The 111,068-nt window shown below is 72.6% G+C and carries 104 protein-coding genes, 1 tRNA gene, 3 pseudogenes and 1 riboswitch; of the genes and pseudogenes, 56 read left to right on the top strand and 52 right to left on the bottom strand.

All coding sequences use genetic code 11. The features are described 5' to 3' along the window. Position 1: 1 nt before the first annotated feature. Positions 2-1,078 carry a GNAT family N-acetyltransferase gene (locus tag ACP4IX_RS13810; protein WP_426555632.1) on the top strand — a complete coding sequence of 359 codons (1,077 nt, stop codon included), beginning with the start codon at positions 2-4 and terminating at the stop codon, positions 1,076-1,078. Here ACP4IX_RS13810 and ACP4IX_RS13805 read toward each other — a convergent pair whose 3' ends face one another. Then, positions 1,079-1,357 carry a DUF4031 domain-containing protein gene (locus ACP4IX_RS13805; protein WP_426520552.1) on the bottom strand — a complete coding sequence of 93 codons (279 nt, stop codon included), beginning with the start codon at positions 1,355-1,357 and terminating at the stop codon, positions 1,079-1,081. Between the two features lie 10 nt (positions 1,358-1,367). Next, positions 1,368-1,751 carry a hypothetical protein gene (locus ACP4IX_RS13800; protein WP_426520554.1) on the bottom strand — a complete coding sequence of 128 codons (384 nt, stop codon included), beginning with the start codon at positions 1,749-1,751 and terminating at the stop codon, positions 1,368-1,370. A gap of 55 nt (positions 1,752-1,806) precedes the next feature. On the opposite strand from ACP4IX_RS13800, the gene ACP4IX_RS13795 reads away from it, so the two are divergent. From ACP4IX_RS13795 to ACP4IX_RS13780, 4 genes are read left to right on the top strand one after another with little or no spacing between them, the layout of a single operon-like run. After that, positions 1,807-2,721: a MurR/RpiR family transcriptional regulator gene (locus ACP4IX_RS13795; protein ID WP_426520555.1), complete on the top strand. Its 915-nt coding sequence runs from the start codon at positions 1,807-1,809 to the stop codon at positions 2,719-2,721. A gap of 51 nt (positions 2,722-2,772) precedes the next feature. After that, entirely contained in the window at positions 2,773-3,708 is a 936-nt protein-coding gene (gene murQ, locus ACP4IX_RS13790) for an N-acetylmuramic acid 6-phosphate etherase (RefSeq protein WP_426520557.1), read from the top strand. A 15-nt stretch (positions 3,709-3,723) separates the two neighbouring features. Continuing rightward, complete coding sequence (locus tag ACP4IX_RS13785; RefSeq protein WP_426555631.1) at positions 3,724-5,349, top strand: PTS transporter subunit EIIC; 1,626 nt, start codon at positions 3,724-3,726, stop codon at positions 5,347-5,349. Beyond that, complete coding sequence (locus tag ACP4IX_RS13780) at positions 5,297-5,869, top strand: hypothetical protein (protein ID WP_426520560.1); 573 nt, start codon at positions 5,297-5,299, stop codon at positions 5,867-5,869. Before ACP4IX_RS13785 ends, ACP4IX_RS13780 begins: the two co-directional genes overlap by 53 nt. A 12-nt stretch (positions 5,870-5,881) precedes the next feature. On the opposite strand, the gene ACP4IX_RS13775 is transcribed toward ACP4IX_RS13780, so the two are convergent. Further along, complete coding sequence (locus tag ACP4IX_RS13775; protein ID WP_426520562.1) at positions 5,882-6,472, bottom strand: dihydrofolate reductase family protein; 591 nt, start codon at positions 6,470-6,472, stop codon at positions 5,882-5,884. Positions 6,473-6,554: 82 nt separating this feature from the next. On the opposite strand from ACP4IX_RS13775, the gene ACP4IX_RS13770 reads away from it, so the two are divergent. Then, a complete protein-coding gene (locus ACP4IX_RS13770) occupies positions 6,555-7,133 on the top strand; it encodes a TetR/AcrR family transcriptional regulator (RefSeq protein ID WP_426555630.1) in 579 nt (192 codons plus the stop codon). Positions 7,134-7,136: 3 nt separating this feature from the next. On the opposite strand, the gene ACP4IX_RS13765 is transcribed toward ACP4IX_RS13770, so the two are convergent. Then, positions 7,137-7,526, bottom strand: a complete 390-nt coding sequence (locus ACP4IX_RS13765) for a hypothetical protein (protein WP_426520566.1) — start codon at positions 7,524-7,526, stop codon at positions 7,137-7,139. 116 nt (positions 7,527-7,642) lie between these two features. On the opposite strand from ACP4IX_RS13765, the pseudogene ACP4IX_RS13760 reads away from it, so the two are divergent. Continuing rightward, positions 7,643-7,755, top strand: a pseudogene (locus tag ACP4IX_RS13760) (transcriptional regulator); the annotation flags it as partial. 410 nt (positions 7,756-8,165) lie between these two features. Here ACP4IX_RS13760 and ACP4IX_RS13755 read toward each other — a convergent pair. Both ACP4IX_RS13755 and ACP4IX_RS13750 read right to left on the bottom strand, forming a co-directional pair. Beyond that, positions 8,166-9,062 (bottom strand): hypothetical protein, encoded by an 897-nt coding sequence (locus ACP4IX_RS13755; RefSeq protein ID WP_426520568.1) that lies wholly within the window; start codon positions 9,060-9,062, stop codon positions 8,166-8,168. Between the two features lie 304 nt (positions 9,063-9,366). Continuing rightward, positions 9,367-10,497 (bottom strand): NADH:flavin oxidoreductase, encoded by a 1,131-nt coding sequence (locus ACP4IX_RS13750; RefSeq protein WP_426555629.1) that lies wholly within the window; start codon positions 10,495-10,497, stop codon positions 9,367-9,369. Positions 10,498-10,741: 244 nt separating this feature from the next. Between ACP4IX_RS13750 and ACP4IX_RS13745 the strand changes: the two genes are divergently transcribed. Beyond that, entirely contained in the window at positions 10,742-12,172 is a 1,431-nt protein-coding gene (locus ACP4IX_RS13745) for a serine/threonine-protein kinase (protein ID WP_426520572.1), read from the top strand. A 90-nt stretch (positions 12,173-12,262) separates the two neighbouring features. On the opposite strand, the gene groL is transcribed toward ACP4IX_RS13745, so the two are convergent. The 4 genes from groL to thrC all read right to left on the bottom strand — a co-directional run bounded on the left by groL (position 12,263) and on the right by thrC (position 16,487). Further along, positions 12,263-13,888, bottom strand: a complete 1,626-nt coding sequence (gene groL, locus ACP4IX_RS13740; RefSeq protein WP_356359560.1) for a chaperonin GroEL — start codon at positions 13,886-13,888, stop codon at positions 12,263-12,265. A gap of 412 nt (positions 13,889-14,300) precedes the next feature. Further along, entirely contained in the window at positions 14,301-14,504 is a 204-nt protein-coding gene (locus ACP4IX_RS13735) for a cold-shock protein (protein ID WP_004929928.1), read from the bottom strand. Positions 14,505-14,910: 406 nt separating this feature from the next. Continuing rightward, entirely contained in the window at positions 14,911-15,186 is a 276-nt protein-coding gene (locus ACP4IX_RS13730; protein ID WP_053133038.1) for a MoaD/ThiS family protein, read from the bottom strand. Further along, positions 15,183-16,487: a threonine synthase gene (gene thrC / locus ACP4IX_RS13725; RefSeq protein ID WP_426520576.1), complete on the bottom strand. Its 1,305-nt coding sequence runs from the start codon at positions 16,485-16,487 to the stop codon at positions 15,183-15,185. The genes ACP4IX_RS13730 and thrC overlap by 4 nt, the downstream gene beginning before the upstream one ends. A 17-nt stretch (positions 16,488-16,504) precedes the next feature. Continuing rightward, a riboswitch (SAM riboswitch) is annotated at positions 16,505-16,652 on the bottom strand. A 150-nt stretch (positions 16,653-16,802) separates the two neighbouring features. Here thrC and ACP4IX_RS13720 point away from each other — a divergent pair. After that, on the top strand, positions 16,803-17,747 hold the full coding sequence (locus ACP4IX_RS13720; RefSeq protein ID WP_426555628.1) for a glucosyl-3-phosphoglycerate synthase: 945 nt from the start codon (positions 16,803-16,805) through the stop codon (positions 17,745-17,747). Between the two features lie 105 nt (positions 17,748-17,852). Here ACP4IX_RS13720 and ACP4IX_RS13715 read toward each other — a convergent pair whose 3' ends face one another. Next, positions 17,853-18,533 carry a hypothetical protein gene (locus tag ACP4IX_RS13715; RefSeq protein ID WP_426555627.1) on the bottom strand — a complete coding sequence of 227 codons (681 nt, stop codon included), beginning with the start codon at positions 18,531-18,533 and terminating at the stop codon, positions 17,853-17,855. A gap of 144 nt (positions 18,534-18,677) precedes the next feature. On the opposite strand from ACP4IX_RS13715, the gene ACP4IX_RS13710 reads away from it, so the two are divergent. After that, positions 18,678-20,081, top strand: coding sequence for an alpha,alpha-trehalose-phosphate synthase (UDP-forming) (locus ACP4IX_RS13710; RefSeq protein ID WP_426555626.1), 1,404 nt, complete (start codon positions 18,678-18,680; stop codon positions 20,079-20,081). A gap of 114 nt (positions 20,082-20,195) precedes the next feature. Here ACP4IX_RS13710 and otsB read toward each other — a convergent pair whose 3' ends face one another. From otsB to ACP4IX_RS13695, 3 genes are all read right to left on the bottom strand, one after another. Continuing rightward, entirely contained in the window at positions 20,196-21,062 is an 867-nt protein-coding gene (otsB, locus tag ACP4IX_RS13705) for a trehalose-phosphatase (RefSeq protein WP_426555625.1), read from the bottom strand. Between the two features lie 375 nt (positions 21,063-21,437). Further along, on the bottom strand, positions 21,438-21,662 hold the full coding sequence (locus ACP4IX_RS13700) for a DUF3263 domain-containing protein (protein ID WP_426520588.1): 225 nt from the start codon (positions 21,660-21,662) through the stop codon (positions 21,438-21,440). A gap of 60 nt (positions 21,663-21,722) precedes the next feature. Continuing rightward, positions 21,723-22,940 carry an ABC transporter substrate-binding protein gene (locus ACP4IX_RS13695; RefSeq protein WP_426520742.1) on the bottom strand — a complete coding sequence of 406 codons (1,218 nt, stop codon included), beginning with the start codon at positions 22,938-22,940 and terminating at the stop codon, positions 21,723-21,725. Positions 22,941-23,134: 194 nt separating this feature from the next. On the opposite strand from ACP4IX_RS13695, the pseudogene ACP4IX_RS13690 reads away from it, so the two are divergent. From ACP4IX_RS13690 to ACP4IX_RS13680, 3 genes and pseudogenes are all read left to right on the top strand, one after another. Continuing rightward, positions 23,135-24,052, top strand: a pseudogene (locus tag ACP4IX_RS13690) (ROK family protein); the annotation flags it as partial. Positions 24,053-24,252: 200 nt separating this feature from the next. Then, positions 24,253-25,398, top strand: coding sequence for an N-acetylglucosamine-6-phosphate deacetylase (nagA, locus tag ACP4IX_RS13685; RefSeq protein WP_426520590.1), 1,146 nt, complete (start codon positions 24,253-24,255; stop codon positions 25,396-25,398). Between the two features lie 144 nt (positions 25,399-25,542). Further along, positions 25,543-26,520: a 1-phosphofructokinase family hexose kinase gene (locus ACP4IX_RS13680; protein ID WP_426555624.1), complete on the top strand. Its 978-nt coding sequence runs from the start codon at positions 25,543-25,545 to the stop codon at positions 26,518-26,520. A gap of 18 nt (positions 26,521-26,538) precedes the next feature. On the opposite strand, the gene ACP4IX_RS13675 is transcribed toward ACP4IX_RS13680, so the two are convergent. Continuing rightward, positions 26,539-27,522 (bottom strand): carbohydrate-binding protein, encoded by a 984-nt coding sequence (locus ACP4IX_RS13675; protein ID WP_426520594.1) that lies wholly within the window; start codon positions 27,520-27,522, stop codon positions 26,539-26,541. A 118-nt stretch (positions 27,523-27,640) separates the two neighbouring features. Next, on the bottom strand, positions 27,641-29,305 hold the full coding sequence (gene cdgB / locus ACP4IX_RS13670) for a diguanylate cyclase CdgB (protein ID WP_426520596.1): 1,665 nt from the start codon (positions 29,303-29,305) through the stop codon (positions 27,641-27,643). A 433-nt stretch (positions 29,306-29,738) separates the two neighbouring features. Between cdgB and ACP4IX_RS13665 the strand changes: the two genes are divergently transcribed. Together ACP4IX_RS13665 and ACP4IX_RS13660 are read left to right on the top strand one after the other, a co-directional pair. Next, a complete protein-coding gene (locus ACP4IX_RS13665; RefSeq protein WP_426520744.1) occupies positions 29,739-30,230 on the top strand; it encodes a flavin reductase family protein in 492 nt (163 codons plus the stop codon). Positions 30,231-30,278: 48 nt separating this feature from the next. After that, positions 30,279-30,413 (top strand): hypothetical protein, encoded by a 135-nt coding sequence (locus ACP4IX_RS13660; RefSeq protein WP_426520598.1) that lies wholly within the window; start codon positions 30,279-30,281, stop codon positions 30,411-30,413. A 158-nt stretch (positions 30,414-30,571) separates the two neighbouring features. On the opposite strand, the gene arfB is transcribed toward ACP4IX_RS13660, so the two are convergent. Beyond that, the gene (gene arfB / locus ACP4IX_RS13655; protein WP_426520600.1) at positions 30,572-31,009 is read right to left on the bottom strand and encodes an alternative ribosome rescue aminoacyl-tRNA hydrolase ArfB; all 438 of its coding nucleotides are present in this window, start codon (positions 31,007-31,009) and stop codon (positions 30,572-30,574) included. Positions 31,010-31,167: 158 nt separating this feature from the next. On the opposite strand from arfB, the gene ACP4IX_RS13650 reads away from it, so the two are divergent. Together ACP4IX_RS13650 and ACP4IX_RS13645 are read left to right on the top strand one after the other, a co-directional pair. After that, positions 31,168-31,743 (top strand): TerD family protein, encoded by a 576-nt coding sequence (locus tag ACP4IX_RS13650; RefSeq protein WP_007450822.1) that lies wholly within the window; start codon positions 31,168-31,170, stop codon positions 31,741-31,743. Positions 31,744-31,961: 218 nt separating this feature from the next. Continuing rightward, a complete protein-coding gene (locus tag ACP4IX_RS13645; protein ID WP_426555623.1) occupies positions 31,962-33,365 on the top strand; it encodes a M1 family metallopeptidase in 1,404 nt (467 codons plus the stop codon). A gap of 39 nt (positions 33,366-33,404) precedes the next feature. On the opposite strand, the gene ACP4IX_RS13640 is transcribed toward ACP4IX_RS13645, so the two are convergent. Beyond that, positions 33,405-35,174, bottom strand: coding sequence for a protein kinase domain-containing protein (locus tag ACP4IX_RS13640; RefSeq protein ID WP_426520605.1), 1,770 nt, complete (start codon positions 35,172-35,174; stop codon positions 33,405-33,407). Between the two features lie 159 nt (positions 35,175-35,333). On the opposite strand from ACP4IX_RS13640, the gene ACP4IX_RS13635 reads away from it, so the two are divergent. Further along, entirely contained in the window at positions 35,334-35,834 is a 501-nt protein-coding gene (locus tag ACP4IX_RS13635) for a hypothetical protein (RefSeq protein WP_426520607.1), read from the top strand. A 50-nt stretch (positions 35,835-35,884) separates the two neighbouring features. Here the strand turns inward: ACP4IX_RS13635 and ACP4IX_RS13630 are convergent, their stop codons facing one another. Then, positions 35,885-36,583: a pentapeptide repeat-containing protein gene (locus ACP4IX_RS13630; protein WP_426555622.1), complete on the bottom strand. Its 699-nt coding sequence runs from the start codon at positions 36,581-36,583 to the stop codon at positions 35,885-35,887. A 232-nt stretch (positions 36,584-36,815) separates the two neighbouring features. Here ACP4IX_RS13630 and ACP4IX_RS13625 point away from each other — a divergent pair, with 232 nt between their 5' ends. From ACP4IX_RS13625 to ACP4IX_RS13615, 3 genes are all read left to right on the top strand, one after another. Next, on the top strand, positions 36,816-37,994 hold the full coding sequence (locus ACP4IX_RS13625) for an NAD(P)-binding protein (protein ID WP_426555621.1): 1,179 nt from the start codon (positions 36,816-36,818) through the stop codon (positions 37,992-37,994). Between the two features lie 226 nt (positions 37,995-38,220). Beyond that, positions 38,221-39,723 (top strand): MFS transporter, encoded by a 1,503-nt coding sequence (locus ACP4IX_RS13620; RefSeq protein ID WP_426520613.1) that lies wholly within the window; start codon positions 38,221-38,223, stop codon positions 39,721-39,723. A 227-nt stretch (positions 39,724-39,950) separates the two neighbouring features. Continuing rightward, positions 39,951-40,832: an aminoglycoside phosphotransferase family protein gene (locus ACP4IX_RS13615; RefSeq protein ID WP_426555620.1), complete on the top strand. Its 882-nt coding sequence runs from the start codon at positions 39,951-39,953 to the stop codon at positions 40,830-40,832. A 104-nt stretch (positions 40,833-40,936) separates the two neighbouring features. Here ACP4IX_RS13615 and ACP4IX_RS13610 read toward each other — a convergent pair whose 3' ends face one another. Then, on the bottom strand, positions 40,937-44,149 hold the full coding sequence (locus tag ACP4IX_RS13610) for an AAA family ATPase (protein WP_426555619.1): 3,213 nt from the start codon (positions 44,147-44,149) through the stop codon (positions 40,937-40,939). Positions 44,150-44,536: 387 nt separating this feature from the next. On the opposite strand from ACP4IX_RS13610, the gene ACP4IX_RS13605 reads away from it, so the two are divergent. The 3 genes from ACP4IX_RS13605 (at position 44,537) to ACP4IX_RS13595 (ending at position 48,135) form a co-directional block, all read left to right on the top strand. After that, a complete protein-coding gene (locus tag ACP4IX_RS13605) occupies positions 44,537-45,220 on the top strand; it encodes a helix-turn-helix transcriptional regulator (protein WP_426520619.1) in 684 nt (227 codons plus the stop codon). A 183-nt stretch (positions 45,221-45,403) separates the two neighbouring features. Then, positions 45,404-46,081 carry a DUF4255 domain-containing protein gene (locus ACP4IX_RS13600; RefSeq protein WP_426520621.1) on the top strand — a complete coding sequence of 226 codons (678 nt, stop codon included), beginning with the start codon at positions 45,404-45,406 and terminating at the stop codon, positions 46,079-46,081. A gap of 41 nt (positions 46,082-46,122) precedes the next feature. Next, positions 46,123-48,135: an AAA family ATPase gene (locus ACP4IX_RS13595; RefSeq protein ID WP_426555693.1), complete on the top strand. Its 2,013-nt coding sequence runs from the start codon at positions 46,123-46,125 to the stop codon at positions 48,133-48,135. A gap of 381 nt (positions 48,136-48,516) precedes the next feature. On the opposite strand, the gene ACP4IX_RS13590 is transcribed toward ACP4IX_RS13595, so the two are convergent. The 3 genes from ACP4IX_RS13590 to ACP4IX_RS13580 all read right to left on the bottom strand — a co-directional run bounded on the left by ACP4IX_RS13590 (position 48,517) and on the right by ACP4IX_RS13580 (position 52,698). Further along, a complete protein-coding gene (locus ACP4IX_RS13590; RefSeq protein ID WP_426520625.1) occupies positions 48,517-49,989 on the bottom strand; it encodes an RICIN domain-containing protein in 1,473 nt (490 codons plus the stop codon). A 93-nt stretch (positions 49,990-50,082) separates the two neighbouring features. Beyond that, entirely contained in the window at positions 50,083-50,751 is a 669-nt protein-coding gene (locus ACP4IX_RS13585; RefSeq protein WP_426555618.1) for a DUF4157 domain-containing protein, read from the bottom strand. 171 nt (positions 50,752-50,922) lie between these two features. After that, positions 50,923-52,698 carry a hypothetical protein gene (locus ACP4IX_RS13580; protein ID WP_426555617.1) on the bottom strand — a complete coding sequence of 592 codons (1,776 nt, stop codon included), beginning with the start codon at positions 52,696-52,698 and terminating at the stop codon, positions 50,923-50,925. Between the two features lie 614 nt (positions 52,699-53,312). Between ACP4IX_RS13580 and ACP4IX_RS13575 the strand changes: the two genes are divergently transcribed. The 12 genes from ACP4IX_RS13575 (at position 53,313) to ACP4IX_RS13520 (ending at position 67,680) form a co-directional block, all read left to right on the top strand. Continuing rightward, positions 53,313-54,917 carry a phage tail sheath subtilisin-like domain-containing protein gene (locus ACP4IX_RS13575; RefSeq protein WP_426520631.1) on the top strand — a complete coding sequence of 535 codons (1,605 nt, stop codon included), beginning with the start codon at positions 53,313-53,315 and terminating at the stop codon, positions 54,915-54,917. 76 nt (positions 54,918-54,993) lie between these two features. Further along, entirely contained in the window at positions 54,994-55,437 is a 444-nt protein-coding gene (locus ACP4IX_RS13570) for a phage tail protein (RefSeq protein ID WP_398133759.1), read from the top strand. Continuing rightward, positions 55,437-55,958: a hypothetical protein gene (locus ACP4IX_RS13565; RefSeq protein WP_426520633.1), complete on the top strand. Its 522-nt coding sequence runs from the start codon at positions 55,437-55,439 to the stop codon at positions 55,956-55,958. The genes ACP4IX_RS13570 and ACP4IX_RS13565 overlap by 1 nt, the downstream gene beginning before the upstream one ends. Further along, positions 55,955-56,113: a DUF6760 family protein gene (locus ACP4IX_RS13560; protein WP_007450918.1), complete on the top strand. Its 159-nt coding sequence runs from the start codon at positions 55,955-55,957 to the stop codon at positions 56,111-56,113. The genes ACP4IX_RS13565 and ACP4IX_RS13560 overlap by 4 nt, the downstream gene beginning before the upstream one ends. A 3-nt stretch (positions 56,114-56,116) precedes the next feature. Continuing rightward, positions 56,117-60,028 (top strand): hypothetical protein, encoded by a 3,912-nt coding sequence (locus ACP4IX_RS13555; RefSeq protein WP_426555616.1) that lies wholly within the window; start codon positions 56,117-56,119, stop codon positions 60,026-60,028. 88 nt (positions 60,029-60,116) lie between these two features. Then, positions 60,117-60,539: a phage tail protein gene (locus ACP4IX_RS13550; protein ID WP_426520637.1), complete on the top strand. Its 423-nt coding sequence runs from the start codon at positions 60,117-60,119 to the stop codon at positions 60,537-60,539. A 28-nt stretch (positions 60,540-60,567) separates the two neighbouring features. After that, positions 60,568-61,290 (top strand): LysM peptidoglycan-binding domain-containing protein, encoded by a 723-nt coding sequence (locus ACP4IX_RS13545; protein WP_426520639.1) that lies wholly within the window; start codon positions 60,568-60,570, stop codon positions 61,288-61,290. Further along, positions 61,290-63,206: a VgrG-related protein gene (locus ACP4IX_RS13540; RefSeq protein ID WP_426520641.1), complete on the top strand. Its 1,917-nt coding sequence runs from the start codon at positions 61,290-61,292 to the stop codon at positions 63,204-63,206. The genes ACP4IX_RS13545 and ACP4IX_RS13540 overlap by 1 nt, the downstream gene beginning before the upstream one ends. Before the next feature lie 43 nt (positions 63,207-63,249). Continuing rightward, positions 63,250-63,702 carry a GPW/gp25 family protein gene (locus tag ACP4IX_RS13535; protein ID WP_426520642.1) on the top strand — a complete coding sequence of 151 codons (453 nt, stop codon included), beginning with the start codon at positions 63,250-63,252 and terminating at the stop codon, positions 63,700-63,702. Continuing rightward, positions 63,702-65,663, top strand: coding sequence for a putative baseplate assembly protein (locus ACP4IX_RS13530; RefSeq protein ID WP_426520644.1), 1,962 nt, complete (start codon positions 63,702-63,704; stop codon positions 65,661-65,663). Before ACP4IX_RS13535 ends, ACP4IX_RS13530 begins: the two co-directional genes overlap by 1 nt. Then, positions 65,660-66,232, top strand: coding sequence for a phage tail protein (locus tag ACP4IX_RS13525; RefSeq protein WP_426555615.1), 573 nt, complete (start codon positions 65,660-65,662; stop codon positions 66,230-66,232). Before ACP4IX_RS13530 ends, ACP4IX_RS13525 begins: the two co-directional genes overlap by 4 nt. Next, positions 66,229-67,680 carry an NADase-type glycan-binding domain-containing protein gene (locus ACP4IX_RS13520; RefSeq protein WP_426555614.1) on the top strand — a complete coding sequence of 484 codons (1,452 nt, stop codon included), beginning with the start codon at positions 66,229-66,231 and terminating at the stop codon, positions 67,678-67,680. The genes ACP4IX_RS13525 and ACP4IX_RS13520 overlap by 4 nt, the downstream gene beginning before the upstream one ends. 59 nt (positions 67,681-67,739) lie before the next feature. On the opposite strand, the gene ACP4IX_RS13515 is transcribed toward ACP4IX_RS13520, so the two are convergent. Further along, a tRNA-Thr gene (locus ACP4IX_RS13515) sits at positions 67,740-67,813 on the bottom strand. 222 nt (positions 67,814-68,035) lie between these two features. Here ACP4IX_RS13515 and msiK point away from each other — a divergent pair. The 3 genes from msiK to ACP4IX_RS13500 all read left to right on the top strand — a co-directional run bounded on the left by msiK (position 68,036) and on the right by ACP4IX_RS13500 (position 70,692). Beyond that, a complete protein-coding gene (msiK, locus tag ACP4IX_RS13510; RefSeq protein ID WP_426520650.1) occupies positions 68,036-69,172 on the top strand; it encodes a diacetylchitobiose ABC transporter ATP-binding protein MsiK in 1,137 nt (378 codons plus the stop codon). A gap of 266 nt (positions 69,173-69,438) precedes the next feature. Continuing rightward, positions 69,439-69,894 (top strand): hypothetical protein, encoded by a 456-nt coding sequence (locus ACP4IX_RS13505; protein ID WP_426520746.1) that lies wholly within the window; start codon positions 69,439-69,441, stop codon positions 69,892-69,894. A 60-nt stretch (positions 69,895-69,954) separates the two neighbouring features. Further along, positions 69,955-70,692, top strand: a complete 738-nt coding sequence (locus tag ACP4IX_RS13500; protein WP_426555613.1) for a nucleotidyltransferase family protein — start codon at positions 69,955-69,957, stop codon at positions 70,690-70,692. Between the two features lie 72 nt (positions 70,693-70,764). Here ACP4IX_RS13500 and ACP4IX_RS13495 read toward each other — a convergent pair whose 3' ends face one another. The 6 genes from ACP4IX_RS13495 to ACP4IX_RS13470 form a co-directional block, all read right to left on the bottom strand. After that, complete coding sequence (locus ACP4IX_RS13495; RefSeq protein ID WP_426555612.1) at positions 70,765-71,454, bottom strand: contact-dependent growth inhibition system immunity protein; 690 nt, start codon at positions 71,452-71,454, stop codon at positions 70,765-70,767. 12 nt (positions 71,455-71,466) lie between these two features. Next, positions 71,467-71,766 (bottom strand): RNase A-like domain-containing protein, encoded by a 300-nt coding sequence (locus ACP4IX_RS13490; RefSeq protein ID WP_426555611.1) that lies wholly within the window; start codon positions 71,764-71,766, stop codon positions 71,467-71,469. 13 nt (positions 71,767-71,779) lie between these two features. After that, positions 71,780-72,403, bottom strand: coding sequence for a hypothetical protein (locus ACP4IX_RS13485; RefSeq protein ID WP_426520658.1), 624 nt, complete (start codon positions 72,401-72,403; stop codon positions 71,780-71,782). After that, on the bottom strand, positions 72,400-74,073 hold the full coding sequence (locus ACP4IX_RS13480) for an RNase A-like domain-containing protein (protein WP_426555610.1): 1,674 nt from the start codon (positions 74,071-74,073) through the stop codon (positions 72,400-72,402). The genes ACP4IX_RS13485 and ACP4IX_RS13480 overlap by 4 nt, the downstream gene beginning before the upstream one ends. Positions 74,074-74,147: 74 nt before the next feature. Continuing rightward, the gene (locus ACP4IX_RS13475) at positions 74,148-74,450 is read right to left on the bottom strand and encodes a WXG100 family type VII secretion target (RefSeq protein WP_426555609.1); all 303 of its coding nucleotides are present in this window, start codon (positions 74,448-74,450) and stop codon (positions 74,148-74,150) included. A gap of 45 nt (positions 74,451-74,495) precedes the next feature. Then, positions 74,496-74,900: a WXG100 family type VII secretion target gene (locus tag ACP4IX_RS13470; protein ID WP_426555608.1), complete on the bottom strand. Its 405-nt coding sequence runs from the start codon at positions 74,898-74,900 to the stop codon at positions 74,496-74,498. A gap of 226 nt (positions 74,901-75,126) precedes the next feature. Between ACP4IX_RS13470 and ACP4IX_RS13465 the strand changes: the two are divergent. Beyond that, positions 75,127-75,592 (top strand): annotated as a pseudogene (locus ACP4IX_RS13465) (Scr1 family TA system antitoxin-like transcriptional regulator); the annotation flags it as partial. Next, positions 75,592-75,801: a DUF397 domain-containing protein gene (locus ACP4IX_RS13460; protein WP_426555607.1), complete on the top strand. Its 210-nt coding sequence runs from the start codon at positions 75,592-75,594 to the stop codon at positions 75,799-75,801. The pseudogene ACP4IX_RS13465 and the gene ACP4IX_RS13460, both read left to right, overlap by 1 nt. Before the next feature lie 62 nt (positions 75,802-75,863). On the opposite strand, the gene ACP4IX_RS13455 is transcribed toward ACP4IX_RS13460, so the two are convergent. The 6 genes from ACP4IX_RS13455 to ACP4IX_RS13430 form a co-directional block, all read right to left on the bottom strand. Next, on the bottom strand, positions 75,864-77,615 hold the full coding sequence (locus tag ACP4IX_RS13455) for a DoxX family membrane protein (protein WP_426520662.1): 1,752 nt from the start codon (positions 77,613-77,615) through the stop codon (positions 75,864-75,866). A 144-nt stretch (positions 77,616-77,759) separates the two neighbouring features. Further along, positions 77,760-78,701: a 23S rRNA (guanosine(2251)-2'-O)-methyltransferase RlmB gene (gene rlmB, locus ACP4IX_RS13450; RefSeq protein ID WP_426520664.1), complete on the bottom strand. Its 942-nt coding sequence runs from the start codon at positions 78,699-78,701 to the stop codon at positions 77,760-77,762. Between the two features lie 151 nt (positions 78,702-78,852). After that, positions 78,853-80,253: a cysteine--tRNA ligase gene (gene cysS, locus ACP4IX_RS13445; protein WP_426555606.1), complete on the bottom strand. Its 1,401-nt coding sequence runs from the start codon at positions 80,251-80,253 to the stop codon at positions 78,853-78,855. Between the two features lie 292 nt (positions 80,254-80,545). Then, positions 80,546-81,049, bottom strand: a complete 504-nt coding sequence (gene ispF, locus ACP4IX_RS13440; RefSeq protein WP_426520668.1) for a 2-C-methyl-D-erythritol 2,4-cyclodiphosphate synthase — start codon at positions 81,047-81,049, stop codon at positions 80,546-80,548. Then, the gene (gene ispD / locus ACP4IX_RS13435) at positions 81,039-81,815 is read right to left on the bottom strand and encodes a 2-C-methyl-D-erythritol 4-phosphate cytidylyltransferase (RefSeq protein ID WP_426520670.1); all 777 of its coding nucleotides are present in this window, start codon (positions 81,813-81,815) and stop codon (positions 81,039-81,041) included. The genes ispF and ispD overlap by 11 nt, the downstream gene beginning before the upstream one ends. 287 nt (positions 81,816-82,102) lie before the next feature. Then, positions 82,103-82,585: a CarD family transcriptional regulator gene (locus ACP4IX_RS13430; protein ID WP_003953493.1), complete on the bottom strand. Its 483-nt coding sequence runs from the start codon at positions 82,583-82,585 to the stop codon at positions 82,103-82,105. A gap of 746 nt (positions 82,586-83,331) precedes the next feature. Here ACP4IX_RS13430 and ACP4IX_RS13425 point away from each other — a divergent pair. Then, the gene (locus ACP4IX_RS13425; RefSeq protein WP_426555605.1) at positions 83,332-84,066 is read left to right on the top strand and encodes a copper chaperone PCu(A)C; all 735 of its coding nucleotides are present in this window, start codon (positions 83,332-83,334) and stop codon (positions 84,064-84,066) included. A 130-nt stretch (positions 84,067-84,196) separates the two neighbouring features. Here ACP4IX_RS13425 and ACP4IX_RS13420 read toward each other — a convergent pair whose 3' ends face one another. Both ACP4IX_RS13420 and ACP4IX_RS13415 read right to left on the bottom strand, forming a co-directional pair. Further along, complete coding sequence (locus tag ACP4IX_RS13420) at positions 84,197-84,877, bottom strand: response regulator transcription factor (protein ID WP_043381903.1); 681 nt, start codon at positions 84,875-84,877, stop codon at positions 84,197-84,199. Beyond that, on the bottom strand, positions 84,874-86,208 hold the full coding sequence (locus ACP4IX_RS13415; RefSeq protein WP_426520675.1) for a sensor histidine kinase: 1,335 nt from the start codon (positions 86,206-86,208) through the stop codon (positions 84,874-84,876). The genes ACP4IX_RS13420 and ACP4IX_RS13415 overlap by 4 nt, the downstream gene beginning before the upstream one ends. 225 nt (positions 86,209-86,433) lie before the next feature. Between ACP4IX_RS13415 and phoU the strand changes: the two genes are divergently transcribed. From phoU to ACP4IX_RS13395, 4 genes are all read left to right on the top strand, one after another. After that, positions 86,434-87,123, top strand: a complete 690-nt coding sequence (gene phoU, locus ACP4IX_RS13410; protein ID WP_426520677.1) for a phosphate signaling complex protein PhoU — start codon at positions 86,434-86,436, stop codon at positions 87,121-87,123. 154 nt (positions 87,124-87,277) lie between these two features. Further along, entirely contained in the window at positions 87,278-87,433 is a 156-nt protein-coding gene (locus tag ACP4IX_RS13405) for a hypothetical protein (protein WP_426520679.1), read from the top strand. A 124-nt stretch (positions 87,434-87,557) separates the two neighbouring features. Continuing rightward, a complete protein-coding gene (locus ACP4IX_RS13400; RefSeq protein WP_426555604.1) occupies positions 87,558-87,806 on the top strand; it encodes an SCO4226 family nickel-binding protein in 249 nt (82 codons plus the stop codon). Between the two features lie 118 nt (positions 87,807-87,924). After that, a complete protein-coding gene (locus ACP4IX_RS13395; protein WP_426555603.1) occupies positions 87,925-88,293 on the top strand; it encodes an SCO4225 family membrane protein in 369 nt (122 codons plus the stop codon). Positions 88,294-88,665: 372 nt separating this feature from the next. Here ACP4IX_RS13395 and ACP4IX_RS13390 read toward each other — a convergent pair whose 3' ends face one another. The 3 genes from ACP4IX_RS13390 to ACP4IX_RS13380 form a co-directional block, all read right to left on the bottom strand. Continuing rightward, complete coding sequence (locus ACP4IX_RS13390; RefSeq protein ID WP_426520685.1) at positions 88,666-89,214, bottom strand: DUF4232 domain-containing protein; 549 nt, start codon at positions 89,212-89,214, stop codon at positions 88,666-88,668. 463 nt (positions 89,215-89,677) lie between these two features. Next, on the bottom strand, positions 89,678-90,088 hold the full coding sequence (locus ACP4IX_RS13385) for a VOC family protein (RefSeq protein ID WP_426520687.1): 411 nt from the start codon (positions 90,086-90,088) through the stop codon (positions 89,678-89,680). 76 nt (positions 90,089-90,164) lie between these two features. Then, complete coding sequence (locus ACP4IX_RS13380; protein ID WP_426520689.1) at positions 90,165-90,524, bottom strand: helix-turn-helix domain-containing protein; 360 nt, start codon at positions 90,522-90,524, stop codon at positions 90,165-90,167. A gap of 99 nt (positions 90,525-90,623) precedes the next feature. Here ACP4IX_RS13380 and ACP4IX_RS13375 point away from each other — a divergent pair, with 99 nt between their 5' ends. Continuing rightward, positions 90,624-90,863: a ribosomal protein L7/L12 gene (locus ACP4IX_RS13375; protein WP_426520691.1), complete on the top strand. Its 240-nt coding sequence runs from the start codon at positions 90,624-90,626 to the stop codon at positions 90,861-90,863. A 103-nt stretch (positions 90,864-90,966) separates the two neighbouring features. Here the strand turns inward: ACP4IX_RS13375 and ACP4IX_RS13370 are convergent, their stop codons facing one another. Continuing rightward, positions 90,967-91,728 carry a phosphoglyceromutase gene (locus ACP4IX_RS13370; protein ID WP_426520693.1) on the bottom strand — a complete coding sequence of 254 codons (762 nt, stop codon included), beginning with the start codon at positions 91,726-91,728 and terminating at the stop codon, positions 90,967-90,969. A 152-nt stretch (positions 91,729-91,880) separates the two neighbouring features. On the opposite strand from ACP4IX_RS13370, the gene ACP4IX_RS13365 reads away from it, so the two are divergent. Then, positions 91,881-93,176: an MDR family MFS transporter gene (locus ACP4IX_RS13365; protein WP_426555602.1), complete on the top strand. Its 1,296-nt coding sequence runs from the start codon at positions 91,881-91,883 to the stop codon at positions 93,174-93,176. 25 nt (positions 93,177-93,201) lie between these two features. On the opposite strand, the gene ACP4IX_RS13360 is transcribed toward ACP4IX_RS13365, so the two are convergent. After that, a complete protein-coding gene (locus ACP4IX_RS13360) occupies positions 93,202-93,657 on the bottom strand; it encodes a DUF2000 family protein (RefSeq protein WP_426555601.1) in 456 nt (151 codons plus the stop codon). A 49-nt stretch (positions 93,658-93,706) separates the two neighbouring features. Here ACP4IX_RS13360 and ACP4IX_RS13355 point away from each other — a divergent pair, with 49 nt between their 5' ends. Continuing rightward, the gene (locus ACP4IX_RS13355; protein ID WP_426555600.1) at positions 93,707-94,516 is read left to right on the top strand and encodes an AraC family transcriptional regulator; all 810 of its coding nucleotides are present in this window, start codon (positions 93,707-93,709) and stop codon (positions 94,514-94,516) included. A 124-nt stretch (positions 94,517-94,640) separates the two neighbouring features. Here ACP4IX_RS13355 and ACP4IX_RS13350 read toward each other — a convergent pair whose 3' ends face one another. Next, positions 94,641-95,144, bottom strand: a complete 504-nt coding sequence (locus tag ACP4IX_RS13350; RefSeq protein WP_426520701.1) for a YbjN domain-containing protein — start codon at positions 95,142-95,144, stop codon at positions 94,641-94,643. Beyond that, positions 95,137-96,510: a D-inositol-3-phosphate glycosyltransferase gene (mshA, locus tag ACP4IX_RS13345; RefSeq protein ID WP_426520703.1), complete on the bottom strand. Its 1,374-nt coding sequence runs from the start codon at positions 96,508-96,510 to the stop codon at positions 95,137-95,139. The genes ACP4IX_RS13350 and mshA overlap by 8 nt, the downstream gene beginning before the upstream one ends. 343 nt (positions 96,511-96,853) lie before the next feature. Here mshA and ACP4IX_RS13340 point away from each other — a divergent pair, with 343 nt between their 5' ends. From ACP4IX_RS13340 to ACP4IX_RS13330, 3 genes are all read left to right on the top strand, one after another. Next, the gene (locus ACP4IX_RS13340) at positions 96,854-97,648 is read left to right on the top strand and encodes a class I SAM-dependent methyltransferase (protein WP_426555692.1); all 795 of its coding nucleotides are present in this window, start codon (positions 96,854-96,856) and stop codon (positions 97,646-97,648) included. 347 nt (positions 97,649-97,995) lie between these two features. After that, positions 97,996-99,129, top strand: coding sequence for an NlpC/P60 family protein (locus ACP4IX_RS13335; RefSeq protein WP_426555599.1), 1,134 nt, complete (start codon positions 97,996-97,998; stop codon positions 99,127-99,129). A 361-nt stretch (positions 99,130-99,490) separates the two neighbouring features. Continuing rightward, the gene (locus tag ACP4IX_RS13330) at positions 99,491-100,909 is read left to right on the top strand and encodes a PP2C family protein-serine/threonine phosphatase (RefSeq protein ID WP_426555598.1); all 1,419 of its coding nucleotides are present in this window, start codon (positions 99,491-99,493) and stop codon (positions 100,907-100,909) included. 287 nt (positions 100,910-101,196) lie between these two features. Here the strand turns inward: ACP4IX_RS13330 and ACP4IX_RS13325 are convergent, their stop codons facing one another. The 5 genes from ACP4IX_RS13325 to ACP4IX_RS13305 all read right to left on the bottom strand — a co-directional run bounded on the left by ACP4IX_RS13325 (position 101,197) and on the right by ACP4IX_RS13305 (position 104,844). After that, on the bottom strand, positions 101,197-101,532 hold the full coding sequence (locus ACP4IX_RS13325) for a DUF2516 family protein (RefSeq protein WP_426520709.1): 336 nt from the start codon (positions 101,530-101,532) through the stop codon (positions 101,197-101,199). A 118-nt stretch (positions 101,533-101,650) separates the two neighbouring features. Then, complete coding sequence (locus ACP4IX_RS13320) at positions 101,651-102,262, bottom strand: hypothetical protein (protein WP_426520711.1); 612 nt, start codon at positions 102,260-102,262, stop codon at positions 101,651-101,653. Positions 102,263-102,342: 80 nt separating this feature from the next. Next, complete coding sequence (locus ACP4IX_RS13315; protein ID WP_426520712.1) at positions 102,343-102,873, bottom strand: helix-turn-helix domain-containing protein; 531 nt, start codon at positions 102,871-102,873, stop codon at positions 102,343-102,345. 350 nt (positions 102,874-103,223) lie between these two features. Next, positions 103,224-103,361 (bottom strand): hypothetical protein, encoded by a 138-nt coding sequence (locus tag ACP4IX_RS13310; protein ID WP_426555597.1) that lies wholly within the window; start codon positions 103,359-103,361, stop codon positions 103,224-103,226. Between the two features lie 4 nt (positions 103,362-103,365). Next, positions 103,366-104,844, bottom strand: a complete 1,479-nt coding sequence (locus ACP4IX_RS13305; protein WP_426555596.1) for an MFS transporter — start codon at positions 104,842-104,844, stop codon at positions 103,366-103,368. A gap of 159 nt (positions 104,845-105,003) precedes the next feature. Between ACP4IX_RS13305 and ACP4IX_RS13300 the strand changes: the two genes are divergently transcribed. Next, positions 105,004-105,420 (top strand): MarR family winged helix-turn-helix transcriptional regulator, encoded by a 417-nt coding sequence (locus ACP4IX_RS13300; RefSeq protein ID WP_426555595.1) that lies wholly within the window; start codon positions 105,004-105,006, stop codon positions 105,418-105,420. Positions 105,421-105,746: 326 nt separating this feature from the next. Here ACP4IX_RS13300 and ACP4IX_RS13295 read toward each other — a convergent pair whose 3' ends face one another. Beyond that, positions 105,747-106,634, bottom strand: a complete 888-nt coding sequence (locus tag ACP4IX_RS13295; RefSeq protein ID WP_426520718.1) for a LuxR C-terminal-related transcriptional regulator — start codon at positions 106,632-106,634, stop codon at positions 105,747-105,749. Positions 106,635-107,269: 635 nt separating this feature from the next. Here ACP4IX_RS13295 and ACP4IX_RS13290 point away from each other — a divergent pair. After that, positions 107,270-108,163 carry an NAD(P)/FAD-dependent oxidoreductase gene (locus ACP4IX_RS13290; protein WP_426520720.1) on the top strand — a complete coding sequence of 298 codons (894 nt, stop codon included), beginning with the start codon at positions 107,270-107,272 and terminating at the stop codon, positions 108,161-108,163. Here ACP4IX_RS13290 and ACP4IX_RS13285 read toward each other — a convergent pair. Further along, the gene (locus ACP4IX_RS13285; RefSeq protein WP_426555594.1) at positions 108,153-109,499 is read right to left on the bottom strand and encodes a PLP-dependent aminotransferase family protein; all 1,347 of its coding nucleotides are present in this window, start codon (positions 109,497-109,499) and stop codon (positions 108,153-108,155) included. The genes ACP4IX_RS13290 and ACP4IX_RS13285 overlap by 11 nt on opposite strands. 517 nt (positions 109,500-110,016) lie before the next feature. On the opposite strand from ACP4IX_RS13285, the gene ACP4IX_RS13280 reads away from it, so the two are divergent. Both ACP4IX_RS13280 and ACP4IX_RS13275 read left to right on the top strand, forming a co-directional pair. Next, on the top strand, positions 110,017-110,265 hold the full coding sequence (locus tag ACP4IX_RS13280; protein ID WP_426555593.1) for a hypothetical protein: 249 nt from the start codon (positions 110,017-110,019) through the stop codon (positions 110,263-110,265). Next, entirely contained in the window at positions 110,258-110,905 is a 648-nt protein-coding gene (locus tag ACP4IX_RS13275) for a LysE family translocator (protein ID WP_426520726.1), read from the top strand. Before ACP4IX_RS13280 ends, ACP4IX_RS13275 begins: the two co-directional genes overlap by 8 nt. The last annotated feature ends 163 nt before the right edge of the window (positions 110,906-111,068 follow it).

Genomic DNA, 111,068 nt, shown 5'->3' with positions numbered 1-111,068 from the left:
CATGCGGAGCATGGGCGGGGAACAGGTGGAGGAGGCCGTCGCGGGCGCCGTCGCGCTGCTGCGGACGGCGGCCGACCGGGACTGGCAGGCGGTGCGGGCCGGACGCCTGGAGTGGAGCTGCCGGTACACGGCGGAGCACGTCGCGGGCGACCTCATCGCCTACGCGGGCCAGCTCGCCGGACGCGCCACCGAGGCGTACGTCCCCTTCGGGATCACCCTGGACGAGGGCACCGGCAACGAGGACGTGCTCCAGGTGATCGAGACGACCGGCGCGCTGCTCGCCGCGACCGTCCGCACCACGCCGCGCGACGTCCGCGCCTTCCACCCGTACCCCTTCCGCAGCGCGAACCGCGAGGGTTTCGCCGCGATGGGCGTCACGGAGGTCCTCGCGCACACGCACGACATCGCCGAGGGCCTCGGCCTCGCCTACGAGCCGCCCGCCGTGCTGTGCGCGGACGTCCTCGCCCGGATCTTCCCGCACGTCCAGCCCGGCGCCGACCCCTGGCGCACCCTGCTGTGGGCCACCGGCCGCGGTGAACTGCCCGGACGCGCCCCGGTCACCGACTGGCGCTGGCGCAACAACCTGCTGGTCCCGGCCGAGCGCCTCACCCTCCAGGGCGTCACCCCGGCCGCCGCCACCGACCTGGCCGCGGGCGGCGACGGGGGCTTCGAGTGGGTCGGGGGCGGCCCCTACCAGGGCACCCGGGACGCGGCCGGAATGCTGCTGAAGGCGTACGAGGGGGGCGCGCACCGGCCGGAGTGGGGCGTGTTCGTGCTCGTGCGCCGGCAGGACGGCCGCGCGGTCGGGGGCATGGGCTTCCACGGCCCGCCCGACGAGGACGGCCGGGTGGAGATCGGCTACGACCTCGCCGAGGCCGCCCGCGGTCACGGCTACGCCACCGAGGCCCTGCGGGCGCTGTCCGGGTGGGCGCTGGCCCGCGAGGAGGTGACGTCCGTGTTCGCGACGACCGAGCCCGCCAACCTCGCCTCCCAGGCCGTGATCGTCCGCGCCGGTTTCACCCGGGTCGCCGGGGACGAGGAGCAACTCGCCTACGAGCTGCGGGGCCGACAGGGCTAGCTAGTTCTGACGCGGCCGAGCGGAGCCCTTGCGCCGCCGCAGCCCCGCCCCGTGCAGCAGCCGCACCACCTCGCGGCTGCTGACCTCCAGCGCACCGGCGGACACGGCGTCGGCGTACCGCTGGGCGGGGAGGTCGTAGTGGTCGCGTTCGAAGGCGCGGCGCGGCACGCCCAGGGTCTCGGCGAACGCGTGCAGTTCGGCGTAGGAGACGTCGCTGACCAGGTGCGACCACATGCGGCCGTGGCCCGGCCAGGCCGGCGGGTCGATGTAGACGGTCACCGGGCCGCCCTCACGAGGAGCGGGTGCCGCCGACGGCACCGCCCAGCGAGCCGACCGCCGCGACCTTCACGCCCGCCTTGCCGCACACCCAGTGCGGGTCGGGACCGAGTTCGGGCTCGACGTCCAGCGCGTGCGGGTCGCCGGAGCCGCACACCGGGCACAGCGGCCACCGGCCGTACCGCTCCAGCAGGGCGTCCTGCACGTCCTGCGCGACCAGTCCGGCGACGAACTCCGCCCCCTCGGGCCACTGCTCGACCCACCAGCGCCGCTGCACGACGGACTCCTCGACCAGCGAGACGACGTCCGGCTCGGCGACCTGGCCCGCCACCAGGTCGGCGAGCACGAGGGCGCGCGCGGCGTGCAGCGCCTGCTCCAGGGGGCTGATGGGGTCCATGCACCCATTGTGCGCACTCTTGACCCCCGCACCGAAACGAAAATATCTTTCATGAGTGACCGATGACGTGAAGGAAACTTTCGCCTCTCCTCCCGCACCCGCCGCGCTGGCGGCCAAGGTGCGCACCCTGGCGCCGTCGATGACCCGTTCCATGCAGCGGGTCGCCGAGGCCGTCGCGGGCGACCCCGCGGGCTGTGCGGCGCTCACGGTCACCGGCCTCGCCGAGCTCACCGGCACCAGCGAGGCGACGGTCGTGCGCACCGCCCGGCTGCTCGGCTACCCCGGCTACCGCGACCTGCGCCTCGCGCTCGCCGGGCTCGCCGCCCAGCAGCAGTCCGGCCGCTCGCCCGCCATCACGACCGACATCGCGGTCGACGACCCGATCGCCGACGTCGTCGCCAAGCTGGCCTACGACGAGCAGCAGACCCTCGCCGACACCGCCGCCGGACTGGACACCGCCCAGCTCGGCGCGGCCGTCGCCGCGCTCGCCGCCGCCCGCCGCACCGACGTGTACGGCATCGGCGCCTCCGGCCTGGTCGCGCAGGACCTCACGCAGAAGCTCCTGCGGATAGGGCTGATAGCCCACGCCCCGAGCGACCCGCACCTCGCCGTGACCAACGCGGTGCAGCTGCGCGCCGGGGACGTCGCCCTCGCCATCACGCACTCCGGGTCGACGGGGGACGTCATCGAGCCGCTGCGGGCCGCCTTCGAACGCGGGGCGACGACCGTCGCCATCACCGGCCGTCCCGACAGTCCCGTCACGCAGTACGCCGACCACGTGCTGACCACGTCCACGTCGCGGGAGAGCGAGCTGAGGCCGGCGGCGATGTCGTCGCGGACCAGTCAGCTGCTGGTGGTGGACTGCCTGTTCGTGGGGGTGGCGCAGCGGACGTACGAGTCGGCGGCGCCGGCTCTCGCCGCGTCCTACGAGGCGCTGGCGCACCGGCACGGGCATCGCGGGAGACCCTAGGTCCCGCGGCACCGGGTAAGTACGGACACCGAAGTGGAAAAGAGCGGCTTCATGACGGCAACCCCCCACCACCCCGACCTCCGTTCCCAGTTGGAGACGCTGACCACCGAGGCGTTCCGGCCGGAGCTGGCCGGGATCGACCGGATGCCCACCCTCGACATCGCGCGGGTGATGAACGGCGAGGACACCGCCGTGCCCGCCGCCGTCGCCGAGCGGCTGCCCGAGATCGCCGCCGCGATCGACGCCGTCGCGGCCCGGATGGCACGCGGCGGCCGGCTGGTCTACGCGGGCGCCGGCACGGCCGGCCGGCTCGGCGTGCTGGACGCCTCCGAGTGCCCGCCCACCTTCAACACCGGCCCCGGCCAGGTCGTCGGCCTCATCGCGGGCGGCCCGGACGCCATGGTCACCTCCGTCGAGGGCGCCGAGGACTCGGCCGAGCTGGCCCGCGCCGACCTGGACGCCCTCGCCCTCACCCCGGACGACGCGGTGGTCGGCGTCTCCGCCTCCGGCCGCACCCCGTACGCCGTCGGCGCCGTCGAGCACGCCCGCGCGCTCGGCGCCCTGACCATCGGCCTCGCCTGCAACCGGGGCAGCGCCCTGGCCGCCGCCGCCGAGCACGGCATCGAGGTCGTCACCGGGCCCGAGCTGATCACCGGCTCCACCCGCCTCAAGGCCGGTACGGCGCAGAAGCTGGTCCTGAACATGCTGTCGACGATCACGATGATCCGCCTCGGCAAGACGTACGGGAACCTGATGGTCGACGTCCGCGCCTCCAACGAGAAGCTGCGCGCCCGCTCGCGCCGTATCGTCGCGCTCGCCACCGGCGCCGCCGACGACGACATCGAGCGCGCCCTGACCGCCACCGACGGCGAGGTCAAGCACGCGATCCTGGCCCTGCTGGCCGACGTGGACGGCCCGGCGGCCGCCCGCCTTCTGGAGGACTCCGGCGGCCACCTGCGCGCCGCGCTGGCGGCGGCGAAGGGCTGACCGCACGCTCGGGGAGTGCACAAGGACCACCGCAAGGACCCCCACAAGGACCACCGCAAGGACCCCACCGCCACGGCCGCCGCCCTGCTCCCCCTGGTCGGCGGCCCCGCGAACGTCACCTCCGTCGCCCACTGCATGACCCGTCTCCGCCTGGGCCTGGCCGACCGCTCCCGGGTGGAGGAGGCGGCGCTGCGGGCGCTGCCCGGCGTGCTCGGGGTGGTCGAGGACGGCGACTCGTACCAGGTGGTACTGGGCCCGGGGGTGGTCGGCCGGGTGACGGAGGCGTTCGAGGCGCTGCTGGCGGCCGGTGGCGGCAGCATGACAACCGGCGGCGCGGGCCCGGCGGACGCCCCGGCCGGCACCGCGGACAAGGACGCCCCCACCGGCTCGCCGGCCGCCCCCACCGGCTCGCCGGCCGCCCTCGCCGGCCCGGCGGACACTCCCACCGGCACCGCGGACGCCCTCGCCCGGCGCGGCGCCGAGCTGAAGGCGCGTCGGAAGCGGCGCAACGCGACCCCGCTGAAGACGGCCCTGCGCCGCGTCGCGGACATCTTCGTCCCCCTCATCCCCGCCCTGATCGGCTGCGGAATCGTCGCGGGCATCGCCGGTCTGCTGACGAACCTGCGCTGGCTCCCCGGCATCACGCCCGCCCTGGCCGCCCTCTCCTCCGCCTTCATGGCGCTGATCGCGGTGTTCGTCGGCCACAACACGGCGAAGGAGTTCGGCGGCACGCCCGTGCTGGGCGGCGCGATCGCGGCCGTCGTCGTCTACCCGGGCGTCGCGAAGGTGACGGCCTTCGGGATGGCACTCGCCCCCGGCCAGGGCGGCGTCCTCGGCGCACTGGCGGCCGCGCTGCTCGGCACCCGCGTCGAGAAGTGGTGCCGCGCCCGTCTCCCCGGCACCCTGGACGTCCTGCTCACCCCGACCCTGACCGTGCTGGTCTCCGGCCTGGTCACCCTCTACGTCCTCATGTACGCGGCCGGCGAGGTCGCCACGGCCATCGGCACGGCCGCGAACTGGCTCCTGGCGACGACGGGCGCCCTGGCCGGCCTGGTCCTCGGCGGCCTCTTCCTCCCCCTGGTGATGCTGGGCCTGCACCAGGCCCTCATCCCCCTCCACACCACGCTCATCGAGCAGCAGGGCCACACCGTCCTGCTCCCCGTCCTGGCGATGGCGGGCGCCGGCCAGGTCGGCGCGGCGGCGGCCGTCTACGTCCGCCTGCGCCACGACACCACCCTCCGTGCGACGATCAGATCGGCGCTCCCGGCCGGTCTGCTGGGCGTCGGCGAACCCCTGATCTACGGGGTCTCCCTCCCCCTCGGCCGCCCCTTCCTCACCGCCTGCGTGGGCGGCGCGGCGGGTGGCGCCTTCGTCGGCCTGTTCGCGATGCTCGGCACCGACGTGGGGACGACGGCGATCGGCCCGTCGGGCTGGGCACTGTTCCCGCTCCTCGCCGGCGGCGGCTGGGCGGTGACGGCGGGGGTGTACGGCGGCGGGCTGCTCACCGGTTATCTGGCCGGCTTCGCGGCGACGTACTTCTTCGGTCTGCCCGACGGCACTGCCCGCACCGTGTGCGACTCTGGGAAACATGAACCACGCCCAGCTGACCGCCCTGGGCCGCGCCCTGCGTCTCCTCGGTGAGCACGGCGAGGCCCTGACCACCGACACGCCGGACGCCAAGCTGCACGAGGTCCGCGCGGACCTGAAACGGGCACTGGACCAGCTGGAGGAGAGCGTCACGACGACGGCCCCCAGCACCCGCTGCCCCGAGCACCCGAACGGCCCGGTCGACCAGGCCGCCCCCGACCTGTGCCTCCTGTGCGAGACCCGGCGCCGCACCGCCCGCCGCGCCGGGTACAACGGCGGCCCGCTCCCCGCCCGGACCGCCGGCGAGCCGGTCCAGTCCCGGTACGGGGTGCGCGGCGACCGGCCGCAGCCCCAGCAGCGCTGGCTGCCCGAGCTGTGGAACGGGCAGGCGTGGCAGCTGTGCGGCACCCCGCGCCGCGACCGCCGCGAGGCCGAGCTGTACATCGCGGCCCAGCTGCGCGCGCCCCGCGCGGCCATGGCGTACCGGCTGGTCCACGAGTTCACGGACTACGAGGTGCTGCGGGTCTGGGGGACGCCGGTCCGCGTGGACATCGAACCGATGGGCGGGATCTGAGTCCCGCCCTCCCTACCGGCGGGTGAAGCGGGTGAGCGTGACGCCGTTGGTGAAGGCGGTGCGCTCGGCGGCGTCGAACAGCGTGGGATCGAAGACACCGTCGACCAGCGGGACACCGGCGCCGGCGATCACCGGATAGCTCTTGATCAGCAGCTCGTCGATCTCGGGCAGCAGGGCGCCCGCGAGCTTTCCGCCGCCGCACAGCCAGATGTCCAGGCCGGTGTCCTCCGCCTTGAGCTCGCGGACGAGACCGAGCGGATCGCTCGGCACGACGGTGACGGCGGGGTCGATGTCGGGCTCCAGGGTGCTCGACACCACGTACTGGCGCAGGTGCGCGTACGGGCTGGGGAACCCCTCGTCGAGACCGGGGCGGTAGCTGCCGAGCCCCATCAGGACGGTGTCGAAGTTCCGGTTGGGCACGTCCGTGAGACCGACGGCGGCGCGGTAGGCGGTCGGCACGGTCTCGGGGTAGAGCGGGTTGGTCCAGGCCGAGTAGGCGGCGGCCTGCTGTTCGTCGCCGATCGGGAAGAAGTCGAACTCGCCGCCGGGTCCGGCGATACGGCCGTCGAGGGTGACGGCGACGTAATACACGAGCTTGCGCAAGAAGAGCCCCCCACGTAGTACTCTGTTCGAAGTGGTGTGAACGTAGTACTACAGAAGGAGTGGTGTCAATGAGGAGGTACTCATGGTGAGAAGGAACGACGAGCGCCGCGCCGCCCTCGTCGACGCCGCGATCGAGGTCCTGGCCGATCAGGGAGCCCGGGGCCTGACCTTCCGGGCGGTGGACACGGAGGCCGCCGTACCGGGCGGCACCGCGTCCAACTACTTCGCCAACCGCGACGACCTGCTCACCCAGGCCGGCGCCCGCGTCTACGAGCGCCTCCACCCCGACGAGGCCACGATCGCCCGCCAGCAGACGGCCGGCCGCGACCGGGACACGTACGTCCAGCTCATGCGCGAACTCGTCGACCGCATCGCCTCGTTCCGCACCGGCTACCTCGCCCTGCTGGAACTCCGCCTGGAGGCCACTCGCCGCCCGGAGCTGCGCGCGATCCTGACCGAACGCATCCGCGCCGACGTCGCCGCCAACGTCTCCTACCACGAGGCGTCCGGCCTCCCCGGCGACGCCATGGCCGTCAAACTCCTCTACCTCGCCCTGAACTGGCTGATCGTCGAGCAGCTCACCCTGCCGGACGTCTTCACCCCGGCCGAGCGCGACGAGCTGGTGGCGGCGGCGGTCGAACGCATCGTGGCACCGGACTAGGCACTACCCCCGGACGCTCTCGTGGTCGGTTCTGCGCAGCCGGGCCCGCACCACGTCCTCCGGCTGCGCGTCCACCACCGCCCCCTTCGGGCAGTCCCACTCCCGGCCCCCGCCGACCGGCCGCAGCCGCACGCTGCCGCCGCTGTGCCCCATGACCTCCCCCACACGGCCGTCCCGCGCGTCCACGGCATGCGCACCGACCGCCGGCCGCTCACCCCGCACCACCGACGCCAGCCGCTCGGCGACCCGGACGTTGCACCGGCCCAGGTCCACCAGGGCGAACGGCTCGTCGCTCGCGCCGGTCACCGGATCGACGCACAGGGACGGCAGCACGACCCCGGCGCCCACGAGGGCCTGCCGCAAGGACTCGACGACTTCTTCGGTCGACCGCACGTTCCTCACCTCCACGCTGAGTTTCCGATTCACCACACAGCGTGTCTGCCCCGCCTCCGACCTGGCCATACAGGGCGTACCGACAACGCCTGATGTGCGACCGGGAGTTTCGCTGCCTGCCTGGACCGGAAGACCTCGGCCCGCCGTCGTCCCCCGCGCCCTGCTGGGCACCGAACTGCGCCACGCCCGCGAGAAGGCCGGGCTGGGCCAGGGGGACCTTGGCGGCCGATCGCCGAAGGCGACGCGCAGCGCCCTCGACGCGGGTCGTGGAGGCACGACACCGGCCCAGAAGCGTGCGGCCCCACGGCCACGTGGAAGTCGGCGACGCCCTGACGCCCCGTCCGGACCTGTGCCTCAGGAGGAGCGGTGCTTCCGGCCCGGGCGGGCGACGGCGCACCGGGCGCCGTTCAGTGCCGTACGGGGGACAGCCGGGCTCGCCGGTGCGTGCGAACGCCGTCCGCAAGGCACGGAACCGGGACGACAGGACCCGCGCCTCCGGACTGGAACTCCCTTACTGAGCGCCGTTGTGCGCGCGTACGGCGGTAGTGAAGGACTCCAGGGACCCTGTGCCGCGACCCGCTCGCCCGTTCGGCCGTTCGGCCCGCGGTGCAGACGCCTGCCGCCGCCGTCGCGTGATCCTCATTGAGCCGCTGACTTCATCATGATGAGCTTTCCGCCCGACTCATGGAGGCGGTATCCCATGTCAAGAAGCTTGGCCAACTCCTGGGCGAAATAGGTGAACCGGTTTTCGCCGTCCGCGGTGTGGTACAGGTCGACTCTTTCCGTGGCGTCCTTGTAGTGCTCGTGCACAGTCGCGAGGAACCTGTCTCCCGTGGCGTCAGGACTCGAGAGAATGCTGCGGGCCCAGTCGGGAATCTGGTCGGCCAGGAGCTTGAAACGTCCGAAGGTCTTGTCGGCCTGGTTGACCCACTCCTCGTTGGCGGCCCAGGACCACTCACCCTTCAGATCGAGGACCTTCTCGTCCCTGCGCTTCCCCTTCTCGGGCGATTGGCGGTGTCCCTCCTCCTGCTTGGCAGTGATCGCGTCGCCGGCCCCCAGGTAGGCTCCGCGCGACTCGTCCTTGCGCCGCTTCTTGGGATCGACGTTCGCGAAGGCCTGCTGCGCCTTCTGGTAGCCACTCGCCTTCGGCCCGTCGCCTTCGACGTCCGTGGCGTAGAGGTCGATCATGGCCTCGACAGAACCCGGGACGAACACGTGACGTGCCTTGACCGCGTCGATCCTCCGACGGAGCCGTCCGACGTCCGCGTCATCGATTACCGCGGAATTGTTCTTCATCTCTCGGAGCTTCGCGACGAAGTCATGGTCGTCGCTCTGTTCCAGAGCAACCTGGCTCTCGTTCACGCCGCGCTGTACCACGACCCCGGTCGAGCGCTGCACCGTCGGAACGGGTCCTCGGGAACTGGCATGACCGTTCCCACCCGAGGCGACGAGTTGGGACACGGCGGCGTTGCCCGCCGCTCGTTGAAGAACGGTTATGGACCGGGCGGTCAGCGGTCCGCCCACCACCGCGCCCACGGCATCGGACTCCGTCCGACGAGTCTGCACCTGGGGTCGAGACGGTGGTGACTTCCGGGACACCCGGTCGTGTGCGTACATGCGCCCTCATCGACTGCCGACTGTGATCTGCGCCGGGCCTGTCGAAGACTCCCACTCCGTACGGAGAGTCTCAGGGATGACCCACCAGGTATGCCGGGCAGCCGTCAAGCGCACGTACGCAGGTATACGACCCATCCTTACCGCGACGACCCTTCGACAGGAAGGCCTGTCGGGGCAGACTGGTTGCCCCGACAGGCACTCTTCCCGGCGGGCCGGCGCCGGCTCAGCTCAACGTCTGCAGCGCCGCCGGGTCGAACGGCGCCAGTTCGTCGAAACGGCCGTCCAGCACCTTCCGGGCCCACTGCGGGTCCTGGAGCAGCGCGCGGCCGACGGCGACCATGTCGAACTCGTCGCGCTCCATCCGGTCCAGGAGGTTGTCGAGGCTGCCGAGCGCGGCGCCCTCGCCCTGGAACGCCTTGCCGAACTCGCCCTCGAGGCCGACCGAGCCGACCGTGATGACGGTCTTGCCGGTGAGCTTCTTCGTCCAGCCGGCGAGGTTGAGGTCGGAGTCGTCGAACTCGGGCAGCCAGTAGCGGCGGGTGGAGGCGTGGAAGGCGTCGACGCCGGCCGAGGCGAGCGGGGCGAGGATGGCCTCCAGCTCCTCCGGGGTCTCGGCGAGGCGGGCGTCGTAGGCGTCCTGCTTCCACTGCGAGTACCGGAAGATGACCGGGAAGCCGGGCGAGACCTTCTCGCGCACGGCGGCCACGATCTCGGCGGCGAAACGGGTGCGGGAGACCGGGTCGCCGCCGTAGGCGTCGGTGCGGCGGTTGGTGCCCGCCCACAGGAACTGGTCGATGAGGTAGCCGTGGGCGCCGTGGAGCTCCACGCCGTCGAAGCCGATGCGCTCGGCATCGGCGGCGGCCTCGGCGAAGGCGCCGATGACGTCGTCCAGGTCGCGCCGGGTCATCGCCTTGCCGGTGGCCTCGTCCTCGCCGATCCGCAGACCGGACGGGCCGACGGCGGGGGCGTCGGGGAAGGGCTGCTCACCCTGCTTGCGGACCATGCCGATGTGCCACAGCTGCGGCACGATCGTGCCGCCGGCCGCGTGCACCGCCTCGGCGACCCTCGCCCAGCCGGCCAGCTGCTCCTCGCCGTGGAAACGCGGCACGCGGTCGCTCTGCCCGGCCGAGTCGTGGCCGACGTAGGTACCCTCGGTGACGATCAGGCCGACACCGGCGGCGGCGCGGCGGGAGTAGTACGAGACCACGTCCTCGCCGGGAACGCCGCCGGGCGAGAACATCCGGGTCATCGGGGCCATCGCGACGCGGTTGGGCACGGTCAGGCCGTTGATGGTGGCCGGGCGGGCGAGGATCCGAGCGGCGCGCGAGGCCGTCTCGGCGGAGGTGACGCTCATGTGGGACTCCCTGGGATGACACCAGTCGATATATGCGTCTGCATGCATACGATGTCAACGACAACCCGCGCGCTTCCGCGCCCATTCCTGCCACGCGCCTCGGGCCCGACGTGATCCCGGGCACACCGGGCGCACCGCCGAGCGGGCCCGCACCCCGGCGCCCGTGTCCGCGAATCCAACCGCCCCCGGTATCGCGTATGTTGACGCGCGGACGTCGGTCGCACCAATCACCTGAGAGGAAGCCGTGAACGGGGCACGTGTCGGTGATTACGTGATCGAGCGCCGGCTGGGGACCGGGGGCATGGGCTCGGTGTTCCTGGGCCGCTCGCGGTCCGGCCGGGCCGTCGCGATCAAGGTGGTCAAAAGCGAGTACGCGGCCGATCCCCGGTTCCGGCAGCGATTCCGCAAGGAGGTGGAAGCGGCCCGCAAGGTCGGCGGCTTCCACACCGCGGCCGTGGTGGACGCGGACCCCGACGCACCCCAGCCCTGGATGGCCAGCGCCTACATCAAGGGGCCGACCCTGGCCGACGAGGTCGCCCGGAACGGCCCACTCGACGAGGACCGGCTCTGGGCTCTCGCGGCCTCGCTGGCCGAGGCCCTGGAGACGATCCACTCCTGCGGGCTGGTCCACCGCGACCTCAAACCGGGCAACATCATCCTGGCCGACGACGGCCCGCGCGTCCTCGACTTCGGCATCGCCCGCGCGCTGGAGGGCACCCAGCTGACCCACGACGGCTCGGTGATCGGAAGCTCCGGGTTCATCGCGCCGGAACAGGTGCAGGGACTCGACATCACCGGGGCGTGCGACGTCTTCTCCCTCGGCGCCGTGCTGATCGCCGCGGCGGGCGGCAGCGCCTTCGGCAACGGCACACCGTACGGGCTGATGTACCGCGCGGTGCACACGGAGGCGGACGTGTCCGCCGTACCCAACGACCTGCGACCCCTCGTCCTCGCCTGCCTGAGCAAGGACCCCGGGGAACGCCCCACGCCCGGCCGGTTGCTGGACATGTGCGCGGACCGCCTCTCCGTGACGGCGGACCACGCGGACGGAACCCCGGTGGACCTGCTCGACGACGCACGCCCCCGCGCCGCCTCCACCTCGGTCACCTCGAGTCCGGTCGGCTCGGGACAGCGGCAGGCCGGCGACCGGTCCACGATCGTCCCCTGGCCACCGCTCGCCCACTACCGGCGTCCCCGCCGGACCCGGTCGCTCATGATCCTGCGCAACGCCGTCCTCACCAGCGTGCTCCTGGTGCTCGTCGCGGTCTCGTCCGGCGGCCCGCGCCTGCTGTTCGTGCTCGCCGCGCTCATCGCGTTCCTTCGGCTGGCAGGCCTGCTCCGCGGCTCCGGTGACGGGATCTCGTTCACCGAGCTGGGTATCCGGGTGGACTCCCTCAAGAAGCAGGTCGTGCTGCCCTGGGCCGACATCCGGTCCGTGGAGCTGAACACCAGTTCCAGGGAGAGCCGGCTGACCGTGTGGACCGGTGGGACCCGGAAGCACCGTCTGCCACCGGCTGTCCAGCCTCTGCTGTGGGTCCGCGGCAGATTCGACGGCACCGTCCTCATGCGGACGAGGTGGCTCGCTCCCCAGGGTGCCGCACCACCGCTGCGACAGGCGGTCCGCACCTTCGCCGCGCACCATGCCATCCCCGTGTCGGAGACCCGCTCCTCCTGACGCGGAACGCCCGAGGGCGGCACCCCCTGCCGGAACAGGGGGTGCCGCCCTCGGTACGTGAAGGACGGTCGATCAACCGGAACCGGTCGATCAGAAGTCCATGTCACCGCCCGGCATGCCGCCCGGAGCACCGGCCGCGGCGGCCTTCTCCGGCTTGTCGGCGATGACGGCCTCGGTGGTGAGGAACAGCGCGGCGATGGAGGCGGCGTTCTGCAGGGCAGAGCGGGTCACCTTCGCCGGGTCGATGATGCCCTCGGCGATCATGTCGACGTACTCACCGGTGGCGGCGTTCAGGCCGTGGCCGACGGTCAGGTTGCGGACCTTCTCCACGACGACGCCGCCCTCGAGACCACCGTTGACGGCGATCTGCTTCAGCGGGGCCTCCAGGGCGAGCTTCACGGCGTTGGCGCCGGTCGCCTCGTCACCCGAGAGCTCCAGCTTCTCGAAGACCTGGGAGGCCTGGAGCAGGGCCACGCCACCACCGGCGACGATGCCCTCCTCGACGGCCGCCTTCGCGTTGCGGACGGCGTCCTCGATGCGGTGCTTGCGCTCCTTGAGCTCGACCTCGGTGGCGGCACCGGCCTTGATGACGGCCACGCCGCCGGCCAGCTTCGCCAGACGCTCCTGGAGCTTCTCGCGGTCGTAGTCCGAGTCGCTGTTCTCGATCTCGGCGCGGATCTGGTTGACCCGGCCCTGGACCTGGTCGGCGGAGCCGGCGCCGTCCACGATCGTGGTCTCGTCCTTGGTGATGACGACCTTGCGCGCGCTGCCCAGCAGGTCGAGCGTGGCGTTCTCGAGCTTGAGGCCGACCTCCTCGGAGATGACCTCGCCGCCCGTGAGGATGGCGATGTCGCCGAGCATGGCCTTGCGGCGGTCGCCGAAGCCCGGGGCCTTGACGGCGACGGACTTGAAGGTGCCGCGGATCTTGTTGACGACCAGGGTCGACAGGGCCTCGCCCTCGACGTCCTCGGCGATGATCAGCAGCGGCTTGCCCGACTGCATGACCTTCTCCAGGAGCGGCAGCAGGTCCTTGACGTTGCCGATCTTGGAGTTGGCGATCAGGATGTACGGGTCGTCGAGGGACGCCTCCATACGCTCCATGTCGGTGGCGAAGTACGCCGAGATGTAGCCCTTGTCGAAGCGCATACCCTCGGTGAGCTCCAGCTCCAGACCGAAGGTCTGGGACTCCTCGACGGTGATGACGCCTTCCTTGCCGACCTTGTCCATGGCCTCGGCGATGAGCTCGCCGATCTGGGTGTCGGCGGCGGAGATGGAGGCCGTGGAGGCGATCTGCTCCTTGGTCTCGACGTCCTTCGCCTGCTCCAGCAGGGCGGCGGAGACGGCCTCGACGGCCTTCTCGATGCCGCGCTTCAGGGCCATCGGGTTGGCGCCGGCCGCGACGTTGCGCAGGCCTTCCTTGACGAGGGCCTGGGCGAGAACGGTCGCGGTGGTCGTACCGTCACCGGCGACGTCGTCCGTCTTCTTGGCGACTTCCTTGACCAGCTCGGCGCCGATCTTCTCGTACGGGTCCTCGAGCTCGATCTCCTTGGCGATGGACACACCATCGTTGGTGATCGTGGGGGCGCCCCACTTCTTCTCGAGGACGACGTTGCGGCCCTTGGGGCCGAGCGTCACCTTGACGGCGTCCGCGAGCTGGTTCATGCCGCGCTCGAGGCCGCGCCGCGCCTCCTCGTCGAACGCGATGATCTTGGCCATGTGAAGTGGTCCCTCCAGGACTGGGGGTGATTCCTTCGGACCGCGCCCGCGCCCGCGACGGACGGCTCGCCTGCCGTGCGGTTCCTTCCCCACCCGGCCTGCGGGCCTCACCGACCCGGTCCTTCGTTGTCACTCTCACCTTCAGAGTGCTAACGCAATGATTAGCACTCGCCCCTGTCGAGTGCAAGCGCCTCTCGGCGATCGACACCCGCTCCCGGCCGTCCGCGACCAAGGGTCCGGACGGATCCGGACGGGTCCCGGGAGGCTCCGGGGCAGGCCCGGAGCGGGTCGCGGGCGGGTCCCGGATGGGTCCCGGGAGGCCCCGGGGCAGGCCCGGAGCAGGCCGAAGGGCCCGTACCCCGGGAGGTACGGGCCCTTCGGATGAAGGCCAATGCTGCGGTGGCCGCGCGTCTCAGGCGCTGAGGCGAACCATGTCGGCCTGCGGGCCCTTCTGACCCTGCGAGATCTCGAACTCGACCCGCTGGCCTTCTTCGAGGGTGCGGTAGCCGTCCATCTGAATCGCGCTGTAGTGGACGAAAACATCCGCACCACCGTCGACCGCGATGAAGCCGTACCCCTTCTCCGCGTTGAACCACTTGACGGTGCCCTGAGCCATGCCTAACTCCCCTATTACTGGCCCTTGCACAGATCCGCACTTCGCGGACCCGGGTCAGACCTCGCCCCCCACGACTGGGGGCGTGCGCCGGAACGCGTCGACCGCGGCTGAATGTATCTGTCCAACTGCCCTCTGCAACAGGTCAATTGGACGAGAAATCTGGACGCACCCGATCCGGAATGTGGCGAGAATTCGCCTGAATTCAGGTCAAGTCGGGGCACACAAAGGGAACAAAAGCCGCGAAAGACGCCCACACTTTGGCTACATCTTGTGGGGCGTGCGGCAGGAATCGAGGGTTCCCGGTCTCGCGACCGGGAGCGCGTTCCCCAACTCTACCGCGCTCAACCACATGGAATTGCCCCCTCCGTTTCTCTTACGGAGGGGGCAATGCGCGCTACGACGCGTATCAGCCGCCGGCGACCGCGGGGATGATGGAGACGCCCGCGCCGTCGGGGGTCGCGGTCTCCAGGCCCTGCTCGAAACGGACGTCGTCGTCGTTGACGTAGACGTTGACGAAACGGCGCAGCTTGCCCTGGTCGTCCAGGACGCGGGCGGCGATGCCGGTGTGGTTCTTCTCCAGGTCGGCGATGACCTCACCGAGGTTCGCGCCGTCGGCGGCGACCTCGGCCTTGCCGCCGGTGTAGGTGCGCAGGATGGTCGGGATGCGAACGGTCACGCTCATGCGAGGCCAGCCTCTCGGAAGGAGTCCAGGTTCGGGCGGATGGTGGCGGTGAGGCCGGTGCCGGCCACCGCGTCGAGGGTCTTCAGTCCGTCGCCGGTGTTGAGGACGACGGTGGTGAGCGACGGGTCCAGGAGGCCGTCCTCGATCAGCTTCCTCGTGACGCCGACCGTCACCCCGCCCGCCGTCTCCGCGAAGATCCCCTCGGTGCGCGCGAGCAGCTTGATGGCGTCGACGACCTGCTCGTCGGTCACGTCCTCCACGGCGCCGCCGGTGCGGCGGGCGATGTCGAGGACGTACGGACCGTCGGCCGGGTTGCCGATCGCGAGGGACTTGGCGATGGTGTCCGGCTTCTGCGGGCGTACGACGTCGTGGCCGGCCTTGTACGCGGTGGACACCGGCGAGCAGCCCTCGGCCTGGGCACCGAAGATCTTGTAGGGCTTGTCCTCGACCAGCCCGAGCCTGATCAGCTCCTGCAGACCCTTGTCGATCTTCGTGAGCTGGGAGCCGGACGCGATGGGGACGACGAGCTGGTCGGGCAGCCGCCAGCCGAGCTGCTCGCAGATCTCGTACGCCAGCGTCTTGGAGCCCTCCGCGTAGTACGGGCGCAGGTTGACGTTGACGAAGCCCCAGCCCTCGCCGGCCGGGTCGCCGATCAGCTCGGAGCAGAAGCGGTTCACGTCGTCGTAGTTGCCCTCGATGCCGACGAGCTCACCGCCGTAGACGGCGGCCATGACGACCTTGCCCTGCTCCAGGTCGTGCGGGATGAACACGCAGGAGCGGAAGCCGGCGCGGGCGGCGGCGGCGCCGACGGCACCCGCGAGGTTGCCGGTGGAGGAGCAGGAGAGGGTGGTGAAGCCGAAGGCGCGGGCGGCCTCGATGGCCTGGGCGACGACGCGGTCCTTGAAGGAGTGCGTCGGGTTGCCGGAGTCGTCCTTGACGTACAGGCCGCCGGTGACGCCCAGCTCGCGGGCCAGGTTGTCGGCCTTGACCAGCTTGGTCCAGCCCGGGTTGATGTTCGGCTTGGTCGCCACGTCGGCGGGGACGGGCAGCAGCGGGGCGTAGCGCCAGATGTTGGCGGGGCCCGCTTCGATCCGCTTGCGCAGTTCCTCGGTGTCGTAGGCCGAGAAGTCGTAGGCGATCTCCAGCGGGCCGAAACACTCCTCGCAGGCGAAGACCGGGCCGAGCGGCACGCGGTGGCCGCACTCGCGGCAGGAGAGGGCGTCGGCGGGGCCCAGATCGACGGATCCGGCGGGGGCGGGAGCGTCGGGGGTGGTGGTGCTGTCGACAGTCTGCACAGCCATGGAGGCGAGGCCCTTTCTCCTCATCTTCCTCACGACGCATCTCGCCGTGAGACGGAATTGGCACCTTCCCGAGCCGGGAGCCTCGCCACGTCTGCGTGACAAGAACCGACTGGAGGGTTGCCGGGGCTTCAACGGGCCGTATCCCTCTGCCCCTCTGGATGAGCGGTATTCGGTTGTTGTGCGGTGGTGCGCGCGGGCCCCCGGCATGCGGTGGGCCATCGCGTTGTTCAAGACTGTAACCGAAGGCCAGGGCGGTTGAGGCAGTCGTCCGCACCGCGAGATGGATCACAACGGATCACGAAGGAGCCACCGGACGTGCTGGAAGAAGTCGAGCGCTGGCTGGATACACGCTCCTGGTCCCTGGCGGACCGGCCGGTCCAGCAGCTCCTGACCGCCAAGCACGCCACGGGGCAGTCGGTCAGCGTGGTGCTCCCCGCCCTCGACGAGGAGGCGACGGTCGGCGACATCGTCACGGTGATCCGCCGGGACCTGATGGGGCGCGTCCCGCTCGTCGACGAGATCGTGGTCGTGGACTCCGGGTCGACGGACCGTACGTCGGAGGTGGCCGCGGCGGCGGGCGCGCGCGTCGTGCACCGCGACGCGATACTCCCCCGCCTCCCGGCCGTACCCGGCAAGGGCGAGGTCCTGTGGCGCTCGCTGCTGGTCACCGACGGTGACATCGTCTGCTTCGTCGACGCCGACCTGCGCGAGTTCTCCGCCGACTTCGTCTCCGGGATCGTGGGACCGCTGCTCACCGACCCGGACGTGCACCTCGTCAAGGCCATGTACGACCGCCCGCTGGGCACCGCGGCCGGTCAGGGCGGCCGGGTCACGGAGCTGATGGCCCGCCCGCTGCTCAACATGCACTGGCCGCGGCTGGCCGGGTTCGTGCAGCCGCTCGGCGGCGAGTACGCGGCCCGCCGCTCCCTCCTCGAACAGCTTCCCTTCCCCGTCGGCTACGGGGTCGAGCTGGGCATGCTGGTCGACGCCCTGCACCTGGTGGGCCTGGACGCCCTCGCGCAGGTCGACGTCGGCGTGCGCAGGCACCGGCACCAGGACGGCCAGGCGCTGGGCCGCATGTCCGCCGCGATCTACCGCACCGCCCAGCTCCGGCTGGCCCGCGGCCACCTGGTCCGGCCGTCCCTCACCCAGTTCGAACGCGGCGCCGACGGCTTCGAACCGCGCACGTACTCCGTGGACACGGAGGAGCGGCCACCGATGACGGAGATCGCGGAGTACGCGGCCCGGCGGGTGGCCTGACTCCCCGGACCCCGGCGGGTGGACTGACTCCCCGGACCCCGGACCCGGCCCCGGGGTCCGCGGTCGCCGGTACGGGGTGGCCCGGCCTCCCGGGCCCGGACCGCGTCAGCCGGAAACGCCGTCCGACCAGCGCCAGGTGCCGCCGGAGTCGCGTGCGCAGGTCAGGTACTCGCCGCCGCGGCCGTGGGTGCTCAGGCCGCGGTGCTTCTTGGCGCAGAACTGGCCGTCGGCGTAGCAGTTGCCCGCGGGACTGGTGAGTTCGCAGGCGCCGGTGCCGCCACTCGTGCCGCCGCCGGTGGCGGTGCCGCCCGTGCCGGGGTCCTTCGGCTGCGCGGATTCGGGGGCGGGGGTCGGCTTCGGGCGCAGCGAACGCCCGGCGCAGTCCCGGCCGTCACGGGGGACGGTGAAGACCACGCCGTCGGGGCCGGTGGTCTGCTCGCAGACCTTCTCGCCGGTGCCCCAGGAGGAGGCCTGCCCTCCGGTGCCCTGGAGCCGGACGGTGTAGTCGACGTCGGCCTGCTTGGCGGAGATGACGGCCGACCCGACGCTGCGGCCGGTGAAGTCCGGCAGCGTGGCGGGGGTCGGGGTGGGGGTGGGTGCTGGGGCCGGGGAGGCGGTGCTGGGGGACGCCTCGGGTGTGGGGCTGCTGTCCGGGGTCGCGGCGGTCGTCGCGGGCCGTGCGTCCGTCGCGGTGTCGGCGTCCTCGCCGCCGCAGCCGGCCAGTGCCAGTGCGCAGGCCGCGACCAGTGCCGCGCCGCTCGTGAATCCGCGCTTGCGTATGGGCATGCGGCCCACCCCCCAGAAAGTTGAAATGCGCACCGCACATCCTTCTTCTTTTCACACCACCCTCACAAGGTGCGTGACGCGATCGATGCCGACGGGGCATCCGGCCACGTTTGAGGCCCCCGGGGCCGGGCTAGGTTGAGGCGTATGGCTTCAAGCTTCGGTGCTGCTCAGGTGCTGGTCGCCTCCAACCGGGGGCCCGTCTCGTACGAGGTAGGGGAGGACGGTTCGCTGCACGCCAGGCGCGGCGGTGGCGGGCTGGTCTCCGGGCTGTCGGCCATCGGGCCCGACGCGGGGGCGCTGTGGGTGTGCTCCGCGCTCGGCGACGGCGACCGCGAGGCGGTGCGGCGCGGGGTCGGCGAGGACGGCGTGCGGATGCTGGACGTACCGGCCGACGTGCACGCGGACGCGTACAACGGGATCGCCAACAGCGTGCTGTGGTTCGTGCACCACATGCTCTACCAGACGCCCCTGGAGCCGGTCTTCGACGCGGAGTTCCGGCGGCAGTGGGCCTCCTACGAGGCGTACAACCGGGCCTTCGCGAAGGCGCTGGCCGAGGAGGCCGCCGAGGGCGCGGTCGCGATCGTGCAGGACTACCACCTGACGCTGGTGCCCGGGATGCTGCGCGAGCTCCGGCCGGACCTGCGCATCGGCCACTTCTCGCACACGCCGTGGGCGCCGGTCGACTACTTCCGGCTGCTGCCGGACGACATCGCCGAGCAGGTGCTGCGCGGCATGCTCGGCGCCGACCGGCTCGGGTTCCTCACCCGGCGCTGGGCCGACGCGTTCACCGCGTGCTGCGACGCCCTGGTGGGCGGGACCGGCGGCACGGAGACCGGCGTGCACGGGCTCGGGGCGGACGCGGAGTTCCTGCGGCAGCGCTCGCACGAGGCCGACGTGGACGAGCGGATGGCGGCGCTGCGGGCGGAGATCGGGGAGGGCCCGGACGGGACCGCGCGGAAGACGATCGTGCGGGTGGACCGGACCGAACTGTCGAAGAACATCGTGCGGGGGCTGCTGGCGTACCGGGAGCTGCTGGCGGGGCGGCCCGAGTGGCGGGAGCGGGTCGTGCACGTCGCGTTCGCGTACCCGTCGCGGCAGGACCTCGCCGTGTACCGGGACTACACCGCCGAGGTGCGGCGGGTGGCGGACGCGGTCAACGCGGAGTTCGGGACGGCGGGCTGGACGCCGGTCGTGCTGCATGTGAAGGACGACTTCGCGCGGTCGCTGGCGGCGTACCGGCTGGCGGACGTGGCACTGGTCAACCCCGTCCGGGACGGCATGAACCTCGTCGCGAAGGAGGTGCCGGTCGTCTCCGACGAGGGGTGCGTGCTGGTGCTGTCGCGGGAGGCGGGGGCGTACGAGGAGCTGGGTGAGGACGCGGTGGTGGTGAATCCGTACGACGTGTCGGGGACGGCCCAGGCGCTGCACGAAGCGTTGTCGGTGGGGCCCGGGGAGCGGGCGGAGCGGTCGAAGCGGCTGGCCGCGGCGGGTACGGCGTTGCCCCCGGCGCGGTGGTTCCTGGAGCAGTTGGACGCGCTGAGGTCCTGACGGCCGGACGACCGGCGCCGGACGCCCGGCGCCGGGGGCGGGGGTGGGGCGGGACGCGAGGCCGGACCTGCCGGGTGCCGCCGCGCCCACCCGCGGCGGCACGGCTGCCCGCGGTCAGGTGGCGTCGGCCAGGGCGCGGACGAGTGCCACCACTCCCGTCGGGCCGTCGACGACCACGTCCGCTCGTGCGCGGAGGTCGGGGACCTCGTCGCTGCCGCTGCACACCAGGAGACCGGGGGTGCCCTCCGCGCGGAGGGCGTCGACCGCCGCGAAGGCGGGGAGGTCGCCCAGGTCGTCGCCGGCGTAGACAACGGCGCCCGCGTCGAGCTCCCGGACGTACGCCCGCAGGGCGGCGCCCTTGTCCATGCCGGGTGGGCGCAGTTCCAGGACCATGCGGCCCGGCTCGACGATCAGGCCGTGGCGGGCGGCCAGGTCGGTGAGGGGGGCGCGCAGGGCGTCGAAGGCGGCCCGGGGGTCGGGGGCGCGGCGGGTGTGGACGGCGACCGCGTGGCCCTTCTCCTCGATCCACGTGCCCTGCTCCGCCCCGGACCGGGCCAGCAGTCCCGGCAGCTCGGCGCGGACGGCGGCGACGCCGGGGTGCGGGTCGGGGGTGGTGAGGGTGCCGGTGGCGGCGTCCCAGCGCTCGGCGCCGTAGTGGCCGAGGACGACGAGGTGGTCCAGGCCGGGGACGTCGGCGAAGCCGCCGTGGCTGACCGCGACCTCGGCCGGGCGGCCGGTGATCACCGCGACGGAGGCGACCTTGGGGGCGAGGGCCGCGAGCGCCGGCACGGCGTCCGGGTGGGCGCGGGCCCGGTCGGGGTCGGCGACGATCGGGGCGAGCGTGCCGTCGAAGTCGAGCGCGACGACCGCGCGGCCGGGGCGGGCGAGAAGGGCGTCGAGCCCCTCGCGTCCGGCCTCCGTCGCGGGCGTCGGCAGGTGGTCCGGGGAGTCGTCACGGGTGGAGTCCTGGTGGCTGCCCATACCGCGAACCTATCCCGCCGGCGCGGGGGCACGCATGGCTCGTACGCCGACAGTCCCGCGGGCATCGGCAGTCCGGCGGACACCGACGGCCCGGCGAGCGCCGACGGCCGGCCCGCCACCGCGCGCGGGCCGCCGCCCGGACCGCACGTCACCGTCCCAGGGGCCGCCACCGCTCGCCACCGCCCGCGGACGCGGTCACCCACGGTGCCGGGACGTTCGGAGGAACCGGAGGAACCGGAGGAGCCGCAAGCGCCGGAGGAACCGCAGGAGCCGGAGGCAGGCGCACCGGGCGGATCCTTCCCCTTCGGTCCCGTCCCGTCCCGTCCGGTCCCGTCCCGTCCCGTCCGGTCCTGTCCGGTCCGGTCCGGTCACCCGTCACCGCTCCGAGCGCCGTGCCTCCCGTATCCGGCGCAGCCGGTTGACCGTCACCGGGTCGGCCGCCAGGGCGCGGGGGTCGTCCAGGAGGGCGTTGAGGAGCTGGTAGTAGCGGACCGGTGCCAGGCCCAGTTCCTCGCGGATCGCGCGCTCCTTCGCGCCGGGGCCGGGGAAACCTCGGCGTTCCAGCGCGAGGATGTTCCGCTCCCTCTGTCCCAGGTCCATGTACGGCACCGTAACTCCCGCCACCGACAGCGGCCCCCGGCGCTCCTGCTCCGCTGCTCGCTACTCCGCGCTGCCCGCCCGCATCGCCGTCGCCTGGATCTGGTCGAGCACCGCCTCGGTGCTGCCGCCGGGGGCGACCGCCTGGCCGATGCGCTTCTTGATGTCCGCGCTGACCGAGGCCCAGGAAGACTTGCCGACCGGGTAGAGCTCGGAGAGCAGCAGCTCGTTCAGGAAGGGCTGGAGGTCCTTGTCCTCCGCCGCGGTGCTCATGACCTGGGACGCGGAGGTGGTCACCGGCAGCAGGTCGTACTGGCGGGAGAAGGCGAGGACGTTCTCGTCGCTGTAGACGAAGTCGAGGAAGTCGCCGATCTCCTCCTGGTGGCCGTTCTTCTTGAAGGCGGTCATCCAGTCGGTGACACCGAGCGTGTTCTTGCTGGCGCCGTCGATGCCGGGGGTCGGCACCATGCCGTACTTCACGCCCTTGCCGGACGCCGTCTTCATCAGCGTGGGGTGTCCGTTGAGCATGCCGACGTCGCCGTTCGCGAAGGCGGCGAAGGCGTCGGCCCGGTTGAGCTTGCCGGGGGCGACCGGGCCGGTGAGGCCCTTGCCGACCAGTTCTTCCTTGAGCCAGGTGAAGGTGGTGACGTTCTGCGGCGAGTCGACGGAGTAGGTGCCGACGTCGTCGGTGTAGCCGCCCCCGCCGCTGAGCAGCCACTGCATCGTCTCGGCCGGCGCCTCCTCGGGGCCCAGCGGCAGGGCGTACGGGTACTTCACGCCCTCCTGCTTGAGCTTCTCGGCCGCGTCCGCGAGGTCCTCCCAGGACTTGGGCGGGGCGACGCCGGCCTTGTCGAAGAGGGTCTTGTTGTAGAAGAGCACGCGGGTGGAGGCCGCGAAGGGCAGGCCGTACTGCACCCCGTTGACCTGGCCGGCGCCGGCGAGCTGCGAGACGTAGTTGGCCTGGACCGGGATGGAGAGCAGGTCGTCGGCCCGGTAGAGCAGGTCCTTGTCCGCGTAGTCGGAGTAGGCGCCGATCTGCGCCATGTCGGGGGCCTTGCCGGCCTCGACCATCTCGCGGACCTCGCGGTCGACGTCGTTCCAGGAGTACACGGTGACGTCCACGTGCACGTCGGGGTGCTTGGCCTCGTAGGCCTTGGCCAGCTCGTCCCAGTAGTTCTGCGAGCTGTTGGCCTTGCTGTCGCCGTAGTCGGCGGCCACCAGTTTCAGCGTCACCTCGCCGGAGTCTCCGGTGAGCCCGCAGCCGCCGAGGACCGCTGCCATGCCCAGTGCGGACACCACCGCGATCGTTCCTGTCCTACGCCGCTGCACCCTGACTCCCCAACCCTGCGGACGACTTGTGTCGTTCGCTGCTTTGCTCACGCGTTCGCTTGTTCGCTTGTTCGTTTAACGGATTAAGGTCTACACCACGGCAGTGGACTAGACCTCTCCCGGGTCAACGGGCCACACTGTCCCCCGTGAGACATGTCATCGCCCTCGATGTGGGCGGCACCGGGATGAAGGCCGCCCTGGCCGGGCCGGGGGGCGAGCTGCTGCACCAGGCCCGCCGGGCCACCGGCCGCGACCGCGGGCCCGACGCGGTCGTCGCGGGCATCCTGGACTTCGCCGCCGAACTGCGCGCCTACGGTGCCGACCGGTTCGGCGAGCCCGCCCGCGCCGCCGGTGTGGCCGTCCCCGGCATCATCGACGAGGCGAACGGCACCGCCGTGTACGCGGCCAACCTCGGCTGGCGCGACGTACCCCTGCGGGCGCTGCTCGGCGACCGGCTCGGCTCCGTCCCGGTCGCCCTCGGCCACGACGTGCGCACCGGCGGGCTCGCCGAGGGGCGGATCGGGGCCGGGCGGGGGGCCGACCGGTTCCTGTTCGTGCCGCTGGGCACCGGCATCGCGGGCGCCATCGGCATCGACGGCCGGGTGGAGTCGGGCGCCCACGGCTTCGCGGGCGAGATCGGCCACATCGTCGTACGGCCCGGCGGGACGCCGTGCCCGTGCGGGCAGCGCGGCTGTCTGGAGCGGTTCGCGTCCGCGTCGGCGGTCGGCCAGGCGTGGGCCGCGGCCTGCGGCGACCCGGACGCGGACGCCGCCGGCTGCGCCCGGGCCGTGGAGTCGGGGGACGCCCGGGCCGCCGCCGTGTGGCAGGACGCGGTGGACGCGCTCGCCGACGGACTGGTCACCGCTCTCACTCTGCTGGACCCGCGCGTCCTGATCATCGGTGGCGGCCTCGCCGAGGCGGGGGAAACCTTGTTCACACCGCTGCGGGACGCCGTCCGGCGGCGCGTCACCTTCCAGAGGCTTCCGGAGATCGTCCCCGCGGCGCTGGGGGACACCGCCGGCTGCCTGGGTGCCGGGCTCATGGCCTGGGACCTGCTCGGGGCCGGCCGCTCCGGCACCGGCCCGCTCGGCACCGAACGGATCGGCACCGAACGGATCGACAGCGAACAGACCGGCAGCGACCGGATCGACAGCGATCGGATCGACAGCGAAACGTTCGGCACCGAGCCGCTCAGCACCACTTCTTCCGCTTCTTCCGCTTCTTCCGCTTCCACGACCGCGACTTCCCCGGAGGTAACCACCTGATGGCCCCAAGCAAGGTTCTCGCCGGTGCCCGGGTGGTACTGCCCACCGGGACCGTGGACGACGGCCGCGTGATCGTCGACGGCACGCGGATCACGGACACGGCGCCCCCTCACGCCGAGGTCCTCGACCTGTCGGGCCACTGGGTGGTCCCCGGCTTCGTCGACATCCACAACCACGGCGGCGGCGGCGCCTCCTTCACCGGCGGCACCGCCGAGGACATCCTCAAGGGCGTCGAGACCCACCGCCTGCACGGCACCACCACGGTCGTCGCCTCCGCCGTCACCGGCGACCTGGACTTCCTGGCCCGGCAGGCCGGGCTGCTCGCCGAGCTGGCCCAGCAGGGCGACGTCGCCGGCATCCACTTCGAGGGGCCGTTCATCTCCCCGTGCCGCAAGGGCGCCCACGACGAGCAGCTGCTGCGCGACCCCGATCCGGCCGAGGTCCGCAAGCTCGTCGACGCCGCGCACGGCCACGCGAAGATGCTGACGCTCGCCACCGAGCTGCCGGGCGGCCTGGACTCCGTACGGCTGCTCGCGGAGCACGGCGTGATCGCCGCCATCGGGCACACGGACGCGACGTACGAACAGACGCGCCAGGCCATCGACGCGGGGGCGACGGTCGCCACGCACCTCTTCAACGCCATGCCGCCGCTCGGCCACCGCGCCCCCGGCCCGATCACGGCGCTGCTGGAGGACGAGCGGGTCACCGTCGAGCTGATCAACGACGGCACCCATCTGCACCCGGCGGCGCTCCGGCTCGCGTTCCACCACGCGGGCGCCGCCCGGGTCGCCTTCATCACCGACGCGATGGACGCGGCCGGTTTCGGTGACGGCCGCTACCTGCTCGGCCCGATGGAGGTCGACGTCTCGGACGGTGTGGCCCGGCTGGTGGAGGGCGGCTCGATCGCAGGCTCGACGCTCACCCTGGACCGCGCCTTCAAGCGGGCGGTGACCGTGGACGGGCTGGCCGTGGAGGACGTCGTCGCGGCGATCTCCGCCAACCCGGCCCGGCTGCTGGGCCTCGCCGACCGGGTCGGCTCCCTGGAGCCCGGCAAGGACGCCGACCTGGTGGTCCTGGACGCCGCGTTCGACCTGGTGGGCGTCATGCGCCGGGGCGCATGGGTGGTCGATCCCCACCTGGGCTGATCCGTCCGCGGGTCCGCTCCCGGGCCGGCCCACGGTGGCCGGACCGGGGGGTGGGCCGACCGCCGCCCTTTTGGCATGATCGTGTCCATGGACGGCCGCCTCTGCGCGGGAGGCGGCCACAGGCGATCGGGGGAGGCCGCACAGGTGACGCAGGCGACACGGGCGACACGGGCGACACGGGCGACACGGGCGATCCTCACCGTCACACTGAACACCGCTCTTGACATCACCTACCGCGTCCCCCGCCTCAGGCCTCACGCCTCCCACCGGGTCACCGAGGTGACGGAGCGGTCCGGCGGCAAGGGGCTGAACGTGGCCCGGGTGCTGGCGGCCCTCGGGCACGAGGTGACGGTCACCGGCTTCGCGGGCGGCAGCACGGGAGACGTCGTGCGCGAGGGGCTCACCGGCGTGCCCGGGGTGACCGACGCGCTCGTGCCGGTCGCGGGGGCGACCCGGCGCACCGTCGCCGTCGTGGACGAGCGCACCGGCGACACCACCCAGCTCAACGAGCCCGGACCGGCCGTCGCACCCGCCGAGTGGAACGCCTTCCAGGACGTCTACGAGGATCTGCTCGCCGGTGCCTGTGCGGTGGCCCTGTGCGGAAGTCTGCCGCCGGGCGTTCCGGTGGGCGCCTATGCCGGGCTGGTGCGCACGGCGCGCGCCGCGGGCGTGCCGGTGCTGCTGGACACCGGCGGGGAGCCGCTGCGCCGGGGGCTCGCCGCCCGCCCGGACCTGATCAAACCGAACGCCGACGAGCTGGCCGAGCTGACCGGCTCGCACGAGCCGCTGCGGGCCACGCAGGACGCCCGGCGCCGCGGTGCCCGCTCGGTGGTCGCCTCGCTGGGCGCCGAGGGGCTGCTCGCGGTGACCCCGGAGGGCCGCTGGCGCGCCGCCCCGCCCGCCCGCGTGCACGGCAATCCGACGGGTGCGGGCGACTCGGCGGTGGCGGGGCTGCTCTCCGGCCTGGTCGAGAACCTGCCCTGGCCGGACCGCCTGGCCCGCGCGGTCGCCCTGTCCACGGCGACGGTGCTGGCACCGGTGGCGGGCGAGTTCGACCGGGCGGCGTACGAGGATCTGCTCGGACGCGGGGTCGCGGTGACGGCGGAGGCCGACGCGGCGTGACGCCCCGGCCCGCGACGCCTACTCCTTGACCTGGCCCTTCTTCAGGGAGAACTGGTCCAGCAGCACGTTGCACTTGTCGCCGTCGGCGCAGGAGAGCGAGATGGTGTTGGTGCCCTTGTTCAGGGTGGGCCAGGCGTAGGTGGTGGTCCAGCCCTTGGCGAACTCGCCGTCCTTGGCGCCGGTGAAGTTGCCCATGTTCAGCTTGCTGCCGAACTCCTTGCCGTTGACCGTCAAGGTCATCGACTGGTCCTCGCCGGCCGCGCTGTACCCGGTGAAGAGGGTGTAGGTGCCGTCCTCGGGGATGCCGTCCACGGTCCAGGTGACCGAGGCACCGGGCTGGTTGAGATTGGCCACGTAGACGCCGGCGTCCGACCGGGCGCCCTCGATCTCCGACGCCGTGGCCACGCCGGGCGACAGCCGCAGCGCCTTCGCGTCGATCGCCGGGAGCTCGCCCTCTTCCTCGGCACCCTCACTGGCCGACGGGCTCGGGTCGGTGGTCTGGGACTGGGTCGGGGTGGGGTCGCCGGCGGCCTCGTTGCCGCCCTTCTCGTCGTCCGAGCCGCTGCTGGTCATGGCCACGGCGATTCCGACGACCACCGCGGCGACGACCGCGACCGCGCCGATCAGCAGGCCCTTGGTGTTGGGGCCGCGCCGTCCGCCGCCCCCTCCGTGCCCGGAGTGCTGCGGGGCGTGGGGAGCACCGCCGCCGGGGAAGGTCTCCGGCGCGGCGTAGTGCGCGTTCGGCCTGCCGTGGGCACCCTGCGGCTGGCCGTAGGCGCCCTGCTGCTGCGGGGCGGGCTGGCCGTAGGCGCCGGTCGGCCCGGCCTGGCCCTGCGGTGCCCCGTACTGCCGTGTGCCGACGGGACGCACCCGGTTGACGGAGTTCGGGTAGCCGTAGCCACCGGACGGCGGCTGGGCTCCGTTGGCCTGCCCGTCGGCGTAGAGGTAGCCGAAGGGGTCGTCGTCCTCGGGCGTGCTCGCGCCGTTGTTGCCGGGCGTCATCCCTAGGTCTCCTAACCAGATGCGGTGCGCGTGCGGTACGGGTGTGAGACAGCGAGCCTACCCGCTCCCACTGACCCGAACGGGTGACTCATACCGCATCAACGCGCTGACCTGGTGATCATCCGGCTCGGCGGTGCTGTTTGGGACGAGATCGTTTCTCGACGTACATGCGTTCGTCGGCGGACTTCAGTACTTCGTCCGCCGTCATGCCGCAGTGGGCCCACCCGATGCCGAAGCTGGCGCCCACGCGGACGGCCCGCCCCTCGGCCCGGATCGGCTGGATGATCTCGTTGCGCAGACGGACGGCGAGGTCCTGGGCGTCGGCCTGGCCGAGCCCGTTGGCGAGGATCACGAACTCGTCACCGCCGAGCCGGGCCACCGTGTCGCCGTCGCGCACGCCGTCGCTGAGCCGGCGGGCGACCTCGATGAGCACGGCGTCGCCGGCGTTGTGCCCGAACCGGTCGTTGATCGACTTGAAGCCGTCCAGGTCGCAGAAGAGGACCGCGAGGCCCTTGGTGCCGTCGTCCCGGCCGTCCTCGGGGGCGACGGCGTGCACGTGGTGGTCGTAGGCGCCGTACGGATCGGCGGCCGCCCCGAAGTCGAAGGTGTGGCCGCCGGAGTCGAACACGGCGGAGTCCCCGTAGGCGGCGTCCATGGCGTCCACCACGCCGGCGTGCGACGACTGCGGGCGCCGGCACAGCCGGGCGGCGAGACGGGAACGCAGCTCGGCGGAGTTCGGCAGGCCGGTGAGGGAGTCGTGGGAGGCGCGGTGGGCGAGCTGGAGCTCGCGGCGCTTGCGTTCCTCTATGTCCTCGACGTGGCTGAGCAGGAAACGCGGCCCGTCGGCGGCGTCGGCGACGACGCTGTTGCGCAGGGAGACCCACACGTAGGTGCCGTCGCGGCGGCCCAGGCGCAGCTCGGCGCGTCCGCCCTCGGCGGAGGTGCGCAGCAGGGTGCCGATGTCCTCGGGGTGGACGAGGTCGGAGAAGGCGTAGCGGCGCATCGCGGAGGCGGGGCGGCCGAGCAGGCGGCACAGGGCGTCGTTGGAGCGCAGGATGCGGCCGTGCTGGTCGCCGCCCATCTCGGCGATGGCCATGCCGGAGGGGGCGTACTCGAAGGCCTGCCGGAAGCTTTCCTCGCTGGCCCTGAGTGCCTGCTGGTCGCGTTCCAGGCGGACCAGGGCGCGCTGCATGTTGGAGCGGAGCCGGGCGTTGCTGATCGCGATGGCGGCCTGGAAGGCGTACATCTGCAGGGCCTCGCGGCCCCAGGCGCCGGGGCGGCGGCCGTTGCGCGGCCGGTCCACGGACAGGACGCCGACCAGCTCGCCGCTGTTGCCGCCGCCCTGCGGGCCCGGCGCGTACATCGGGGCGAAGAGCCGGTCCGAGGGGTGCCACTCGTCCTCGAAGCGGGGCGCGGGCCCGTCGGTGTACCACTGGGGGACGTCGTCGTCGTCGAGGATCCAGCCCTCGGTGTGGGGTATGAAGATCAGGTCGCCCCACTGCTCGCCCATGGCCAGGCGGCGGTCCCAGGAGTCGCGGGAGCCGACCCGGCCGGTGATCAGCGCCTCGGCGGCCTGGTTCCCCGCGAAGGCCGCCACGACGAGGTCGCCGTCGGGGCGGACCAGGTTGACGCACGCCAGTTCGTACCCGAGGGCGTGGACGACGCCGTCGGCGACGGTCTGCAGGGTGTCGGCCAGACTGCGGGCCGTGTTCATGTCGGCCATGGCCTGGTGCAGCTGACGCAGGGACGCAAGACGGACGTAGGGCTCCGACTCGGTCTCCATGCTCGCCCTCCCCCCGAGACCTCGCAGTGCATCAAGGGTTCTCTTCGGCGCCTTTACTGATGGTGCCCTTGCAGGTTCCCCGCCACTGAATCACAGCGCGCTGCCCACTCGGTACACAGGGTCAACAATTACCGCTTCTTGTGACTCAAGTCACAGCGAAAGATGAACAATTGAGTGGTGTTTCTGCGTTTTCCCGGTGCGTTTACCGAACGCAAAGTTTGTAGGTATGCGCACACCTCGTTCTGTGGTCCTAGGTCCCGGTTCGGGCCCCGGTTCGGTCCGGGGGCCGATGCGGGGCCCGCGGCCCGGCGATTAGCGTGAAGGCGTGCCGAACTCTCCGTCCCTCACGCCCCCCGTGTCCCCCGCGTTCCCGTTGCCGTCGCCCGCCCCCGGGCATGCTGAGGGGGTGAGCAACGAGGAGTTCCGTGCCGCCATGTCCCGGCTGGCCTCGGGCGTGGTCCTGGTGACCGCGCAGGAGCCGCCGCTCGACCCCGACGACCCGCAGGCCCCGCGCGGCGAGGACGTCGGGATGACGGCCACGGCGTTCATGTCCGTGTCCCTGGACCCGCCGCTGGTCCTGGTCAGCCTGCGCGAGGGCTCCCGCATGGACGACCTGCTCGCCGAGCAGCCCCTGTGGGCGGTCTCCGTCCTGTCCGAGAGCCAGCGGCACGTCGCGGGCCGCTTCGCGATGAAGGGCCGCGTCAGCGACCGGCTCCTCTTCGCGGACCTGCCCTGCCTGCGGGGCGAGCGGTCCGGGGCGCCCCTGGTGGGCGGGGCACTGGCGACCCTGGAGTGCCGCACCGAGCAGCGGGTGCCGGCCGGGGACCACACCCTGGTGATCGGCCGTGTGCTGACCGCCGGGCTGCCGAGCCCCGACGGAGGACCACTGGCGTACTTCAAGGGGCGGTACCGGCAGCTGGGCTGAGCCGCGATGCGCTCGCCCGCCCTCACACCGCGCGCCCAGGGTGCGCGCATGACGCCCAGCACCACGCTCCGCCTCGAAGAGGTCACGCGCGCGCACTTCGAAGCCGCGATCGGCATCCGGGTCCGCCCCGACCAGGAGGCCGCCGTCGAGCCGGTGGCGAGGGCCAGGTGGTGGGCGTGCTGAAGCTGGACTGACCGGGCCCGGTGCCTGGGCTGGTCCCGGTGCCCGGGCTGGTCCCGGCTCTTGGCTGGTCCCCGCTCTTCGGGCCTGCCCCGGCTCTTCGGCCCGGCACCTCGGGGGCTCTTCGGCCCGGTACCTCGGGCCGGGCCGCGGTCCTCCGGCTAGTCCCAGTTCTTCGGTGAGCGGCCCCGCTTGGTCTCCGAACGCTGCTTCTTCTCGCGCAGCCGGCGTTCGTTGATGCCGCGCGGGATGCGGGTCGGTCTGCGGGGCCTGGGCGGGGGCGCGGTGGCCTCGGCGAGGAGGGCGGCGAGGCGTACCGCGGCGGTCTCGCGGTTGCGCCACTGCGAGCGGTGCTCGGAGGCGCGGACGGTGACGACCCCGTCGGCCAGGCGCCCGGCCAGCCGCTCCAGCGCCCGCCGCTTCCACACCTCGGGCAGGGACTCGGTCCGCGCCAGGTCGAAGCGGAGCTCCACCGCCGTGTCCGTGGTGTTGACGTGCTGTCCGCCGGGCCCCGAGGAGCGCGAGAAACGCCAGACGAGCTCGGCCTCGGGAAGGGAGACGGAGCCGCGGATGACATGGGGACCGGACATGCCGTCCATGTTCCCGCCCCCGGGCGGCCCACGTCACCCGAATATCCTCGGTCCCGGCCTCGGTAAAGAAAGTAAAGAGAGCAGGAACCTTGTGGACCCCTCTCGTCGTTCATGGGGATAGCTGTAGCTTTCTTGCCGTAAGTAAACGAGGGAAGGGACTCCCAACAATGGCTGTAAGCCTGTCCAAGGGTGGCAACGTCTCGCTCACCAAGGAGGCTCCGGGCCTGACCGAAGTCACCGTGGGCCTCGGCTGGGACGTCCGTACCACCACCGGCACCGACTTCGACCTCGACGCCTCCGCGATCGCGGTCAACACGCAGGGCAAGGTCTACTCCGACGCCCACTTCGTCTTCTTCAACAACAAGCAGACGCCGGACAACACGATCGTCCACACCGGTGACAACCGCACCGGCGAGGGCGCCGGCGACGACGAGGCGATCAACGTCAACCTGGCCGGCCTGCCGGCCGACATCGAGAAGATCGTCTTCCCGGTGTCGATCTACGACGCCGAGAACCGTTCGCAGAACTTCGGCCAGGTGCGCAACGCCTACATCCGCATCCTCAACCAGGCCGGCGGAGCCGAGATCGCCCGCTACGACCTGTCCGAGGACGCGGCCACCGAGACCGCGATGGTCTTCGGCGAGCTGTACCGCAACGGCGCCGAGTGGAAGTTCCGTGCCGTCGGCCAGGGCTACGCCTCTGGCCTGGTGGGCATCGCCCAGGACTTCGGCGTGAACGTCTGACGTTCGGTCCGCGACAGCGAACCGCCGGCGTGAGGCCCCGGTACCGCCCGGGGCCTCACGCATGTCTGCGGCCCTGACAACCGGTGCCAACAGGCGGTCCCCCCAGGCGGTCCCCACAGACGGTTCCAACGGGCGGTCCCAACGGGCGGTCCCAACGGGCGGTCCCAACGGGCGGTCCCAACGGGCGTTTCACGTGAAACCCCTCATAGGATCACGACGTGCGCACCCCCCGTCTGCTCGTGGCCGCCGCCACCGTCACCGTCCTCACGGCGTGCAGCGGTGGCGGTGGAGTCGACGGCACTCCCGGCGGCTCGGGCGTGCGTGACCCGTACTTCCCGAGGGCGGGCAACGGCGGCTACGACGTCAGCCACTACGACCTGACCCTGGCCTACGACCCCGACACCGAGCACCTCACCGGGACCACGACGGTCACCGCCCGCGCCACCCAGGAGCTGTCCGCCTTCAACCTCGACCTCAAGGGCCTGGACGTCGAGAAGGTCACCGTCGAGGGCCGGGACGCGCGCTTCAACCGGGCCGGCCAGGAGCTGACCGTCCGCCCGGCGGACGATCTGGATGACGGGGAGACGTTCCGCGTGACGGTCCGCTACTCCGGCGCCCCCTTGACGGTGACCGACCCCGACGGCTCCGAGGAGGGCTGGCTGCCCACCGCCGACGGCGCGGTCGGGCTGGGCGAGCCGACGGGCTCGATGGCCTGGTTCCCCGGCAACCACCACCCCTCCGACAAGGCCACGTACGACCTCGCGGTGACCGTGCCGAAGGGGGTCGGGGCCGTTTCCAACGGCGAGTTGACGGGCGAGACCACCCGCGACGGCCGCACGACGTTCACCTGGCGCACCGCCGAGCCGATGTCGAGCCACGTCGTCACGGTCGCCGTCGGGGACTGGGAGACCGACCGGTCCACCACCGGCGACGGCCTGGCGGTGTACACGGCCGTCGACCCGGAGCAGGCCGACGCGAGCCGGGCGGTTCTGGCGCGGATTCCCGAGGTCGTGGAGTGGGCCCAGGAGAACTTCGGCCCCTACCCCTTCTCCTCCACCGGCGCGATCGTCGACCGCGTCGAGGACGCCGGCTACGCCCTGGAGACCCAGAACCGGCCCTACTTCCCCGGCGCCCCCGACACCGTCCTGCTCGTCCACGAACTCGCCCACCAGTGGTACGGGAACTCGGTCAGCCCGAAGACCTGGCGGGACATGTGGCTCAACGAGGGGTTCGCCACCTACGCCGAGTGGCTGTGGGAGGAGGACGAGGGCGGCGACACCGCTCAGGAGACCTTCGACGCGCTCTATGACGGGACCTACTACCCCGACGACGACGCGAACGACTCGATCTGGGCGTTCCCGCCCGCGGACCCGCCCGACGCCGAGCACATCTCCGCGAGCCCCGTGTACCAGCGCGGCGCGATGGTCCTGCACAGGATCCGCCGGACGGTCGGCGACGACGCCTTCCTGGCCCTCCTGCGGGGCTGGGCCGCCACCCACCGCCACGGCAACGCGGACACCGGGGACTTCACGGCCTACGTGGAGAAGTCGGCGCCGGGCGAGGACTTCTCGGGAATCTGGAACGACTGGCTGTACGGAGACGGCAGGCCGGAGAGGCCGTGAGGCCGTGTTCCCCTTTCCGCGGTCGTCTCCCCGCGCCGCTCAGGCGGTCTGCGCGGCGCGGGCCCGCTGGAGGGAGGTGAGCCGGGTGACCAGGGCCATCGCCAGCACGGCGCTCACGACGCCGACACCGTTGGCGGACTGCGAGTTGAGGATGGACTCCCTGGCGCCCTCCACGACGTCGTTCGCGTGCCAGGTCCTGAACGAGTCGTTCGCGAACATCGTGAAGTGAGCGAGCCAGAACCACCACCAGGTGTGCAGCAGCCACCGCCCGGCGCCCTTCGGACGGCCGGTCGTCGCCGTCCAGATGTCGTTGGCGATCTGCTTGGGCAGGTAGAAGTTGACGACGGGGATGAACCAGGCGCCCGCCGCCAGGCCGGGGGCGTAGCGGATGCGGCCCGGCGCGAGTGCGTCGGCGTTCAGCCACATGTGGCGGAACCAGCACACCCACACGCCCGCCACCGCCAGGATCGCCAGCGCGCTGACGCTGTCGATCACGTCGGTCGCGAGCGCCCAGTCGTCGAAGCTCCCGATGACGTGCGGGGACTCCTGGCCGCCGTGACGGCCGAGTTGGGAGAACACCTCCCCGAGGACGACGCCGCGGGCCAGGTGCAGCAGGGCGAACACGCCGAGGAAGGCGTTCAGGACCATGGCCAGGCCCCGGAGCGGGCGCACGGGCCGCCGGGAGAACGGGGCGGGAGAGGCCGGGGTGGGGGCGGAGGCCGGCACGGGGGCGGCAGGGGAGTACGCCGGAGACTGCTGGGGGCCCGGCCGGGCACCGAACGGCGTGGGGACCGGGCTCGGAGGCGTCGGCAGGCCGTACGCGGTGGGCGGCGGGCCGAAGCCCGCGACCGGTTCCCCGACCGGCGCCCCGACCGGCAGACGCTTCTCCGGGTCCTCGCTGTCCAGGAGTTGCACGGCGTGCCGGCCCAGCTCCGCCAGCACCTCGCCGGGCAGCCACGCACCGCCCGGCGCGGCGTCCGCGCCCTCCATGTCCTCGATCGACGTCAGCAACTCGTCCGGGGTGGGGCGTTTGTCGGGGTCCTTCACCAGGCAGGCGGCGATCAGGCCGTGCCACGGCTCGGGCGTACCGGTGAGGTCCGCCTCCTCGGTCGCGATGCGGAAGAGCAGCGAGTGCAGCCCGCCCTCGGAGGTACCGAAGGGCATCCGGCCCATCGCGGCGTAGGCCAGCACCGCGCCGAGGCAGAAGATGTCGCTGGCGTACGACACCTTCTCCCCGCGCACCTGCTCGGGGGACATGAACCCCGGGGAGCCCACGACGACCCCCGTCCGGGTGAACCCGTCCGCGGACTGCGTGGACACGTCCAGCGCGCGGGCGATGCCGAAGTCGATGACGCGGGGGCCGTCGATGGTCACCAGGATGTTGGAGGGTTTGAGGTCGCGGTGCACGAGACCGGCGCCGTGGATGGTCTGCAGCGCCCGTACCAGGCCCACCGCCAGCACCCGCAGGGAGGAAGGGGGCAGCGGCCCGTACTGCTGGTCCACGACCTCGGCGAGCGAGGGGCCGGCGACGTAGCCGGTGGCGACCCAGGGGGTCGGCGCCTGGGTGTCGGCGTCCAGCACGGGCGCGGTCCACTCGCCGCCGACGCGCTGCGCCGCCCTCACCTCCTGCGCGAAGCGCCGCCGGAAGTCGGGCTGGCGGGCCAGCTCCTCGCGGACGGTCTTGACGGCCACCGTCCGGCCCCGGTCGGAACGCGCCAGGTAGACCCGCCCCATGCCGCCCTCGCCGAGTCTGCCGAGCAATCGGTATGTACCGATCCATTCGGGATCGCCCGGCTCCAACCCGTTCATTCGTGCTCCCTCGCTCCTGGCGACACCGTGCGCCTGAGGATAGAGACACGAGGCATTCCTGGGAAAACCCGGTGCTCCAAAGGCAGTTGCGCCGTCCACCACCATGATTCACGAACGGCATGCCGCGGTCGGTTCCACGGCCATGACACCATCACCTGCGTGCTCGACATCGGCTACGCCCTCTCCACCCGCTTCCCCGACCCCCCGCAGACGGACTACCGCCGTGCGGACGTCCACGCGCTGCGGCACGACCTGTTCTGCGGGGACGTGTATCTCGCCGACACCAAGGCGGACCGGGAGTTCTCCACAGCCTGGGGATGGGTGCCGGTGCTCGACTTCGCCTGGGCGCTGTGCGACATCGTGGAGCGCGTCGACCGGGACCCGGCGGGCTCCAGGGCCGCCCGGCCGCAGCGGGCGGAGCTGGACTTCACCGAGTCCACCGACCGCCTGCTCTTCGAGCGCCGCTTCGGCTGGGTCGACATCGAGGCGGAGTGGCTGCCGGCGGACGAGCCTCCGCTCTCCTTCTCCCACGCCGAACTGCGCCGGGAGGCCCGGGACTTCCTGCACGACCTGATCGCCGATCTCACCGACATGCACGACGACCTGGCGGACAACCCGGCGATCTGGACCCTCCAGGCCCGCTTCCCGCGGCTCTCCTGACCGCCACCGCCCGCGGGCCCACCGCCCACGCGCCCACGGCCCGCCGTCCCCTACCCCGGCGCCAGCACCCGTAGCCCCAGCTCCGCCGCCAGTACCGGGGCCAGGTCCAGCAGCTGGGCCGGGCTGATCACCGCCCCCGACAGCCGGTCCACGCCCCGGGCCAGCTCCAGCGGTGCGGCGCCGCGCAGATCGACGTCCGTGAGGGCCGCCGCGCTGAAGTCCGCCCCTTTCAGGGCGCAGTCCACGAACTCGACCCGCTCCAGGCGGGCGCCCCCGAAGTCCGGCTCGACCAGAACGCAGCTCTCGAAGACGACGTCCTTGAGCCGGGCCCGGCGCAGATTCAGGTAGTCGATCTTGCCGCCGCGGACCAGCACCCGTTCCAGGACGGCACCGTGCAGCTGGGTGCCGCCCAGGCGTGCGTCGACCAGCTCGACGTCGCGCAGGGTCGCCTCGGCGAGCTGCGTACCGACGCCCCGGACGCCGGTGAGGACCGAGTCGAGCAGCCGGGCCCGGGGCAGGGACGCCTCGTCCAGTGAACAGCCCGTGAGCGCACAGTCCATGAAGCGGGCGCCCGCGCCGTCCTGGCCGGCGAGGTCCGTCTCCCGGAACTCCAGCGCGTCGTAGTCCCCGTCCGGCTCCAGCCCGCCCGCGTCGTACGGCGCCAGCGGTGGCAGCCGCACCTCCGGGCGCCGCGCCGCCCGCACCTTCGTCGCGCCGCCCGCCCCGCCGCCCACCGCTCTCCTCGCCATGCCCCCCATGCTGCACCCCACCACTGACAACCGCCGCTGAGCTGCGCGGACGCCCCTCCCACCGGCCTCGTGTCACATGCGGCGCCCCCAGGGCCGTCGTACTCAGAGAGAAGGCACCACAGCAGGCAGGCAGCACGCACACACGCGGACGCGGACGCACCCGCGGACGCACCCAGCACCACACACCCAGGCACCGAGCAAGGAGCCCCCGACCCGAGGGAGACCCCAGGCCATGCAACGCATCACCGTCATCGGCGGCGGCTTCGCCGGACTCACCGCGGCCATCGCCGCCGCCGAGGCGGGCGCCAAGGTCACCGTGCACGAGGCCCACCACACACTCGGCGGACGAGCCCGGACCGCCGACGGGCCCTACCGGACCAACGACGGCCCGCACGCCCTCTACAACGGCGGCCCGCACTGGACGTGGCTGCGCCGGCGCGACCTGATCGGTCCGCTCGCGCCGCTCCCGCCCCTGGAGGCGGCCCGGCTGCGGCTGCGCCACAAGGGCGCGCTGCGCCGCACCCCGCCCTTCGCCATGCTCAAACTGCTGCGCCGGGGCGTCGGGCCGGCACCCGTCGACACCGACTTCCTGACCTGGGCGACCGGCATCGCGGGCGAGGAGGGCGCCCGGGCCGCGGCCCACTACTGCGCCGTCGCCCTGTTCCACCACGATCCCGGTTCGCTGTCCGCCGCCTTCGTGCAGGAACGCCTGCGCCGGGCCGCCAAGCTGCCGCCCGAGGCGCACTACCCGCGCGGCGGCTGGGCCGGAGTGATCGACCGGATGGCCGCCCTGGCGTGGAACCTCGGGGTCCGGGTGGAGACGCTCTCCCGCGTCGACTCCGTCCCGGCCGACACGCCGGTCATCGTCGCCACCTCCCTCGACGCCGCCCGCCGCCTGCTGGGCGACCCCGCGCTGACCTGGCCGAGCGGGCGCACCACCCTGGTCGACCTGGCCGTACAAACCCGGCGCGGCGACGCCTTCGCGGTCTCCGACCTGGACGCGCCGGGCTGGATCGAGCGGTTCACGGCGCAGGACCGCACCCTGGCACCGGCGGGCGAGCAGCTGGTCCAGGGGCAGATCCCCATCGCGCCCCACGAGTCGAAGGCCGACGGCACCGCCCGTGCCGAGCAGCTGCTCGATCTCGGCTTCCCCGGCTGGCGCGAGCGCCTCGTCTGGCGGCGCGAGGCGATCGCGAACGGCCGCACCGGCGCGGTCGACCCGCCCGGCACCACGTGGCGCGACCGGCCCGCCGTCGACCGCGGCGACGGTGTCTGCCTCGCCGGTGACCAGGTCGCCGCGCCGGGCCTGCTGTCGGAGGTCTCCTTCAACAGCGCCCTGACGGCGGTGTCGGTGGCCCTCGGGCGGCGGGAGCTCGACGCCAACGGCCCGGGACTCAAGGCCCAAGGCTGACGTCACAGGGCTGACGTCACAGGCTGACGTCACAGAGTTGAAGCCGCGGGACGGAAGTCAGCGGGCGAGAAGTCACGGCACCGAAGTCACGGGGTCCCTCGCGAGAGGGAAACGGCCCCCGGCGGCCGGCCCGGATCCACGCCCGTCCGGGCGGCGTCGTGACAGTGAGTGACGGCATCTCACGGAACAGGATGCGATACGCCCCGATTCATGGTCTTCTGGCCAGATGAGTGGCACCTGGACAGGTGGGCCGGCCGCGCCCGCGGAGGCCGACCCCCGCCGTTGGTGGGCGCTGGTGGTGATCGCCCTGGCCCAGCTGATGGTCGTACTCGACGCGACCATCGTGAACCTCGCGCTGCCCTCCGCGCAGCGCGACCTGGGCATGTCCGACGCCAACCGCCAGTGGGTGATCACCGCCTACACCCTCGCCTTCGGCGGTCTGCTGCTGCTCGGCGGCCGGGTCGCGGACCTGGTCGGACGCAGACGCACCTTCATCGTCGGGCTGGTCGGCTTCGCCGCCGTCTCCGCGATCGGCGGCGCCGCCACCACCCCGGCGATGCTCTTCGGCGCCCGCGCCCTCCAAGGCGTGTTCGCCGCCGTCCTCGCGCCGTCCGCGCTGTCCCTGCTGGCGACGGCCTTCACCGACCCGAAGGAACGCGGCAAGGCCTTCGGCATCTACGGCACGCTGGCCGGCAGCGGCGCCGCCGTCGGTTTCATCGTCGGCGGCGTGCTCACCGAGTACCTGAACTGGCGCTGGTGCCTGTACGTCAACACACCCATCGCCGTCGCCGCCGTGATCGGCGCCCTCCTCCTGCTGCGCGACCGGCCCGGGCACACCGGCGCCCGCCTCGACGTCCCCGGCGCGGTCCTCGGCTGCGGCGGCCTGGGCGCCCTCGTGTACGGCTTCAGCGAGGCGCAGCCGCGCGGCTGGACCGACCCGCTGGTACTGGCGCTGTTCGCCGCGGGCGCCGTACTCCTCGCGGTCTTCGTGTGGTGGCAGACCCGTGCCCCGAGCCCCCTGCTGCCGCTGCACGTCATCCGCGACCGCAACCGCGCCGGCTGCTTCCTGACGATGATGCTGGCCGTCATCGGCATGTTCGGGATGTTCCTGTTCATGACCTACTACCTCCAGACCGTCCTCGGCTACTCCCCCGTGCGGACCGGCCTGGCGTTCCTGCCGATGACCGCCACGATCGTCATCGGCTCCACCCAGATCTCGGCCCGGCTGCTGCGCCACGTGGGCCCGCGCATGCTGATGGTCCCCGGCATGCTCCTCGCCTCCGGCGGCATGGTGGTCCTCACCCGGATGACCGTGGACTCGGAGTACGTCTCCGAGCTCCTGCCCGCGCTGATCCTGATGGGCCTCGGCATGGGCCTGACCTTCATGCCGGTCTTCTCCACCGCCACCGCCGGGGTCGCCCCGCGGGACTCCGGCGTGACCTCGGCGACGGTCAACACCGCGCAGCAGGTGGGCGGCTCCATCGGCACGGCGCTGCTCAACACCGTCGCCACCAGCGCCGGCGCGTCCTACGTCGCCTCCCACCTCACCGACCCGTCGCAGCGGGCGTCGGTCGTCCGGGAGGGCATCGTGCACGGCTACACGGTCGCCATCTGGCTGGCCGCCGGCATCATGCTGCTGGCCGGCCTCGTCGCGGGCCTGATGGTGACGGCCAAGGCCCCGGCACACGACGCCCCCGCCGACCGGCCGGTGCCGGAACCGGTGGCCTGAGGGGCCCGCACCGCGCGGGACCCGCGCAAGACCCGCGCGGAAGTCGCGCGGGAGTCGTCGGCACCCGCCGAGCCCACCGGGCCGCCGGGTCGCCCGGCCGCCGGACGCGCCGTGACCACCGGGCCGCCGGCACCGCCAAGACCACCGAGGCCGCTCAGGCCACCCAAGCCACAAAGACCCGATATCCACGTGCCCTCTCGGCCGCGCCCCCGGTAGCGTCGGACGGCATGATCGATGTTCCGGACGCGCTCGCCGCCTCGCAGGCGAAGTACAACGGAGAGGCGGGCCGCGCCTTCGTCGACGCGCTGCCCGCGCTGGCGGCCGACTTCCTGGACCGTTGGGAGCTGCGTCTCGACGGGCCCTCCATGCACGGCTGGGCGGCCCTCGTACTGCCCGTCGTACGCCGCGACGGCACACCGGCCGTGCTGAAGCTCCAGATCCTCGACGCCGAGACCGAGGGCGAGCCCGTCGCCCTGCGGCTGTGGGACGGCGACGGCGCGGTCCGCCTGCTCGACCACGACGCGGCCACCGGCACCATGCTCCTGGAGCGCCTGGACGCGGCCCGCATGCTCAGCCACGTCGAGGACTCCCGCGAGGCCGTCGTCGTCATCGCCCGGCTGCTCGCCCACCTCACCAGGGTCCCCGCTCCGCCGGGCGTGCGCCGCCTCGGCGACATCGCGCGGGGCATGCTGGAGCGGACGCCGTGGGTCCTCGAGCGCATCCCGGACCCGCGGGACCGCCGCCTGGTCGCCGACTGCGCCGCCGCCGTGCGCGAGGTCGCCGACGAGCCCGGCGACCGGCTGCTGCACTGGGACCTGCACTACGACAACGTCCTCGCCGCGGACCGCGCCCCCTGGCTCGCCATCGACCCCAAGCCGCTGGCCGGCGACCCCGGTTTCGACCTGCTGCCGGCTCTCGACAACCGCTACGACCCGCAAGAGACCCAGTGGCGTTTCGACGCCATGACCGGCGTCCTCGGCCTGGACCGCGAGCGGGCCCGCGCCTGGTCGCTCGGCCGTGTCCTGCAGAACTGCCTGTGGAACGTCGAGGACGGCGACCCGCTGGAGGCCGAGCAGCTGGAGATCGGGCGGCTGCTGCGGGCGGCGTGAGCTGTCGGTGCCCGGGGTGCTGCGGGCCCGCGGAACCGGCCCTGCCCGCACGCACCTCCTGACCCCGCGGATCCCCCGTGGTGTCCGCGGGCCCGAGCCGGTCGTCAGTCCTGAGCCGTGGGGCGCGCGTCCCTGAGCCGGTCCCGGCCCAGCGCGCCGGGCAGCTCGGTCCTGCGGCGTATCCGCAGCTTCCGGTAGGCGTTGGTCAGGTGGGTCTCCACCGTGCGGCGGGCCAGGTGCAGCAGCTCGGCGATCTCGGTGTTGGTGCGTCCGTCGGCCGCCAGTTCGGCGATACGGCGCTCGCTGCCGGTCAGTGCCCCGGAACCGGCCCGGGCGGTCGCCGGGCCCCGGGCGCCGCTCTCGCGCAGGGCCTGCCCGGCCAGGTCGAGCAGCCGCAGGGCGCCCTTGCGCTCGGCCCGCTCCGCCGCCTCGCGCAGGCAGTCGCGGGCGCGTCCGCGCTCCCCGGCGGCGGTGAGCTGGCGGCCCTGGTCGAGCAGTGCCGGGATCAGCTCCATGTCGGTGTCGGCGGGCGCGTCCCGCAGGATGCGCACGGCCTCCTCGGCCAGTTCCAGGCCGCGCCGCCCGCCGGTCGCGGTGCCCAGCACGCGCAGGGCGCGGCCCACCGTGCGCGGGGTGTTCCACACCCGGGCCAGCCGCAGTTCCTCCGTCGCCAGCGCCAGTTCCTCGCGGCCGCCGCCCAGTGCCAGCCGGCACTCCACGATCGCCGTCCGCCACGGGGTGACGACCGGGCTGACCACCTCGCGGGCGGTCTGCCGGCGTCCGCACTCCAGGAAGTCGTGGAGCGCGCCCGCCGGGTCGCCGGCCGCGGCCCGCTGCACGCCCCGCGCGTACAGGAAGCGGTTCAGTTCCCAGCCCTCGGGCGCCCGGCGCAGGTCGAAGGCGTTCGCGAGCCGCGCGGCCTCGTCGTCGCGGCCGGTGTGGACGAGGGCCATCAGGACGTGGGCGTCCCGGTTGGTGGGCCCGGTGCGGGAGGGGGCCGGGCCCGCCACGCCGGCGTCGGCGGCGAGCAGCCGGGCGTGGTCGCCGCGGGCCGCGGCGATGTCGGCACGGGTGTTGAGGAGCGCCTGCTGCATCGGGTGGAGCAGTGCGGGGTGCTGTCCGGACAGGCCGCGCTCGACGAGCCGGTCCGCCTCGTCGAGTTCGTCGGCCCACTGGGCGACCGCGGCGGCCGTGCCCAGCAGGAAGGGTTCGGCGAGCGGGTCGGTGGGCTGCGCCAGCAGGGCCCGCACCCGGGTCATCGCCTCCTCGGCCGAGATCAGCGCGGCCGTCGCCGCGTACCGCACGAGCAGGGCCTGCCCGGCGGTGCCCACCAGTTCCGGGGAGCGCTCACCGGTCTCGCACAGCCACCGGTACACCTCCTGCCGGGTCGCCAGGTCCACGTCGGACAGCAGCGCACCGGCGGCCTGCACGGTGCGGGCCAGACCGGGGTGGCCGGACAGCCGGTCCTCCGTGCGGCGCAGCACCTCCATGGCCGTACGGATCTCACCGCTCCCCGCCAGGGCGGTGCCGAGGGCGACGGCCGTACGCACCCGGTTGCGGGGGTCGGCCGGCAGGTGCTGGGCCTCGGCCAGGCGGGCGATGGCCGCCGGGCCGTCGGCCGACGCGTACTCCAGGGAGCCCAGTTCGGTCAGCAGCCGCTGGCGCAGGCCGTCCGGCAGCGGCTCGTCCAGGGCCCGGCGCAGATAGCCGACGGCGTCGTCGGGCCGGGCGTCGTGCACGGCGACCGTGACCGCGTCGCGCAGGACGCGCAGCGCCCAGGGCAGGCCGACGGCCGGCGTCCGCAGCAGATGCCGGGCGACCGCCTCGACCCGGTCGCCCCGGCGCACCATGGCCTCCGCCGCCGCCCGGTGCGCCGCCTCCCGGCAGGGCCGGGGCCAGCCGGTGAGCACGGCGTCGCGCAGCAGCGGATGCGCGTAGCGGGGGCGGCCGGCGGCGTCGGGGCGCAGCAGTCCCAGCCGGGTCATGGCGGCGAGCCATCCGGCGACCCGCGCGGGGTCGGCGCCGGCCGCCTCGGCGAGCAGGTCGGCCGGGTCGCCGGCCCCCGCCTCCGCCGCCGCACGGCCCCGGGCAGCGGGCCGCGCGTACGGGCCGCCCTCCGCGTACAGGGCGTGCTCGGCGCGTGCCGTGTCCCGGCCGTGGTGCCCCGCGGACTCCGCCTGCGCGTGCCGGTCCCCCTCGGCCCACCCGTACGGGCCGCTCCCCCCGCCCCGCGCGTGCCGTGCGCCCGGGACGTACGGCGCACGCTGCCCGTCCCGGCCGTCCGGGGCAGGCCGCGCGTCCTGGGCGTACGGTCCGGGCAGCGCGTCCGGCCCGTACGGCGCGGTCCGCGCGTCCTCGGGTGCCGCGGCGGCGCGGGGCGGCCGCGCGCCGGGCGGTACGAGGGCATGCCGGAGCTCCCCGCGTCCGCTCGGCAGGTCCGCGGGGTCGTCGGCGAGGTCGCCGTCCGCGTCCTGCGGCCACGCCTGTTCCAGTGCCGCGAGGCACCGGGCCACGTCGGCCGTCGCGGGTCCGGCGCTGTTCAGCCACCAGGAGACGGCCGCCGGGTACGTCCCGGGGTACAGCGCGGCGCTGGTGGCGGGCAGGGGCGGAGGGCCTCCGGGCACGCCGCCGTCCCCCCGCGGGATGCCGCGGAGGTCGTCGAGCAGGGCGTGCAGCAGCAGCGGGCTGCCGGCGCCGGCCCGCACGCACTGGGCCGTCCAGCGCGGTCCGGCCGTGGGGAAGACGGCCCGGACCAGGTCGGCCGCCGCGGCGTCACTGAGCGGGGCGAGGGTGTGGGTGCGCACGAGGGACGGGGACAGAGCCTGGGTGAGTCCGGCGGGCCGCGGGGCGATGTCGTACTGGCTGCGCTCGGTGACCACCAGCAGTACCGGTAATCGGTCGACGCGCCGGGCCGCCTCGACCAGCCAGCGCCGTGAGGCGTCGTCGGCCAGGTGGACGTCGTCCACGGCCACCAGCAACGGGCCCTCGGCCGCGTACGAGCGCAGCAGCCGCCACAGCCGGGCCGCGCTGCCGCGGTCGTCGCCGCCGGGTGCCAGGTCCGTGAACTCGGGGGCCGGGCCGAGGAGCTGGAGGACCGTGGCGAAGGCGACCCCGGTGTCCTCGGGCGAGCAGCGTGCGCTCAGCACCCGCAGGCCGCGGTCCTCGGCGTGCCGGGTGGCGGCCTCCAGTACGGCGGTTCGGCCGGTGCCGGTGGCGCCGCGGACCAGGACGAGACCGCCGGCGCCGGTGCGTGCGCGCTCGGTCTCGGCCGCGAACAGCGCGTGGGCGGCGCCGCGTTCACGGAGCGGTCCGGTCATCGGTGCCTCCTGTGGTGGATGGTGCTCCCCCGGTCTGTGAGACGTACGAATGCGGGTGCGCGTGGTGTGAAGTGGCCCACGCGTGGCAACGATGTCTCCGGGGCCGGGCCGTGACGGCGACCGCGGTCGTGGTCGACGCCGTGGCTGTGGCGAGGCTCACGGTCGTCCCCGCCCGGCGCCACGGACCCGCGCGCCGTTGCGCAAGACCCTCCTGACCTGCTGAAACGTCCGACCGGGAGCCCGTTCGCGGCGGTCGGTGCGCTGGTCTCGTGGTGTGCCTCGTGGTGCTCCACGATTGCGCAGTCCCAGCAGTCACAGAAGTGTGGAACACGCTCATCCGCTACCGGCCCGCGCCGGACGGCGGGCTCGTGAACAGGGGGGAAACGGTTGCTCAACTCACCCCGGGCCACCACCACAACCGCCATCGGCACCGGCACCGCCGTCGGCATCACCGACCGACGCGTCCCGGTGGCGGTGTCCGCTCCGGACCCGATCAGCCGCGAGGGCGCGATCAGCCAGTTGCGCCGGCACCCGGAGATCGACCTGCGCGAGGAGTCCGGCCCCGGCACCGTGGCCCTGCTCATCGAGGACGCCCTCGACGAGACGGCGCTCACCCGGCTGCGCCGGATCGTGCGCAGCGAGGGCGCGCGCGCCGTCCTCGTGGTCGGCGCGATCCGCGAGAGTGAACTCCTGGACGTCGTCGAGTGCGGCGTGGGGGCCATCGTCTGGCGCCACGAGGCCACCGCCCACCGGCTGGTGCAGGCGGTGCTCGCCGCCTCCCGCGGCGACGGCGACCTGCCCGCCGACCTGCTCGGCCGGCTCATCAGCCAGGTGGGCACGCTGCACCGGGGCTCGGCGGGCCGGCCCGGCGCCCCCTCACTGGGGCTCGCGCCCCGCGAGGTGGATGTCCTGCGCCTGGTCGCCGAGGGTCTCGACACCGGAGAGATCGCGGGCAAGCTGTCCTACTCCGAACGTACCGTCAAGAACGTCATGCACGGACTCACCACGCGGCTCCACCTGCGCAACCGCGCACACGCTGTGGCCTATGCCCTGAGGGAAGGCTACATCTGACCGAAAGGGCATTCGAGATCGGCCCCTTGGGACTCCACGGGCAGGGCGGCCTGCCCGGCCGTCGTCCCCGCCGCGCCTGCGGACGGGACGCCCCCCGGGGCACGATCGGGACACGATAGGTGACAGGCGTCGGCCGAAGACGGGCCGGCGGTACAGAGGTGCGGGCAGGGCGGGAGCACGAGCGTGATCCACGAGGTGGACGAGGTCCTCAAGAGCCTCCTGGGCAGCGGGGCGTTGACGGGCTCGGGCATCGAAGTGGCCTTCGAGGCACCCACCCGCGACTGGGCGGCCCGGCGCAACGCGCCCGTGATCAACACCTATCTGTACGACATCCGCGAGGACGTCGGCCGGCGCCACCGCGGTCAGATGGCGGTGCGCGACGAGCGGGACATCGTGGTCCGGCGGCGTCAGCCGCCGCGCTGGTTCCGGCTGTCGTACCTGGTGACTGCCTGGACGAAGACCCCGCAGGACGAACACCGGCTGCTGTCGGCCGTACTGGCGACCCTGCTGCCCCGCGAGGTCCTGGCCCCCGGCGAACTCCCCGGCTCATTGGGGGCGCTGGGCCTGTCGGTGCCGCTGACCGTGGCCGGCATCCAGACGGAGTCCCGCTCGCTCGCCGAGATCTGGTCCGCCCTGGGCGGCGAGCTGAAGCCCTCCCTGGACCTGGTGGTGACCGCGCCCTTCCCGGCCTTCCCGGAGTACGACGCCGGGCCCCCGGTCACCGAGGGCGCGACGGTCCGGCTGGGCGGTCTGGACGGCGACCCGCCGAAGACGGAAGGGCGCTCCCACCGGCCCCACCAGGTGGCGGCGGCCCGGGCCGCCCGCGAGGAAGCGGCGGACCGCCGTACGGGCAAGCGGTGAACGCCCCCTCCGCGCAGACGCCGGCCGCCACCGGTGCCCCCGTGCCCGGCCCGCACGGCGACCCCGCCCACGTACTGCTCGCCCGTCTCGCCGCGCTGCGGGAACAGGTGGCCGCGCTGGTCGGGCACCGCTCCGCCACCGACCCGACGGCCGACGACCCGCTGCGCGGCCTGTACCTGTCCGACGAGGCCGTCCACCACCTGCTGCGCGCCTGGCCGTCCGGCGACGTCCCCGAGGCCCCCGGCCCCCTCGGCGTCGCCCCGGCACCCGGACCCGCCGACGGGCCGGCCGGCCCGGGTGACCGGCTGGCGTGGCTGGCCGGGCGGACGGGGCTGACCGAGCTGGACACCGCGCTCCTGCTCATCGCCCTCGCCCCCGACATCGACCGCACCTTCGAGCCGCTCTACGGCTACCTCAACGACGACGTGAGCCGCCGTCGCGCCACCGTGGGCCTCGCCCTCGACCTGTGCGGGGTGCCGCCGCACCTGGCGGCGGCCCGCGCCCGCTTCCACTCCTCGGCACCGCTGCGCGCCCTCGGCCTGCTGGAGGTGGAGGAGCTCGACCGCCCCTTCCTCACCCGTTCCCTGCGGGTCCCGGACCGGCTGGTCGGCCACCTGCTCGGCGACGACAGCCCCGACGCCGCCCTCCTCGGCCTGCTGCAGCCGATGCCGGACCCGCTGCCCGCCCCCGGCGCCGACGACTTCGTACGCCGCCTCGCCGCCCGTCTGCACGACGGCCCGCTCACCGCGTACCTGCGCGAACCGCGCCAGGGCGACGGCCTGGCCGTCCTCGCCTCCGTCCTGGACGCCGCGGGCGTCGACGCCCTGCGCTGCTCCGGGCCCGGGGACCACGTCCCCGAGTTGCTGCGCGAGGCACGCCTCACCGGCCGGGCCGTCGTGGTGCCGGAGCTGCCCGAGAAGCCGGGCCCGCTGGTGCGGGCGCTGACCGCGGCGACGGACGTGACCGTGCTGCTCACCGACCCACGCCCGTACGACCCGCACTGGTCCCCGGCCGACCCGCTGGTCCTGGACGCGCCGGGCCGACTGGCGGGCGGCGCGGCCGCCTGGCAGGCCGCGCTGGGACCGGACGCCGACGGGTTCGACCTGGCCGCCGCCGTCGCCCCGTACCGGCTCGGCGGTGACCGCATCCAACGGGCCGCGCACGCCGCCCGCACCCTCGCCGCCTTCGACGGCACCCCGGTCACCGCCGCCCACGTCCGGCTCGCCGCACGCCGTCAGTCGGCCTCCGGCCTGGAGAGCCATGCCCGGCGGATCCGGCCCGCCGTGGACTGGGGGGACCTGGTCCTGCCCGACAAGCCCCTCGTCCAGCTGCACGAGCTCGCCCTGCGCGCCCGCCACCGCGACCGCGTCCTCGGCGAGTGGCGGCTCAGCGCGGGCGGCGGCCGCGGCCGGGGCGTCCTCGGCCTGTTCGCCGGCGAGTCGGGCACCGGCAAGACCCTGTCGGCGGAGGTGGTCGCGGCCGACCTGGGCCTCGACCTCTACGTGGTCCAGTTGTCGTCGGTCGTGGACAAGTACGTCGGCGAGACCGAGAAGAACCTGGAACGGATCTTCACGGAGGCCGACCGCACCGACGCCGTGCTCCTCTTCGACGAGGCCGACGCCGTCTTCGGCAAGCGCTCCGAGGTCAAGGACGCGCACGACAAGTACGCCAACATGGAGAGCGCCTACCTGCTCCAGCGCCTGGAGTCCTTCGACGGCATCGCCCTGCTCACCACCAACCTGCGGGCCAACATCGACGAGGCGTTCACCCGGCGCCTGGACCTGGTGGTCGACTTCCCGTTCCCGGACGCCGGTCAGCGTCTCGCGCTGTGGCGGCACGGTCTGTCGCACGTGCCGTCCGACGACGGCATCGACCCGGCCCCGCTGGCCCAGGAGTTCGAACTGGCCGGCGGTTCGATCCGCAGCGCGGTGGTCACCGCCGCCTACCTCGCCGCCGGACGCGGGGACCTGGTGACGGCGGACGACCTCCTGGAGGGCGCTCGCCGCGAGTACCGCAAGGCCGGCCGGCTGGTGCCGGGCGAGGCGGTCTGGTAGCGAGCGGCCTCCCGGGCCCTTCGGCGGGATCGCCCTTCCCCGGCACGGCACGCTCCCCGGAGGTACCTCGGGCGGGCGTCGGGCGGGCCTGAGCGAGCCTCGGGCGGCAGACGTCCCCCGGTGTCCCTCCCGGCGACCGACGACGCCGTCGTCCGCGTACGACCGGAACCGGTCTCCGCGGCGGCGGGAAGTCCACCGGATCACGCCACGGCGTGACCGGCCGCCCGGAACACGCCGTCACGGACCTTCCGCGGCGAGGCTCGTGACCGGACAGGGCGGCAGATCCGCCCTGCGACCGTCACCGGGAGGGAAGAAGACGCCGCCCGGCCCCGCCCCGCGGGACGGGGCGGGGCCGGGCGGGGCGGCCGGTGACCGCGGGGCTCAGTCCTGCTTCGACGGGATGATCTCCCACTCGGAGTCGTCGGAACCGGCGCAGTCGAAGATCACCAGCCTGGCGTCCATGACACCGACGCTCGAGCCGGCGACGTCCAGGCACGCGTTGTTGCTGGCGAAGTTGCGGATCCAGTAGTTCCCGTTGTCCTGCTTGTCGACCCACCAGAGCTGGTTGTCGCCGGTCGTGCCGGTGCACGTGAACTCGGAGACCGGCGTCGTGAGGCCGTTCGAGCCGTGACCGGGAAGGTCCATGCAGAGCTGGTCCTTGACGTTCCGGATCTGGAAGAGCGGTGCTCCGCCGGGGCCGCCCTTCGGGAGCTTCACCTCCAGGTCCCAGAGCTGGTTGTCGGCGTCGGTCGGATCGCAGTGGGACTGCCAGACGGGACCGTCGATCTTTCCCATCCCGTGCCCCGGGAGTTCGGCGCACATCGTGGTGACGACGTTGCGCAGCAGGACCCTGCTGGCGGGCACCACACCGGGCTCCTTGGCCGGCTCCTTGGCCGGCTCCTTCTCCGCCGACCCCTCGCCGCCACCGCCACCGCCGCCGTCATCGCCGCCTCCGCCGTCGCCCTTCGGCTCCTCGGAGGTCTGCTCCGGCGCGGGCTGCTGGAGGGCCGGCGCCGACTCGCCCGCGCTGGGCAGCGCCTCCGGGCCGGCACTGGCGTTGGGGCTGGGCGCGAGGGCGCTGCCCGCCTGCTCGAGCTGCTCGGTGGCGCTGGTGCGGACCTGGGGTTTGTACGCGATCCAGATCATCACGAAGGCGATGGTCAGCGCGAGGGCGATGCCGAGGAAGGTCGCCAGCCAGCGGGGCAGGAAACCGCGCTGGACGTACGTGCCCTCGACCTCCGTGGGGTCCACCCCGGACCGGCGCACCGCCAGGGTGTAGGGCCGTTCCTCCTTGGACCCGAACCAGATGATCTGCCGCGGCTTCAGCGTCGTCTCCACGAACGCCGCACGTCCCGGCTCGATCTGCACGTTCCCGGGACGGATCTCGTACGACAGGTGATCCCCGTTGTCGCTCCCGGCGACCGACGCCGTCACCTTCGTGTTGCCGAGGTTGTCCACCGCCAGCCGCGGACGCCCCCGGAACCGCCCCTTCACGGTCGGCGGCACCAGTTCCGCGCGCACCTCGGTGAACGGCGTGACCGTCAGGTTGCCTTCCGGAACCGTCACCGCGTCCGGATGTTCCGTCGGGGTGATCCGCACCGCATAGGGGTTCGGTCCGGCGACCGCGTCAGGGGTGCGGGGCGGGGCGAACGTCAGCTCCACCGTCCCCGTCGTCCCGGGATACAACCGCAGCGTCTGCGGCTCCACCGTCGTCCAGGGCGCTACATCCCCCACGGGCTCGAACCGGTACTCATCCACCACATCACCGGTGTTGCGGACCCGCAGGCGCACACGCGTGCTGCTGCCGGGGTCGACCGTGGCGGACGCGGGCTCCAGGGAAGTCCAAAGGCTCACACGAAGACGCTACGGGACGGGACATGTTTCGTCAGGAGCCGTTGGGGCAAACTTAGTTGCCCCGAGGCACCGCCCCACCCGGCTGCCGGAGCACTACTCCGCGTCGTCCACGTGGTCAGCGGCCGCCCGCTGGGCGAGGACGGACGGTGCCGTCTGCGCCCCCGCGGCGAAGGCGGCACCGTCGGCAGCCGCGGTCCGCTCGGAGTCCTGGCCCGGGTCGGTCACGGTGACTCCGGCGCCGTTGTTGTTGCCGGTTTCGCGGTTGCCTCGGAGGTTCTTGTCGACGTGGCCCAGCTCGTGGCCGATGAGGTCCTTCCGGCCGGCCGCCTGCGGCCCGAGGAAGACGTGGGTGCCGACCGTCATGGCCTGGGCGCCCAGCGCCACGGTCGCGCGCTGGGCCGTCGGGTTGTCGTGGATGCGGGCGGCGGAGAGGTCGTTCTGGTAGAACGACCCCGCCTCGGAGAGCAGCGACCCTGAGAGCGGACGGCTCGGAGTGGCCAGGGCCGCGTCCAGGAGCTGACGCTGGCCCGCCGGGCTGCCGTCCTCGACACCGCCGTGCCCGCAGCCGGCACCGTGCACGTGCTGCTCCTCGTCGACGAGGCGCGCGACGGCCCGGTTGCCGACGGAGCGCTGGAGCGCCAGGGCCGTCGCGGGAGTCATCGGCCCGCCTCGCGCGCCGATGGGCGCGGTCACCGCGCGGCGCGGGGCCGCACCGGGCCTGGCGGCCTTCTCGCCGGCGGCTTCCTCGTACGCGCGCACCATGCTCCCCTCCACACCTGACGGTTGACCACCACCCTTATCCGAGCGCCCCGCCTCCCGGCAGGTCCGTGCGGGCAACCACGGGGGCAGGACCACCGGACCGGGCCGCTACCGGCCCGGCGCGGACCGGCGAGCCCCCGGCGGGGCGTCGCCGGCGGGCCACGGCGGTGGCGGTCACGCCGAGGAGAGCTGGTTGGTTATCTCCTTCTCCCAGGCGCTCTGCAGTTCGGGCTTGTTGAGCGACTCCTCCCACTCCTGCTGCGACAGCCGGTGCTGGACCGGGCCGGCCTTGAGGACCACGAGCAGCGCACGTGCCGGTGTACGGATCTCGGCGGGAACGCTCTTGCCCACGGGGACGTCCGGTCCGGCGGCGAGCGCGTAGAGCTTCTGCGCCATGAAGTGACGCTTGCCCTGCTTGACGGATTTCGTCACCTTGAAGAACTCCTTCAGCGCGTCGCCCCGTCGGGCCCCGTCGGCCGGCGGGGCCTCGGGCATCCGCGTCTCGTCCTGGGCGAGGGTGGGCCGGGCCCACCGGTCGGGGTGGCGCGCCTCCTCGTACCGGTTGCTGCCCGCCCTGGTTCCCTTGTAGACGGCGTTGCCGAGCAGGAACGCCGCCGCCACGCCGGCCACGGCGGGTGCGGCCGGACCGCTGACCGCCCCGGCGGCGGCCGCGATCGCCAGCCCGCCGCCGGCGGTACGCACCGAGTTGCCCCCCAGGTTGGCGATGCGCTTGCCCACCTTGGTGTGCTGCTTGTGCCGCGCGTACCGGCCCACTTCGGCGAGGTGGGCGTGGAGTTGGTTCGTGAAGCCGTTGACCTGCCGGGCGAACTTCGCCATGTCCTCCTCCCTCGCGGCGGCGAGCTGGAGCAGCCGGCGGGGCGGCAGGGCCTTGACCCGGTCCAGTCCCGCCTGCGCCTGCCCCAGCCGGTCGAGCACCTCCTGGAGCCGCCCCGCGGCCTCCGGAGACTCGCCGGGGGCTTCCTGGACCATTCCCTTGAGTGTGCGGTCCTTGTGGTAGGTCTTCCAGATGGCGGCGGCGTCACGGGTGGCGATCAGCACGGAGAAGACCACGGTGGCACCGCCGGACATCTCCGCGAGGGCGGTCACCCCCTCCAGCCGGCCGGCGTTCCTCGCCGCGGCGTTCCCCACGCTCCCGACGTCTCCGACGACCATGGCGGTGTTCTGCGCCGCGCCGAGAGGCTTGCCGTTCACGTCCTTCCTGGGCTTGTGGGACGCCGGCCCCGTGGCGTTGCGGCCCTTGAACCCGGCCGCCAGGGCGCGCAGGTCGTTGAAGAGCCCCAGGGAGTCGGTCACGAGGTTGATCCCGGAGCCGACCTGTCCCTGGATCGCGGTGTCCTGCACCTGACCGGCGTTCGACGTGGCCAGCCCGTGCGACCGGACACCCCCCTCCGTCGGCCCGTTGACGCGGGTGGCCATCGTGTCGGGCACGTCGAGGACCTTCTTGGACTTGTCGGCCTTGGAGGTGCCGAGGATCTGCGTGAGCTTCCCGGTGGCCTCCTTGAGCCTGTCCCGCGCACCGAACAGGCCGCGGGTCCCGCTCCGCTGCCGGCCCTCCGCCGCAGCCTCCGCGACCGCCGCTTCCGGTTCCCGGCGCTTCTCCGCCGCCGCGGCCGCCAACTCCGCCCGCCGGCGCCGCTCCTCCGCCGCTGTCCCCTCCTCCCGAGGCCCCGCCGCCTCGGCTTCCTCCGCCCTCGGCTGCCGTCGCCGCTCCGCCGCCGCGGCCGCCAGCTCCGCCCGCCGGCGCCGCTCCGCCGTCGCGGCCTCCGCCTCCCCGGTGGGAACACCCGACGCGCGCTGGATCGCCGCGGTGACGGCTCGGTTCCCCGCCCGGGCCTGCAAGGAGGCCAGGGCGGGCTGCGGCCGTTGAGGGCGGCGCCGAGCAGGATCGGCGGCGCGGCGTGTCTGCGTTTCGTGCGAGCGGTCCAACACGGGTGACTCCTTCTCAAGGACCGGCTGAAGGACCGGACCGGCCTGCGGCCTCTCACCAGGCGGCCCGGCGGGGCGCCTGTGTTCCCGGCCGGGCGCCGGATGGCCGGCACCCGTCGCGGCACCGGGGACGCCGTGGAACCGGCAGCCACCCCGGGGGCTCGGTGCTCCGGCCGCCGCACGGCTGAGGCCGGAGCACGCCGCTCGCGCGGACCGCGGCGGCCGGCCCCGCTGCCGGTGACCCGCCGCGCCCGGCCCGGCCCCCGGTCCGTCCCCGGCCCGTCCCGTGTCGCGCGCCCGCACCCCTGAACGTCGATCACGACCGCGGCCGGTTCCGTCACCGTCCTCTCCCCGCGGTGCCCGCCCCGGGGCGGCTGGACGGCTCACCCGTTCCGGGCATGGCCACGAGGTGTCATCCTGGCGAACTGATACCCAACACCCGCTGTTGAATCAGAAACGGAAGCCGCCCACCAGAGAAGGACGAGGAGTCTGCCCCAACGGGCACGACCAGGGGCAATGAGCGTGCCCCCACTCCGGCACCCTAGGACGTTTCGGTGGCGCGGACGCGCGCGCGAGGCTGAGGGGCGTCCTGTCTCGTACCCCGAGGAGAGCAGAGCATGCCGTCCTACCTGTCGCCCGGCGTCTACGTCGAGGAGGTGGCCAGCGGCTCGCGCCCGATCGAGGGAGTGGGCACGTCGGTGGCGGCCTTCGTCGGGCTCGCGCCCACCGGCCCGCTGAACGAGCCCACGCTGGTGACCAACTGGACGCAGTACGTCGCGGCCTTCGGTGACTTCACCGGCGGGTACTACCTCGCGCACTCCGTCTACGGGTTCTTCAACAACGGGGGCTCCGCCGCCTACGTCGTCCGGGTCGGCGGCTCACCCGAGGACGCCTCCGGCGACGCCCTGGACAAGGGCTCCGCCCCCGCCGCGGTGACGGGTTCCGCCACCCCGGCCGCCCTCCCCGCCGCCGAGCCCAAGCAGCTCGGCACCTTCGCCGTGACGGCCACCGCCGCCGGCCAGAGCGGCCCGCTGACCGTCGAGGTCGCCGACCCCGAGGGCGAGGGCCCCGCCGAGCGCTTCAAGCTGATCGTCAAGGACGGCGACAAGCCGGTCGAGACGTTCGACGTGAGCGCCAAGAAGGGCAACCGCTCCTACGTCGTCACCCAGGTCAAGGAGCGCTCCAAGCTCATCTCCGTGACGGAGGCCGCGCCGTCCGCGCAGCTGGCCCGCCCGGAGAACCAGACCCTGACGCTGCCCGCCCCGCCGGCCGCCGCCCCCGCCGTACCGGCCCAGAAGGCCGAGAGCGCGCACCCCGGGCCGGCCCAGTACCTCGGCGACTCCGCGGACCGCACCGGCTTCGGCGGCCTGGAGGCCATCGACGAGATCTCCATGGTCGCGGTGCCCGACCTGATGGCCGCCTACCAGCGCGGCGCGATCGACCTGGAGGCCGTGAAGGCCGTCCAGCTCGGTCTCATCGCCCACTGCGAGCTGATGGGCGACCGCGTCGCCATCATCGACCCGCCGCCCGGCCAGAACGCCCGCCAGATCCGTGTCTGGCGCCAGGAGACGGCCGGCTACGACTCCAAGTACGCGGCCCTGTACTACCCCTGGATCAAGTCCTTCGACCCGGCCAGCGGCCAGTCCCGCCTGGTCCCGCCGAGCGGCCACGTCGCCGGCATCTGGGCCCGCAACGACTTCGAGCGCGGTGTGCACAAGGCCCCCGCCAACGAGGTCGTCCGCGGCGCCGTCGAGCTCGAACTCCAGATCACCCGCGGCGAGCAGGACCTGCTCAACCCGATCGGCGTCAACTGCATCCGCTCCTTCCCGGGCCGCGGCATCCGCGTCTGGGGCGCCCGCACCCTCTCCTCCGACCCGGCCTGGCGCTACCTGAACATCCGCCGGTACTTCAACTACCTGGAGGAGTCGATCCTGCTCGGCACCCAGTGGGTGGTGTTCGAGCCGAACGACCACAACCTCTGGGCCCGCATCCGGCGCAACGTCTCCGCGTTCCTCGTCAACGAGTGGCGCAGCGGTGCCCTGTTCGGCTCCCGCCCGGAGGAGGCGTACTACGTCAAGTGCGACGACGAGACCAACCCGCCGGAGTCGGTCGACCTCGGCCGGGTGGTCTGCGAGATCGGCATCGCCCCGGTCAAGCCCGCCGAGTTCGTGATCTTCCGGCTGGCCCAGTTCTCCAGCGGCAGCGGGGAGCTGGAGGAGTAGGCCGGCCGCCTGCGTCGTGGCCCCGGTACGTCACCTCGTACGCCATCGTCTAGAAGCATAGAAGGACAGAGAACACGTGAATCCCGCCCAGGGTGACTCCCTTACTTCACATAATTTCGGCCTCCAGATCGACGGTGTGATGGTCGAGTACCTCTCGGAGGTCAACGGCATCTCCATCGAGCAGGACGTCATCAAGACCTACCAGAACACCCCGCAGGGCAGCCTGGAGGTCGCCCTGCTGCCGGGCACGACGAAGGACGGGCAGTGCACCGTCGTGCGCGGCATGACCCAGTCGCCGGCGTTCACGTCGTGGATCAACGACTCGATCGCCGGTCAGATGAGCACGGCCCGCAAGAACGCCTCCATCATCATGATGGATTACCAGAGCAACCCGGTGAAGCGTTACAACATGCGCAACGCCTGGTGCAGCAAGATCGACGCCAGCGCTCTCAAGGCCGGCGAGGCCTCGCAGCTCACCGAGACCGTGACCATCGTCTTCGAAGAGCTGGTCATCGAGTAATGCGGCGTTCGGCTGCCGGGGCGTCAGCCCCGGCCCCCCAGACGGCGGCGGCGGGAGCGGACTTCCCCCGTTCGGCTCCCGCCGCCGCTCCGGCGGAGACACCGGCCGGTCCGCCGGCCGGTGTGCCCGCCGACGTGGCACCGCGGCAGCGGTTGCAGACCGAGTTCCCCTTCGAGCTGCCGCGCGGGTACGTCGACGACTCGGGCACGGTCCACCGGGACGGTGTGATGCGCCTGTCGACGGCACGGGACGAGCTGATCCCGCTGCGCGACGTGCGGGTCCAGGAGAACCCGGCGTACCTGTCGGTGGTGCTGCTCGGCCGGGTCATCACCCGGCTGGGCACGCTGGCGATGGTGCACGACGGGATCGTGGAGAACATGTTCGCCTCCGACCTGGCGTTCCTGCAGGACTTCTACCGCCAGATCAACGCGGAGGGCCACACCCGCGCGGCCGTGCAGTGCCCGCACTGCACGGAGCCTTTCGAGGTGGAACTCGGCGGGAGCCGCCTGGGGGAATCGTGACGTACGCGACCGACCGGCTGCACGAGGAGATCGCGTACGTCGCCTACCACTTCCACTGGAGCCTGGAGGCGATCCTGGACCTGGAACACCAGGACCGCCGCCGGTACACGGACCAGATCGCGTCGCTCGTGACGCGTGGCACGGCGGAGGGCTGATCGGTGGGATTCCTGGACCGGCTGCGGGGACGCCGTGACGGCACCGGCGGGGAGCGGCAGACGCCCCCGGCCGAGGCCCCGGGCCCGGCGGGGGGCGGGGGTACGGCACGTACCACGCCCGACCCCGCGCCGCCCGTGGCCGTCGCCGCCTGGGCGGGCCTGCCGCCGATCCAGCGGGCGGCGGGCGCCTCACCCGCCGGAGTCGCGGACGCCGGGTTCGGAGGACGGCTGCCGACCTGGCAGAACCCGTCGTTCACGGGAACGCCGTCCCCCGCTGTCCTGAACCCGGCAGCGGGCGACAGCATGCTGTCCGGGGCGCTCGGCACGCCGGCCCGCCCGGCGGGCCCCGAACGTCCCGCGCAGACCCTGCCGTCGGTGACCCCGCCCGGCACGCCCGCGGTACAGCGGATGCCGGTCGCACCGCTGCGGGCGATACCGGGGCCGACCCCGACGCCCACGCCCACGCCCACGCCCGTGCCCACGGCTTCCGCGCCGGCCACGCGGACGGGTCCGGCCGCCACGCCCGCACCGGCGCCCGCCCTCCCGGCGACGCCGGTGCAGCGGTCGTACTCCGCCGCTTCGGCGTCGTCCGCGACTCCGGCGAGCACACCGGCGCCCCGGGCGTCCCGCGGCGTCCGCGTGACACCGGTGCCGCCCGCCCCGCCCCGCCCCCGGACCCCGCTGACCAAGGCCCCGTCCGGGCCGTCGGCCGTGCAGCGCCGGGCCCTGCCCGCGACCCGCCGGTCCTCGGACGCCGGGCCCGCCTCCTCGGGAGCGGCGCCGTCGTCGTCGGACGGTGACCGCGGGGGCCCCGGCTCGGCGCACCCCCGGGGCGCCTCCCCGAGCCACCCGCCCGGTGACGGGGCGGCGTCAGCCGCGGCATCCGCCGACGCCCCCGTGCAACGGGCCGTACGCCCGCACCAGCACCGGCCGACGGCCACCGGCACCCCGGCACCGCCCGCACCGGGCCGCGACGCCTCGGCCGGCCTCCCGGTACAGCGAGCGGTGCCCGGCGCCGCCCCTGCCGCCGGCGCCCGGGGCGACTCCCCCGCACCGGCCACCTCCGGCGACGGCACGGCGACCGGCGCGGCAACCGGCACGCCGGTCCAGCGCGCCGTGCCCCGGGCCGACGGCCGGACCTCACCCGCCACGGGCACCGGTACGGACTCCGGCACGCCGGTCCAGCGAGCGGTGCCGCGATCCGGCACCCGGACGACGCCCGCGCCGGACGGCGCCCCGGCACCCGGCACACCCGTACGACGCCCCGTACCGCAGACCGGCGAGCGGACGACTCCCGCGGCGAACAGCGACGCGGCCCCCGCTGCTCCGGCACAACGCGCCGTACCGCAGGCGGGCCCGGTTCCGGGCACCCGCACCGGTTCCGCCCACGGGGCCGCTCCCACCGGCGGGCGCCGGGCCACCCCGCCGCAGGCCACGCCGCCCGGCGCCCCCGTGCAGCGGGCGGTGCCGCAGCACCCCGGCCCGGATTCCGCCACCCGCGCCACCCCCGGGCCCGCCGCCTCCCGGTCCGGCGGTCGGACGGCGTCCGCGCCCGGCAGCGACACGACGACCGGCACGCCGGTGCAGCGCGCCGTGCCGCAGCCCGCCCCACCCGCACCGGGCAGCGCGGCGGGCCACCCCCCGGTGCAGCGGGCGGCGTCCGGGCCCCCCACCGGCTCCACCTCCGCCACACCCGGCTCCACCCCCGCGCCCGCGCCCAAGGCCGACCCCGTCGGTGGCCGGACGGCCGCCCCGGCCGACAGCGGCACGACCGGCCTCCCGGTACAGCGGGCTGCGTCCCGGCCCGCCGACGGCGCCCCGCGCACCGGTGGCGCGGCGGCACCCGCGACGCCACCGTCACCGTCACCGTCGTCGAAGGCCGTACCGCCCGCCGGGCAGCCGGCTCCGCCGGCCGGTGACGGCGCGGCCGGCGCCCCCGTCCAACGGGCCGTGCCCCCGCACCGCCAGCCCGCCGTCCCTCCCGTCCGAGCGGCATCCGCACCGGACGGCGGCGCGACGGCCGGCGCCCCGGTCCAGCGGGCGACCGCCCGCACCGACCGCGCCGCCGAGGCCCCCGGCGCACGCGCCGACAGCCGCGGCAGCGCCTCCCGAACCAGTGGGGCCGGCACCCCGCCGGTACGACGCGCCGTGGCACGGACCAGCCCCGCGCAGGGATCCGGCAGCGGCGAGGGACGGCCCACCTCGTCCCGGCCGGCCGGCACCGACCTGCCGTCAGGCGGCCCCGCGGGGCAGGGACACCACCCGGGCGCCCGCGGAAGCACTCCCTCCGGCGACGCCGGCGGGGTGACCGGAGTACAGAGGTCCGCGACACCGCCCCCGTCGGCGAACCCTTCCCCCGCGACCACCGGCCGGCCCGTCGCCCCACGCGGTGCGCAGCCCCCTGCCCCGAGCGGTACGCAGCCCTCCGCCCAGGGCGGTGCACAGCCCCCTGTCCAGCGGCAGGCGGCGGCCCCCGGCCGGCCGAAGGCCCCGCAGCCCGCGCCGGTCCGCCGCGCCCCCCACGCCGCCGACCCGACGGCGCCCGGCACGGCACCGCGGTCACCCGCCGGCCCCGCTCCGACCTCGCACACGGCGCCGCCGCCGGTACAGCGCGCCACGGACCGGTCCGCCGCTGTGCCGAACCCGCCCGCGGCCGGCCCGACGCCTGCCGCCCACCACGACACCCGCGACGGCCACGCCACCCACGTCGCCCCCGCCCCCTCCGTCCCGCCCGTCACGTCCGCGCCGCCCCTCGTCCAGCGGTCCCTCCCGGGGCCCGCCGACCCGGCGGGACCGGCCGGCCCGGCCGCCGTTCCCCTCACCGAGAAGGCCGCCGCCCCCGCCCCGGCACGTCCGGTGCAGCGCAGCGCCACGGCGCCCCGGATCGGCCTCGGCGCCCCCGTCTCCAGGCCGGTCACCGCCGCACGCCCGGACACGGGCCCCCGAACCGCCCCGCAGGCATCCGCCGCCGGCCCGGCACCGGCCGCCTCGGCCCCGCGCCGTTCCCCGCTCGGCGCTCCGCTCGCCACGGCGCCGGCCGGTACCGCGCCGCTGACGACCCGGCCCCCGGCCCCCAACGCTCCCCGCACCGAGGGACGTACGCCTCCGCCCGTCCAACGGGCCACCGCCCCGACCGCCCCCTCGGCGCCGCCCCCCGCACCCGCACCGCCCTCCCCCGCGGTGGCCTCGGCGCCCCCGGCGTTCCCGGGGACGTCCGTTCTCGCGCCGCCCCTCGCGCCGGCCTCCCCCGCCCCCGGCGGCCCCCCTCCCGCGCCCGCTGCGCTCCCCGCGCCCTCCGCGCCCCCCGTGCAGCGCGCCCACGCCACGCAGGCCACGTCCGCCAGGGCGGCCGTACCCCTGCGCCGGCCCGCGCACCCCGGCGCCGCCGCCACCCGGACCGCGCTCCCGGTGGCCCCCCTCACGCCGCCCCGGCCGGCGCCGCCCGTCCCGCTCCCGGCCGCCGGCGTACCGGCGGCGGCGCCCGAGCAGACCACGCCCGAGCTCCCCGTGCAGCGCGCGTTCGGCCGCGGCCGCACCACCGGTGCCCTCGCCGCGGCGGCGGCGTCCACGGTGGCTTCCAGCCTCAGCCGCTTCCGGCACTCGGCGTCCTCGCAGCACACCCCGCCGGCCGACCCGCCGGCCGGCCCCCCGGCCGATCCGCCGCCCTCCTACAGCGCGTCCCCGCCCGGCGGCCCGCCCCCGTACACGGCCGTCGCCGCCTCCTCGGGTGCGGCACCGGCCGACCCGCCGCCCGCGTACACGGCGGTCCCGAACGGCGGCTTCGACCCGCGCGAGCTGACCGACTTCCAGCTGGACGAGCTGGTGCACCGGATCATCGGCCGCGTCACCCGCCTCGTCCGCACCGACCTGCGGATGGACCGCGAACGGATCGGCAGACTCCGCGACCCCCGCTGACCGGTCCCCTCCCGACCGGCCATCCCCCGACCGGCCCCCGCCGCCGGCCGAGCCGCCACGGCACACCCGACAGAAAGGCCCACCCCCGATGCCCCGCCAGGACCCGGGCTCCACGATCTGGTTCACCCTCACCATCGACGGCGAGAGCCTCGGTTACTGGAACGGGTGCGACGGCCTGTCGTCCCAGGTGGAGATCGAGCAGCGCCAGGAGGGCGGCAACAACGGGTTCGTGTGGCAGCTGCCCACCCGCGTCTCCTTCTCCAACATCCGGCTGACCCGCCCCCTCACCCCGGACACGGCGAAGGTCGCCAAGTGGATCTCCTCCATCCAGACCGGGATCAACCGGCCCACCGCGCAGATCTCGGCCCTGCGCGCGGACGGGTCACTGGTCGCCCGCTGGGGACTGATCGACGTACTGCCCGTCAGCTGGCAAGGGCCCAGCCTCGACCCCAACAGCCCGGCCGTGGCCACGGAGGTCCTGGAGATCGCCCACCACGGATTCACGGACTGACGGCGCCACAGAGCAGAGAGGAACACCCATGGCCAAAGGCAGCAAGGGCGCCGGCAAGAGCCTCGTACGCGCCAACCTCGCGATCCACGAGCCGCCCACCGGCACGACCACCACACCCGGCGGGCTGATACGGACGTTCGACTTCGAGTTCAACCCGGCCCAGCTGTCCCTCACCCAGCGGACCCAGTGGAAGGCGACGCCGACGGCGGCCGTGCGCAAGGCCGCGAAGCCGCAGTTCATGGGCGCCGAGCCGCGGGAGATGACCCTGGAGATCTTCCTGGACTCCTCCATGAAGCCCACCGGCAACACGGTGCTCAAGAAGGTCGAGTCACTGCTGACCTGCTGCGAGGTGACCTCCGACAGCCTCGCCGCCAAGCAGCCCTCGCCGCCCTGGGTGGTCTTCGAATGGGGGTCGTTCTCCACGGCCCGGTTCACCGCCTACGTGGCGTCCGTCGAGGCGTCCTACACGCTCTTCAGCACCACCGGCGTCCCCATCCGCGCCACCTGCCAGGTGCACCTGGTCGAGATCCCCGGCCCGACCCGCGGGCAGAACCCGACCTCCGGCGCGCTCACCGCGCAGCGCGTGCACCGGGTCGTCGCCGGCGACTCGCTCGAGTCGCTGGCCTGGCGCGAGTACGGCAGCGCCACCTCCTGGCGGGCGATCGCCGAGGCCAACGGCATCGACGACCCGTCCCACCTGGCGAACGGCACGGAACTCATCCTGCCGGCCGCCGAGGAGGTGCCTCACTGATGGTGCGTCCCGCGTTCTCCAGCATCGTCGAGGTGCGGATCGGCTCCGCGAAGCTGCCCGACGACATCGCTCCGATGCTCGTCGAAGGCTGGGTCGACCAGGGCGTCGGCGTGCCCGCGGCCTTCCGGCTCACCTTCCGCGACCCCTACCACCTGGTCCTCGACAAGCTGGCGGTGAAGTTCGGCACCAGGGTGGTCATCACGCCGATCGCCGACGGCCAGGGCGTCGGCAAGCCGCTGCTGACCGGCGAGGTCACCGCCATGGAGGCCGACTACGACGGCACCGGCAGCTTCACCGTGATCCGCGGCTACGACTTCGGGCACCGCATGATGCGCCAGCGCCGCGTGGCCGCGTACCGCAACCAGAAGGCCTCCGACATCGCCCGCAAACTCGCCGAGATGGACGGCGTGTCCGTCGGCAGGATCCAGTCGACGAAGGGCATGTACGGGTTCATCAGCCAGTCCAACGTCACCGACTGGGACTTCCTCTCACGGCTCGCCGACGAGAACAACGTGGTGATGTACGTGGACGCCAAGGGGAAGTTCCGGTTCGTCACGGCGAACCCGTCCTCCGGCGCGCCCTCCCCGAAGACCAAGGGCGACCAGAGCGCCTTCGTGCTCCAGGCCGGCCACGACATCCTGCGGCTGCGGGCCGCGGTGACCGCCGCCGACCAGGTGGGCAAGGTCGAGTCGCGCGGCTGGAACGTCACCACCAAGAAGAAGATCACCGAGATCGCGCCCGCCACCACCGACCCGGGCATCACCATCGGCTCCACGCCCGGGGAGGCCGCCGGCAAGTTCAAGGCCGCCAAGCTCGTCGAGACCGCCAACCCTTACGACAAGCAGGACGAGGTCCGGCACGCCGCGAAGGCCCTCGCCGCCGACGTCACGTCCTCCTTCGCCGAGCTGGAGGTCGCCGTCCACGGCAGCCCCGACCTGCGGCCCGGTGTGCCGGTCGCGCTCAGCGACGTCGGCAAGCCCTTCGAGGGCAAGTACACCGTCACCTCGGTACGCCACCACTTCGGCGACGGCAAGGCCTACGAGTCGTGGATCACCGTCAGCGGACGCCAGTGGCGTTCCCTGTACGGACTGGCCTCGGGCGGCAGCGGCGGTGCCGACCCCGCGAGCGCCGCCCGGCTGCCCAGCGTCGCCAACGCCATCGTCACCGACGTGCAGGACCCCCTCAAGCAGGGCAGGGTCAAGCTGCAGTTCCCGTGGCTGGACGACACCTACGTCAGCGACTGGGCGCGCAGCGTGCAGATGGGCGGCGTGGGCGGCGGCGGCGTCTTCCCCATGGACGTCGGCGACGAGGTGCTGGTCGCCTTCGACCGGGGCGCCCTCGACCACCCGTTCGTGATCGGCGGGCTCTACAACGGCCGGGACCTGCCGACCAAGGTGAACGACGTGCCCCTGCACGACGGCATGAAGAAGAAGGCCGCCCGGCACACCCTGTCCGACCGCCAGGGCAACCGGGTCGACCTGCTCAGCCAGCAGACCGGGGGGCGCAAGCAGGGCGTCCGGATCGCCAGCGGCAACGACAAGCTGACCATCAACCTCGACCGCACCAAGACCGAGATCACCGTCGACAGCAAGGGCTCCGTCAGCATCACCGGCAGCCGCTCGGTGTCCATCGACGCGGGAACGGACCTCACCCTCAGCGCCGGACGCAGACTCAGCATCAAGAGCGGCGGGCTGCTCGACATCCAGGGCCGCGGCATGGTCAACGTCAAGTCGCTGACCGGCGCCGTCACCGTCGACGCGATGGGCGCGCTCAACCTCAAGGCCCTGGGCGCCACCATGATCACCTCCGGTGGCACCCTCCAGGTCAACTCCATCGCCAACGTCGGCATCCGCGCGGCGACCCTCATGCTCCAGGGCGTGGTCCTGGTCAACAACAAGCCGTACCCCATCCCATGACAGCGGTACCGAAGACTCTGCACACGACAAGGGTGGTTCTCTGATGGCCGAGCAGTTCGTCGGCTCCGGCTGGGCGTTCCCCATGCGCATCGGACCGACCGGCGGGATCGCCCTCGTCAGCGGCGAGCAGGAGGTGGAGGAGGCCATGCGGCTCGTCCTCGCCACCGCTCCCGGCGAGCGGCCGATGCGGCCGGAGTTCGGCTGCGCCATCCACGACCTGGTCTTCGCCCCGGTCAACGAGCAGACCGCCGGCCGCATCCAGCACGAGGTGCACCTCAGCCTGGACCGCTGGGAGCCGCGCATCGAGGTCCACGACGTCGAGGTCTCCACCGGCGAAGGCCAGAACGTCCTGTACATCGACGTCCGCTACTCGATCCGCGGCACCAACAACCCGCGCAGCCTCGTCTTCCCGTTCTACGTCATCCCCTCCCACGACGAGCCCGACCTCCCCGCCGGTCCCGCCGGCCTCCCGGGCTCTCCCGAAAGCGACCGCTGATGCCCCTGCCCTCCCCCAACCTCGACGACCGGCGCTTCCAGCAGTTCGTCGACGACGCCAAGCGTTACATCCAGCAGCGCGCCCCGGAGTGGACCGACCACAACGTCTCCGACCCGGGCATCACGCTCGTCGAGACGCTCGCCCACATGGCCGACCAGATCGTCTACCGCCTCAACCGGGTGCCGGAGAAGAACCACCTCGCCTTCCTCGACCTGGTCGGCATCACGCTCTTCCCGCCCTCCGCCGCCCGCACGGACGTCACCTTCTGGCTGTCCGCACCGCAGGAGGACACGATCCTGGTCCCGGTCGGCACCGAGGTCGCCACCCTGCGCACCGAGCGCGACGAGGCCGTCGTCTTCGCCACCGAGCGCGACCTGAGCATCGTCCCGTGCTCGCTCGGCCACCTGGTCGTGCAGCACCGCGGCGAGGCCGTCACCGACCGCACCACGGACCTCGCCGAGAGCAAGGACGTGATGTGCTTCGCCGAGGCCCCCGGCCCCGGCGACTGCATGCTCATCGGCCTCACCTCGGCCACCCCGCACTGCGCGCTCGCCCTCGAACTCGACAGCCGCGTCGACGGCGTCGGCGTCGACCCCCGCCAGCCGCCGCTGGTCTGGGAGGCCTGGACCGAGGACGGCTGGCAGCCCTGCGAGGTCGACCGCGACGGCACCGGCGGCCTCAACCGCCCCGGTGACATCGTGCTGCACATCCCCGGCGGCCACGTCCTGTCCCGCAACGGCGGCCACGAGGCCGGCTGGATCCGCTGCCGCGTCACCGAACCGCTGCCCGGCCAGCCCTTCTACACCACCTCGCCGACCATCCGCTCCGCGGAGGCCTACACCATCGGCGGCACCACCGGCACCGTCCACGCCGAGACCGTGTACGACGAGACCCTCGGCGAGTCCACCGGCCTGCCCGGCCAGCGGCTGAGGCTCGAACACGCCCCGGTCGTCGCCGACGACCCGCCCGTCCTCCTCCAGACCGCCGCCGGCGACGACGGCTGGCAGGACTGGCAGGTCGTCCCGCACTTCGCGGGCTCCCGCCCCGACGACCACCACATCACCCTGGACGCCGCCACCGGCGAGATCGCCTTCGGCCCCGCCGTCCGCGAACCCGACGGCACCCTGCGCCAGTACGGCACCGTCGCCCCCAAGGGCGCCGTCATCCGCGCCCGCCGCTACCGCACCGGCGGGGGCAGGGCCGGCAACGTGGCCCGCGGCGCCGTACAGGTGCTGCGCACCTCCATCCCGTACGTCTCCGAGGTCGTCAACCGCGAGGCCGCCCGCGGCGGCGTGGACGGCGAGACCGTCGAGGAGGCGAAGCTCCGGGCGCCGATCACGCTGCGCGCCCAGGAACGCGCCGTCACCCTGCGCGACTACGAGGAACTCGCCCGCCGCGCCGCCCCCGAGACCGCCCGCATCACCTGCCTGGAGGGCGAGGAGAACGAATACGGCGCCCACGCCGTCCGCGTCCTGGTCGTCCCCCAGGCCGTCCCCGACCCGGGCGGCCGGCTCCGCTTCGAACAGCTCGTCCCCGGCGACGCCCTCCTGAGCCGCATCACCCGCCACCTCGACGAACGCCGCCTCATCGGCACCCGCCTCGCCGTCGGCCCGCCCTACTACCAGGGCGTCACCGTCGTCGCCACCGTCCACGCCTTCCGCGGCGTCGACGCCGACCGCGTACGCCGCCAGACCCACGACGCCCTCTACCGCCACCTCGACCCGCTCACCGGCGGCGCCGACGGCAGGGGCTGGCCCTTCGGGCGCCCCGTGCAGACCGGTGAGGTCTTCGCCGTGCTCCAGCGCGTGCCCGGCGTCGAACTCGTCGACGAGGTCGTCCTGCACCCCGCGGACCCCCTCACCGGCAAGCGCGGCGACCCCACCGACCGCATCGACCTGCAACCGCCCTCGCTGGTCTTCTCCTTCGACCACCGCGTCCGAGTGATCGGGGACAGCGCGTGACGGCCACGACGTACCGGGGCTCCGTCGACGGACTCGGCTCCTCGCTGCCGATCAGCACCCTGCTCCCGGCCGTCTTCGCCGACGACGACCTGGCCCAGCGGTTCGTCGGCGGACTCGACGACGTCATCGCCCCCATCCTGAGCGTCCTGGACTGCCTGGACACCTACTTCGACCCCGCCCTCACCCCGGCCGACTTCGCCCAGTGGCTCGGCACCTGGGTCGGCGCCGAGACCGACGGCACGGAACCCGAGGACCGGCTGCGCGCCGCCGTCGCCGCCGCCGCCCGGCTGCACCGCGTGCGCGGCACCCGGCAGGGCCTGTCCGAGGCCGTACTGCTCGCGTTCGGCGTCGAACCCGTCATCACCGAGAGCGGCGGCGCCGAATGGAACGCCCGCCCCCTCGGACCGTTCCCCGGCAGACCCCGCCCCCGGCTGCACGTCGCCCTCCGGCTGCCCGACCCGACCCCGGCCGACATCCATCGGCTGGACGCCCTCGTCGCCGCCGCCCGCCCCGCTCACATGCCCTACACGGTCGAAGTGACCGCCTCCGAAAGGACCCCGGAGAGATGACCACGCAGAACTGCGCCGAGTGCGGAACCCGCGCGGAACCGGGCCAGTCCTTCTGCGACGCGTGCGGTGCCGTACTCCGCTGGGACCAGTCCGGCGCCCGCACCACGCAGCCCGCGGCCTCCTCGGCCGACCAGAACCCCGGCTGGGACGCCTTCTCCCGCCCGGGCCCCGGCGGCACGGGTGTGCCCCCCGCCCGGCACGACCGCCCGGCGCCCGCCACCGGCGGACCGGACGACCGCACCGCGGAGACGCCGCGGGTGCCCCACCCGCGCCACCCGGCGGACGCCTCCGGGCCCGACGGGACGGCCGGGACCGACGCGGGGCGCCGCGACGCCGACGGCGCGTGGAGCGCCGCGGGAGCCGCGGCGTCCGGGACGCCCGGGTCTGCCGGGAGCACGGGAGCCACCGGACCGGCGGCGGCCCATGGGCCGGGCGGCGCACCCGCGGCTCCCGCCTCTCCCCGTCCCCGCACTCCGGGCGTCGACGAGACCGCCCCCACCACCCCCACGGCGTCGGCTCCGCCCCCGAACGCCCTCACCGACACGATGTCCGACCGCGCCCGCTCCCTCCTCGTCCCCGTCGCCGAACCGGAGGCCCAGGGCCCGACCCCGCCCCCCGCCGTCGCCCCGGTCCTGCCCGGCCGCCCCGACGCCGACCGGCCGCAGGTCCGCGCCCCCGCCCACCAGCCGGACATCGCCAACGGCCCGCCGTGCCCGTGGTGTTCCACCCCCAACCGCCCCGACCGCCACTACTGCGCGCGCTGCGCGATGCCCCTGGACCGCACCGACGAGCACACCACCGCACCCGCCCCCTGGTGGCGCCGCCTCTTCGGCGGCCGGCGCAGCGAGACCCCCTGGGCGGGCGACCGCCCCCGCCTCCGCCGCGTCTTCGACCGCATCGGCACCTGGATCACCGTCCTCGTCGTCATCACCCTGGTGGTCCTCGGCTTCGTCTACATCCCCGACGGCATCCAGGCCACCCGTGACCACTTCGCCAAACGCGCCCCGGTCTCTCCCGACCGGATCACGGCCTCACGCTCCTTCACCGGACACAATCCCGAGCTCATCATCGACAAGCGGAGCAACACCTGGTGGGGCCCGGGCGTCTCGGAGTCCGGCCAGGGCGAGTGGGTCGAGGTGCACTTCACCGAGCCGACCCGCCTCCTGGACCTGATCATCACTCCGGGCACCTCCACCAAGGCCGACAAGCTCACCGAATCGGCCCTGCCGCACCGGGTGAACGCGACGATCACCATGAAGGACGGCACGACCAAGACCCGCGACATCATCCTGGACCAGGGCGCAGGCGGACAGCGCCGCCCCTTCCGCGTCGGCGAGGTCACCAAGATCCGCTTCACGATCGAGTCGGCCCACGCGGCTTCGGACAACAAGCAGGTCGCCATCGCGGAGATCGAGTTCTTCGGCCGCTCCAGCGCCAACCGCTCCTGATCCCAGCGGGAACGTCAACGGCCCCCTGGCTTTCGAAGGCCAGGGAGCCGTTTTCCTTGAGCCCCCTGTCGGATTCGAACCGACGACCTACGCATTACAAGTGCGTTGCTCTGGCCATCTGAGCTAAGGAGGCACTCGCGCGGCAGCGCGCGCGGAGGCTGCTCCACTGTACACAGAGCCGGTGAACGATGGGGATCGAAAATTTCGGCGAAGTTCACAGCCTCACAGGTACTGACAGATCAGGTGAACGCCAGGTACCGTCCTGCCCAGCTTCACCTGTGTGGACTACACCACACCACCTTCCTACAACGGATCGTCCGGCACGTTCCTGCCGGTAGAAGGGGGCCCATTCACCATGGCCACAGTTACGTTCGACAAGGCGACCCGCGTCTACCCGGGTTCCACGAAGCCCGCCGTCGACGGTCTCGACATCGACATCGCGGACGGCGAGTTCCTCGTCCTGGTCGGCCCCTCCGGTTGTGGGAAGTCCACCTCGCTCCGCATGCTCGCGGGCCTCGAGGACGTCAACGGCGGCGCCATCCGCATCGGTGACCGCGACGTCACGCACCTGCCGCCGAAGGACCGGGACATCGCCATGGTGTTCCAGAACTACGCGCTCTACCCGCACATGACGGTCGCCGACAACATGGGCTTCGCGCTCAAGATCGCCGGCGTCAACAAGGCGGAGATCCGCAAGAAGGTCGAGGAGGCCGCGAAGATCCTCGACCTCAGCGAGTACCTGGACCGCAAGCCGAAGGCGCTCTCCGGTGGTCAGCGCCAGCGTGTGGCGATGGGCCGCGCGATCGTGCGTGAGCCCCAGGTGTTCCTCATGGACGAGCCGCTGTCCAACCTGGACGCCAAGCTCCGCGTCTCGACGCGTACGCAGATCGCCTCGCTCCAGCGCCGCCTCGGCATCACCACCGTCTACGTCACCCACGACCAGGTCGAGGCCATGACGATGGGCGACCGCGTGGCGGTTCTGAAGGACGGTCTGCTCCAGCAGGTCGACAGCCCGCGCAACATGTACGACAAGCCCGCGAACCTCTTCGTCGCCGGCTTCATCGGCTCCCCGGCCATGAACCTGGTCGAGGTCCCGATCACCGACGGCGGCGTGAAGTTCGGCAACAGTGTCGTGCCGATCAGCCGCGACGCCCTGAAGGCCGCCTCCGACAAGGGCGACCGCACGGTCACCGTCGGCGTCCGCCCCGAGCACTTCGACGTGGTGGAGCTGGGCGGCGAGGCCTCCAAGAGCCTGTCGAAGGACTCCGAGAACGCCCCGGCGGGCCTCGCGGTCTCGGTGAACGTCGTGGAGGAGACCGGCGCGGACGGCTACATCTACGGCAGCGTCGAGGTCGACGGCGGGACGAAGGACCTCGTGGTCCGCGTCAGCAGCCGTGCCGTGCCGGAGAAGGGCGCGACCGTGCACGTCGTGCCGCGGCCGGGCGAGAGCCACGTCTTCTCGTCCTCCACCGGCGAGCGCCTCACCGACTGAGGCCCCGCACGCCGAGGACCCGCACGCCGGAGACCACGCGCCGAGAAACCACGCGGCCGGGTGAAATCACCCGCGTTGACGGAAAGAGCCCCGCAGCCTGCTGCGGGGCTCTTTCCGTTGTCGACAAATACCCCGCCACAACGGACGTTTCGGGCAGCGAACGTCAATGCCCTACCCATTTCCCACCCCTCCCCCTTCCCCTGAACGGGTGACTAAATGTCGCCAAATCATTACCAGGCGCTACCCTCACTCGCGTGAAGCACTCCGTGAAGCACTCCACCACCCGACAGACGCGACGCGGCCGGGGCCCCGCCCGCCGGATCGGCCGCTCTCTCGCCTTCGTCCTGCCCGTCGTCCTGGTGCTCTCCGGGACTCTCGCGGTCACCCGAGTCAACTGGTCGGGAGATCCCGCGGACTCGGTGCTCGCCGCGTCGCAGGCCTCGTCCTCGAAGACGTCCACCGGGACCGCCGCCCGCGCACCGCACGAGGTGCTGCGCGACCGGCTGCTGACCGAACTGCAGGAGGAGGATCCGGGCGTCGCCCTCACCCACCTCCAGGAGGCCGTGAACGAACGTCCGTCGCTGGGCGGCCACTGCGCGTCCATCGCCCGCGCCCTCGGCCGCGCCGCGGTCAAGGTCTACGGCCCGACGCGCGCCCAGTCGTACGCGCGGCCCGTCTGCGACACCGCCTTCGCCTCCGGCGTCCTGGCCGCGCACAGCTGAGCCGGCCAGGCCGGCCGAACACCCTTCGAAGGCCGGCGGGGCGCCGCGTACAGTGCGGGCATGACCGATCCGAACGCCGCGTCCCGCCGCCCCGTTCAAGCCGTCGTCCTGGCCGGCGGACAGGGTTCCCGGCTGCGTCCCTACACCGACGACCGGCCCAAGCCGATGGTCGAGATCCCCGGCACGGGGACTCCGATCATCGGCCATCAGCTCGCCTGGCTCGCCGAGGAGGGCGTGACGGACGTCGTGGTCTCCTGCGGTCATCTGGCCGAGGTGCTGCAGAAGTGGCTGGAGACCGCCGACCTGCCGCTCTCCGTCACCACCGTCGTCGAGACGGAACCCCTCGGCCGCGGCGGCGGCCTCAGGTACGCCGCCGCGCACCTGCCGCACCCCGACCGGCCCTGGTACGCCACGAACGGCGACATCTGGACCCGTTTCTCGCTGCGCGACATGGCCGACTTCCACGCCGAGCGGGACGCCGTCGCGACCCTCGCCCTGGCCCGCCCGCGCCTGCCGTGGGGCGCCGTGCAGACGGACGGCTTCGGCCACATCACCGACTTCATCGAGGCACCGCCGTCGACCTTCGAGATCAACGCCGGTGTCTACGTCTTCTCCCCCGCCTTCGCCACGATGCTCCCGGAACGCGGCGACCACGAGCGGACGACGTTCCCGAGGCTGGCCCGTGAGCGCCGACTGGCCGGCTTCCCGATCCCCCAGGGCTCCTACTGGCGCGCGATCGACACCGCGAAGGACCTGACGGAGGCGGCACGGGAGCTGGCGGCCCTGGCGGGCCGCTGAGCGGCCCGGCGGGCTACGGAAGAAGCGGCCACTGCCGCCTCATACTTCCCCGGTAGCTCGGCTGCGCCCGTTTCAAGGACTGGTCGGCCCGGGTCCGTAATCAGCCTTGAAGCCGCCCAGACCGTCCGCGAGGTGGGCGAGCCAGCCGCTCGGGGAGTAGGGCCGGGGCGGGTCGACCTCCATGCCCAGCTCAGCCATGGCGAGGGCGTAGTCGGACTCCTCGAGAGCCAGGGCGATCAGTTCACGGAGCTCACCCGTGAGGCGGGCGGCCAACTGCGGGTCCGTGGTGGCGATGTAGTCGCGTACGGCCGCGTCGTGGTCCGTGAACTCGTCCGGCATGTCCTGGGAGAACCAGCCGCCGAGGAACTGGCCGAGCTCGGGGAAGCGGGCATGCCACTCCCAGTGGGAGCGTGGGACGGCCGGGGTCGGGACCTGGCCCTCCTCGATCGACCGCTTCAGGTGGTCCGCGATCACGAACAGCCAGTCCTGGATCGCCGATTGAGGCAGGCCGACGTCCGGCACGGGATAGAACTCGCCGAGGCTCAGACGCAGTCGTCCCGGCGGGTTGCGGGCGTACTCGCGGATCTGCTGTTCGGCCGTGGCCAGGGCCCAGGGGCGGGTGTGCCAGGTGTGGCGGAGGTATGCCTGGAGGGCTTCGCTCGGCCTGTCCGGCTCGTCGTCGGCCGGCATGCCGGTGTACGCGCTGATCACCTGGTCCAGCTCGCCGTAACGGCGGTCGAACTCGAGCGGCTTCATGGACACGGCGCTGGACCTCTACAGGTAGATCGGGACGGTGGTGAGCACGACGAAGCCGTGCGGGCTGTTCGGCTCACGCTTGAGGACGACACGTGCCGCGCGCGCATCCACGGGCTCGCGCCCGGCCAGCATCATCGCCTGCAGCAGTACACGGCCGACGGGCTCCTCGCGAGAGGGCCAGGCGGCCTCGATGGTCAGGCGGGCGCGGGTGCTCTGGGCGAGCCAGCGGTGGATCCTCTGCTCGTTGGCGGTCACCACCTGCTGGGTGGCCCACTGGGCGGCTTCTCGGTCGGGGTAGGTGGCGGACCTGGTCAGCATGGGCTGTTACCTCTCAACGGGGATCGAAGGACCAAATCAGCCCGACTTCCTCATCGGACACCCAAAGGAGCCCCAAGTCCCAGGCGTACTGACTGAGCGGTGAGCAGTTCGAGATCTGCTCATAGAAGTCGAGGGAAGCGCCGCCACCCCAAGTGTTCGTGAAGAATCGAGTCCCGTCGGAAAATCGGGTGGCGATTACCCTGGCATGCTTCTCCATTTCAGTTTGCTGTGCGGGGAAACGGGGGTCCCGAGAGACATCGAGATCCATGGTGGCCAACAGCACGAGGAGTCGCACCACAGCGGATCGTGGAATCTCTCTGAGCCGGCCTCGCCATTCCGCCGCGCCCGCCGCCTCGTCCACGGGCGGGACGACGAAGGGGTAGGCGGGATCGTCCTCCCTCTCCTCCTCGCCTTCGTCGGGATCGATGGTCCTCCAGCCCCGGGGATCCGCTGCGTCTCCCCGCATAACCGAGACGACGTCGTGCAGCCAGTCCTCCCCGGTACGGGGACCTGCGGCGACAAAGGTGTACCGACGGTCGTACATGTCCACAGCCGACCACCAGGAGTCGGCATCAGCGGGAGTCGGCGGCCCTTTGATACCGGGCGTCGTTTCATAGTCCATCCAGACCTCGCTCATACGGGCATCGAGGTGAACACCAAGTAGGGCGGGTCAAGGCTTGGATCACGCATGAGCCGCACAGAGACGCCCTTGGTGTCGCGCACCTCAGAAATCTTGCTGCCGTCATAGGTGACACCCTTGCCGGTCACAGCATCACCGGCGAGAGGGCCTTGCAGCGGTACCGAGTCGGTTGTGACGATGATTGACATGCCCGGCGGGTCGCCTGCCAGCCAACGGTCGATGTCGTCGCTGTTGTCACGCAGGCAATATTGCGTGAACCGTTGAGCGGACTCGACATCGGCGTAGGTCGATGCCGCCGGGATCTTCGGCTCACCATTGGCCCTACTCTCGTCCCTCATCCGCTGCATCAATTGCTCATCGGTCTTCCCCACATGCTTGTCAAGGGTATGTCCGTTCCCCACCCCTTCCGCCGCCGCGAGGTCCATCGAGTACGTGTACGGAACCCGGCTCTCCGGCAGCTGCCAGCTGTGCTCCTTCTTGAACTCGTTCAGGGAGCGCGCACCGAAACCCTGTGCCCGCGCCCGTTCCGCCTGGAATGTGGGCACGCTCAGGAGCGCCTCGTCGAGTTCGAACTCGAGCATGGCCAGCTTGCCCGCGGCGTCGCCGAACGCCTCGTGATACGCCGCGACGGCCGCGTCCATGCCCGCCTTGTCCATGTGGGACCGGAAGGTCAGGACGACCTCCGCGACCACGAGCCCGACCGCGAGCTTGGTGGCCTCGAAGGGATCGAGGCCCGTGGTCAGGTCCTTCACCGTCTTCTCCGCGGCCTCCTTGGCGAGGCGCGTAGTGGTCTCAGTGGTCTTCTGTCCCACATCGGCGAGGTCGTCGAACAGCTTCTGCATGGTGTTCGCGCTCTTGTCGAGAACCTCGATGATGGGGCGCCTGGTGGCGGGGGCCACCTTCCCCTGGGTCTTCCAGTTCCGGGTGCCCTTCTTGGCGGTCACCTCGGCCCGCTGGTCACGGGCCTTGCCCCAGGCCGTGGTCCCCCAGATCGTCTGGCAGAAGGCGTTCATCGCGGCCTGCCATTCACCGTTGCCCGTGGGGTCGGTGATGTAGGAGATCGCGTCCGTGAAGTCGTCCGCCGCTTCCTTCACACCCTTGGAGGCCTCCCGCCAGGCCCCGGCGATGTCGCGGAACTCCTCTTCCTCGACGCCCGGCGTGATCTCGTGGACGCGGCCGAGTCTCAGCCCTTCGTCGACCACGGGTTTCATGATGAACATGAGGAAGTCCGGGACCTCTCCGAGAATCCCGGAGATCGCCCACGAGTCGTGGTACTCGCCCTCCCCCCGCCAGGTCAGGTCGTTCGGTGGACCGTACTTGGGTGCGGAGGTGATGACCGCCGGCGGCGGCTTCTCCTCCGGTGGCTCGCCCTTGCCCTTGCCGGCCGCCCAGTCCGCCTGCGTGTAGTTGTTCGCGGTCTGGGTGAGGCCCACCGCCACACCGCCCACCGACACCACACTCTTCGCCCAGAGCTCCAGGAACTTCCCGGCGACGATGCCGTACCGATCGGCGAAGGAGTCCGCACCCCAGCCCGTGCCTGCAGACTGGCTGTACTTGTTCAGTGTCTCCGTGAGCGCCTTCGCCTGCTTGTCGTAGTCGAACTGACCGTCCCGCACGACGAGCGAGGTGAAGTAGAGGTGCTGAGGCTGCACGTCGAAGCGGCCCACACCCTGGTTGGGTGGCGCGGTCCTGGCCTGGTCCCGTTCCCGCTGCCGCTGTTTGTCGGAAGGCAGGTCAGCCATCAGGCCGCACCCCAGCCCCGTAGTACCGCCCTGTGCGCCGACGCGTAGTTGATCTCTCCGTTGACCACGACGTCGTGCAGCCACGCCTGAGCTGCCTGAAGGTCCGCTGCGGACCGGTCCCACTCGTCCAACTTGTCGATGAACACCTCGCGGGCTTCGCCCTCCCAGGTCAGGACGACCTTCTCCGCTCGCCGGTAGAGCAGGTCCAACTGCTCGTTGAGGCCTTTGAGAATGTCCTCCAGATCCCCGGAGAGGCCCTGCAACGTCGCGAAGTCGACGGTTATGTGGTCGTCGTCCGTCATGCTTCTCCGTTCCGAAGCTGAAGTCGTCGGTCGGCGTACGAGCTGTCAGAAGTCGGAGAGGCTGCTGCGCGGCGTGACCGGCACCTCGGTGTTCGGCGTCGACAGTGCGTCCGCTTCGCGCCCCACGTCCGTCGCGACCTGGATCTTCCGTAGCTCCGCCATGACGTCCAGGTCACGCTCCGAGAACCCGTCCCGGCTCAACCGCACGGCCTGCTCGACAGCCTGGATGACCATGCGGATACGTACGGCGTCCTCGGCCGCGCCCCGGTGAAGATCTCGGTAGGCGCGGGCAGCCGGCCCCTGCCATCCCGCCTCGATCCGGTCGACGATCGCATCCATGCGTCTGACCTGCTTGTCCAGGTAGTCCTGCATGACGTCGAGGTCATCGGCCAGGTCCGTCAGTCGGTCAGCATGCGCCCGAAGTCGTGGCTGTTCGCCTGCGCCCCTCATCACTTCCCCCGTTTGTGGTCAGCAGTGCCGCTGCCTTGCGAGTCACGTGACACATCCCAGGGCACATTAACAAAATCGCCTCGCTCCGTTACGGCAGTAAGTCGTCTGTGGGCACGGGCAGATCACGTACGGCGCCGAATCATCTTCGAGTGCCTCGTTGCCGCGTCTCCGCCGGTCGGTGTCGCCCTGAGGGATACCGACCCACTCGCACTCGAACGTGTGAATTGGGGCGGCGGTGGGATACGGAGAGGTCCTTGTCTCCAAGGTGGAGGGCGGCAAGCGGATCCCTCGCCGGGAGTATCTGGACCGTGCCAACGAGGTGTTGAGGGCCGGTGGGCTCCTCTCGGCGGCCTGGGAGGACGTCAGGAAGGTCCGGTACCCGAAGAGCGTCCGAGCGCTAGCGCACTTGGAGTCACTCGAACACCTGCTGGAGCTGGCGCAGCGACGCAACGTCACTCTTCAGGTGATGCCGACGAGCGCGGGTGAACACCCCGTGCCTCAGCGGCAAGATCGAGGTGCTGAAGTTCGGGGACGGAACGGCGGTAGGACGCTCCGACGGAGCGTTCAACGGCCGCCCGACCTCTGAGCTGAAGCAGCTCCGCGTCCTTGAGCTGCGCTACAGCACCATTCGGGCCCAGGCTCTCTGTCCGAGGGAGTCTCTGGCCTTCATCCAGCAACTGCTGGGAGAATAATGATTCGCGAGACCGTTGCCAGTGACGCCTCCGAACTGGCTTGGTTCAAGAGCAGTTACAGCGATGGTCCCGAGGGCGACTCCTGCGTGGAGATCGCGATAGCGCCTCGCACCATCCACGTCCGGGACTCCAAGAACATGACAGGACCCCAGCTCGCCCTCGTGCCGGACGCCTGGAAGAACTTCGTGACTTACGCGTCGGAGCACTGACGCAGCAACCGCGCGTGCCCCGCGCCCGGTTGTCGCCGGAAGCGGGGCACGGGCACGTCGGGCTAGCCCAGGAGGCCGCCCACGAGGCCCCGGCCCGGCTCTCCGGTGGAGGAGCCACCGCCGCCGTCGCTGTCCGTTCCGGTGCCGCCCGTCGAGCCGGTGCCGCCGGTCGAGCCACTGCCGCCGCCGGTCGTGCTGCCGCCGGAGGTCGGTCCGGCCGTGGTGCTGCTCGGCGCCCGGTCGGCCGGGGTGGACTGCCGGGGCGGAACCTGCCCCGTGGTGCCCTGGGTCTGGCTGGGGGCGCCGCCGGTGACGGTGCCGCTGTCGCGGGTCGCTCCGGAAGTGGCCGCGGCGCCCGTGGAGGGCGTGGCCGAGCCGCTGGTGGCGCTCTGCGAGGGCGAGGCGGAGGCCTCCGGGCTCTTCGGCTTCCGTGTGCCGGGTTCCTTCGGCAGCGGGGAGCCGGGCAGTTCGTTGCGCGGGGACTCGCCGGGCCCTGGGACGACCACGCGGTCGGCGTCCCGGACGGCACCGCCGAGCAGCGAGCCGACGAGGAGGGTGATGCCGGTGACGAGGAAGGTGACGAGGGCGCCGCGGCGCAGGACGTAGCGGCGCAGGTCCCAGATGTCGGCGCGGGGGCCGAGGCGGCGCCAGGCGCTGCCGGCGAGCCGGCCGTCCACCGAGTAGACCGGAGCACCGGCGATGATCAGCGGCGACCAGGCGGCGAGGTAGATGATGTCGGGCGCGTCGTAGGCGGGGACGCTCTTCCAGCTGACGGTGACGAGGAGCGCCGCGGACAGGCCCGCGCCGATGACGGCGCCGACGCGCTGCCAGCAGCCCAGGACGGTCAGGACGCCCACGATCACCTGGAGGAAGGCGATGACGAGTCCGGAGCCGACGGGGTGGGCGAGGGCGAACTGGCGCAGCGGCTCGGCGACGTCCCAGGGGTGCAGGGTGTTGAGCCACTTGACCATGGAGCCGCGTTCGCCGCCGTCGAAGTAGACGGGGTCGCAGAGCTTGCCCATGCCGGCGTAGATGGAGATGAAGCCGAGGAAGACGCGCAGCGGCAGCAGCACGACGCCGAGGTTCATGCGGCGGCCGGGGAAGTAGGCGTGCCGTGCCGGGTCGTCGGCGTGGCGCCGGGCGCGCGGTCCGGCCGGTTCGTCCGGGCCGTCGTCGTACGCGTCGTCGTACGCGTCGTCGTAGTCGTCGTGCTCGGGGGCCTGGTCGAAGTCCTCGCCGGTGTAGGCGGGTTCGTCGTAGGCGCTGCCGACGGTACGCATGGCGGGCAGCAGCCGGGTGCCGTCGGGGGCGGCGGCGCGCTGCGCGCCGACGAGGGGGGTCTCGATGGTCTGGGTCGCGGAGCCGTCGTCGTAGCCGTCGTAGCCCGGGGCGCCCTCGTCGAAGCCGTCCCGGTGGATGACCTGGGTGGCTCCGGCGTCGGCGCCCTGCTCGTCGGAGTGGTGACCGGCTCCGGCCCGCACCGCCTGGAGCAGCCGGTGGGCGCCGGTGTCGTCCGGGTCGGACCGCCCGCTCCAGACGACGGCGCGACGGCGGGCGGGGACCGGAGCGGCGGGCCCCGCGGCGCCCGCGAGGGGCATACGGGCGGTGTCCTGGGTGGCGCTCAAGTGCCGCGCGATCCGCGGGGACCGGGTCCGCCGCGCGGAGGCACCGAGCTGCACGCGGAAGCTCGCGTGATTGACGATGACCTGGGCCGGATCGCTCGGCACCTTCACCATGCTCAGCGCGGGAGCGTCGTCGATTCCCGACGAGCGGTCCCCCGTGGGTGTGCGGGGTGTTCTGGTGTCCACACTCATCTAACCGAGTGACGTGTCGTTAGGACACTGCCTTGACCGCCCCGATCTGTCCGGACCGCGTCAAGCTTGTCCGGAGAGCCCGGAACACCCCGTGCGGGCGACCGCGCCGAACACCCGTTCCCCGTTCGGCGCGCCGCCCCTCGCTCAGCGACGCCGGCGCGACGCCTCGTACAGCACGATCCCCGCCGCGACACCGGCGTTGAGCGACTCCGCACCGCCGGGCATCGGAATCCGCACCCGGACGTCGCAGGTCTCGCCGACCAGCCGCGACAGGCCCTTGCCCTCGCTGCCGACGACGATGACGACCGGTCCCGACAGTGCTTCCAGGTCGCCGAGTTCGGCCTCGCCGTCGGCGGCGAGGCCGACGACCGTGATCCCGGCCTTCTGGTAGGTCTCCAGCGCCCGTGTGAGGTTGGTGGCGCGGGCCACCGGCGTGCGGGCGGCCGTGCCGGCGGACGTCTTCCAGGCGCCCGCCGTCATGCCGGCCGCGCGCCGCTCGGGCACGACGACGCCGTGGCCGCCGAAGGCGGAGACGGAGCGGACGACGGCACCGAGGTTGCGCGGGTCGGTGACACCGTCGAGGGCGACGATCAGCGGATCCGCGCCCTCGTCGTGGGCGGCGGCGACCAGGTCCTCGGGGTGCGCGTACTCGTACGGCGGGACCTGGAGGACGAGCCCCTGGTGGTTGAGCCCGTTGGTCATCCGGTCGAGCTCGGGACGCGGTGCCTCCATGAGGTTGATGCCGCCGCGCTCGGCCGCGAGCTGGAGCGCCTCGCGCACCCGCTCGTCGTTGTCGATGAACTGCTGGACGTAGAGCGTCGAGGCGGGCACGCCTTCGCGCAGCGCCTCGTAGACGGGGTTGCGGCCGACGACGAGTTCGGACGTCGACCGGCCTCCCCCGCGTCGCTGCGGCGTACGTCCCGTGGCGCGGCGTGCCTTCGCGTTGGCGGCACGCTGCTTGGCGTGCCCCTTGCGCATCTCGGCGGGGGGCGTCGGCCCCTTGCCTTCCAGGCCCCGGCGTCGCTTGCCGCCGCTGCCGACCTGCGCGCCCTTCTTGCCGGACATGCGGCGGTTGTTCGCGGCCATGAGTTACCTGTCTCCGCTCTCTACGGGAGTGTGCGTCGTACGTGCGTTGTATGCGTTGTATGCAGTGTGCCGCCCGGGGGGCCGGGCGGCACAATCGATCTACGGAACCCGCGGGGCCCACGCGCCCGGACTTCGGGGACCGGGCCCGGGGTCAGCGGGAGCCGAGGCTCCAGCGGGGGCCCTGCGGACCGTCCTCGATGACCAGGCCGGACTGTCCCAGCTGGTCGCGGATGGCGTCCGCGGTGGGCCAGTCCTTACGGGCCCGCGCCGCCTCGCGCTGGTCGAGGACGAGCCGTACGAGGCTGTCGACGACGTGCCTCAGGTCCTCGCCCTGCTCCTGTTCCCCGGCCCAGTGCGGGTCCAGCGGGTCGAGGCCGAGTACTCCGAGCATCGCACGGACCTCGGCGAGGCGGGCGACCGCGGCCTCCTTGTCGTCGGCTGCCAGCGCGCTGTTGCCCTGCCGGACGGTGGTGTGCACGACGGCGAGGGCCCCCGGCACGCCCAGGTCGTCGTCCATCGCCTCGGCGAAGGCGGGCGGCACGTCGGCGGCGGGCTCGACGGCGTGGCCGGCCAGCTCGGTGACGCGCTGCACGAAGCCCTCGATCCGCGCGTACGCCGACTCGGCCTCGCGCAGGGACTCCTCGCTGTACTCGATGGTGGAGCGGTAGTGCGGGGTGCCCAGGTAGTACCGGAGCACGACCGGGCGCCACTGCTTGACCATCTCGCTCACGAGCACGCTGTTGCCGAGCGACTTGGACATCTTCTCGCCGCTCATGGTGACCCAGGCGTTGTGCACCCAGTACCGGGCGAAGGCGTCGCCGAAGCCGCGGGCCTGGGCGATCTCGTTCTCGTGGTGCGGGAAGATCAGGTCGATCCCGCCGCCGTGGATGTCGAACTCCTCGCCCAGGTACTTGTGGGCCATGGCGGAGCACTCCAGGTGCCACCCCGGGCGGCCCCGGCCCCACGGCGTCTCCCAGCTGGGCTCGCCGGGCTTGGCCGCCTTCCACATGGCGAAGTCCCGCGGGTCCCGCTTGCCGGTCTCGCCCTCTCCCGAGGGCTGGCGCAGCTCGTCGAGGTCCTGGTTGGACAGGGACAGGTACCCGGGCAGGGACCGTACGTCGAAGTAGACACTGCCGTCGGCCTCGTAGGCGTGGCCGCGCTCGATGAGGCCGCGCATCATCTCGACCATCTCGGTGATGTGGCCGGTGGCGCGGGGCTCGTAGGTGGGCGGCAGGCAGCCGAGGGCGTCGTAGGCGTCGTTGAACGCGCGCTCGTTGTCGTACCCGATGGACCACCAGGGGCGGTCCTGCTCGGCCGCCTTCCAGATGATCTTGTCGTCGATGTCGGTGACGTTGCGGATGAACGTGACGTCGTAGCCGCGGTACGCGAACCAGCGGCGCATGATGTCGAAGTTCAGCCCGGACCGGATGTGCCCGATGTGCGGGGCGGCCTGCACGGTGGCACCGCACAGGTAGATCGAGACGCAGCCCGGCGTGAGGGGGGCGAAGTCACGGATCTGCCGGGCGCTGGTGTCGTACAGGCGAATAGTCACGGGTCCAGGGTAGTAGGCGCGGGGCAGTGCCAGGGGCGCACTTGCCCGCTCGGTGCCCGACCGAGTCGATGAGGGGAGGGGGAGGGGGCTCTCTTGTCCGACGGCCGGTCGGGTCGGCCGGTCGGGTCGGCCGGTCGGTGGCTGCGGGCCCGGGGGCCACGTGGCGGGCGCCCGTGCCGGGGGGCGGCGCCCGTGCCGGGTGCGGGGCAGCGCCCGTGCCGGGTGCGGGGCAGCGCCCCTGCGGCACCACCCCGGCGGTACCGTCACGGGCGCCCGCGCCGCACCCCCGCGCTCAGCCGACCCGCGCCACCAATGCCGTGGCCACCGCCATCAGCCCTTCGCCCCGTCCGGGGAACCCGAGCCCGTCCGTCGTCGCGCCCGACACGGACACCGGCGCCCCCACCGCCTCGGACAGCACCTTCTGCGCTTCCTCGCGACGCTTGCCGACCTTCGGCCGGTCCCCCACCACCTGCACCGCGACGTTGCCGATCCGGAACCCCGCCGCCCGTACGATCCGCGCGGCCTCCGTCAGCAGTGTCACCCCGGACGCCCCGGACCACTCGGGCCGCCCGGTCCCGAAGTGCCGGCCCAGGTCGCCGATCCCCGCTGCGGAGAACAGCGCGTTGCACGCCGCGTGGGCGACGACGTCCGCGTCGGAGTGGCCGGCCAGCCCGGTCCCCTCGCCCTCCCACTTGAGCCCGGCGCACCACAGTTCGCGTCCGTCCTCGAACGCGTGGATGTCCGTACCGATCCCGACCTGCGGGAGCACGGGGAGCCCGTCCGTCTCAGAAGCCATCGTTCAGCCTCCTGCGCGCCAGCACGGCCTCGGCCAGCACCAGGTCGAGCGGCCGTGTCACCTTGAACGCCTCTTCGTGTCCCGGCACGACCATCACCGTCAGCCCGAGCTGTTCCACCATGCTCGCGTCGTCGGTGACGTTGTCGCTCACCGTCTCGTGGGCGCGCACCAGCGTCTCCCGGTGGAATCCCTGCGGTGTCTGCACGGCGCGCAGCCGCGCCCGTTCCGGCGTCGCCACCACCGGCTCCGGCTCGCCCGGGGCCGCGGCGGGCTCGACCTGTTTGACCGTGTCGGCGAGCGGCAGCGCCGGCACCACGGCGGGCGCGCCCTCCCGTACTGCCTCGATCACGGCGTCCACCGTGTCGACCGGCACCAGCGGCCGGGCCGCGTCGTGCACGAGGACGGTGTCGTAGTCGGCCGGCAGCGCGTCCAGGCCGAGCCGTACGGACTCCTGCCGCGACTCGCCGCCCGGTACGACGAGGAAGTCCGTCCTCTCCGGCAGCGCGTGGGCGTCGAGCAGGCTCTTGACCTCGGCGGCTCCGTCGGGCGGGGCGACGACGACGACCAGGGAGACCGCCCGGGAGGCGGCCATCGCCCGGACGGCGTGGATGAGCATGGGTGTGCCGCCCAGCGCGCGGAGGGCTTTCGGGGCTCCCGGTCCGAGCCGTACGCCCCGGCCGGCGGCGGGAATCACGGCCGCGGTCCGGGTGTTCGCACGGGTGTCGGTGGGCATCTCGGCGGGCGAGGGACGCGATTCGTCAGACATCGGTTCCTGTCAGGTTTGTGTGCTCGACCAAGTTGGGTATGGCCTCACCGTGCCGGGCGTGACGCCTTGACCGGACCCTTCCGTGACCCTGGTCGAGCCAGCAGCCCGGGCCCGGCACGCCAGGACCGGGGGAATTCTCCTCGGGACGGGTGCTCGAAGACGAATTTCGAGGGCGGACCCGCCTCCCGGGTGCGGACATGCCGCAGCGCCCGGCGACAGCAGAAATGTCATCGGGCACCGCGGCATTCAGTGCGCTGAACCGGGCGTGCAGCGGGCTGCGTCTCGCCTCAGGAGGCGAGCACCTCGTCGAGCAGGGCCTCCGCCTTGTCCTCGTTGGTGTTCTCCGCAAGCGCGAGCTCGCTCACCAGGATCTGGCGGGCCTTGGCGAGCATGCGCTTCTCACCGGCGGAGAGTCCGCGCTCGCGCTCACGCCGCCACAGATCGCGTACGACTTCCGCGACCTTGATGACGTCGCCGGAGGCGAGCTTCTCCAGGTTTGCCTTGTAACGACGCGACCAGTTCGTGGGCTCCTCGGCATACGGCGCGCGCAGCACCTCGAAGACCCGGTCCAGTCCGTCCTGACCGACCACATCACGCACGCCGACGAACTCCGCATTGTCCGCTGGCACACGTACCGTCAGGTCACCCTGGGCGACCTTCAGCACCAAGTAGGTCTTGTCCACGCCTTTGATCTGGCGAGTTTCGATAGCCTCGATCAGCGCGGCCCCGTGATGGGGATAGACCACGGTGTCGCCAACCTTGAACGTCATGTGACAGGTACCCCTTCCGTGGCTATCCAGGGTAACACGGAAACGGCGTCTTCTGAATGGCGTTTTCGCAGGTCAGGGCATATCTCGGGGCTTGACAACAACGACGGGAACGTGCTGCGCGGGGCGAGCGGAAGAAAGTATTCGCAGGTCGGAGCGGCTCTTCAGGCCGGGCGAAACACGCACGTCACACACCCCCGGAGGCCCGTCCACCCGCCCGAAGGTTCCCTTATGTCCGGTTCCAGGCGTGCGACTTCCGCTACTCCGTTCGGTGACCTGGGCGGGGTTCCGGACGAATCCGGAATTGATCACGAGGGTGCCCCGGCCGGCCCTCGGGTGATCAATTTCCTGGCCGTCCGCGCATTCCTTCACGCAAAATTCGCGCGCCGATCGGCGACTCGTATGGCGTGGGGCCTCTTATATGAATGGGGGACGCGCGCAAGCGGCAAAGCGACCGGGACGCCGCCCTGGAGGCACCGGAGAGGGGACCAGGGAAGACCGGGCGAAGCACCGGGCGGAGGGCCCGGGGGAGGACGGGGCGGAGACCGGCCGGGGAACCGGGCCGAGACCGGGGAGAGCGCGGCGCGCACTCCGCGCCTACCGCCTGCCGGGCTAAGCCCGGCCGCTCCGGGGAGGGTCGGGTGCGGCGCCCGGGGAACGGCTCGGTAGCCTAAGGACTGCTGACAGTCACTTAGGGCGGCTTTATCCGTTGCCGCCACCCCGCTCGAGTCCAAGGAGTTGCCGCCGCCGTGAGCAGCAGCCTTCGACGCGGTGCCCTCGCCGCCGCCGCCATCGCGTTCTCGATCGCCTCGCTCGCCGCGTGCGGCGCCGGTCACAACGCCCAGACGCTGGAGATCAAGCCGGACAACGCTGCGACGACCGTCGGTGACATCCAGATCCAGAACGCGATCGTCATCACGCAGCCCGACCCGGAGTCGACCGGCCCGGCCGCGGTCTCCGCCACCCTGTTCAACAACGGCCGCACGGACCAGACCCTCGAGTCCATCACCGTGGCCGGCACCGGCAAGCCCGTCGAGCTGAGGCCCGCCAAGGGCGAGGAGGGCGCCGGCGACGGTCTGACCGTCCCGGCCGGCGGTTCCCTGATCCTCGGCGGCGAGGGCAACGCCTCGGCCGTCCTGACCGGCAGCCGCGAGGCCGTCAAGGACGGCGACGCGCAGAAGGTCACCTTCGCCCTCAGCAAGACCGGCGACGTGAGCCTGGAGGCGTTCGTCGTTCCCGCCGAGAGCTACTTCTCCGAGTGGGGCCCGAGCGACGTACCGGCCGCGCCCGGCGCGTCGTCGCAGGAGACCTCCGGGGCGCCGTCCGACGGCGAGTCCGCGGGCAGCCCGTCGGACGGCGAGAGCTCCGGCGCCCCGTCCGACGGCGAGACCTCCGGTTCCGGCGACGCCGCCGGAACCGGTGAGTCCGCGGGTGCCGGCACGGAGACGGACGGCACCTCGCAGGAGGACACGGCCGGCCACTGAGCCCGTACCACCGCTCGTACCGCGCGAAGGGCGGGACCTCTCGGGAGAGGTCCCGCCCTTCGCCGTACGGCGTGGGCCGTACGCGTCACACACGGGCGCGGAGCCGGCCGTACCGGCCGCGCAGGCCGCTCTACGGCTCGAACTTGTAACCGAGCCCCCGCACCGTCACCAGGTACCGCGGCGCGCCCGGGTCGGGCTCGATCTTGGCGCGCAGCCGCTTGACGTGGACGTCGAGGGTCTTGGTGTCACCGACGTAGTCGGCGCCCCAGACCCGGTCGATCAGCTGCATGCGGGTCAGCACGCGGCCGGCGTTGCGCAGCAGCATCTCCAGCAGGTCGAACTCCTTCAGCGGCAGGTCGACCTTGGTGCCGCCCACGGTCACGACGTGCCGGTCGACGTCCATGCGGACGGGGCCGGCCTCCAGTGCGGCGGGGGCGACCTCCTCCGGCTCGCCGCGGCGGCGCAGCACGGCACGGATGCGGGCGACCAGCTCGCGGGAGGAGAAGGGCTTGGTGACGTAGTCGTCGGCCCCTATCTCCAGTCCCACGACCTTGTCGATCTCACTGTCCTTGGCGGTCACCATGATCACGGGGACGTTCGAGCGGCCGCGCAGCTGACGGCACACCTCGGTGCCGGGCAGTCCGGGCAGCATCAGGTCGAGGAGGACGAGGTCGGCGCCGTTGCGCTCGAACTCGTCGAGGCCGTCGGGCCCGGTGGTCGCGACGGCGACCTCGAAGCCCTCCTTGCGGAGCATGTACGACAGGACGTCGGAGAAGGACTCCTCGTCCTCGACGACGAGCACACGGGTCACGGAAGGACCTCCGGGGCGGGAAGCGTTTCGTACGGGGAAGTGTGGGGGGATGGAGAAGCGGACCGCCCGTTCTCGGCGATTTCTCCGTGTTCCACGTGGCCCAGGTCCCTCTGTTCGACCTGGGCCACGCGGTTCTCGTGGTCATCGCGGGCGGCTCGCCGCGGTGCGCGGTCACGGGCGGCGCTGCCCGACTCCGGCAGTCGCAGGGTGAAAGTGGAGCCCTGGCCTTCGGCGCTCCACACCGTGACCTCCCCGCCGTGCGAGGCGACCACGTGCTTGACGATCGCGAGACCCAGACCGGTGCCTCCGGTGGCCCGGGAGCGGGCCGGGTCGACGCGGTAGAAGCGCTCGAAGACGCGCTCCTTGTCCTTGTCGGAGATGCCGATGCCCTGGTCGGTCACGGCGATCTCGATCAGGTCGCCGCCGGGGGCGCCCACGCGGCGGGCTGCTATGCCGACGCGGGTGCGGGCGGGCGAGTAGTTGACGGCGTTCTCGACGAGGTTGCCGAGGGCGGCGGCGAGCTGGCCGCGGTTGCCGCGTACGTGCAGATCCGCCGTTCCTCCGGCGGCCATGGTGATCTGCTTGGTGCCGGCTGCCTGCCGGCAGCGGTCGATGGCCTCGGCGACCAGCTCGTCCACCCGGACGGGCTCGGCGTCGTCGAGGGGGGCGTCGTTCTGGACGCGGGACAGGTCGATGAGCTCCTGCACGAGGTTGGTGAGCCGGGTCGCCTCGATCTGCATGCGTCCGGCGAACCGCTCCACCGCCTCCGGATCGTCCGAGGCGTCCATGACGGCCTCGGAGAGCAGGGAGAGCGCTCCGACCGGTGTCTTCAGTTCGTGGCTCACGTTGGCGACGAAGTCGCGCCGTACCGCCTCGATCCGCCGGGCCTCGGTGAGGTCCTCGACGAGCAGCAGCACCAGCCGCGACCCGAGGGGCGCGACGCGCGCGGAGACGGCGAGCGCCTCCCCCCGCCCGTTCCCCCGCCTCGGCAGGTCCAGCTCGACCTGCCGTATCTCCCCGTCCCGCCGGGTGTCCCGGGCCATCTGCAGCATGGGCTCGACGGCGAGCTTGCCGCCCCGGACCAGGCCGAGGGCGTACGCCGCCGAGCTGGCCTTGACCACCGCGTCGGCCTCGTCGAGCACGACCGCGGAGGAACGGAGCACCGACAGGACGGTGTCCACGCCGGGCGGGAGTACCGGATCGGTGTGCAGGGAGGTGCGGGTGGGGCGGCGCTGGTCGCGCTCGCTCCAGCGGAACGCCAGCATGGCGATCACGCCGGTGAGCACTCCGGCGATCGCTGCCACTGCGGCGACCGCCGCGTTCACGTCCATGCGTCCAGGTTAGGCATGCCGAACGGCCCCGCCCCAGCCATCGGGCTGCGACCTCGAACACTCGTCGCCCAGAGTTCACCTTGGAGCCAGGGATGGTTCATTTGTGGTGCCGGAAACGGACGCGTACGGGCCGGAACGTGTAAGCGTGGGGGCACGGCAAGGGGTGCGAGACGTGCTGCGAAGGCCGTCCGTGCCCCCTAAACGGACGTACGAGAGGGAACCCTGATGCGGGACGCGTACCACGAGGAACTGGATTCGATCGGCGACAGTCTGGTGGAGATGGCCCGGCTGGTCGGATCGGCGATCGGACGCGCCACGACCGCCATCCTTGACTCCGACCTGAAGCTCGCCGAGAACGTGATCGAGGGCGACCAGAAGGTCGACGAGCTCCACCACGAGCTGGAGGCCCGGGCGATAGCCCTGCTGGCCAGGCAGCAGCCAGTGGCGACGGACCTGCGCATCGTCGTCACCTCGCTGCGGATGTCGGCCGACCTGGAGCGCTCGGGCGACCTGGCCCAGCACGTGGCCAAGCTGGCCCGGCTGCGCTACCCGGAGCGTGCGGTGCCGCACGACCTGCACGCCACCATCCTGGAGATGGGCCAGCTCGCGCAGCGCCTGATGGCCAAGGCGGCCGAGGTGATCATCACCAAGGACGTCGACCTGGCCCTCCAGCTGGAGCAGGACGACGACGCGATGGACCTCCTCCACCGCACCCTCTTCCAGCACCTGATGGACGACCGCTGGAAGCACGGCATCGAGACGGCCGTGGACGTCACCCTCCTCGGCCGCTACTACGAGCGCTACGCCGACCACGCCGTCGCGGTCGCCAAGCGGGTGGTCTACCTGGTCACCGGCGAGCACGCGGACGACTTCCAGGCGGACCTCCAGCCGCCGACGCAGGCCGAAGGGGCCTGACACCGGCCTGGCACGGGTCTGGCACGGGACTGGCACCGGCCTGACTCCGGCCTGGGAGGGCGGGCCGGGCGCACGGGTTCGCCCCAATGCGCCGTTGATGCGACTGGCTCCCGGGGCGTGCAATGGGCCCAGGCACCAGCCTCCAGGAGGAACCATGGCCGATTCCCCCAGCACCAGCCCCGACCCCGCACGGGAACGCCCCACCGAACAGCCGCCCGAGATCCGCAGCCTGCCCCTGGTCGCCGCGTGCGGCTGCGGCTCGGGCTGCGGCTGCGGCTGCCAGTCGGGCAACCCCTGCCAGTGCGGCTGACGCCGTAGCGGGAGGGGCGGTACGGCGTGCTACCCGCGTGGTACGGCCCGTACGGCGTCCGGGTTCGCCCCGGACGCCGTACGGGCGCACCCTGGAGGAAAGACCCTGAAGGGGGTGCGAGGCCATGGCTCGCTTCATGGACGTGCACCACGGAATGCACGGCATCACCTCGGACCAGCTCCACCAGGCCCACCAGGCGGACCTCGCCGTGGAGAAGGACGAGGACGTCCACTTCGAGCACGCGTGGGCGGACCCGGAATCCGGCACGGTCTACTGCCTCTCCGAGGCCCCGTCGGCCGACGCCGTCCAGCGCGTCCACGAACGCGCGGGCCACAGGGCGGACGAGATCCACGAGGTCCCGCTGACGGTGTAGGCCACTCCCCCGCGTACCGCGTCGTCGACTTGAGTACGGGTACTCAGGCCCAGGAGCCCGCCCCCGTCCGACCCTGGGACCAGGACGGGAAGACGACTCACGGGGAGACCTGCATCCGATGAAGACCGGGAAGACCAGCCCGATACGCACCTTCACCCGCCTGGCCTTCGCCAACCGCGCCTCGGCGGTCTACCTCGCCCTGGTCGGTGGCGCGACGGCCGTCGCCGTGCTGGAACCCCTGTTCACGAACAGCCCCGACGCGTCCCTCGTCTGGGTCTGGCCGGCCCTCTCCACCTTCCCGGCCTTCGGTTTCGTCGCCTGGCTCGGCGAGGCGGGCTGGGGCGGCGACACGCCGACGTGGTTCTTCGTGGGCGGCATCGCGGTCTCGGCGCTGGTCCAGTCACTGGCGGTGGGCGCGGCCTGGCGGGGCCTGCGGGGTCGGCGGAGCCGGCGGGGGCGGCGGGGGCGGCTGACGACAGCCGTCTGAGGCGGCGGGGAACCGAGCAGACGAACAGAGCCTCGCCCCCCCTCGGTCGGCTCCGCCGCACCCGGGACGTCATCACCCGAGCCGCCCGTTACGACACCGGCCGCACCGAGCTCCTCCGCTGCGGCCGGCTTCCACGACAAGGCCCGCCACGCCGCCGGCACCTCACCGCACGTCCAGCTCATCGACCCGCCGATGCGGTACGGCGGCGCGCAGCGCTGAACGGGTACCGGGGACGGGTACCGCGGTACCCGTCCCCGGAGCTCCGTGGCCGCCCGGGACACCGTCGCGGCCGTCGGCCGCACTGCGGCCCCCCGGTGCGGGCGGAGGGCCCGGTGCGGCCGACGGCGGCTGTGTCATGAGCGCCAGGGGCGGTTACCAGGAGAGGGCGTCCGCCGCGTTGTCCTGCCAGTAGGTGACGGTGGCGGCGCTGTTGAAGAAGACCCCGCCCTTCGGCAGGTTCAGGGTCTTCTCCGTGCCGGTCGCGCCGCCCTCCCGGTCGGCGAGGACCACGCCCAGGGTCTTCGCGTTGGCACCGCCCTCGCCGTCGGGGGAGTACGTCAGGATGCCCGCGTAGGCGGACTCCCCCGGCTCCAGCGTCACCACGGCCTGCGGCGTGGTCTCCTCCGCCCACGCCAGCGGGGCCTGGGCGTCGGCGCCGGCCCTCAGGTAGGGGGCGCTGTAGGCGTAGCAGGGCTTGGTGCCGGTGTTGGTGGCCTTGAGCAGCAGGTGGTTGAGCGGACGGGACACCTCGGTGACGCTCAGCGTCGTGTTCGCCGCGGTGCAGGTAACGACCGAGGGGGCCTGCTTCGGCGCGGCGGAGGCGGTGGCTGCGGCGGCCTGGACACCGACGAGGGCGAGGGCGGCGGCGACGACCACGGAGGAGGCGGCCGAGCGGGAGCGGAAGCGGTTGGCGATACGCATGGTGGGTCTGCTTTCTCCGAGTACCAGGAAGGCGATCCTGTGGTGGCGGACGGTGCGGGTCGGTCACGTCCCCGCCGTGCTGCCCGGGGCCCGAGTGGGCGCCGGAACGCGGGTCACGGGGACCGGGTTGAGCGCGGCGGATCACCGTGTCCGGCGAGGTGCCGTGCTGTTGATGACCCAAGCCTGTGCCACCCGGCGTCCCATCCGCCATTCCATCGGCAATTGCGGGACGCTGGAATGCGTAAACCACCTCTGACCTGGGAAAATGCCGCCTTCCTGGGACGCCGAATGGAATGGACGGCTGCCGAGGAACGCTGGGGCGCGTGCTGACGCGCGGTGTTGCGGCTGGAGGTGAGGCAGCGTCGTCCCGGGCCGAGTCGGCCCGCGCCCAGCAGTAAGCCCCCGCGCCGCGAAGCAACCGCAGGGCGAGGGCTCGGTGAAGGTGCAGTCAGGTGTCGGAGTCTCAGCCCTTCGGCTGGGTGAAGCGGATGCGGTTGCCGAAGGGGTCGCGCAGACCGCAGTCGATCCCGTACGGACGCTCGGTGGGTTCCTCGGTGAACTCCACCCCCTTGCCGAGCAGCGTCTCGTAGGTCTTGCGGCAGTCGTCCGTGGTGAGGATGAGCCAGCCGCCCATGGCTCCCTTGGTCACCAGTTCGCGCACCTGCTCCGCCGTCTCCTCCGACATCGCCGGCGCGCCCGGCTTCTCCAGAAGGATCTGTCGCTCGGGGTGGCCAGGAACGCTGACGGTCAGCCAGCGCATGACCCCCATGTCGACGTCTGCGGTGATCTCCAGGCCGAGCTTGCCGACGTAGAAGTCGAGGGCCTCGTCCTGGTCGAGGACGTATATCTGTGACTGCGTGATGGCGTTGAACATGACACTGACACTAGTGATCAGCCAGGGCGAGAACTTATCCGAAACTGCTCAGTCGGCAGGGCACTCTGTCGGCCGGTCAGGCATACGGTCGGGCCCACGCCATCGTGAAGCAGGTCGGCACGCCCGCGGCGACCGCTTCCTTGCGGTACGTCCGCGGCGACCGGCCGACGATGTCGCGGAACGTGCGGCTGAAGGTGCCCGGGCTGGTGAAGCCGACCTCGAAGCTGATGTCTGTCACGCTGCGGTCGGTCTCCCGGAGCAGGAACATCGCCCGTTCCACGCGGCGACGCTGCAGGTAGCGGTGTGGTGTCTCACCGAAGGTGGCCCGGAAGGTACGCGTGAAATGCGCCTGTGAGACATACGCGACGCGGGCGAGGGCGGGGACGTCCAGCGGCTGCGCGTAGTCGCGGTCCATCACGTCACGCGCTCGGAGCATACGGCGATTGGTCTCTTCTGCGGCGCGGCTCACGACCCCATCTCATCACGGTCCACCGGGACAGCCCCTGCGCGGCGGACCTTCCTGGTGTGTGACGACGTGCCCCACGACGTGGTGCTCACCGACCCCGGCGTCCGCGTGATGGACGTCGTCCAGGTCGTGCGTCGGCTGACGGGACTGAGCCTCTGGCGCAGCAAGGTCCTGGCAACGCAGGTTCCCGCCGTCCTTCTCGCCGGCGTGCCCGAGCAAGACGCAGCGGCAGCCGTCTCGGCCCTGCGCAACGCGGGAGCCTGGGCGGAGACGAGAGAACGGCCGGAGCCGGACCTCCCGAAACACTGAGCACGGCCCGGTCAACGGGCTGACGGCCCAGAGACGGCCCAGCAGCAGCGAAAAGCCCCCTACTAGCGGAGAACCCGCAGGTAGGGGGCTTACGCGTGGGCGCTTACTTCTTCTTGCCCTGGTTCTTGACCGCCTCGATCGCGGCGGCCGCCGCGTCCGGGTCCAGGTAGGTGCCGCCCGGGTTCAGCGGCTTGAACTCGGCGTCCAGTTCGTAGGAGAGCGGGATGCCGGTCGGGATGTTCAGGCCCGCGATGTCGGCGTCGGAGACGCCGTCCAGGTGCTTCACCAGGGCGCGCAGGCTGTTGCCGTGGGCGGCGACGAGGACCGTGCGGCCGGTGAGGAGGTCGGGGACGATCGCGTCGAACCAGTACGGGAGCATGCGGACGACGACGTCCTTCAGGCACTCCGTCTGCGGGCGCAGCTCCGGCGGGAGCATCGCGTAGCGGGCGTCGGAGAACTGGGAGTACTCGGCGTCGCGGTCCAGCGGCGGCGGCGGGGTGTCGTAGGAGCGGCGCCACAGCATGAACTGCTCCTCGCCGAACTCGGCGAGGGTCTGGGCCTTGTCCTTGCCCTGGAGGGCGCCGTAGTGGCGCTCGTTCAGGCGCCAGTGGCGGTGGACGGGGATCCAGTGGCGGTCGGCGGCCTCCAGCGCGAGCTGGGCCGTGCGGATCGCGCGCTTCTGGACGGACGTGTGGACCACGTCGGGCAGGAGGCCGGCGTCCTTGAGCAGCTCGCCGCCGCGCGTCGCCTCCTTCTCGCCCTTCGGGGTGAGGTTGACGTCCACCCAGCCGGTGAACAGGTTCTTCTCGTTCCACTCGCTCTCGCCGTGGCGGAGGAGGATCAGCTTGTACGGTGCGTCGGCCATGCTTCCGAGCCTAATCGACGCCCCGCACCGGCCGCGCGGGGCGCCCGAAGCGCGGACGGTTGACGGGAAGTGCTAATCGAGTGGCCCCCGCACCGGCGTCTTCGTAAGTTGTGCTTACCGCAGCAGCCACTTACAGCATTCTCGGGGGTCCCATGTCCGTCACCGGTGTCAGGCGTGCCGTGCGGGAGTCCGTCTCCGGGCTTCCCCGCGAGTTCTGGTGGCTGTGGACCAGCACCCTGGTCAACCGGCTCGGCGCCTTCGTCGCCACCTTCATGGCGCTGTACCTGACCATCGACCGCGGCTACTCCGCCTCGTACGCCGGTCTGGTGGCCGCCCTGCACGGGCTGGGCGGAGTGTTGTCGTCGCTGGGCGGCGGGGTGATGGCCGACCGGTTCGGGCGGCGGCCCACGCTGCTCGTCGCGCAGGTCTCCACCGCGCTGTCCGTCGCACTGCTCGGCTTCGTGCGGGACCCGGTCGCGATCGCGGCCGTCGCCTTCCTGGTCGGTATGGCGAGCAACGCCTCCCGGCCGGCCGTGCAGGCGATGATGGCGGACATCGTGCGGCCCGAGGACCGTGTCCGGGCCTTCTCGCTCAACTACTGGGCCATCAACCTCGGCTTCGCGGTCTCCTCCATGGCGGCCGGGTTCATCGCCGAGGCCAGCTACCTGGCCGGGTTCCTGATCGAGGCCGGGATGACGCTCGTGTGCGCGGTGCTCGTCTTCGTGAAGCTGCCCGAGTCGCGGCCGAAGGAGGGCGCCGGCGGGGCGACCGGTGCCGGCGACGCGGCGCCCGTCTCGCTCGGGACCGTGCTGCGCGACGGGCGGTACATGGGTGTCGTCGGGCTGTCCTTCCTGATCGCCCTGATCTTCCAGCAGGCCTACGTCGGGCTGCCGGTGGCCATGGGCGAGGCGGGGTTCACGCCGGCCGACTTCGGCATGGCGATCGCCGTCAACGGTGTGCTGATCGTCGTGCTCCAGATTCCCGTCACGCGGTTCATCGAGCACCGCGATCCTCGGCTGCTGCTCGTCGGCTCGGCGCTGCTGGCCGGGTACGGCTTCGGGCTCACCGCCTTCGCCGGTTCGGTCGGCGTGTTCGCCCTGACCGTGTGCGTGTGGACGCTGGCCGAGATCGTCAACGCGCCCACCCAGACGGGGATCGTCGTCCGGCTCTCCCCCGTGCACGGGCGCGGGCGGTACCAGGGGATGTACACGATGTCCTGGGCGGTCGCCTCCCTCGTCGCCCCGCTGATGTCCGGGTTCGTCATCGACCGCTGGGGCGCCGAGTGGCTGTGGGGCGTGTGCGCCGTCGTCGGGACGGTGGCGGCGGCCGGGTACTGGGCGCTCATGCGACGGCTGCCGGAGGAGGAGCCCGCGGTCTCGAAGACGGTCCCCGGCACGTCCGAGTCCGCCGCGCCCGAGTCCGCCGCACCCGAGGTCACCAACGCCTGACGGCCACCGCCGGCCGCAGGACCGCTCACGGGTGCATCCGCGCCCCCTTCAGTACCTTGTCCACCGCGTTCTTCGGGCCGTACACCGCCAGCCCCACCAGGTCCAGCCCGGTCGTGGACACGGCCCGGACCGCCGCCCGGTTGTCACGGTCGTTGCCCGTGGTGAAGAGGTCGGACGTGAACAGGGCGCGGGGCAGGGCGCGGGACAGCACGCGCGCGTGGGCGTTCGCCAGCGTCTCCTTGGTGCCCTCGAAGACCAGCACCGGCTGGCGGAACATCGGCAGGTAGCCGACCGCGTCGGCGTCCTCGTACGGCTCCCCGATCACCTCGGGGAACTGCGAACCCAGGCCGCTGACCAGGAAGGCGGTGACGTTGAGGCGCTGCCAGGTCTCCAGGTCCTCGCGCAGCAGGACGGCGATCCTGGTGTCGAAGCGGACGGGGGCGTCGGGGGCCGCGGCAGCCGTGTCGTGCGTCGTGTTCATACGGTGAGACTGCCGGGCCGCGTGCGGGCGGGTCTTGTACGTTCTTTGCATGGCCGCCGACCAGCGGACGCGCACCGTCTCCGCCTGGCGACCCCGCGTCCCGGGCGTCGTCGAGGTCTTCCACGCCCACTACACCGAGTACGCCTACCCGATGCACGTCCACGAGGCGTGGACGCTGCTCATCGTCGACGACGGGGCCGTACGGTACGACCTGGACCGGCACGAGCACGGAACCCCGCACGACTCGGTGTCGCTGCTGCCTCCGCACGTGCCGCACAACGGCTCCCCCGCCACCTCGGACGGCTTCCGCAAACGCGTCCTGTACCTGGACGCCTCGCGGCTCGGCGACGAGCTGATCGGGCCGGCCGTCGACGCCCCCGACCTGCGGGACCCGGTGCTGCGGCGGCGGGTCGGGCAGCTGCACACCACGCTCGCGCTGCCCGGGGAGGAGCTGGAGGCGGAGAGCCGGCTGACGTTGATCGGGGAACGGCTGCACACCCACCTGCGCCCCCGTGACGTGCGGGACGGCCCACGCCGCGACCCCGTGCTCGCGCGCCGGCTGCGGGAACTGCTCGACGAGCGCGTCGTCACCGGCATCGGCCTGGAGGAGGCGGCCACGCTCCTCCCCGCCCACCCGGCCCACCTGGTACGGGCGTTCAGCGGCGCCTACGGCATCGCGCCGCACCAGTACCTGATGTCCCGCCGTGTCGACCGGGCCCGGCGGCTGCTGCTCGCCGGGCGCACCCCGGCTGACGTGGCCACCGCGACCGGCTTCTGCGACCAGGCCCATCTGACCCGGCACTTCAAGAGGCTCGTGGGCGTCACGCCCGGCCGCTACCGCACCAGCGGTCGGCACTGAAGGGGCGACAGCCGCCTGCGGAGAGCCGCCTGAAGGGAGCCGCCTGAGGGGAGCCGCCTGAGGGGAGCCGGGCTCCCGTCGGACCTCCGGCTCCCGTCGGACGCCGGTCCGCCGCGCGGGAACGTCAGTCCCCCGCGCGCTCGATCAGGTGCTGGAACGCCTCCAGGTTCCGCGTCGACTCCCCGCGCGCGGTCCGCCACTCGTACTCCTTGCGGATGGCGGATGCGAAGCCCAGCTCCAGCAGGGTGTTGAAGGCGCCGTCGGCGGCCTCCAGGACCTGGCCGAGGAGGCGGTCGATCTCGTCGGCGGTGACGGCGGCGAGGGGCAGCTTCGCGGTGACGTAGACGTCGCCGAGGCGGTCGACGGCGTAACAGACGCCGTACAGCTTGAGGTTGCGCTCCAGCAGCCAGCGGTGGACGGCGGGTTCGTTCTCGTCGGGGTGGCGGATGACGAACGCGTTGAGGGAGAGGGAGTGCCGGCCGAGGAGGAGGGAGACCGTGGTCGAGAGCTTGCGGGTGCCGGGGAGCTTGACGACGTAGTTGCCGGGCTCGGGGCTCTCCCATTCCAGCCCGGCGTCCTCGAGCGCCCCCTCGAGCACCTGTGCCGTCTTCTGTGCCGCCTCAGCCATGGTGGGAGCGTACGCGACGGCGGTGGGAGTGGATGGCGGCCGTGTAGGCGTCGGCCGTCGCGGCGGCGGCGCTGTCCCAGCCGAACGACTGGGCGTGCCGGGCGGCGGCGTCGCCCATCCGGGGCGTCAGCTCCGGATTGTCGGCGAAATCGCGCAGCACGCGCGCGTACGCGGCGGGGTCGTGGCCCTCGACGAGGCGGCCGGTGTGTCCGTCGCGCACGGCGACCGGGAGGCCGCCGACCGCGGCGGCGAGGACCGGCGTACCGGCCGCCTGGGCCTCTATGGCGACCAGGCCGAAGGACTCGCTGTAGGACGGCATCACCAGCACGGAGGCGGCCCGGAACCAGTCGGCGAGCTGTTCCTGCCCGACGGGCGGGCGGAACCGTACGACGTCGGCTATGCCGAGCCGCGCGGCGAGTTTCTGGAGGCCCTCCGGCTTGGCGAGGCCGCTGCCGCTGGGGCCGCCGACGACGGGGACGACGATGCGGGAGCGCAGGTCGGGGCGTTCGTCCAGCAGGACGGCGACGGCGCGGAGGAGCACGTCGGGAGCCTTGAGCGGCTGGATGCGGCCGGCGAAGAGCGGGATCAGCGCGTCCTGCGGCAGGCCGAGGCGGGCACGGGCGGCGGCGCGGGCGTTCGCGGTCTCCCCGGGGCCGGGTTCGGAGCCCTTGGGGAAGGGGCGGAACCGTTCGAGGTTCACGCCGGGGTGGACGACGGCGACCTTGGCCGGGTCCGCGGCGTAGTGGCGGACGAGTTCGTCGGCCTCCTCCGCCGTGTTGGCGATCAGACGGTCGGAGGCGGCGACGATCTGCGTCTCGCCGATGACGCGGGCGGCCGGCTCGGGGGTGTCGCCCTCCGCGAGGTTGGCGTTCTTGACCTTGGCCATGGTGTGCATGGCGTGCACCAGAGGGGCGCCCCAGCGCTGGGCGGCGAGCCAGCCGACGTGGCCGGAGAGCCAGTAGTGGGAGTGGACCAGGTCGTAGTAGCCGGGGCGGTGGCCGGCCCAGGCCTGCATCACGCCGTGGGTGAAGGCGCACAGCTGGGCCGGCAGCTCCTCCTTGGCCAGGCCCTCGTACGGTCCGGCGTCGACGTGGCGGACGAGGACGCCGGGCGCCAGCTCGACGGTGGGCGGGAGCGTGGCGGTGGTCGCGCGCGTGAAGATCTCGACCTCGATGTTGATCGCGGCGAGGCGCTGCGCGAGTTCGACGATGTAGACGTTCATGCCGCCGGCGTCGCCGGTGCCCGGCTGGTGGAGCGGTGACGTGTGTACGGAGAGCATGGCGACGCGGCGGGGCCTGCGCAGCAGCCGGAGCCGCGGGGAGGCCGCCGGTGAGCGACGCCCGAGCCTGCTGACGTACTGGCTCACGAGCCGTTCCTCCTCGCTGCGGGCATGCCGTGCGGAGAGCACGCGCCGCCCTCCAAGGGGTGCGAACACCGGATGGCGGTGCTCCATTTCCGGTTTCCCGGCCTTTGCCGAATCATTACCGCTGATCGCTCAACCGTTCGAAGCGGGATGGCGTCCAGAGGGGGAGGAACCGGGAGACGCTCCGACGGAAGTGGCCCCGGCCGCTCCGATGGGAGTGGCCCCGGCCGCATACCCTCGTACGCATGCCCTCCCGCGCCACCGCCCTCCCGCACGCCCGGCTCCGCTCGCGCGGCGGGACCCCCATGAGCGGGGGACGCCCGTCGTGAGCACGGTCACGCGCGTCGTGGGCACGGTCACGCGCGGGACGACGAATCCGAACCGGCTGCGCCGCATGGACCGCTGGATCGCGGCCACGCACGGTGCCGAGCTGCGCCGCGCCGCCGATCCCGTCGCCGTCGACCTCGGCTACGGCGCGGCCCCCTGGACCGCCGTCGAGCTGCTGCACCGTCTGCGTACGGTCGCGCCGCACGCGCGCGTGGTGGGCGTCGAGATCGACCCCGCGCGGGTGGCGGCGGCCGAGCCGTACGCGCGCGCGGGGCTCGTCTTCCGCCACGGCGGCTTCGAGGTCCCCCTCTCCCCCGGCTCCCGCCGGCCCTCCCTCATCCGGGCGGCGAACGTGCTGCGCCAGTACCACGAGGACGAGGTCGCCGCGGTCTGGCGGCGGCTGTGCGCGCGGCTCGCGCCCGCGTCGGAGCACTCCGGCGGCGGGCTCCTGGTCGAGGGGACCTGCGACGAGATCGGGCGCCGGCACGTGTGGGTGGCGCTCGGGCCCGAGGGGCCGCGCACGGTCACCTTCGCGACCCGGCTGGGCTCCCTCGACCGCCCCTCCGACCTGGCGGAACGGCTCCCGAAGGCGCTCATCCACCGCAATGTCCCCGGCGAGCCGGTGCACGCCTTCCTGCGCGACTTCGACCGCGCCTGGGCCGCCGCCGCGCCCTACGCCTCCTACGGCGCCCGTCAGCGCTGGATGCGTGCGGTGCGGGACCTGACCGCCGACTGGCCGGTGACGGACGGGCCGGTGCGCTGGCGGCAGGGTGAAGTGACGGTGCGGTGGGAGGCGTTGGCGCCGCGCACGTGAACCGACGGGCAGGACGGCAGGCGGGGGCGCGGGGGCGCGAGGGCCGGGAGCGGTCTCCGTGCGGCATTCGTGCGGCATTCGTGCGGCGTTCATCGCGCGGCGGGGAGCGACGAGGGGCAGCAGGGCACAGTGCGAGGGGCGGCGCGGGACAGCGAGGGGGCGGCGGCAGGAGGGCGAGGGAGCGACGGCAGGACGGCGGAGGAATCGCCGTACGGCGACGCAGCAGACGGGGCGAAAGGGGAGGGAAGCCGGAGCCGGGCGCGGCCTCTGTCGCTTTCCGCGTCGACATGGCACGATCCCCCCGGACGTCCTATGTTACTGACGGTTAATCAACTTGGGGGCAAGGGATGCGTACGGGGAAGCATGGCTTGATGACCGCTGCCGTGACCGTGGTCTGCGCGGTCACCGTGCTCGCGGCACCGGGCACGGCGTTCGCGGACCCCGGGCCCGCGCCGTCCCCCCGCGCCCCCGGCGCTTCCTCCACCGCCTCCGCGCCGGCCGCCACTTCCGACAAGGACCTCGAGGCCGTACGCAAGAGGCTCGACGAGTTCTATCGCACGGCGGCCTCCGCCACGGAGGAGTACAACGCCGCCGAGGAGAAGGCGCGGAAGCAGTCGGCCGAGATCGTCGAGCTGGCCAAGAAGATCGTCCAGGGCCAGGAGACGCTCGACGGCCTGAGGGACCGCGCGGGTGCGGCCGCCCGCTCCCAGTACCGCACCGGTGGCCTGCCCGACGAGGCCAGGCTGGTGCTGAGCGACGACCCCGAGGACTTCCTCGACGGCACCGACCGGGTGATCCAGGGCCAGCGCGCGACCAAGGGCCTGCTCGGCGAGCTGACCCGCGCGCAGGAGGACCTGAAGGCCTACACGGCGGACGCCTCCGTCCAGCTCAAGGAGCTGGAGGCCAACCGCAAGGCCAAGGCCACCGCCCAGGAGAAGATCGAGAAGCAGATCGCGGCGGCCGAGAAGCTGGAGTCGGAGCTGGAGCAGGAGGAGAAGGAGCGGCTCGCCCGGCTGGAGCGGGAGGCCCAGGCCAGGGCCCAGACCGCCTGGCTCGGCTCCGGCATCCTCGAGGACCTCGGCACCGAGGCGACGGAGCGGGGCCGAAAGGCCGTCGCGTACGCCACCGCCCAGGTCGGAAAGCCGTACCAGTGGGGCGCCGAGGGCCCGAAGGCCTACGACTGCTCCGGCCTGACCTCGCAGGCCTGGATGTCGGCCGGGCAGGCCATCCCGCGTACCTCGCAGCAGCAGTGGAAGCAGCTCGAGCGTGTCGACATCGAGGACATGCGGCCCGGCGACCTGATCATCTACTTCGACGACGCCAGTCACGTGGGCATGTACGTCGGCGACGGCTCCGTCGTGCACGCCCCGCGCCCGGGTCGCTCGATCACGATCGCGGGAGCGGGCTCGATGCCGATCCTCGGGGTGGTGCGCCCGGACACGGGCACAGACACGGGCACGGGCACGGCGCCCTCGGAGTGACCCTGGGCGCGGGCGCACCCGCGGACCTCCGACGCCGGGCCGGACCTCCGACGCCGGGGCCGGCCCACCGGGTGGCACGGGCCACGCGCACGGCGCGGGCGATGTGACGCGGGCCACGTGAAGCGGGCCACGTGACCCAGTCCACGCCCGGAGCCCCGCCCCGCGTGACGTTCGTCATCCCCGGGCCCCGGCCGACGTGTCCAACTGCGGTACGTAACGCGGCATATGACGGTGGCCGATGGCCGCCCGACGTGTTCTGGACCATTCCGCCGCGGTGCCGTCACCCGCTATGGTCCCCGTCGGTGGGTCGAGGTCCCTCGCCCCGCCATGCCCTCGGGGGGAGGGAAGGAAAACCAAGACGATGCCCGTACCCGTACCGCGGCAGAGGGCGATCCCGGCCGTGGAGTGTGGTCAGGCGCCCGCCGCGTCCCTGGACAGCGGCCCTTCCAAGGAACAGGCCCCGGCCGGGACGACGAACCCGGCCGAGAACCCCACCACCCGGCGAGAGCACCCCACGGAGAAGCGCGAGAAGGCCACGAACGAGACCACGCACCAGCTCGAGAGCACCGGCCCCAGCAATCTGACGCTGCTGCTGATCGAGGACGATCCCGGCGGCTCGCCGATCGTCCCCGACCTGCTCGACCAGACCGGCAAGCCGATCCGCGTCCGTACCGCCCGCAACCTCACCGAGGCCGAGCGGCTGCTGACCGACGACGTCCACTGCATCCTGCTGGACCTCGCCCTGCCGGCCCCCGCCCCGGCCCGCAACAGCGCCGAGGGCAACGGGAACGGGGACGCACACGGTGACGACGAGCTGACAGTGCTCAGGCACGTGCTGGAGCTCGCGCCCCGGCACGCCGTGCTCGCGCTGACCTCCTCCAGCGACGCCGAGCGCGGCGCGGAGGCCGTGGCGGTCGGCGCCCAGGACTACCTGTTCCGCGACGAGCTCGACGGCCGGCTGCTGAGCCGGGCGATCCGCTACGCCGTGGAGCGCAAGCGCTCCGACTCCGCGGAGCGGCGCCTGGCCGAGGGCCGGCTGCGCGCCCAGGAGAACCGCCGCCTGGAGCGCGGCCTGCTGCCGACCCCGCTGCTGGCCGGCTCCCCGCTGCGCTTCGCCGCCCGCTACCGCCCCGGCCGCTCGCGGGCCCTGCTCGGTGGTGACTTCTACGACGTCGTCCGCACCCCGGACGGCACCGTGCACGCCATGATCGGCGACGTCTGCGGGCACGGCCCGGACGAGGCGGCCCTCGGTGTGGAGCTGCGGATCGCCTGGCGCGCGCTGACCCTGGCGGGGCTCTGCGGCGACGAGCTGCTGGGCACGCTCCAGCAGGTCCTGGAACACGAGCGCTCGGACGACGAGATCTTCGCGACGCTGTGCGCCGTGGACATAGCCCCCGACGGCCGCCGCGCCGGCCTGTGCCTGGCCGGGCACCCGGCGCCCCTGGTCGCCGGCCCGGACACCCCGGCACGGCTGCTGCCCTACGACAACAACGGCCCGGCGCTCGGGCTGCTGCCGGGCGCGCGCTGGCCGCGCATGCAGGTGGAGCTGGGTGCCGAGTGGAGCCTGATGCTCTACACCGACGGCCTGATCGAGGGCCACGTCGGCGGTGGCCGCGAGCGGCTCGGCCAGGACGGCATGGTGGAGATGGTCCGCCGCCAGCTCTCCGAGGGGCTGCGGGGCGAGCAGTTGCTGCGGGCGACCGTCAACGAGGTCCGCGAGCTCAACGGCGGCGAACTGGCGGACGACGTGGCCGTGGTGTTGCTGGACCGGACGGGCTGAACGGGCTCGACGGCCTGTGCGGGCTCAACGGGCTCGACGGCCTGTGCGGGCTCAACGGGCTCGATCCACCCGAGCCGAGCCGCACGGCCTGAACGGCCCCCGCACGATCCGGAACGCCCCGCACGGCCGTGCACGATCCGCACGGCCGGCACGCCCCCGCACCGACGACCGCCGTGCGGATCACCGCCCTACGCCGACCACGGCACGGCCACCGGCCCGCTGCGGCCGGCCGCGCCCTCGCGGCGGAGCCGCACGAGGTCAGCGCTCCCGGCCCCCGAGGGCGCGTCTCAGCGTCCGCCGTTGTACGGGCCGTAGGGGCCGTCGCTGCTGGAGCCGCGGCGGGTGCTGCGGCCGCCGCCCGCCAGGCCGCGCAGCGCGGGCCGTACGTCGACCATGTACACGATCGTCGCGATGAGCCCGATGATCGGCAGGAACGACAGGATGTTGAAGATCAGGTTCACCACGAAGGCGAGCCCGAGGATGATCAGCCAGAACGGCTTGGTCTTCTTGTCGGCCGCGCGGTAGGCGTCCTCACGGCGCATGGCGGCGTCGATCAACGCGAAGCCGCTGAAAAGGATCAGGGCGATGCTCAGCAGCCACATGAAGCCTGCGAACCCCTGCATCAGCACAACGTCCACCACCAGACTCGGATCGTCTCTACGCCGTCACCGTACCCGGAGAACGGGCCGGACACCCCAAGGGTGCCCGGCCCGTGCCTGCTGCCGGTATCCGTCGCCCCGGTTACTTGGCGGGCGGCGTCGTCTTCTTCGCGGTGCCGGGCGTGGTCTTCCTGGCCGGAGCCTTGCGCGGCGCGGGGGCCTTCTTCGCCGCGGCGGGCTTGTCCTCCGTGACCTCGACCGGCTCGGACGTGGCGGGCTTGGACGGCTCGACGGCCACGGCGAGCTCCTCCACCTCCTCGGCGAGGTCCTCGATGCCTTCGGCGGCCTCGCCGCGCCAGGTGCGCACCGCGTGCTCGCCGCGCTCGGCGACCTTCTCGTAGGTCTCCCGGGCCTTGACGGCGTACTCGGCGGCGACGCCGACCGAGCGCAGCGCGAGGTCCTGGGCGGTCTCGCCGAGCTTCCTGAAGTCGGCGTCGAGGGAGCCGAAGAGCTCGTTGGCCTTGGCCTGGAGGGTCCCCTGCGTCTCCTTGACGCGGGCCGTCGCCTTCTCCTGGACGGCCTTCGGGTCGGTGTTGCGCACGGCCTCGATACGGGAGGGCGCCTCGGCGCGCAGCTGCTCCACCAGCACCGGCACCTTCTTGGCCTGCTGGAAGGCCAGGTCGGCGGTGCCCGCGGCGAAGTAGAGCGGGGTGGGGTCGCTGAAGGTCTTGCGCAGGTCGTCGGTGATGGCCATGGTGATGGTCCTCCGGGAATACGTTCGGCTGAGGGTTTGTGGTGGTCCCGCGCCCCGGGCGGCCGGTCGCTCGCTCCGGCTCACCCGGCCGTCTGCTGCGGGCCGGCGTCACTGCCGCCGGTCGTCCGGGGGCGGTGTCCGGGTATGGAGGCACCGCCGTCGAGGGTGTCGTCCGCCGGTCCGTCCTGGGCCGCCGCCGCGGCACTGCCGGATCTGCCGGGTCTGCCCCGGGCCGGCGCCTCGTCGTCGTCCGCGTCGGCCACGAAGCCGTTCTCCTTGCGGAAGGACTCGTAGATCTGGAGCAGCACCTGCTTCTGCCGCTCGGTCAGCGAGGGATCGGCGAGGACGACCGCACGCGTCTCCACCTCGCCCCGGTCCCGCTCGGCGTCGAGGATCCCGGCGCGCACGTACAGCGTCTCGGCGGAGATCCGCAGCGCCTTGGCGACCTGCTGGAGCACCTCCGCGCTCGGCTTGCGCAGCCCGCGCTCGATCTGGCTCAGGTACGGATTGGACACGCCCGCCGCATCGGCGAGCTGCCGCAGGGACAGCTGCGCGGTGCGCCGCTGCTCGCGCAGGTACTCACCGAGATTGCCGACGTTGAGCGATGCCATGCCTCCACGATGCCCCAAGCCGCTAACTATTGCAAGCACACGCTTGCAATAGTGCGCCTCTGCGCTCCGCGGCGCTGCCACCCTCAGATGTCCTGCCTCTGTGATGTCCGGGCATGCGGTGGGGTGTCTCGTTCTCCTCCGGGTACGGCGTCTCGGCCCTGCCTATGGTCGATGCCGGCTGGGCGGCGTTGCACCGGAGGCTTGGACGGGTGCAAGCGTGGTGTCGACGGAAGGCGTCACCCATGTCGTCCGCCAGGTGACGGCCGAGGCCCGCACGGACCTCGTGCCGGTCGACGAGATCCCTCCCATGAACCACGGCACCGTCGCCGGTGAGGATCTCTCCGACCACCTCAACAGTCGATGCCGGAGCGGTACGTGTCGGGGCAGGGCGGAACGTCGAGGGCGGCCGGGTGCTCCGTCACCGTGGCCAGCCAGATGACGGGCTCCGAGATCAGATGCTTTCTGACCCGCTCCATGAAGTCGGCCATGGGGCTACACCCCGCGGGCGGCCGCGGGGTGGACGGCGCGGACGATCGCGGTGGCGATGATGCCCGCAACGAGGGCGCAGACGCTCAGCGCGATCCAGGCGGCGCCGATGCCGTGGGCTTCGGCGACGGGCCGGCTGGTGCCCGTGGCGTGCTGGTGGGTGCCGATGTAGGCGGCGATGGGAGCGACGATGGCGAGCCCGATGCCCGCCCCGGCCTCGTTGAAGGTGTTGAGCAGGCCGGAGCCGGTGCCGCTGTGCTGCTCGGGGATCTCCGCCGCGCCGAAGGTGTACAGCGGCACGAACATCGAGGGGAGCCCCAGGCCGTACAGGCCCAGCACGGCGATGACCACGCCGACCGGGGGCGCCGTGGTGGTGCTCCAGGTGATGGCGGCCAGTGCAAGGCTGCACACCAGCTGCACCGCGACGCCGCACAGGTAGATCCTGGGCATGCCGATCCTGCCGGCGAGCCGGGGGATGCCGAACGCGGAGACCAAGGACCCCAGGCACAGCGGGAGCATGGCGAAGCCGGTCTCCAGAGGTGTCAGGCCGGCGGCCTGCTGGAAGTAGTTGCTTCCCAGGTAGATCGACCCCAGCAGCAGGGTCGCCGCCATCACCATGCCGAAGCAGGCCAGGGCATACGTCTTGACCTTCATGAGGAACAGCGGAAGGAGCGGGTCGGCGGCGTGACGCTCGGCGCGGACGACGAAGGCCATCACAGCCAGGCCGACGACGAGGAAGACCCAGGGCGCGGCCTGGCCGAATCCCTGCTGCATGTCGATGAAGGCGTAGGAGACGCAGCACAGCGCGGCCGTCACCAGGACGGCGGTGGGCAGACGCAGGGACGGGGCCGGGGTGTCGGCGCGCCGTTCCATGGGAGCGACGGTCCGGAGCGCGGCCAGCGAGAGGGCGATGCCGATCGGCAGGTTGATCAGGAAGACCCAGCGCCAGGAGATGTACTCCACGATGGCGCCTCCGACGATGACGCCGATGGCGGCGCCCACGACGCCCAGGCCGCTCCAGACCGTCAGTGCGATCTTCATCTGCCGTTCGGACCGGTACGTCGCGACGATGATCGACAGTGCGGCGGCTGACAGCACCGCCGTGCCCACTCCTTGTGCGATCCGCGAGGCCACGAGCGTGGCTCCGTTGCCCGCCAGGCCGGCCGCACACGAGGCGAGCGTGAAGAGGGCGATGCCGGTGAGGAACATCGCGCGCCGTCCGCGTACGTCGGCGAGACGGCCGCCGAGCAGCAGCAGTGACCCGTAGGTGAGGACGTACCCGCTGATGGCCCACTGCAGCGCTTGGGCACTGGCGTGGATGTCACTGCCGATCGAGGGCAGTGCCACGTTCACCACGGTCGAGTCGAGCATGACGAGCATCTGCGCGATGCCCGCCACCGCCAGGACCCCCCAGGGCCGGTCCAGTGACCGTTCGTCCTGCCTGGGCTCGGCCGGCGGCGCTTCCTGCTGTGGTTCCACTGACATGAGGTCCCTTCCGTCACGCTCGAACTGCGGAGCGATTTCTATGCCCGGTTATGGAAATGCATGCCCGAGCATAGAACTCATCGGGGGCTCCGGGTCAAGACGTTCTCGGGGTACGCTGGCAACCGGTACTCGTCCGGCATGTTGCGCAGGGAGGTCGCCATGGAGCTGCAGGAGGACGCGTTCAGTGCGCTCGGCCAGTGGAAGGCGGTCGTCAGGCCGATCGAACAGGTCAACGCCCGCATCGAGCACGAGCTGAGCCTGCGCCATTCGCTGTGTATCAGCGGTTATGAAGTTCTCCACCTGTTGGCGTCCCGGCGCGGCCGGACCCCGCTGACCGAGATCTGCCGCCACATCGACCGCTCTCAGCCGCGCGTGTCGCGGCTGATCGGCCAGCTCGAGGAGCGCGGCCTGGTCGAGCGTTCCCGGGCGGACTCCGACGGCCGTGCCTTCCAGATCGCGATCACCCGCAAGGGCCGCCGGGCCCTGCAGGCCTCGGCCGAGACGCTACTGAGCATCCTCAGCGAACAGGACACGCTGGCCACAACAGGATTCGCCCCCACCAAGGCGTCGGCCTGACACACCAGCGGTACCGAACGGGCGACCAGGCGGGCGCCGGGACCGTCCGAGTCCAGAGGTTCGACGGTTGCGCCGTGCCGAACCCTTCGCCGTACGAGCCCGTGATCGTCCTTCCGTCCCGCCCCGCCTTGCCCTGCCCTGCCCTGCCCTGCCCGCACCGTCCGGCCCTGGGACCCCAATGCGTCGATGGGCGTGGGCAGCACTCAGCGATCAGCCGGCTCGAAAAGTCGATGAGAGGGGGCGGCGGTTGCCTTCTCTTCCTGCCCCAGAGCTGGTGCTCCGCCGCCGGTGCCGACGGGCAGCCTCGCCGCATGCTCCCGGCGGCATCAGGAGCCCACCGGTTCCTCCTCCTGTTCGAGCAAGCGGCGTTGGGCGACGAGGTAGCCGAGTTCGGCGCGGCTGCGGCTGCCCAGGACTTCGGCGACCTTCTTGATGTTCGCGGAGACCGTACGGGAGCTCACGCCCAGGCGGGCAGCGATCGTCTCGTCGGTGTGGCCGGTGACGACCATGCGGAGCATGGCGGCGCGGACCGAGTCGGTCAGCGGATTCGGGCGGTGCTGTTCGGAGACGACGGAAACCGGCCGGGCGCGTTCCCAGGTGTGATCGAAGACCTTGACGAGGAAGGCGACGGCGCCGGGGTGCCGGACGGCGAGCGCGGCGGTCTTGCGCTCCGGGATGCCGGGGATGAAGGCGACCGCGCGGTCACAGATGATGACGCGTTCGAATATCTCGTCCAGGGTGCGGACCTCGGCACCTTCGGCCGTCACGCGCTCAATGTAGGCGAGGGTCGGCTGGTGCGAGCGGACGCTGTGCTGGTACAGCGTCCGCTGTCCGACGCCGCGCCTGACGAGCGCGAGGTCGCGGGGCAGGGCCTCGGCGAGGAGGGCCGGGGAACGGCCGCCGCCCGGCTGTGCCGTGAGTAGTTCCTCCTCGCAGGCCTCGACGGCCAGCCGTAGTGACTGGCTGATCACATCCGCGCCCCTCAGAGACTCGATGGGGACTCCGGTGTCGCGGTGCGCCCTGCGGTAGAGGCTTTCCGCGGCCACGAAGGAGGACCGCAGTGACGCCAGCGTGTTCTCGTGCTGTTCGATTTCTCGTACCACGGAGCGGCAGAGTTCCGCCTCGGCGACGTTCGGGGGGATCGGGACGTAAAATCCGGCCACACCCGGCATGGGGCGCAGCAGTCCATAAGCGATGAGGCAATCGGGAACCACTCCCGATATCGTCCCGTCATTGAGGGCTTCACCGTATCGCTCCAATCCCTGAGCGCAGAAATACACCTCTCGCGAAGATCCGTCAACGCCCGTTCGGCCGTTGCCTTTGTCCTCGATACCCTTTTCCTGACACATATACCCCCCTACATGTTGTCGCGTTGCGTAATCCCGACGCCTGCCGCCCTCGCGCCCCCGCCCGCCCGTCAGCATGATTGATCAGGTGGGGGGCAGCGTGGCCGAGCAGAACCCTGCCCAGGCCTTTCGACCTGATCCAGGGCCGCGACTGATCATTGCCGCCCGAACGGCGAGATATTGCTAAACGTGGAACTACTCACACCGGCGAGGTATCAACGATGTCCCAGACTGTCCGGTACGGCCACGCCTGCGCCGCACTTGCCGCGGCTATCACGGATACGCGCAACGACTCGGCCTGGGGGCTGACTTCAGCCATGGGGAAGTAGTTTAGCCATCAAGGAATTCCGCATCACGCAACACGTACCCAGGGGCACTTTCCCGCAGTTCTTTCGGCATGTCCGGGTTCTTTCAGCGGATCCGGCGGTTTCCCCGGGATGACATCGGAAGTTCACCTGCGAGCAGAACATTCACAGCACACCGACCTCTGGGGGAAATGCGGTATGTCCGGTGAGCGGTACGACGTCGTTGTCGCCGGTGGAGGCCCCGCTGGGCTGGTCACGGCGGCCCTCGTGGCCGGGCGGGGGCACCGGGTGCTGCTGCTGGAGCGGGATGCGTGTCCGGGGTTCGTCGACGGCGTCGAGGTGCGTGAGCGGTGTGCCGCCGTCAACGTGGTCACCGAGAACGAGCGGGTCACCGGGCTGCGCCACCGCCCTGAGGAGGGCCCGGCCCGTACGGTGCGGGCCCGCTATGTGGTGGATGCCTCGGGTGGTGACAGTCTGCTGCGCCGTCATGTCGCCGGTGTCCGCGGCTCGTCCGGTCTGGCCGTGTACGCCTGCTTCGAGGCCGGTGTCGGTCAGGCGAGAGGCCCGCAGCGCTTCCCGTTCGGCGGCGGCTGGTTCTGGATCGCACCGGCCGGCTGCGGGCTTGCCCGTGTCGGTGCGGTGGTGCGGCAGGATCTGGCGGACCGGGTGCACGAGGATCCCGAGGGCTCGCTGTTCGGCTTCGCCGAGGAGTGTCCGCCGGTCAGGGACTTCCTGGCGGGGGCCACACGGGCGCGCGGCGGCCGTCACGGGCAGATCCGGGTGCGCCCGCACCGGTCGTTCGCCGCCGACCGGCTGTGGCGTCCGGGGATGGTGCTTGTCGGCGACGCCGCCTGCTCCGTGGAGTCGGAGTCGCTCCCGCCCCGTGGGACACGTCTGGCCTGCTGCGGCGCCGGGCTCGCGGCCCGCGCCCTCGACGGGGTCCTGCGCGGAACGGCGGACGAGGGGGCCGCCTTCGCGGAGTTCGAGAGGCGGTACAGGGAGGCGTACGGCGAGGTCCTCCACGGCGACGGCCCGTGCCCTCCGCTGCCGGGCCTCCCCGCCGTGCCCGCCCGGGCGGGAGTCAGTCGGTGACGAGGTCCTCCGGCGCGGACCGGGCGAGTCCGGCGAGCGTGCCGAGTGCCTGGGAGAGGACGTCCGGCTGCGGCGAGGCGAGTCCGACCCGGATGGCGTTGGGGGCGTGGCCGCCTCCGGTCGTGAACGCGGCGGCGGGCACCACCCCGATGCCGTGCCGCGCGGCGGCGGCGACGAACGTGTCCGCGCGCCACGGGCGGGGCAGCTGCCACCAGCAGTGGTAGGAGCGTGGATCGCTCTGCACGGCGAAACCGGCGAGGTGCTGGGCCGCGATCTCCTGCCGTACCGCCGCTTCCCGCTGCTTGGCGTCCACCAGCTTCTTCGCGGTGCCGTCCTGCTGCCAGCGGTGGGCGGCCTCCAGGGCGAAGCGCATGGGGGTCCAGCCGCCCGACCGCAGGGCGGCGGCGATCTCGCTCGACAGGGCGACGGGCGCCACCGCGAAGCCGAGGGTCAGACCGGGGGCGATGCGCTTGGACAGGCTGTCGATCAGTACGGTCCGCTCGGGGGCGTACGCGGCGAGCGGTGGCAGTTCGTCGCGCAGGAAGGCCCAGATGGCGTCCTCGACCGCAGGGACCCCGAGCCGCAGCAGTACGTCGGCCAGCCGCTCGACCCGCTGCGTGGGCATGGTGAGCGAGAGCGGGTTGTGCAGCCTCGGCTGTACGTAGACCGCGTGCAGCGGGGCGGCGGCCTGGGCCTCCTCGACGGCCTCCGGGACGAGTCCGTCACCGTCCATGGCGAGCGGGACGAGGGTGATGCCGAGCCGGGCGGCGACGGCCTTGACGAAGGGGTACGTCAGCTCCTCGACGCCGAGGCGCCCGCCCCGTGGGACCAGGGCGGTGATGACGGCGGAGATGGCCTGCCGTCCGTTGCCCGCGAACAGGATCCTGGCCGGGCCGGGGCGCCAGCCGCCGCGGGCGAGGACGTCGGCGGCGGACTCCTGGGCAGCCGGGAGGCCGGACGCGCCGACCGGCCGCAAGGCGTGTCCGAGGGCGTCAGGTCGCAGCAGGCCGCTGAGCCCCTGGGCGAGGAGTGCGCTCTGTTCGGGTACGACCGGGTAGTTGAGCTCGAGGTCGATCCGGCTGCCGGCGGGTTCGGTGAGCGCGGGAGCGGAGGCGCCTGGCTGCGCGGACGCAGCACGGACGAAGGTGCCGCGTCCCACCTCGCCCACCGTCAGCCCACGGTGGGCCAGTTCCTGGTACACGCGCGTGGCGGTGGAGTTGGCTATGCCGTGCTGCCGCGCGAACTCGCGCTGCGGGGGCAGCCGGTCGCCGGAACGGAGGACGCCGGCTCTGATCTCCTCGGCCACCGCGTCGGCGACACTCCGGTAGTCCTTCACGGCGCGCGCTCCCCTCGTCGTCCAGGTTGCCTCCATCCAACCACAGCATTGCCCCGAGGGCAATACACAGGTTGCATCGAGCATTGCTCTCTCATAAGCTCCAGGCATTGCTCCGAGGGCAGGAAGGGGTGCTGGTTCAGTGGACATGACGGCACGATCCCGGTCACCGCTCGGCCACGCTCCTCCACCGCCGCCCGACTGCCGTCGTTGCGGCTTCACCTCAGGCCTCATCAGGCAGGACGCGATCGCCGACACGCTACGGCAGTGCGCGGGAGACTGGCAGCGACTGCTGCGGGACCCGAGGCTCAGCAGGCGGCGCGCGGGCACCCCCTCCTGGTCACCTCTGGAGCGCGGCTGCCACGTCCGGGACATGTGCCTGCTGTTCCATCTGCATCTCGATGCAATCCTGACGAGGCACTCGCCTATTGCACCGAGAACACCGACCGCCGCGGAGGGCGAGGCATACGAGGATTGCCCCGGCTCCGCCCGACGCTACCAGGACGAGGAGCCGCGGCAGGTGGCGGAGGAGCTGGGGCGGGCCGCCGAGGCCCTGGCCCACCGCCTGGCCGCGCTCACCGCCGACGACTGGGACCGCGACGATCCGCGCCTGGCCGACCCGCGGCTCACCGTCGATTTCTTCACCCGCCACCTCCTGCACGACATCGCGCACGACCTCGCCGAGGCCGTGCGCGACGACAGCGCCGCCGAGGCGCGCGGGGGGAACGGCGGCGCAACGCAACAGCGAATGAGGGGTTTTCATGGTTGAACTGAGCGGGATCCTCGGCGTGATGGTGGTGGCCCTCGGCATGGTGCTCACCCCGGGCCCGAACATGATCTATCTCGTCTCCCGCAGCATCACCCAGGGCAGGCGCGCCGGGATGGTCTCCCTCGGCGGTGTGGCACTGGGCTTCATGGTGTACCTGATCGCCGCGAACCTGGGCCTGTCGGTCGTCTTCATCGCCGTGCCCGAGCTGTACGTCGGATTGAAGCTGGCCGGTGCCGCCTACCTCGCCTACCTCGCCTGGAACGCCCTGAAGCCGGGCGGCATATCCGTCTTCTCCCCGCAGGACGTGCCGCACGACTCGCCCCGCAAGCTGTTCACCATGGGGCTGATGACGAACCTGCTCAACCCGAAGATCGCCATCATGTACGTCTCCCTCATCCCCCAGTTCATCAACCTGGACGAGGGCCACGTCCTCCTCCAGGGCCTCGTCCTCGGCTCGATCCAGATCGTGGTCAGCGTCGCGGTCAACCTCGCCATCGTCCTGGCGGCCGGCACGATCGCCGTCTTCCTCTCACGCCGCCCCTCCTGGCTCAAGGTGCAGCGCTACATGATGGGCGGGGTGCTCGGCGCCCTCGCCGTCTCCCTGGCCATCGACACGTCGGGCCCGGCCAAGGCGAGCTGACGGTACGGCGGAACAGCCGAAGGGGCCGGTCGCGAGCTCACGCGACCGGCCCCTGCGCCGCTCTCCGGCCTGCTTCGGCTCCTGGCCGCGGGCCGCGGTGAGGAATGCGGCGTGTTCCTGGAGGGAGCGGACTCCCACGTCGCCGTGGGTGAGGGCGTCGATG

The organism is Streptomyces sp. WG5, from assembly GCF_049974565.1.
Lineage (GTDB): Bacteria > Actinomycetota > Actinomycetes > Streptomycetales > Streptomycetaceae > Streptomyces.
The sequence above is the reverse complement of the archived record's forward strand: the minus strand, read 5'-3'. Positions and strand labels throughout refer to the sequence as shown.

Excerpts from the sequence above, each read along its gene's own strand:
- ACP4IX_RS13810 (WP_426555632.1), top strand. The coding sequence starts at position 2 with ATGCGGAGCATGGGCGGGGAACAGGTGGAGGAGGCCGTCGCGGGCGCC.
- ACP4IX_RS13800 (WP_426520554.1), bottom strand. The coding sequence starts at position 1,751 with ATGGACCCCATCAGCCCCCTGGAGCAGGCGCTGCACGCCGCGCGCGCC.
- murQ (WP_426520557.1), top strand. The coding sequence starts at position 2,773 with ATGACGGCAACCCCCCACCACCCCGACCTCCGTTCCCAGTTGGAGACG.
- ACP4IX_RS13780 (WP_426520560.1), top strand. The coding sequence starts at position 5,297 with ATGAACCACGCCCAGCTGACCGCCCTGGGCCGCGCCCTGCGTCTCCTC.
- ACP4IX_RS13770 (WP_426555630.1), top strand. The coding sequence starts at position 6,555 with ATGGTGAGAAGGAACGACGAGCGCCGCGCCGCCCTCGTCGACGCCGCG.
- ACP4IX_RS13750 (WP_426555629.1), bottom strand. The coding sequence starts at position 10,497 with ATGAGCGTCACCTCCGCCGAGACGGCCTCGCGCGCCGCTCGGATCCTC.
- groL (WP_356359560.1), bottom strand. The coding sequence starts at position 13,888 with ATGGCCAAGATCATCGCGTTCGACGAGGAGGCGCGGCGCGGCCTCGAG.
- ACP4IX_RS13735 (WP_004929928.1), bottom strand. The coding sequence starts at position 14,504 with ATGGCTCAGGGCACCGTCAAGTGGTTCAACGCGGAGAAGGGGTACGGC.
- ACP4IX_RS13730 (WP_053133038.1), bottom strand. The coding sequence starts at position 15,186 with ATGAGCGTGACCGTTCGCATCCCGACCATCCTGCGCACCTACACCGGC.
- thrC (WP_426520576.1), bottom strand. The coding sequence starts at position 16,487 with ATGGCTGTGCAGACTGTCGACAGCACCACCACCCCCGACGCTCCCGCC.
- ACP4IX_RS13715 (WP_426555627.1), bottom strand. The coding sequence starts at position 18,533 with ATGCCCATACGCAAGCGCGGATTCACGAGCGGCGCGGCACTGGTCGCG.
- ACP4IX_RS13710 (WP_426555626.1), top strand. The coding sequence starts at position 18,678 with ATGGCTTCAAGCTTCGGTGCTGCTCAGGTGCTGGTCGCCTCCAACCGG.
- otsB (WP_426555625.1), bottom strand. The coding sequence starts at position 21,062 with ATGGGCAGCCACCAGGACTCCACCCGTGACGACTCCCCGGACCACCTG.
- ACP4IX_RS13700 (WP_426520588.1), bottom strand. The coding sequence starts at position 21,662 with ATGGACCTGGGACAGAGGGAGCGGAACATCCTCGCGCTGGAACGCCGA.
- ACP4IX_RS13695 (WP_426520742.1), bottom strand. The coding sequence starts at position 22,940 with ATGGCAGCGGTCCTCGGCGGCTGCGGGCTCACCGGAGACTCCGGCGAG.
- nagA (WP_426520590.1), top strand. The coding sequence starts at position 24,253 with ATGGCCCCAAGCAAGGTTCTCGCCGGTGCCCGGGTGGTACTGCCCACC.
- ACP4IX_RS13675 (WP_426520594.1), bottom strand. The coding sequence starts at position 27,522 with ATGACGCCCGGCAACAACGGCGCGAGCACGCCCGAGGACGACGACCCC.
- cdgB (WP_426520596.1), bottom strand. The coding sequence starts at position 29,305 with ATGGAGACCGAGTCGGAGCCCTACGTCCGTCTTGCGTCCCTGCGTCAG.
- ACP4IX_RS13665 (WP_426520744.1), top strand. The coding sequence starts at position 29,739 with ATGTCCCGGCTGGCCTCGGGCGTGGTCCTGGTGACCGCGCAGGAGCCG.
- ACP4IX_RS13660 (WP_426520598.1), top strand. The coding sequence starts at position 30,279 with ATGACGCCCAGCACCACGCTCCGCCTCGAAGAGGTCACGCGCGCGCAC.
- arfB (WP_426520600.1), bottom strand. The coding sequence starts at position 31,009 with ATGGACGGCATGTCCGGTCCCCATGTCATCCGCGGCTCCGTCTCCCTT.
- ACP4IX_RS13650 (WP_007450822.1), top strand. The coding sequence starts at position 31,168 with ATGGCTGTAAGCCTGTCCAAGGGTGGCAACGTCTCGCTCACCAAGGAG.
- ACP4IX_RS13640 (WP_426520605.1), bottom strand. The coding sequence starts at position 35,174 with ATGAACGGGTTGGAGCCGGGCGATCCCGAATGGATCGGTACATACCGA.
- ACP4IX_RS13630 (WP_426555622.1), bottom strand. The coding sequence starts at position 36,583 with ATGGCGAGGAGAGCGGTGGGCGGCGGGGCGGGCGGCGCGACGAAGGTG.
- ACP4IX_RS13625 (WP_426555621.1), top strand. The coding sequence starts at position 36,816 with ATGCAACGCATCACCGTCATCGGCGGCGGCTTCGCCGGACTCACCGCG.
- ACP4IX_RS13620 (WP_426520613.1), top strand. The coding sequence starts at position 38,221 with ATGAGTGGCACCTGGACAGGTGGGCCGGCCGCGCCCGCGGAGGCCGAC.
- ACP4IX_RS13615 (WP_426555620.1), top strand. The coding sequence starts at position 39,951 with ATGATCGATGTTCCGGACGCGCTCGCCGCCTCGCAGGCGAAGTACAAC.
- ACP4IX_RS13610 (WP_426555619.1), bottom strand. The coding sequence starts at position 44,149 with ATGACCGGACCGCTCCGTGAACGCGGCGCCGCCCACGCGCTGTTCGCG.
- ACP4IX_RS13585 (WP_426555618.1), bottom strand. The coding sequence starts at position 50,751 with ATGGTGCGCGCGTACGAGGAAGCCGCCGGCGAGAAGGCCGCCAGGCCC.
- ACP4IX_RS13575 (WP_426520631.1), top strand. The coding sequence starts at position 53,313 with ATGCCGTCCTACCTGTCGCCCGGCGTCTACGTCGAGGAGGTGGCCAGC.
- ACP4IX_RS13565 (WP_426520633.1), top strand. The coding sequence starts at position 55,437 with ATGCGGCGTTCGGCTGCCGGGGCGTCAGCCCCGGCCCCCCAGACGGCG.
- ACP4IX_RS13550 (WP_426520637.1), top strand. The coding sequence starts at position 60,117 with ATGCCCCGCCAGGACCCGGGCTCCACGATCTGGTTCACCCTCACCATC.
- ACP4IX_RS13545 (WP_426520639.1), top strand. The coding sequence starts at position 60,568 with ATGGCCAAAGGCAGCAAGGGCGCCGGCAAGAGCCTCGTACGCGCCAAC.
- ACP4IX_RS13540 (WP_426520641.1), top strand. The coding sequence starts at position 61,290 with ATGGTGCGTCCCGCGTTCTCCAGCATCGTCGAGGTGCGGATCGGCTCC.
- ACP4IX_RS13535 (WP_426520642.1), top strand. The coding sequence starts at position 63,250 with ATGGCCGAGCAGTTCGTCGGCTCCGGCTGGGCGTTCCCCATGCGCATC.
- ACP4IX_RS13530 (WP_426520644.1), top strand. The coding sequence starts at position 63,702 with ATGCCCCTGCCCTCCCCCAACCTCGACGACCGGCGCTTCCAGCAGTTC.
- ACP4IX_RS13520 (WP_426555614.1), top strand. The coding sequence starts at position 66,229 with ATGACCACGCAGAACTGCGCCGAGTGCGGAACCCGCGCGGAACCGGGC.
- msiK (WP_426520650.1), top strand. The coding sequence starts at position 68,036 with ATGGCCACAGTTACGTTCGACAAGGCGACCCGCGTCTACCCGGGTTCC.
- ACP4IX_RS13500 (WP_426555613.1), top strand. The coding sequence starts at position 69,955 with ATGACCGATCCGAACGCCGCGTCCCGCCGCCCCGTTCAAGCCGTCGTC.
- ACP4IX_RS13490 (WP_426555611.1), bottom strand. The coding sequence starts at position 71,766 with ATGCTGACCAGGTCCGCCACCTACCCCGACCGAGAAGCCGCCCAGTGG.
- ACP4IX_RS13485 (WP_426520658.1), bottom strand. The coding sequence starts at position 72,403 with ATGAGCGAGGTCTGGATGGACTATGAAACGACGCCCGGTATCAAAGGG.
- ACP4IX_RS13475 (WP_426555609.1), bottom strand. The coding sequence starts at position 74,450 with ATGACGGACGACGACCACATAACCGTCGACTTCGCGACGTTGCAGGGC.
- ACP4IX_RS13470 (WP_426555608.1), bottom strand. The coding sequence starts at position 74,900 with ATGAGGGGCGCAGGCGAACAGCCACGACTTCGGGCGCATGCTGACCGA.
- ACP4IX_RS13460 (WP_426555607.1), top strand. The coding sequence starts at position 75,592 with ATGATTCGCGAGACCGTTGCCAGTGACGCCTCCGAACTGGCTTGGTTC.
- ACP4IX_RS13455 (WP_426520662.1), bottom strand. The coding sequence starts at position 77,615 with ATGAGTGTGGACACCAGAACACCCCGCACACCCACGGGGGACCGCTCG.
- rlmB (WP_426520664.1), bottom strand. The coding sequence starts at position 78,701 with ATGGCCGCGAACAACCGCCGCATGTCCGGCAAGAAGGGCGCGCAGGTC.
- ispF (WP_426520668.1), bottom strand. The coding sequence starts at position 81,049 with ATGGCTTCTGAGACGGACGGGCTCCCCGTGCTCCCGCAGGTCGGGATC.
- ispD (WP_426520670.1), bottom strand. The coding sequence starts at position 81,815 with ATGTCTGACGAATCGCGTCCCTCGCCCGCCGAGATGCCCACCGACACC.
- ACP4IX_RS13430 (WP_003953493.1), bottom strand. The coding sequence starts at position 82,585 with ATGACGTTCAAGGTTGGCGACACCGTGGTCTATCCCCATCACGGGGCC.
- ACP4IX_RS13415 (WP_426520675.1), bottom strand. The coding sequence starts at position 86,208 with ATGGACGTGAACGCGGCGGTCGCCGCAGTGGCAGCGATCGCCGGAGTG.
- phoU (WP_426520677.1), top strand. The coding sequence starts at position 86,434 with ATGCGGGACGCGTACCACGAGGAACTGGATTCGATCGGCGACAGTCTG.
- ACP4IX_RS13405 (WP_426520679.1), top strand. The coding sequence starts at position 87,278 with ATGGCCGATTCCCCCAGCACCAGCCCCGACCCCGCACGGGAACGCCCC.
- ACP4IX_RS13400 (WP_426555604.1), top strand. The coding sequence starts at position 87,558 with ATGGCTCGCTTCATGGACGTGCACCACGGAATGCACGGCATCACCTCG.
- ACP4IX_RS13395 (WP_426555603.1), top strand. The coding sequence starts at position 87,925 with ATGAAGACCGGGAAGACCAGCCCGATACGCACCTTCACCCGCCTGGCC.
- ACP4IX_RS13390 (WP_426520685.1), bottom strand. The coding sequence starts at position 89,214 with ATGCGTATCGCCAACCGCTTCCGCTCCCGCTCGGCCGCCTCCTCCGTG.
- ACP4IX_RS13385 (WP_426520687.1), bottom strand. The coding sequence starts at position 90,088 with ATGTTCAACGCCATCACGCAGTCACAGATATACGTCCTCGACCAGGAC.
- ACP4IX_RS13380 (WP_426520689.1), bottom strand. The coding sequence starts at position 90,524 with ATGCTCCGAGCGCGTGACGTGATGGACCGCGACTACGCGCAGCCGCTG.
- ACP4IX_RS13370 (WP_426520693.1), bottom strand. The coding sequence starts at position 91,728 with ATGGCCGACGCACCGTACAAGCTGATCCTCCTCCGCCACGGCGAGAGC.
- ACP4IX_RS13365 (WP_426555602.1), top strand. The coding sequence starts at position 91,881 with ATGTCCGTCACCGGTGTCAGGCGTGCCGTGCGGGAGTCCGTCTCCGGG.
- ACP4IX_RS13360 (WP_426555601.1), bottom strand. The coding sequence starts at position 93,657 with ATGAACACGACGCACGACACGGCTGCCGCGGCCCCCGACGCCCCCGTC.
- ACP4IX_RS13355 (WP_426555600.1), top strand. The coding sequence starts at position 93,707 with ATGGCCGCCGACCAGCGGACGCGCACCGTCTCCGCCTGGCGACCCCGC.
- ACP4IX_RS13350 (WP_426520701.1), bottom strand. The coding sequence starts at position 95,144 with ATGGCTGAGGCGGCACAGAAGACGGCACAGGTGCTCGAGGGGGCGCTC.
- ACP4IX_RS13335 (WP_426555599.1), top strand. The coding sequence starts at position 97,996 with ATGCGTACGGGGAAGCATGGCTTGATGACCGCTGCCGTGACCGTGGTC.
- ACP4IX_RS13330 (WP_426555598.1), top strand. The coding sequence starts at position 99,491 with ATGCCCGTACCCGTACCGCGGCAGAGGGCGATCCCGGCCGTGGAGTGT.
- ACP4IX_RS13325 (WP_426520709.1), bottom strand. The coding sequence starts at position 101,532 with ATGCAGGGGTTCGCAGGCTTCATGTGGCTGCTGAGCATCGCCCTGATC.
- ACP4IX_RS13320 (WP_426520711.1), bottom strand. The coding sequence starts at position 102,262 with ATGGCCATCACCGACGACCTGCGCAAGACCTTCAGCGACCCCACCCCG.
- ACP4IX_RS13315 (WP_426520712.1), bottom strand. The coding sequence starts at position 102,873 with ATGGCATCGCTCAACGTCGGCAATCTCGGTGAGTACCTGCGCGAGCAG.
- ACP4IX_RS13310 (WP_426555597.1), bottom strand. The coding sequence starts at position 103,361 with ATGGCCGACTTCATGGAGCGGGTCAGAAAGCATCTGATCTCGGAGCCC.
- ACP4IX_RS13305 (WP_426555596.1), bottom strand. The coding sequence starts at position 104,844 with ATGTCAGTGGAACCACAGCAGGAAGCGCCGCCGGCCGAGCCCAGGCAG.
- ACP4IX_RS13300 (WP_426555595.1), top strand. The coding sequence starts at position 105,004 with ATGGAGCTGCAGGAGGACGCGTTCAGTGCGCTCGGCCAGTGGAAGGCG.
- ACP4IX_RS13290 (WP_426520720.1), top strand. The coding sequence starts at position 107,270 with ATGTCCGGTGAGCGGTACGACGTCGTTGTCGCCGGTGGAGGCCCCGCT.
- ACP4IX_RS13275 (WP_426520726.1), top strand. The coding sequence starts at position 110,258 with ATGGTTGAACTGAGCGGGATCCTCGGCGTGATGGTGGTGGCCCTCGGC.